This window comes from Lysinibacillus sp. FSL K6-0057, from assembly GCF_038630885.1.
GTDB lineage: Bacteria > Bacillota > Bacilli > Bacillales_A > Planococcaceae > Lysinibacillus > Lysinibacillus fusiformis_F.
Genome location: NZ_CP152047.1, coordinates 3,914,735 through 4,030,077, shown reverse-complemented (window position 1 = coordinate 4,030,077; position 115,343 = coordinate 3,914,735). Strand labels below are relative to the sequence as shown.

The window sequence follows — 115,343 nt, the reverse complement described above, 5'->3', positions numbered from 1 at the left end:
TCTGCATAGCACACCATAAAAAACGCCATCTGTACTGTGTAAAACAGCAAGATGGCGTACTTCCATTAAAAATTCTTTTTGAAGTATGGTGTTTTTTTCAGTACAACACATACTGGGATAGCGATAACTAAACCTACGATGTTTTGAATGACGTCTCCTGGAATGGATGCCATCGGGGCAATCCAGCTGTTGAACATAATGGCTTGCCCAACATAGTAAACAGCAATCATCACGGGCATTGATACTACTGCTCCTAAAATATTCAGCCCAAGATTATCACCTTTATGTCCTTTTGACCAAGCAATTTTACCGACAATGAAGCCTTGTAATGCGCGTGAAATAATAGTCGTGGGTGCCCAAATTAACCAGCCACCTACGATATCGAATAAGCCCATTCCAATGGCTCCAGCAAGTGCACCTTTTTTAGGTCCGAATAAAATAGCAGAAATAAACAGCATGGATGTTCCTAAGTGGATAAGTCCACCTTGCCCGATCGGTAGCTTAAGATTGATAAACATTGTAGCAACAAAAACAAGTGCTGCTAAAATGGCTGTAATGACTAAATCAAATGTTTTAGTGCGTGATTTTGTATAGGATGTTGGCCTTTGTATATTTTGCATTTGTCTCTTCCTCACTATGATGAATATTTTGATGATTTTTACTTTAGCAAAGGACTGACTGTTGTAAAAGTGTCAATTTTATAAAAAAGTTAAGGGTCAGTTTGAGGTTATTTTCGCATTTATCTAATTGTGATACGATGAGGAGAGTAAAAGCAGGATGAGTTAGGTGGAATGAATGATGAAAAAAGTTGCGGTAATTCAAGATATGTCGTCCTTTGGAAAGTGCTCGTTAACGGCTGCGATGCCTGTGCTGTCTGTGATGGGTGTACAGGCTGTGCCACTACCTACAGCTATTTTAACGGCACAAACGGGGTATTCGAGCTTTTATTGCGAAGATTTAACATCAAAGATGGACTCTTTTATAGATGAGTGGAGCAAGCTTGGAGCTACCTTTGATGGTATTCACACAGGCTTTGTTACAGGTGAGGAGCAAATCGATAATATATTTCGCTTTTTAAACGTGTTTCACTCAAATAAGACGACGTTGCTTGTTGATCCAGTGATGGGTGATCATGGTGAAGTCTATAAAATGTTTACGGGTGAATTGCTTGATCGTATGAGAGCGTTAGTAAAGTGTGCGGACATTATTACGCCAAATGTTACGGAATGTTGCTTACTTACAGGTTTATCCTATGAGAGGCTACAGAGCTATCAAAATGAATTAGATTATATTCATGCCCTTGAAGAGGCAGGTCAGCAGCTACAGCAAGCAACTGGAGCAAACGTCATTATTACGGGTCTGAATCCACCAGCAGCAGATGCGGACAAGCGTTATGTTGGGAATATGTTTGTCGACTCTGAGCGGTCTTTTCATAGTATCCGCAACTATAATGGTGAGAGCTATTCAGGTACAGGCGACCTGTTCGCATCCATCATGATGGGCGGCATGATGCGTGGACAAGATTTAATGGAGTCAATGAAACTAGCGGAAACATTTTTAGCCGCTGCGATTGAAGCCACATCGAAAGACCAAGTACCCCGTGAGGCAGGCGTGCATTTTGAAAAGTTTTTACGCATGCTGATGTAAAAGTTAATAAGTCTTTAAGTAAAAGTAAGCGTAATAAAAAATTCGTAAATGTCAGTTTTATAGTGACCTTTACGGATTTTTTTGTTGGAGAAAAATTAAATAATATAGGATGATCTTAGTAGATAAGTTGGTTAATTTTATAAAATAATTAGTAATATTTGTATGAATTTATGGTATTATGATGGGAATAAATTTCTTGATAGAAGATACCTAAGCAATACAAGCTTGCCAATCAGAGTTGCTAGAAATATGAAGTTTAGAGGAGGATTCCCCAGAAATGAGTCAATGTAATATCAATACAATCCTGTACGGTCCACCAGGAACAGGGAAAACGTATAATACAGTGAACTACGCGGTTAGTATTATTGAGAATAAAGAATTTAAGGCGATTTGTGCAGAAGCGTATCAAGACGTTTTTGAACGTTATCTTGCGTATAAAAAGCAAGGTCAGATTCGATTCGTTACTTTTCATCAATCATATGGATATGAAGAGTTTATTGAGGGAATCAAGCCTGTTTTAAACGATGAAGCAGAGGAGAGCATTCAATACAAAATTGAATCAGGGGTGTTTAAAGAATTTTGTGAGCAAGCGCAGCAATTAAAATTAACTGCTCATAATCAGGTGATGGAAGGAAATAAAAAAGTTTGGAAGATTTCTCTAGGAGGCAGTGGCAAGAATTGGCTGAAAGAAGAATGCTTTAAGGACAATCAAATTCGTATAGGCTGGGATGAGGAAGGTACTGACTTTATTGAGGATGGGGACTATCCTTCAGATACCTTGTACTATTTCTATGAGGGAATGAGTGTTGGAGATATTGTCTTTTCTTTAGGTGATCAAAAGCATATTGATGCAATTGGCATTATCACGGGAGAGCCAGAATGGTTAGAGGATGAGGAAGATTTTAAAAGGAGTCGAGAAGTAGAATGGATTGCCACGGATATCTATGAAAATATTTATGAGCTAAATGGTAAAACGAACTTAGTGCAGCAAACCATTTATGAGCTTTGGAGGCTATCGATTAATGATGTAAATAATTTAATTTTAAAATACTCGCAAAATGATCAAATCGATGTGGAAGAAAACACTAATAATTATGTCTTTATTATCGATGAAATTAATCGAGGCAATATATCGAAGATTTTTGGTGAACTTATTACATTAATTGAACCGACAAAACGAATTGGGGCGCAAGAAGAAATGCATGTAAAGCTTCCCTATTCTAAAAAGGATTTCGGCGTACCTCAAAATGTCTATTTATTGGGAACTATGAATACAGCCGATCGTTCGATTGCCCTGATGGATACAGCACTTAGAAGACGCTTTGACTTTATTGAAATGCTGCCAAATTTGAATGCAGTAGCTGATATAAAAGTAGGAAATATCCATATTCAACGTCTAATGGAAGTCATGAACGCTCGTATTGAAGCGCTATATGATCGTGAACATACTATTGGCCATGCATACTTTATGAGTTTAAAAGAAGACAATTCATTAGAAAATCTAGCTACTATTTTTAAGAATGCGATTATTCCACTTCTCCAAGAATATTTTTATGAAGATTATAGTAAGATTCAGTTAGTTTTAGGAGATCATTTAAAACCACAGCAATATCGATTTATTTTGGATGAGAAATTAAGTATAAAAGGATTATTTGGTCGAGACATTGATATAGACCTCCCAGAAACAAAATACCATCTTCAAGCAAGTGCATTCCAGGAACCATCAAGCTATATCGGGATATATGGAAGGGTCGAGAATGAAGAGGTTAATTGAAATGAAGGAATACGATATCCTAACATGCAATAAAGCTTATAAAGATGAGTATATATACTTAGACAAGGATTCTTTCGAGCAGCTTGAAAATATGATTTTGCACTGCAATGAAATGGTAGATGTTGATGCATACGATTTTTTCTCTGTTTCCACAAAGCGACATGTTGGAAAGGTCATTCGTGCAAAAAATTATGTTGGTATTGTGCAATTGAAGAATGGTACACAAATTCAAATTTTGCCAAAAATATATGGGAAAACAGCCATTGACCCTAAAAAAACATTTGTGAAAATGCTTAAATCGCTACAAGATTTTCCTAGCAAAACCTTTAATGAGACTAGCCTTCGGACAGATCGTATGACATTATTGGAAATTTTCATTCGATTGTACATTCAAGAAGTGCAAAAACTGATTAAAAAGGGGCTTAAATCATCCTATTATGCGATGGAAGATAACTTAAACGTATACAAAGGTAAAATGGTATTTTCACAGCAATTAAAATATAACCTTGTTCATAGAGAACGTTTCTATACACGCTACGACGAGTTTGGGATGAATCGGGCCGAAAATCGCTTAATCAAGGCTACATTACTTAAACTGCTAAAACAATCAACAAGTAATGACAATATAAACGAAATGCGTAAACTGCTCGTACACTTTGAACTCATCGAGCAATCAAAAAACTACAGCAAAGACTTTTCAAAGGTAAAGATTGATCGTAACTCAAAAGATTATGAAACGATTATGCAATGGTCTAACATTTTTTTAAATGATGAAAGCTTTACAACTTTTTCGGGAAATTCATTTGGAAAAGCATTATTATTCCCAATGGAAAAAGTTTTTGAGTCTTATATTGGCTTTCATCTGAAAAAGCTACTAAGTAATTCAGCATGGCAGGTGCAATTACAGGATAAAGGCTATCATTTATTTCAAGGAAAATTTGCATTACGACCAGATATAGTGTTAACTAATGGCGCTGGCAAAATTGTTTTAGATACAAAATGGAAAATGCTAAGTAATACGCCACACAATAACTATGGAATTACACAGGCAGATATGTATCAAATGTATGCTTATGCTAAAAAATATCACGCTAAAGAAATTTGGCTTATCTATCCATTGAATACTGAAGTTGAACAAATGAAAGAAATCTACTTCAACACAAATGAAGGTGATCAAAGTACCGAAGTGAAGGTATTCTTCGTCGACTGCCACCATGTAGAGGACAGTTTGGAGAAACTAGTAAAGAAGTTTACTCTAGCGACGCAATAGTAAACATACGAGTAGACATCCTATCAGGGGGAAATCTATGGGAGTTATAGTTGAAAATAAACGTAATCTATATGCAATAGGGGTAATAAGTTTACTATTGTCAGCCATTTTAACGTCTATTAGCCAAGTGTATTACTCGAACCGTGTACAAGCGGTGCATCCATTTCTTTTCACAGGCATTAGTTTTTTTCTCACGACTGTCTTCTTTCAATTAATCACAAGTAAGCAAAAGGTAGAGCCCTGCTGGAAAGAGGCACGATCATCGTTATGGAAGTTAAACGGTGCTTCCATACTAGCCTTTATGGGGTTTTACTTTGCATTAAAATATATTGAACCTGCGATAGTGAGCTCTCTTGAAATGGGACTAGGCCCATTGTTTGCATTGCTACTTGCAATACAGCAGAAAAAACGAGTGATAAATGCACAGTGGGGTATTGCAATTGGCATATTTGCAGCTAGTTTATTACTGATTGGTGCTATTTTTACAGGGAAATCGGCTGTACAAACATGGGACCAATCAAGCATTTTAGGAGTCGGGGCAAGCATATTGTGTGGACTTGGTGCTGTATTATGTACAGTTTATTCTAAGCAGCTGAGTCAATTAGGATGGACAAGCTCGATGATTTTATCAAAAAGATTTTATGGTATCATTTTGCTTTCATTTTTCGCTACATATGATGTCATGTTTACTTATTTACTTGAAAACATTGGTTGGATTTTACTGATGACAGTCATCGGTGTTTTGATTCCAATGTATTTATTACAGAAGGGTATTCAATATTGTGAAGTATTTCTAGTCATGATGTCACTGTGTTTTATTCCTGTATGTACCTTCTTTTTTCAGCTTTTTGATACAAGGTTACAATGGTCAAATATTACGTTAATGGGCGTCTTATTACTGTTATTGTTTGGAATTTTAAGTGTTATTGTAGAGCAAAGAGATCGTAGCATTTCATAATAAAAACATCTATTTTTTATAAAATATGCAGAGCCAGTTTTGATGGTCGTAAAATCAAATTGGCTCTATTTTACTGCATTTTCCTAGCCAAACCTACCATAGCTTTAAAGTGATGTCTCTCATGAATAGCCAACAATTGAATAGCTTGAATGAGATTAGGATAATGCGCAATGGGATCAGGAAAAACAATGTGTCCTGCAACATCCTCGTCTATATTTTGTACTAACTTTTGCAAAGCAAGTGTCTCGTTGATAAGTAATTGCTCGATATCATAACTATTTAAGGCAAAGCGTATTTTCTTAGATGGAACTAAAATACTTGGTGCTCGCATTCCTTGTCCTTTTTTAGATTGATATTCTTCATAAATATCATGTATTTCAGTAGCGAAGGGCTTGTTTCTTCGCATTTTGGCAAAAGGTGTGAGGAAGAAAGAATATTTGATTGCTGTATGTAACATTTTGAGAATCAAATAGAGGTGATAAAAGTGTTCACCAATGGACCATTTTCCTTCATGTCCTTGCTGCCATAGTTCCTCCTGTGGAAGCGTATGAATAGCTGGTAGATAGTGTGCTCGTTGCTCCTCTAACGTAAGAAAATGTTTCACCATACTAGTAGATTTCATAGATTTTCAACTCCTTTATTTCCATTTTAAGGATTGTTATAGGAAAAGTACATTAAATGCTAATCGTTATGGCCGATAAATAGGAAAAGTACGATGGGAGGGAAAGGCATGGAAATTAGACAATTAACAGCAGCAGATGCTGAGGTATATAGAGATTTAAGGTTAGAGGGATTGCAAACAAATCCAGAAGCTTTTGGCTCTAGCTTCGAGGAAGAAAAGGATTTGTCGCTTGAGTCGTTTGCAAGTAGGCTCGAAGGACAAGGAACATTTACATTTGGGGCATTTGACCAGGAGGATTTACTCGGTGTGACGACATTGGTGCAAGCAAATAAAGTGAAGCTAAAGCATAAAGCGAGCATTTTTGCCGTTTATGTTTCTCCAAAAAAGCGAGGGTTGGGCATAGGAAAACAACTAATGGTAGAGGTCATCAATCAAGCAAATACACTAGTAGACGTCGAGCAAATTAATTTAACAGTTGTGTCTTCCAATGAATCAGCAAAGGGATTATACACATCGTTAGGCTTTTACGTTTTTGGAACAGAACGAAACGCCTTAAAAATAGGACAGCAATATTTTGATGAGGATTATATGGTGCTGTATTTCTAAAAAGCCTTTGAAGTTTCTATCTTCAAAGGCTTCAATTTATTATGATGAGTATCAATGGAACAATGAAAATAAAGCAATGAAGAAAAGAATCCCTGTAATAACAAGAATAAGTAATGAGCTAACAATGCCCACGTTCTTTATAAGTAACCATATACTTAGCAAGATAATAATGACCGATAAAGGGAGTGCTAGCCAAAATCCAAGAATCCCCAAGTATTCAATCGTAATGGGGAATGAATGGTGAAAGTAATTGTAGGGAATATCTAGCATGAGAAAAATGGTCAAAATCAGTTCCATAAAATCCCCCCATCTACATATTTGTTCTTACATATATGGTATGCAGATAAACAGGTAAGTCACACGGCAGTACTTTTAAAAAGAGTGCTGCCGTCATTTCGGATTAAAGCTCTTACAAATAAATACCTCAGTGCCTGTTGCCTCAAGAGTCTCAGGACATACTACAGCGGTGGCTGGTATTCGTGCATTCTGCGGACTACAAGCATTACTCTATAGGTCTGAAGGTACGCTCAATAAAAATATATAAATATAAACACATACATAAGAGTAATATGCCTAAGCTTATAACAAATAAGCCCATTTCTGACCAACTACCAATGATCAACGACAGAAGAACAATGATTCCGAAGAAAATAAGTGTTAGCTTTGATGCTTTTCTTTTATCTTTTATAACAAGTATACTTATTCCAAATGCTAACATATTAGCGAAAAAGCCTATTCCTATTGGAAGTAGAATATCCATCTCCTTATTCAAATCCTTTCAATTAATAAGTTTTTGCTAAATACCTAAGGTTTCAAATATTAACAGCTCTTACTGTTTATTATACTGAGAATGGTAATGAGTAGTACAATGAACTAAAAACAAGAAAAATACTCCTCTTAAAAGGAAATTGTTGATGTTTACCTTTTAAAGGGAGTAATTAAATTGCCATTGTTACCACAAATTATTTCAACTGAATAAAACCATTCCCTACCTGATTAATGGAGAAATGATCCAATGAAAGAGCATGAGTTAACAAGTAGTCAAATACATACATTGGAATCAAATGGGGTTCACAATGTTTGATTATTTTTATGATAAGTGCAGCCGCACCGGCAACAAACGGAGCTGCCATAGAGGTTCCTGTCAATTCTACATAATCACTGTTTAAATGCGTTGATAATATATTTTCACCAGGCCCTACAAAATCTAAGTTAACATTCGTATTAGAAAATTTTGAAGGCGTGTCTGTTTCAGATATAGAGCCGACTTGAATTACTTCCTTGTAAAAACCAGGGTATGATATTTCGATAGTTGCGCTTTCTCCATCGCCCTCATTTCCCGCTGCTGCAACTAATACTATACCTTTTGAACGGGCATATTTTATGGCTTTATGCAATTCTTCATTTGGTTCTGGGCTGCCAAGTGACATATTAATAATGTTTACTTTTTCTCCATTAGGTCCAGTCCAATTAACTGCATACATAATCGCCTTAATCAAACTTTCAAAGCTTCCTCTTCCTTTGTGATTTATTACTTTTAATATAAGAAGTTTACTTTTTGGCGCAATACCTGTGATTCCCTTGCCATTATCAACAGCAGCTAGAATTCCAGCTACATGTGTACCATGTCCAAGATAATCTTTAAATATTGAAGGATTACCTTCATCATCATCTGTGAAATTATAGCCATCAATAATATTGTCCTTTAAACTCGGGTGGTCAACCTGAACACCACTATCTAATACAGCAATAACAGATCCTGAACCTTGATCTGTTTCTTGCCACAATTCCCTTGCTCGAATCTTATCTAAATTATCAGGAACTGCATTTAAAACTTTAAACAACTTGACCACTTTTACCCGCTCTAAAATGATTTCATATTTCATTTTGTCATCTCCTTTTAAATAATAAAGTGTTAGAAGGAAGATGATAATAAATAAAAAGGAGAAATTCGCTCAATATTAAACAAAAATCTACCCCTGAAATGTTAGTAAAAGTCTAACATTTTCGGAGGTAGATTAAATTTAATATTTCTCTTATAAAATTGAGTATTCTGTTACTATTATTAAGCAATATTAAAGAATAAATCTTTAGCTTTTTGGACCAATTTTCCCACCTTTTACTAACCAATTCCAATACCTTTCGAAAAACTTCGACTTTGTTTGAAATGCATAAGGTAGTCCAATAAACAACCAAAAAAGAGAAGCATACACCAATAAAAATATAAGTAATCCTATCCATATACCTTTTATCTGAAAACTAATAAAAATGCTAGAAAACATAATAAGTAAATGTATTATAATTATTCTCTTATAGGCTAACAAGAATCTCCCCTCCTATTTTAATTATAACATTATTGGTGGGGAGATATTAACTTTATAACTTGTTATTTCTATTTAGCAAAACCCTAATGATTTACAACCTGGTCCACATGTGATCTTATTTTCGCTAAGGCACACTAATCCAAAAACAGCTGCACAAATAAATGGACACGCTACAGTACCGATTGGAGCACAAGCTACCATACAAGCTGCTGTACCAGCTAAGGTACATCCTAAACCTTGGATAGTGTCACAAACAGTAGTACAGATAGTACAATTTGACCACATTAGATTAAGTTCATTATTTTGTGTAGAAGAACGTAATTCATTGACATCATATAATGGGTTTGTGTGCCATTCATAATCGAAATACTCTCCATTAATCTTAATAGTTACAATTGGGAATAAATTTACTCCAACAGATTGTGTAACTTCGATAACACTTGAATGACCATGGAAATGCGAAACAGCTTTAAATTCTGCGTTTTCGACAGTAAAAGTAATTACTGTCTGAAGTTCTTCCATAACTAAAGTAAGAACTTGTACAGGGGTAGTTCCTTTAGTAAATTCTCCGCCTAATGATTGTGTTATTAAAGCTCGAAGATCAGTATACTTAGCTTTAATAGCAGGGTAATGATTTAGTGAGTTGTTGATAAGCGTCTGCACACTTTCATTTGCCAATGCTTTTTCAACTAAATTGTTAACCTCATTTTTCGATAACTCTTTAATTCCTGATTTAGCTTGTTTTTCAGTCATTGTTTTCTCTCCCTTTTAAAGTATTTGAAGCAACATTTAGTATGATGTGCTTCATTACTATGTAAAGTGAAATACAACTGGAGATTTAAACTGCATTTTTAAATTTTTTTCAGGAAATATAAATTAAACCTATAAAACGAAATTATATGCTTTTGAATGGTTTGTTACGTTATAAATAAGGAGGCTAATAGCTCGAATCTATGGAACTTGATAAAACGATTAAAGTAGTACATTTAGAATATAGGTAATATGCATTATAATTAATAGTTATTTTAATTAAATAGAATAGAATGATTAAGAAAGAAATAAAAAGTACAATTTTTTCTTTATATTGTTCTGAAAAATAATTTAGGACCTATTCGCGCATTTATTTTTAACCAATACTAAAACATCTCAAAAACTACGCCTTTTTGGCATTTATAATGAAGGCTCATAAGCACCAAATACAAAAAAGCAAGACCCGAGAATCCAATTATATACTTTTCATCTATATAGCCTAAAAAATACTATGGATTATTATAAAGCTATTCTTTGTAGACTATTATAAAATTCCTATCATTCTGACTTTTAAAGATAAACTTTGCTTCTTTTAAGGTTTATTAAATCCATAAAAAGCCATTAGATAAATCACGATAAACACTACTAATATAAACGAATTAAGGACAACTAAAATCATACGAGTGGGTCCCTTTATCCCTAAAATAGCAAATATTAGTCCTGAAATTCCTAAAATAAATGGAATTGTTATGCCAATTCCCAGAATATATTGAGGAGCCAATCCAATAAGAAATGTTAAAAACAAGAAAATTATTGATAAATACGTAAAAATTTTTCTTTGCAAATAGCACCGCCCCTTTGTATGTAAATGAAGGTTTGACTTTATTACAATTATACCACACGTGTTATTTACAGTTTTCATCACATCGAATAAACCATTCCTTGCCTGAAATCAACTTTTCCTTTTTTGTTTATAATAGTCAATACTTAAAGATTATGAAAAAACCTTATTATCGACATTACATAATAATATAAAAGTTGCTCCATAAATGTTGATTTCTTGTTATTCGACTGTATAAAAAGTGGTATGGTATGAGATGCGGTAGTAGAATTACTTTTAATTATCCTCAATTCCATTTTGCTAATAATATTTCTAATAGCATTTTTAATAGGAACGTTTGGATTTAAAGAAGCTTAAATCACTTATTAAAAATTAAAACCCATCAAATAAAATTAGGTAGTTCTTAACCTAAATTATTTGATGGGTTTATTTTGTTAATAGATCATATTTCATTAGCATGAATCTGACAATATTCCCTCAATAAATTAGAAGAAATACTAGTATTTTGTATAAGATTTATTAGTAAATCGCGTTCTTTTGGGGACAGACTGTCACTCGCTAAACAATTTGTATAAAATGATTGAACTTCTCTTGCTTTACAGTAACAGGCCATTAATTTTTCAATTTCCATGTGGATTACCCTCCTTTCTTGTAATTAAGAGATTTTATAACTTCAGATAACTCCATGATGACAGCTTCTAATTTATCTATTTTCCTTTCAAAGCGAATGAACAGATAGACTGTTATGGCAATAGGGAATCCAAAGTTTCCTATTAGGCTAATCCAAATTGGAACATTTTCTGGTGTCATAATGTAAATCACCCTCCCTCTTACTCCAAATTAGTAATATAAGGTGATACTCGGATTCGAACCGAGGAACCAGGTTTTGCAGACCCTTGCCTTACCGCTTGGCTATATCACCAAAATTGTAACTGTACTATGTAAAGAGGATTCTTCTGTAATAAAAACAACCTGCCTATAAAAAAATATTATTTTGTCATGGTTTCATTTCTTATGTTTTAATCCTCTTTATAGAAAAAAGGAGGTCTCTAAGATGAAGTATGATATAACGGTATATTCAAGCGATGGATGTCAATATTGTGTTAGGTTGAAGGAGTGGCTAGAGGAAAATAATATTACTTATATTAATAAGGATATTAATGAAGAGCACGTATTAATGGAGTTTAAGCAATTTAATAGTAGCGCTATCCCATTTACTTTATTAGTCGCTGATAATAAAGTAGAGAGAATTATTGGTTATCAGCCAGAAAAAATAAAAGCTATATTAGAAATTTAACTAAGTTGGATTAAATCACCTTTTTTGTATAAAAGGTGATTTTTTTTATCTTTCTAAGAACACTTGTTCTTATTTTGGTTTATAATATAGATACAACATTCACTTTATATAGAAAGAAGGCGGATAATAGGAGGGATTATTAAATGAAGAATGATAAACAAAAAATAGAGGAATTTTTCTATAGAAATAATGAGCAGGTTAACAATCCAATTATTAAAAGCTTTTTGTCGGATTCCCAAAATCTTTATTTGGTGCAAAAAGCGATCTTATATCCAACTGATTTGAATAAGAAACTCGTTGATGAATCTTTTCAATCGCACTATATAAATGTTAGGAAGATCAAATATGTAAGTAATTTAATTTATTTCTTTAGTTTAGATTTTGATAAAAAAAGAAGAAGGCTGCAAAATCGGTCTTTATTAATATTAGATAAGGGATTATCAGAGGAGGGGGAGACGACCCTAAAAGAGCTAATAGAAGATACACGCAATGAAAATGGTCTAGATCATTTAATTGGTGGAGGATTATTGGACAATATAGAAGATGTACAGCTCTTAAAGTCCTTGCAAAAACTAACGGTAAAACAGCTTCAAATTTTAGAGATGATTTATGTAAAAGAGCTTTCTATAAAAGAGATAGCTCAACTATTACAAACAACTCCCCAGAATATATCCAATCATCATAGAAAGGCTTTAAATAAACTCAATCATTCACTCGGAAAAAAGGAGGAATAAATTATGGGAAATTTAGAAAATCAACATACTGAAGAGACGCTAACAATAATCGAGAATTTCATCCCAAAAATTAAACTTTGTTTACACAATACAGACTATCATGAAAGGGAAGACCTAGAACAAGAAATAAAATTAAAAATTATAGAAAAGCTTGCAACAGTAAAATTTCAAGACGCGCCTAGTTTTTGGGACTTTTTCTTGTGAAAGCTACCAGGCGATTTTCTATTCTAGTGTTCGAGTAGTCACCAGATTACATATACTGTTGTTGCCAGAGTTCATTCCTACATGCGTGATGGAATAACTTACGCGGTTTATCTGAAGATAGGATTGTCACTACGAACATTGGAAAAGAAAAAAAGATGCACATAGTAAAAAGTACTATGTACATCTTTTTATCGATTAAGCTTTTAGAAAATCTGGTTTAGCAAAGCTTGGGTTTGGATATGTGTAGAAGCCTTCACCTGTTGCGCGACCAAGTTTGCCTTTGTCGATATACTCTGTTTTTAAGAGGTTGGCTAATTTTTTCATGTTTTCATCGCCAGTGGCAGTTGCTTTCGCTTCCACAATATTATAGGCAGTGTTAATGCCAACGATGTCTAGAATAGCAAATGGTCCAAGTGGAGCGCCTGTACCAATCATCCATGTTTTATCGATTGTTTCTGGATCAGCCACTTCTTTTACAAGTAAGGATTCAGCTGCATCTAAAAACGGCACTAGTAATGAGTTTAAAATATAGCCAGGTTGCTCTTTATGCAATGGTAGTGGTACCATGCCGATGGCGCGTGCAAATTCAACAACTTCATCAAATACTTTCATATCTGTACCAGGGTGTTTCATTATTTCAGCAGTATTGTTTTTCCAGATCGTATTAGCAAAGTGTAGAGCTAAAAATTTCTCAGGACGGCCAGTTGCTTCAGCAAATTGGCTTGGTAATAAAGTAGACGAGTTTGTTGCAAAAATTGTTTTTGCTGGTGCTACTTTTCCAAGATTCGTGTAAAAATCTGTTTTGATGCTCACAACCTCAGGAATTGCTTCTATAACAAGATCAGCATTGGCAACGGCTTGAGCCAAGTCACTATTAAATGAAAGACGTGCATAGGCTGCATCCACTTCTTCTTGAGTTGCACCTAAGTCTTGTTGATAAAATGGTTTTAATTTTATAATACGATCTTGCGCATTTTTTAGAGCCTCGTCATTAATGTCGTAAACGGTTACATTAAAACCTTTGAAAGCAGATTGATAAGCAATTTGACTCCCTAATACACCACTACCTGCAACTGTAATGTTTTGATAATTCATCGAAATTCCTCCTTTGGAATTGTTACATTAATATAATAGTGTGGATATGTAGATAATCCTTCGTTACAATTCCATACTACTTCTACCCTTGAATAAAAATCAAATGAAAGCCTCTGATATTATATAAATATAAAGTTTTTTGCGCGAAGTTCCTTTTCAAGTATGTACCCACTATTAAAGAAATATAACGTAAAAAAGAACAGCTTTTAAGCTGCCCTCATTTTAGAGGTAATTCACCGTGGTAAACATGCCCCCAATACCAGGCGCGCCGTTATTTGTTACGTGATGTGGCATATGACAATGGATGGGCCAGATACCAGGGTTATTAGCTGTAAAGCATATATCCCAAGTTTCACCAGAGGCCACAAGAATGGTGTTCTTGGCAATTTGCTTGTGACTAGCGATAGGAAAACCGTCTGCCCCAACAACATGAAATTGGTGACCATGTAAATGGATGGGGTGGTGATGCATTTGAATATTGCCAAAACGAATGTTTACAGTATCACCGAAATGTACGGCTAATGGTTTTGTAAAAGGATAGCATTTGCCATTGATCGTAAAGAAATTAAATTCCGGTTTGATAAAATTTAACGGATACGTACCTTTTGTAAGCTTCCCCCAAGGCAATTGGTCGACGGCCCATTCTTGTAATAGGCATAGATAATCCTTATGCTGATGAGTATTTTGTAAGTTTGGATCTTCAACGATCAAGCCACCTAATAGACCAGCATTATCTTGCACAGCAACATTTACATGGGAATGATACATATACGTTCCTGGAGGATTTTTAATCGTAAAATGATAATCGAAATAATGTCCAGGTTCAATAAAGGGTGATGGTTCAATTGGGGGGACACCGTCCATTGTGTTCGGTACGATTAAGCCATGCCAATGCACACTAGTTTTTTCAGGCAGTCGATTAATGACACGAATACATACACGATCACCAGGGTAAACACGAATGGTTGGTCCAGGAGTGGAACCATTGTAGCCCCAAGCCTGAATGAATATCCCATCGACAAGCTCCCATGTTATTTCTTCCGCAATTAAAGTGAAAAACTTCGAACCATCTACCTGCATACGATAAGGCAAATCTTTTATACCAGGGGTGATAACCATTTGAAACCTCCTGTAAGCTTGATTTCCATTAATGTATGTCTATAGTGATGGGATTTAGGACCACATTCGTCTTTATATCTAATTAAATATGTAATGTGGCTTGTCGTTTGTTCATCTGCTCAACTAGCTCCAAATTCAAGAATAGAAGTAGGATTCTCACGCTTGCTTTAATGCCAGTAATTGAAGAATAAAATAACAAAGAGGTGTCTCAAGTGCAGAGACATCCCTTTGTTATTCAACAAGTATATGGAAAATATAGCTTAGAAAATAACCTAAAAAGAGATACATAAAAAATGCTTTAAATGAGACTTTTTGTAGCTGATGTAAAATGAATTCAGAAATACTAGCTGTAGCAATCAATCCTATCGAAATGCCCATTAAGATCCCTTGTGCTTTGTCTGGTAAAGCCCAATATTGACCAAACCAGATGAAAATACTAAAGAAAATAGAGAAGATAAAGAAATAAATGAAAAGTCTCCATAGCCTTTCGCCCTGAGAGATGAGTGCGGTAGATAGAGCAAAGCCCTCTGGAACATGGTGAAGAATAATGGAGGCAGTGAGAGAAATACTTAATGCAGCATTTCCAAGTAAATTTCCGACAGTGAGACTAATGGGTATTGTATGGATAATCATAGCAAGGGTTAATAGAGAGACCGAGGGATTTTGTGTATGAGAAGCATGAAATAAGGTGTCTAGTAGTTGAAAGATGAAATAGCCAATAAAAATACCCAGTATAATACCGAATGGTTGATAGATTTGAAATGAGGATGGGATGATATCTAGCACAAGTAAGCCTACTAAAAAACCCCCACATAATAATGATAATCCTTGTGTTGTATGCTGAAATAGCTTAGAGAAAATCCAGGCAATCGCGCCCCCAATGCTCACACTGAAAAATAGAAAACCGCCAAGTATCATTGCACTCACCTATAAAATTTCTCCGCCCTATCATCAACTTAATGTCTTTTTCAAAATATATGCTAAGTAGAAATGAATATGCTTGCAGTCGATTTGGCAGCGTAAAAACATGATGTGCATACTGCGTTAGACAAGGAAAGAATAGAGTCAGAATCTATGCTAGTTGTAATGATACTTTACAGAGGGAGATGATGATATGAAGGCTGTAACATATCAGGGAATTGCAAGTAAAGCTTATTTAGTGAAGTGGAAGATAATTGTATAAAGGTGATTCTAAAACCTTAAAGTGAGCGATTATGCTCTTTTTTTGTGGAAATATAGGGAACGGTATAAATTGACTGAATATTGGTTTAATTCTATACTTTTTAATAGAAAGGCCAGATTCATCGATTTAGCTCATACAGGGAGGAATGGTTGAATGAAATGGGATGCAAGTTATGATGTAGTGGTAGTAGGCTCTGGTGCAGCGGGATTGACAGCAGGCTTAACAGCAAAGTTACAAGGAATGAAATCATTAGTGATTGAAAAAACAGATCGCTATGGTGGTGCTTCTGCTATTTCAGGCGGTGCCTTATGGATTCCTAATAATCATGTCATTAAAGGTGCAGGTGTTCCAGATACACATGAACTTGCACGCCAATATCTAGATTCAACAATCGGTGATCGTGTGCCAGAAGCGTTAAAGGAAGCTTATATTACGAGAGGACCTGAAATGTTACGCTTTTTATACAATAAAACAAAGCATATGCGGTTCCAGTATACAAAAGGCTACTCGGATTATTATCCAGAAAAAACAGGTGGCTTGTCACAAGGACGCTCCATTGAACCACTTATTTTCGATTTAACGAAAATGGGTTCTTTAGCAAATTCTATGCGTCGAGCAACTCTATCAACAAAAGGCTTCACGATGAATAGCTACGAGTTTCATAAGGTGAACATGATTACTCGGACGTTAAAAGGAAAAACAACTGCCCTGAAATTAGGAGCGCGCTTAGTAAGGTCAAAGGTGACTAAGAGTGACCCAGTCGCATTAGGAGAAGCTTTAGTTGCTCGTTTACGACTCTCTCTTGCAGAAGCAAATGGTGAGCTTTGGCTATCAACTGCCTTTAAAGATTTCATTATGGACAAGGAACGAGTGAATGGAATTATTGTGGAACGTGATGGACAAGAGCTGAAAATTGAGGCAAAGAAAGGTGTTGTTCTTTCTTCAGGTGGTTTTTCACATAATCAGACACTCCGAGAAAAGTATTTACCAAGTCCAACGAAAGCTGCATGGACTTCTTCACCAGAAGGGCAAACAGGTGACATCATTGAACCTGGCGTAAAAATTGGTGCTACGTTGGATTTAATGGATAAAGTGTGGGGAGCACCTTCAGTTATTGATCCACAAGGACATCCATTCTTCCTTGTGGCAGATCGCGGTGTACCCAATATGATGGTGGTGGATAGTACAGGACAGCGTTTTGTCAATGAAGCGGCACCATATCATGAATTTGTGGATACGATGTATAAGCATCAAGAGGCAACCAAACAGGCGGTTCCTTCCTGGATACTGATTGATGCCTCTGCTAAAAGCCGTTATATTTTTACAGGACTGTTCCCTGGACAAGTCTTCCCAAAAAGTTGGTTTGAGCATGGAGTCGCAAAAAGTGCGGAAACGATTGAAGAGCTTGCTAGACAAATGGATGTGCCAGCGGAGAGTCTAGTAGCGACGGTGAATCGTTTTAATGACTTTGCGAGGAACGGACATGATGATGATTTTTATCGAGGAGATAGTGCCTATGATAATTACTACGGGGACCCGACACTACCAAATCCAAATTTAGCAGAAATCAAGAAAGCGCCATTCTATGCATTGCGTCTTTATCCTGGAGATATTGGCACAAAAGGAGGCCTCGTAGTGGACGAATATGCTCGGGTGATAAAGGAGGATGGTCAACCCATTGAAGGATTGTATGCTTCAGGCAATTGTTCAGCGTCTATCATGGGAGAAACGTATCCTGGCCCAGGCGCAACCATTGGACCTGGTATGACATTAAGCTATGTAGCGACAGCACATATGGCCAATGCAGTGACAAAAGGTGAGGTATCACTTGTAAACGTATAAATGAGATATAACCCTTCCTTTCTAATGAGGAGGGGTTTTTATGTTGGTGTAATGTTCTAATATTTTCTTGCTAGGAATATAGTGGCTACTAAATGTATGGATGATAACGGAAAAAGGAGCGATTTAGTACATTGCTAGCTTATAAACTCATCACGACTATCGAAGAGTTAGAGCCCTATAGAAGTACTTGGTCAGGGATACTTGAAAAAGAGCACAATAATAATCCTTTTATTGAGTACGAATGGATTTCAACTTGGTGGGCAACGCTTGGGGTTCAGGAAAATGTAGAGATTTACATAGTGGAACATCAGGGTGTGGCAGTGGCTTTTTTTCCGTTAGTGCATTGTATACGATTTGGTACAATCCATTATTTTAGCTTTTTAGGACAAGGTTTTGCGACCTATATGGAAGTGATCGCTGATAAGGAGTGGCTAGAACATTCCATTACGTTTCTATTGAAGGAGTTTTCGCGAAAATATAAGCGTTATTTAATCGTGTTACATGGTTTAGTAGAAAGTAAGAAAACCTCTCAAGAATTAGAGAAGTATGCGATCGAATACCAGATGCCCCATTCGATTTTTCGGACTGTCACATCCTATATCGATTTTCAATCCATTACAATAGATACATTTCTACAGAAGCATCGCAAGAAATTCAAAAGCCTTAAACGTCGTGAAAACAAATTAAAGTCACTTGGTCATGTCGTCTTTCAGGAAGTAAATCCCAATTATCTGCAAGACATGTTTACGTTGTTCACAAGAAGATGGCAAAAGAAAATTGATAAAAGTGGCTTTACAGAAAAGCAAACACGTCTATTTTATGAGCGGCTAGCTAAAACCAACAGCAAGGTGCTTCGGGTAGAAGTCGATAGCTTACAATTTGAAAGGCAGTGGATTGCTTTTACAATTGACCTATGCTGTAGAGAGCGTAATTTTTGCCAGGCAATGGGCCATGAGCCTGATTTTAACCTATTTGGCCCAGGGCGCCTTATTGAAAAGGAAAACATGCTAAAAGCACATCAATCTGGCTATCGTTATTATGACTTAGGCAGTGGCTATGAGCCATATAAGTTTGAATGGTATACACATATTGATTTCACTAGAAAATTTGTCATGAGTACAAAAGGAGTTAAAGAGCGTAATATTCGATTATGGATGGTCATACGTGATCGGCTAAAAGGGTTATTAACGAATAATCATCAGCTAGTGAAACTGAAGCGAGACAGATTAGGAGAACTGCGTTATTTTTTGAAGCATGCAAATACAAAAGATTGGCTAAGAGCTGTTACGAAAATGTTCCAACGAATACTATCGGTTCATATTTTAGACGTTTATATTGCAGAGCAAAAACAAGATAGCGAAAAAGTGAGATTTCAAGAATTACCAATGAAGGATATCATGACGATGAAAGAGCGAGCGAACAATGTTGCAGACCTCTATAAGGGGTATCGACTCTTTGCAGATGGCGATCAAGTCATATACAAGAGACACGATAAAACGGCAACGGAAGAAACGGTTGACTATTCCTATGAGCTGTCAGATAATATGTCGTTTATAAAAGAATATGACAGCCGGCGACTAGTTGAGATTGTTACTGAAGTGCAGCGTGAAGGGAGGGCAGTTTGTACAATAGCCCCATGGTATGATAGAAGCAGCCGGCGAAAGCTCGTACAGGCAGGTTTCCATAAAGTAGCCAAAATCAACATAATAAAGATTTTCAAATGGCAAAAAATATATCATGTCTAAACAACAACACCCTCAGCTTTTTTTCACTGAGGGTGTTTCATTAAAAATGGATACCAGGTTTATCGATTAGCTTACAGCCTGTACCATACTTAGCTTTTAAGGCACCTTTGAAAAGAGTATGCTCCAGCTCTGGGAATGTCTGTTTCCAAAGTTCAAAAACATTATGGCTAGATGCTTTGCCGTCCTTCGTTAGTCGTGCAATATGGAAGCCATATTCATCATTGCAACGAGCCAATGGGCGGTTTTCACGTACCGTAATAATTCGACCGCTCGTCGTCATTTCATATAATCCTTCATAGCCAGCAATCGCACGTCTTTCCTCTTGACCTTCAACTAAAGGTTTTTCATCGATTGGCGCTACTTTTTCTTCTGTCGTGTCTTCCTGTTCAGAAGATTGAGTTTCTTCAGCACTGTTTCTTGCTGGTAGTTGTTCAACAATCACAAAATCTTTCTTGGAAGCTTTATCGCTCATTGTCGCCATAACGTTCATGATAGAGCCTACATAACGTAATGGTTTCTCTCTTCCTTCTTCAAAAACAAAAATATTATATTCGGTTTTATTTATCTTTTTCATAATAATATTGCCTGTTGTAATAGTAAAACCGATGAACTTGTTCTTTTTAAGTGCCTGTATTGCTTCTTGCTTTGTTAAAATCATTTTGAAAATCTCCTAAAGAATTATTTATTCTATTCTACCATAAAAATTATCACATTGTTTTTCGTAAAATAATGGTTGTTTTTGTACAATGCAGGGAAATATCCCTATTTTCTCAAATTTAATAATGGTACTATTAAGAATGTTTGAGGAATAAAACTCCTTTAAAAAGGGAGTCGTTCATAAATAGATACAATTTTAGTAGGGAGTGTTGATAGGTTGATCAATGTGCTTGGGGGCATCGGTTTATTTTTACTTGGAATGACGATGCTAACGAACGGTTTAAAGGAATTGGCAGGGGATGCCTTAAAAAAATGGCTCAATCGTTTTACAGGTGGAACCATTAGCTCGGTCTTATCGGGTACATTCATGACAATGATTGTACAATCCTCCACGGCCACAACCCTGATTACGATTGGTTTTGTCAGTGCGGGACTCCTCACGTTTGTCCAATCGATTGGTGTCATTATTGGTGCGAATATCGGGAGTACAAGTACTGGCTGGATTATTTCATTAATCGGCTTCAAGATAAATATGCAGACAATGTCACTGCCTTTTATTGCACTTGGTGTATTTGTACAATTGCTCGCACCACGAGATTACAAAGCAATTGGAGGGCTAGTTACTGGTTTTGGTTTATTATTTTTAGGCATCGATGTTCTTCAGGGAGGAATGGCTGCTGTACAAGATAAAATCCCATTCGATGCATTTAGTGCAAATACTATTAGTGGAAAACTAATTTTAATTGTTTTGGGTCTTATCATGACCGTTATTATGCAGGCTTCTAGTGCTGCAATAGCAGCCACTTTAACAGCCTTATATGCAGGTGCCATTGATTTTGAACAGGCTGCTTATTTAGTCATTGGTCAAAATATTGGAACGACTGCTACAGCATTATTTGCAGCGATTGGTGCATCTACAGCTGCTAAGCGAACAGCTGTGACCCATGTAATGTTCAATGTAGTCACTGCTATACTAGTGACATTTGGTGCAACGTTTATGTTTGCTCTTACAGAACTCGTCACAAAATCCATCAATGGTAGCTTTGATGAAACACTGGGCATTGCTGTTTTCCATACATTATTTAGTGTGATTGGCGCGATACTTTTTGTACCATTTGTCCGTCCTTTTGCAAAGGCCATTGAAAAAATGATTCCTGAAAAAGGCAATCATTTAACACGTAATTTAGATAGTAGTGTTGCCAAATTACCTGGGGTTGCTGTGGAGGTATCCTTTAATACATTACAAGATATTACCAAGGAAATGACGACTGTACTTGTTTCTCTTATTCAAGGGAAAAAACGCACAGCTGAAACAGACAGTAGATTGGCTCAAATGGATGAGGCGATTGAAAAAACACGTTTATTTATGGATGCTATCCAATCTTCCTCACAAAAGGAACGTTATAAGCATATAGCCCTTTTACATGCTTTAGACCACCTCTATCGTTTGTCAAAGGCATTACGCGAACAACATCCTAATGCCTTTCAGTTACAGGAGACATTAACTCAAAAGTGGCTAGAGGTATTGGAAAAAGTACTATTAATCATCGATGAGGATGAACGCCTACCTGAGATAGCAACCTTGCTTGAGGTTACTTCCTCTGAAATGGCGGCCGTGCGACGTGATAAACGAAACGCATATTTTGAGCATACTGTTGAAAATGTGGTAGAGTTAGAGACAGCCGTATCGAAAGTGGAGGCTTTGCTGTGGATTGATCGTCTTGTCTATCACTATTGGCGTACAACGGCTCGCCTTGCTGAGTACCAGACTGTGACCAAAAAAGGTCGCCATAATGAAACAGAAAAAAATACAGTAACAGTTGAATAAAAGGAATGCTCGCCTTACGTTTGTAAGCGAGCATTTTTCTTAGCTACACAAATAAAGGGGGATCTAGAATGGTTCAGCATAAATTCACAATGGACTTAACTTGGTCTGAGGGAAGAAATGGTACAGGAAACATCAAAGCAAGTAATCTGCAAACACAAATTTCTATTCCTCGGGAAATGAATGGGCCTGGCATTGGTACAAATCCAGATGAAATGCTTTTAGGTGCAGCCGCAACTTGTTATTTAATTACATTAGCTGCTCTACTCGAAAGGTCAGAAATAGATGTGGTGGAATTATCTATGCAGGCACACGGATTTGTCAGTGTAGAAAATGGCGTTTTTACGTATGAAAAAATTGTGCATAAGCCGATCATTACTGTGCAAGAGCTAACAGAACAACTTGAAAAAAGAATGATACGCTTAGCACAAAAGGCGGAACAAACTTGTATGATTAGTAAAGCATTAAAAGGAAATGTTGTGATTGAATGTGATGTTCAAATTTTGGAAGCAAGCATATAATAAGACAACAGGAGTTATTCAGCAAGTGTCGCTGATATAACTCTTTTTTTCATAAAATAAGCACTTTTTCTAAAATAGTTCTAGAAATGTTCAAAATGAATATATAGAGTTAAGTGCTAAAAAAATGCAAAGGATGATGTATTGCACGTTCAGACAGCCCAGAATCTCACATTCTATGGTCAGTACGGCAAAAGAATATTTGATATTGTTGGGGCATTATTTTTGCTTTTTATGACGATTCCTCTAATGCTAGCAGTATTCCTCATTTTACTCATAACAACAGGTCGCCCCATTTTCTTCAAACAAATACGAACTGGCCATGATCATCACCGCTTTGTGATTTGGAAGCTACGAACAATGTGTATCCAGGCAGTTCCGGTAAATATGCCTTCTCTTTGTGCCAACGGTATCCCTGATGATTATTATTTTAAAACAGAGCAAGATACACGCATCACAAAAGTAGGCGCTATCCTTCGAAAGCTCAGTATTGATGAAATTCCACAACTTTTAAATGTGTTAAAGGGTGATATGAGCATTGTAGGTCCACGTCCTGAGGTTCCAGCGATTACGAATGCATATAATTCCTTACAGGTTCGGCGTTTGGAGGTAAAGCCAGGCTTAACAGGTCTAGCTCAAATTAACGGTAGGTCGAATATTTCACATGGACAAAAAATATCATATGACATTGAATACGTTGACCATTATTCCTTTTGGTTGGATGTCCAAATTTTGTTGAAGACAATTTATGTTGTAGTTGCACGCACAGGTGCTTACTAAAAAATAAGGAGTGGCCATACTGAAAATCGTTCAGCTTATTACACGAATGGATAAAGTTGGAGGTGCACAAAAACATGTGGAGGCACTTGCTATCCATTTAAAACAGGATGGGCATGATGTCACAGTAGTGACGGGCTCCTATCAACCATCACTATGGCACTTACAAGAGCATAAAATTCCTGTTATCAGTATACCTGCTCTTCAACGGGCTATTCATATAGCGAAAGATTTTCAAACATTTTGGCAATTAAGAGCCGTTTTCAAACGTCTACAACCAGACGTTATAGCCACCCATTCATCCAAGGCTGGTGTGATTGGTCGAGTAGTTGGTAGTTTATTACGAATTCCAACTATTTTTACGGCACACAGTTGGAGCTTTACAGAAGGTGTTCCTCAAAAGAAAAAGCTGTTCTATCATCGGATGGAAAAATCAATTCAGCCATTCACGACAAAAATTATTACGGTGTCTGAATATGATCGGGAACTAGCACTACTGAAGAAGGTTGCTCCTGCTCATAAATTGCTGACCATTCATAATGGCATTGAACCGATAGAGAGAAATGAAACAACTGAAAAGATATGCATGGAGCAGCCAGTCATTGTCATGGTTGCTCGTTTTGAAGTGCCTAAAAGACAGGATATTTTACTAAAGACTTTAGCGGAACTGACGGATATCCCTTGGCACCTTCAATTGATTGGGGATGGTTCCCTGAGACCGGCTCTAGAAAATATCGTTGAACAGCATGGCTTAACAAATCGTGTAACATTTTTAGGCAATCAATTAGACGTTCATTCTTATCTTGAGAAATGCCACTTGTTTGTTCTGTTATCAGATTGGGAAGGCTTGCCGATTTCGATTATTGAAGCGATGCGTGTAGGTCTTCCTATTATTGCAACCAATGTAGGTGGTGTGAAAGAGCTCATTGTTGATCATGACAATGGATTTTTAGTGGAGCGAGAGGATAACGCATTATTGAAGAAGAGACTGCATCAACTGTTAATGGATACCACTTTAAGAGAGCAAATGGGGACTGCAAGTGAACATCGTTATTTACAGTATTTCACCTTTATCCCCATGTATCAAAAAACATTAACGGTTTATCAACAGGCTGTTTCAGAACTAGTGAAGAAAGGGGATTAAATTGCAATTAATTCGCATTAGAACTGATGATGAGCTTATGTGGTACAAGGAAATTTGGGATGCCATTTTAGAAGAAGAGGACAATGATAATCCATTTATAGAATTTGCTTGGTTTTATAATTGGTGGCAAATTGTAGGACGGAAAGAGCGTGTAGAGCTTTATGCCATTGAACATGAGGGGACGATTATGGCTTTTTTCCCCTTTACAGTGTCAATTCGGTGGGGGATTAGAGTGTATGCTTTTGCAGGAGAAAACATCGCCAATTATACAGGGATTGTGACTAAAAAGGAATGGTTACAGCAAGTAACAACCTTTGTATTCGATGAGCTTATTAAAAAGCATCGGCATATTATTTTTTCCTTGCATGGTTTATTAGAAAGTAAACAGTCTACTAAAACCCTAGAGCAATACTTTGTAGAAAGACAATTACGTACAAGTATTTTCCGTATTGTGACACCTTATCTCGCTTTTTCAGAAATAGATTTTCAGCACCATTTCAATCAACGTCGCAAAATGCATGGCGTTGATCGACGGGAACGAAAACTAAGAAATTTAGGCTCCTTAGCAAGACGTGTGCCTTCACAAGACGAGCTTTGGCAAATGTTTCGGTTATTTGATCGGCGATGGGCAAAAAAGCTGGATACAAGTGGCTTTACAAAGGGGAAGAAAAGAGATTTTTTTGAGCGTTTAACGATGCTTAAAGGTGAGGCATTACAGGTAGAGGTCGATGCACTTGTCTTTGAAAACCAGTGGATTGCTTTCACCTATGGACTTTGCTGTCGAGGCCGCTATGTAACGTATGCACTTGCACATGAACCAACATTTAATTTATTTGGTGCTGGACGGATAGTCAATCAGGAAACCATTCAGCGAACGTTTGCTGCTAACTATCGCTTATTTGATATGAGCATAGGCTACGAGCCATATAAATTTGACTGGCGCTCGGACATTGATTTTACAAGACAGATGCTTGCTAGCAGCGGTACGAAACGTACAAATCTACTGGCAGGTTTTTTATCGTTAAAGCAACGACTCAAGGAATATGTGAAAGGGAACCAAAGAGTCGTAGAGTGGAAGCGTAACACACTAGGTCATTTACGTTATTTAGTAAAGTATGGAAAGGTAAAAGATTGGCTAGAATATGGACAACAATTCGTAGAAAAATTTATTCGTTTGAAACAAGTGGAGCTGTATGAATTATCCCCATCAGAGGACATATCACCACAGCAGCCTGTTGGAAACTTATTTGAAAAAATGTCGATTCAGGAAGCGATGCTGCTTGATCAGGAAGAAGTCATGGCTCTCTTTTATAAGGGCTATACGATCTATAAAGACTCCTTTGCGGAAACGAATAAGCCAGCGTTTGCATTGCATGCCACAAATTGGCGTGTAGATTCAATGCAAATTGTAGAAGCCTTACCAAAGCAAACCTATTTTTTAGCCTATGATGTTTTCAAGCAAATCGATATTATTACAGCTTTCTTCCGAAAAATAAATCCATCACAAACACTGTGGGTAACGGTAAGTTTTTGGCAATGGCGCAAGCGGAAGCGCTTAGTACAGCTAGGCTATAAACCTATTTCTCGAATGAAACATTATAAAATCGCTCGTTTTGAGCGACACCATGTAGAAAAATATACAGAGAGTGGGGGCGATGTACATTCTGTCCATTAAAAGTAAGCGATGGAATATCGCAATGCATCATTTTTATTTTCTCGAAAAGCCAGCCAATGTTCGAAAGTCCATGAAAGTTGTAGGCTATACGCATTCACTAGTACCTAGTCGGAAACTTGTGAAAAGAGAAACAATTCACATTGATTTGCAAGAACACGAGCTTTCATTGTATTTAGCGCTTTCTGAAGGAAATCGCAAAATCCTACGACGTGCCCAAAAGGAATTTTATCAAGTCATTTTATATAAAGAGCCATCCATAGAAAACTTGCGAGCCTTTCAGCAATTTTACAATCAATTTGCCAAAAGAAAAAAGATTGAAACAATCGGTAAGTCGCAAATGGAAATCATCCTGCTCCTCAATGAACAGGGCGCATTATTATTATCTGAGATCCAAAGTATTTGCGGACAAACACTGTGTTATCGACTAGATATTGTGCATGAAAAAAAAGCGATGTCCTTTTACGAGGCAACATGTCATGCATCCGCTATGCCTGCTCAATTAAAACGACCGATCCGTTATGCAAATCGTTTTTTAATTTGGCATAACCTGCTACACCTAAAGGAGCACGGTTTTGTTTTATATGATATGGGCGAGTTAACGGACAATCGAAATGTACGAGCCTTTAAATTGTGCTTTGGTGGCCAGATTGTTCATGTTTACTCAGGCTACATTATCCAATCAAAAATACGTGCACTATTACTAGGTGTGCAAAAATGGAGGAAGTAGCAACATGAATGGTGGGGGTCTCGTTATTTCATTAGATTTTGAGCTGAATTGGGGTGTCCATGATGTATTTCGTTATGGACAATACAATAAAAACCTATATGGTGTACGTAAAGCCTTGCCCAGGATACTAGCACTATTTGACCAATATGACATCCATGCAACTTGGGCAACCGTCGGATTATTGTTTGCTGAATCGAAGGCAGAAATGGCTCATTATTTACGAGGTGTCCCTGTGAAATATGAAAACATGCGCTTTGCAGCACATACACAGCTTGCAAAGGTGGGCGAAAATGAACAAGAGGACCTCCTGCATTTTGGTAAATCTTTAATTGAGGAAATTAAACGTACACCACATCAGGAAATAGGAAGTCATACATTTTCTCATTTTTATTGCTTGGAAAAGGGCCAAACAGAAGCTGCCTTTTGCGCAGATTTACACGCAACCAAAACAATCAGTGAAGGTTATACTACGCCTATGAAGTCCATTGTTTTTCCTCGTAATCAAGTAAACAAAGACTATTTAACAGCTTGTCTAGAAGCGGGCTATGTTTGCTATAGAGGTACAGAAAATCATGCATTATATGACGCTCAAAAGTTTACGAAAAAGGGAAGACTTTTAGGTGCAAAGAAGTGGCTAGATAGCTATTGGAATATAACTGGCCATCATATAGCCACACTGGAGGAAATGCAAGAGGAGCAACTGATTAATATTCGATCAAGTGCTTTTTTAAGGCCATATTGTAGTCCATTGCGTGCATTCGAAAGTTTAAAAATAAAGCGAATAAAGGAAGGCATGCTCAAGGCTGCACAGGCACAAGCTTTTTATCATTTATGGTGGCACCCTCATAATTTTGGTAAGCATATTGAAAAAAATTTGGCGATGCTAGAAGAACTATTACGTTATTTTGAAGAATTGCGTAGCCAGTATGATTTTCAAAGCTATTCCATGTATGAGGTAGCAGAACTTTGCGAAAACCTTTCGAAACAGCAGAAGTAGTCAATTCGAGAGGTTCTAATAAAGAGGCGAGATGTTGAAATGGTGGAGTTTCCTGCTTGATAAAGGGTGATTTCTGGTCAAAGAGCTGAGCTAAGTGCTCGTAAAAGAGTAGAAGCTGCTCATAAAGAGTTTCGAAGTGATCACAGAATGGTGGAAGCTGCTCATAAAGAGTGTTGAAGTGATCAAAGCAAGGTGGAAGCCGCTCATAAAGAGTGTTGAAGTGATCAAAGCAGGTTGGAGCTGCTCATAAAGAGTGTCGAAGTGATCACAGAAGGGTGGATCCCGCTCATAAAGAGTGTCAAAGTGATCAAAGCAAGGTGAACCCCGCTCAAAAAGGGTGTCGAAGTGATCACAGAAGGGTGGAAGCTGCTCATAAAGAGTGTCGAAGTGATCAAAGCAAGGTGAAACTCGCTCATAAAGGGTGTCGAAGTGATCAAAGCAGGTTGAACCTCGCTCATAAAGAGCGTCAAAGTGATCAAAGCAGGTTGAATGCCGCTCATAAAGGGTGTCAAAGTGATCAAAGCAAGGTGAATGCCGCTCAAAAAGGGAGTCAAAGTGATCAAAGCAGGTTGAACCCCGCTCATAAAAGGTGTCAAAGTGATCAAAGCAGGGTGAAACTCGCTCATAAAGAGTGTCAAGGTGATCAAAGCAGGTTGAACCCCGCTCATAAAAGGTGTCAAAGTGATCAAAGCAAGGTGAAACTCGCTCATAAAGAGTGTTGAAGTGATCACAGATGGATGGAAGCCGCTCATAAAGAGTGTCAAAGTGATCAAAGCAGGTTGAATGCCGCTCATAAAGAGTGTTGAAGTGATCAAAGTAGGTTGAACCCTGCTCATAAAAGGTGTCAAAGTGATCACAAAAGGGTGGATCCCGCTCATAAAGAGTGTTGAAGTGATCAAAGCAGGTTGGATCCCGCTCATAAAGAGTGTCAAAGTGATCAAAGCAAGGTGAAACTCGCTCATAAAGAGTGTCAAAGTGATCAAAGCAGGTTGAATCCCACTCCAAAAGTGGAGAAAAGCCACAATCTCCTAATAAAAGATATATGTAATTTCTGAGCAAACTGATTTCAAGTTTGCTTTTTTTGTTGGATCAAAAGAAAATTTCCAAGAAAAGAGGAAAAAAGAAAAACTTTGACGAAAATCATTGTACGAATGGTACTATTACTATAGAGGAAATATGTTAGGACATTTATAGGGGAGCAACAATTGATTTAGGTCAATTTAACTTGAATGAAAAGAAGGTGGTAGATGAATATGTTTATACAGTCAGAATGCCAATGGAAGCAGGAAAATGGATCAGCGATGCATCAGTGGATAAAGCAGCAGACAAATCCGAATCCAAATGAGGTGGATATTGTTGTATATGGCGCCCTTTTATCGTATGCCAATGGTGCGTCGTCAAAAGCACAATACCCAACAGCCTTTCGTAAGGCTTGGCCAGGTTTTCAATCGTATAATTTAGATGAGCAGGTGAATTTACGCGCTCTTTCGGTTGTGGATTTAGGGGACGTGGCAATTCTAGAACAAGATAGAATGCTTTCGGAGTCTGCCATCGAGGCTGCTGCGGAAAATTTAAGTATAGCTTTTCAAAGAAGCTTTACTTGTTTGATTGGTGGAGATCATACTATTACCGCGCACTCCATAAAAGGGATAAAAAACGCCTTCCCACAGGATCGCATTGGCATTATTCAGATTGATACGCATTTAGATGCAAGGAACCAAGAGGAGATTGGTTTAGCGCAAGATTCTCCAATTCATCAGTTAATTGCCGCAGGGGTTGTAGAGGGGAGACATGTCTATAATGTTGGTTTGCATGGATTTTTCAATTCACCAGAAATGATTCATTATGCTAAAGAACAAGGCATTCATATGATTACGTTAAAGCAGATGCGACGAGATGGTATTCAGCTCACAATACGTGAAATGCTGCGTCAGCTTATGTATGAAGTAGATCGCATTTATGTGTCAGTGGATTTAGATGCACTTGATATTGTATTTGCATGTGATGTTCCTGCAGCTTCACCTGGTGGTTTAACGGCTTATGAATTGTTTGATATCCTTAAGCTTATTGGTGAAAATGAGGGTGTTCGTCATATTGATTTTGTTTATGCTGATCCTAAAGAAGGCATACTGCGTCCAGAAACCGTTAAGATTGGTGTGACGGCATTTTTACAATGGTTAACTGGCATTCAACTAGATCATCGCAATCGTATCTCGAAAAAAGGGAAGGTTACGTTGTAGAGTAAGTGTATTTCCGAGTATTAACAATGCTGATTATTGAAAGTTTGCTATAATGTTTAAGTAGACAACACTAAATAGATACAAACTTTGTATTGTAATAGAGAGGAAATTATTCATGACAACAAAACCAAAATTATTGATTGTTGACGGTATGGCACTGTTATTCCGTTCTTTTTTCGCTTCGGCTGCCATGGGGCATTTTATTCGCTTGGCAGATGGAACACCAACGAATGGAGCCCAAGGATTTGTGCGACATGTTCTAACAGCACAATCAATCATGAAGCCTACACATATGGCTGTTTGCTGGGATATGGGAGCACATACATTCCGCAATGATTTATTTGATGGTTATAAAGCAAATCGCCCAGCCCCACCAGAGGAAATGCTGCCACAATTTGATATGGCGAAAAATTTATCACAGCAAATTGGCTGGCAGAATTTCGGAGTGAAGGGCATGGAGGCAGATGATTTAATTGGCTCCATGATTACGAAATGGCAGGACGAGGCAGACATTACGGTCATTAGTGGTGATAAGGATTTACTTCAGCTTTTAAGACCATCTACAGAAATTGCGTTTATGAAAAAGGGCTATACAGAATACGATATTTATACACATGCACGCTTTAAAGAAGAATATTGTATTGAACCTTCACAGTTTGCACAGGTGAAAGCCTTTATGGGTGATTCAAGTGATGGCTACCCAGGTGTGAAAGGTATTGGCCCTAAACAAGCGTTAACGCTTATTCAAACATATGGCTCGATTGACAAAATACTAGAGTCGCTTGGTGAATTAAAGCCAGGTCAACGAACAAAAATCCAAGATAATTTAGATATGTTGCAGCTATCACATGAGCTTGCAACGATTCAAACCAATGTACCAATTGACGCCGATTTTACGAGCCTTGTGTTACCAAACTATGAACCACATATTATTAAAGAAATAGAAGAACGTGGCTACACGCTAATTGCCAAGCACGCCCGATCTTTGTATACCCTTATTTAGCTGATCATCGCAGAGTATAGCAATATGCTCTGCTTTTTTTATTGAAATTTTTTGTAACCTTTTTTCACTTTCAAACGAATTATAAGTGACCATACATGGAGGAGGGGAAAGCTTGTTTGATTCGCCTAATTTAGAATCAAAAATAGTAGAAATTTATAATTTGCATTATTTGGATGTGTATCGGTTTTTGATTTATTTTATGGGTAATCAAAATGATGCAGAGGATTTAACACAAGAAGTATTTATTCGAGTTTTGAAAAGCTTACCGAAATTTAATAGTAACTATCCTTTAAAGACTTGGATTTTATCAATAGCAAAACATGTAGCAATCGATCATTATCGAAAAAGGAGGTTTACGGCCCTGTTTAAAGAGGGATTTTTTAAACAGTTATCATCGAGTGACAAGAAACCTGATGAAGAATTTGAAATAACAGAAACGAAAAGATTAATTCATGAGGCTATTGCAACATTAAAGCCTGATTTCCGAGCAGTTGTCATCCTCCGAGGTATCAATGAATTTTCAGTAAGTGAAACAGCAGCCGTTTTACAATGTAGTATGGCGAAAGTCAAAGTGGATTACCATCGAGCCTTGAAAATTCTGAAAAAGAAACTGAATATTGAAATAGAGGGGGCTTTGACAAATGCGAAGTGAGCAGGAATTAATGGATGAGCTAAAAGAAATGTACCCTCAGTATCCATCAAAAGAGTTCAAAAGCTCAACAGAAAAGTTGCTTCGAATGAAAGCGAGGGACCTAGAGAAAAAAAGAAAAATTATCAGATTTACGACAATTATTTCAAGCGGAGTTTTCGTATCTATTTTCATTTTTTGTTTGCTAATTCTTGAAAGAGAAGGGATCAACCATACATTTGGACAATCTGCACAAACGTTATCAAAGCCTTTAGTTTACATTTATCATACACATAATCGAGAATCTTATTTCCCTGAGCTTGACGCACAAAAGGAAAAGGTGACGGCAGTGAGTGAGACGAAAAATGTTACGCTTGTTGGGAAAAGATTAAGTAAAGCATTAAATGATATGCAAATTAATGCCATTCATGATAATACAGATATCTTTGGCGTCTTAGAAAAATATAATAAGCATTACCCAGAAGCCTATACATTTTCCGGTTACTATTTAAAAAAAGCGTTAGAAGAGAATGAAAGTATTCAGATGGTGTTTGACATTCACCGAGATTCCAGTAGTAGAAGTGATTCAACGATCGAAATAAATGGCAAATCATATGCGAAAATTCAATTTATTGTTTCGGAAATCAGTATCAATTATGAGCAGAATAAGCAATTTGCTGTACAGCTTCATGAACAATTAGAGCAGCGATATCCGGGTCTATCGAGAGGAGTTATCGAAAAGGGAGAGAGGACCGCCAATACCTATAATCAAGATATACATGAAAATTCTTTGTTGTTAAATATTGGTGGTGTAGAAAATAGTCTAGAGGAAACCTATCGAACTGCTGATATTCTTGCAGAGGTGATTAATGACACATTAAAAAAGAGCAAATAATTAGCTAATGGTTATTTGCTCTCGTGAGGTGCCAATTTAACAAAGGATAATACCTTCTCGTTGTCCTTATAGAGAGCCTGACGAATTTGGCTATCACGATGTGGCCCCCCATTATCATGGAATATTAACCATAGCTCATCATTTTTTATCTCATAGCCAATAAGTGGTACCCAATGATAGGAAAAGGTTGATTTCTTATCTCGCCACTGGAGGCTAAAATAGCGGTCAAAACGCATAGCAACTGGGCGACCTGCATCAATTTCCTGTAGAGCTTCCTTTAATGAACAAGTTCGAATATCCCAGGTTGGTAGCAGTCGACGAAGGTTACGAATCATTCTCCATTTAAATAAGCCAATTTTTGTGCCACCAAGCAGTTTATACAGCTCATTAATGGAAGGCGTTGACTCGTTTAAAAAGTTTAAGATGACGTGAATCGTAGTAGGTCCACAGGCAGAATTGCGATAGCTTGGTGCAATGGAAACCTCATATTGTGAGGTTCCTCGTAGTGGCAAATGTTGACGCATAATAGGCTCCTTTCAAAAAGAGCTGCATTTCACGAAGAAATGCAGCTCTCTATTCATTATTGCTGAGCAGATAAAAATTCTGTTACTTGCTGTGGTGTTTTGGCATTTGCACTATGTAAGTGTGCAAGTTTTTCACCGTTTTGGAAAATCAATAAGCTTGGAATTCCCATAACATCGTACTTATCAGCGATTTCTGGAAGCTCGTCACGGTTTAGCTCATACCAGTTATATTGGTTGTACTCTTCAATGATTGGATCGATGAACATATTCATACGTGTGCAATCTGGGCACCAGCCAGCATAAAATTTTACTAAAACCTTTTGGTCGCCAGCGATTAGTTCATTAAATTGTTCTGCAGTAGTAATAGTTTTCATTAAGTATTCACTCTCCTTGCTTTCCATTCTACACATTTTTCTTGCAATCTGAAAGTTTTCTGTTTGGCCGTTTCGATCGCTACTTCTTGTCCGCTTTTAGCTCGCTAAAAACAAAAAAAAATGTATATTGCAAAAATAATTCTTGAAAAAAGATTGCTAAATTAGACAAAATAATCTACACTAAAAACAGAAAAGTAGTTTTATCTTCATTCACTGTGAAGTGTTGTTTTGGAACGAAGATAAACCTTAGTCGTGCTTGGTTGAGTGGAGAGAATCTCATTCAACAAAAGGACAAAAAATTCACTAAGGTACACTTGATATTTTTTTGGCCAAAAAATGAATGGCTATTCATTCAATGGGAGAATAAGGGGGAATTGCTTGTGACTTACAACATTAAAAAAGCAGCTGTTCTAGGTTCTGGGGTGATGGGCTCTGGAATTGCAGCACATTTAGCAAATATCGGTATACCAACATTACTATTGGATATTGCACCAAAGGAACTGACGCAAGAGGAAGAGGCAAAGGGTCTTTCTTTAGCGCATCCAGCTGTAAGAAATCGTATTGTAAATGGAGCTTTGCAAAAGTTATTAAAGCAAAAGCCAGCACCACTTACTTCTAAGAAAAATTTATCACTACTAACGGTTGGCAACTTTGAAGACGATCTAGGAAAACTAAAAGATGTAGATTGGATTATTGAAGTTGTTGTAGAAAATTTACCAATTAAACAAAGTCTTTACGAAAAAATTGATGCTGTTCGTACACCAGGAACAATCATTAGTTCAAATACATCTGGTATTAGCATTAATGCGATGGCAGAGGGACGTTCAGATGATTTCCAAAAGCATTTTCTGGGCACACACTTTTTCAACCCACCTCGCTATTTAAAATTATTAGAAGTGATTCCTGCCAATACAACTGCACCTGAAGTAGTTAGCTTCATGAAAACGTTTGGGGAAGATGTGCTTGGTAAAGGTGTTGTACTTGCAAAGGATACACCAAACTTTATTGCCAACCGCATCGGAACATATGGTTTACTTATCACCTTACAGGAGATGTTAAAAGGTGGTTACTCTGTTGGTGAAGTAGATTCTGTAACAGGTCCGCTTATTGGTCGTCCAAAATCTGCAACTTTCCGTACGCTAGATGTAGTGGGGTTAGATACATTCATTCATGTAGCGAAAAATGTTTACGATCAAACAACAGGTGAGGAGCAGCAAGTATTTGCAGTACCTGAATTTTTACAAAAAATGGTCACAAACGGTTGGCTAGGTGCTAAATCGGGTCAAGGTTTCTTCTTAAAGCAAGGAAAAGAGATACATGAAATCGATCCAACAACCTTAACGTATAGTCCAGCGAAAAAATTAAAAACACCTTCTATTGAAATGGCGAAACAAACTCGTGGATTGGCCAATAAAGTTAAGGCATTAACCTATGCGAAGGATCGTACAGGTGAGCTATTATGGGGAATTTTTGCACCTACATTACTTTATTCTGCACAGTTACATGGTGAGATTGCAGATGATATCGTAGCCATCGATAATGCGATGAAATGGGGCTTCGGCTGGCAACAAGGACCGTTTGAAATTTGGGATGCTATAGGCGTAAAAGATTCCGTAGCAAGAATGGAGGCTGAAGGTCGAGAGGTACCTGCATTTATCAAAGAGATGTTAGCAAATGGCTTTGAGACATTCTATACAGAATTAGATGGCGACTTAGCTTATTATAATGGTTCACAATATGTCAAAGTACCAGTCAATGAAAAAGAGATTAATTTAAAACGTTATAAGAAAAAGCATGGTGTGATTAAATCAAACACAGGTGCTAGTTTAATAGATTTAGGGGATGGAATTGCATTACTTGAGTTCCATTCACAATCCAATGCAATCGGTCTAGATATTATTCAAATGATTAACTTTGCGGTAGATGAGGTAGAGGCTAACTATAAGGGCTTAGTCATCGGTAATCAGGGGAAAAACTTCTGTGTTGGCGCAAATCTAGGAATGATTTTAGTAGAAGCACAGGATGATAATATTTTTGAACTAGATTTCGTAATTAAGGCATTCCAAGATGCTATGCAAAAAATTAAATATTCACGTAAGCCTGTTGTAGCAGCACCGTTTGCCATGACATTAGGTGGAGGGGCAGAGGTTTGCTTACCGGCTGCACATATTCAAGCAACGATGGAAACATATATGGGCTTAGTGGAAGTTGGGGTTGGGTTAATTCCAGGCGGCGGCGGAAATAAAGCGCTCTATCAAAAATTCCTAAAGGGCTTACCAAATGGCGTAGAGGTAGACTATCAACATATTGCTAATAAAGTATTTGAAACAATTGCGATGGCGAAGGTTTCAACATCTGGTGAGGAAGCACGTGAAAATAATTTCCTAAACTTTGCGGATGGTATTTCAGTTAATCCAGATCATCAATTATATGATGCGAAGCAGGCGGCATTAGCGCTTTACGAAGCAGGCTATCAACCACCTGTACCAACAAAAGTGCCAGTGGTCGGTGCATCAGGCTATGGAACATTACTCATCGGTGCGCAAGGGATGTTTGAGTCAGGCTTTATTAGCGAACATGATTTAAAAATTGCTAAAAAATTAGCCTATGTTATTGCAGGTGGTAAGGTTCCGTATGGCACTTTAGTCGATGAACAATATTTATTGAACTTAGAGCGTGAGGCATTCCTTAGCCTTGTTGCTAATCCGCTTTCACAGCAAAGAATGCAACACATGCTGTTAAAAGGTAAACCACTTCGTAACTAATTGACGAAATAGATCAATCTTGCACATGAAACAAAGGGGGATTAATACGATGCGTGAAGCCGTTATTGTAGCAGGAGCACGAACTCCAATTGGAAAAGCAAAAAAAGGTTCTTTAGCAACAGTAAGACCAGATGATTTTGGTGCTGTCGTAGTCAAAGAAACATTGAAAAGAGCAGGCTATGAAGGGCCGATTGATGATTTAATTTTAGGCTGTGCGATGCCAGAAGCAGAGCAAGGGATGAATGTGGCACGTAGTATTGGTGCACTTGCTGGATTACCAGATACAACGCCTGCCCTGACGATTAATAGATTTTGTTCATCAGGTTTACAGGCGATTGCCTATGCAGCAGAGCGAATCATGCTAGGACACTCAAAGGCCATTCTTGCTGGTGGTGTAGAATCCATGAGTATGGTGCCGATGGTGGGGAATACACCACGTTTAAATCCGACTTTAGCGGAAACGGCTCCACAATACTATATGGGCATGGGGCATACAGCTGAGGAAGTAGCTCGTCAATACAATGTTAGTCGTGAAGATCAAGATGCTTTTGCTGTTCGCTCACACGCGCTTGCTGAAAAGGCGATTAAAGAAGGTAAATTCAATGATGAAATTGTACCAATCGAAGTGGAACAGCATTACGTAGACGATAACAATAAACCACAAGTAAAAAAATTCACATTTAGTATGGATGAAGGTGTACGTCCAGGTACATCAGTTGAAGGTTTAGCAAAACTGCGTCCAGCTTTCCATGTAAAAGGCAGTGTAACAGCTGGTAATGCCTCCCAAACTTCTGATGGTGCAGCAGCCGTACTAGTAATGGATCGTGAAGAAGCTGACAAGCAGGGACTGACACCAATGGCAAAATTCCTAGGCTTTGCAGTTGGTGGTGTACCTCCTGAAGTAATGGGCATCGGCCCTATCGTGGCAGTGCCAAAAGCATTGGAAATTGCAGGTTTATCCATCGATGATATTGATTTATGGGAAATCAATGAAGCATTTGCTTCACAGTCACTAGAGGTTGTACGTCATTTAGGCATCGACCAAGATAAAGTCAATGTCAATGGTGGAGCGATTGCATTAGGTCATCCACTAGGCGCAACGGGAGCTATTTTAACATTAAAGCTGATTCATGAATTAAAGCGTCAAGGTAAAAAATATGGCGTCGTGACAATGTGTATTGGTGGCGGTATGGGCGCTGCTGGCGTATTTGAAATTTTATAATTTTAGCTAGATCAGCTTGAGGTGTACTGTTTACGGTTGCCTCCGAACATTGTATACATCAAGCTTTTCTATACATGATCATTAGGGGAATCAACTAACAAAACGATATATTGGGAGGAATTTATCATGACTGAAAAAACAACTGATTTCATTAAAGGCGGCGGATTTCTTATTGAAGATGTGGAATTAGATCGTGTATTTACACCGGAAGATTTCACTGACGAGCATAAAATGATTGCTAAAACAACAGAGGAATATGTGGCAAATGAAGTCTTACCAGTAGTTGAAAATTTAGAGCACCATGAATTTGAGCATTCAGTGCGTCTCCTAAAAAGTGCAGGCGAATTAGGCTTACTTGGAGCAGATGTACCTGAAGAATACGAAGGGCTTGGATTAGACAAAGTTTCTTCAGCTTTAATCGCTGAAAAAATGTCTGTTGCAGGTGGTTTCTCTATCACACATGGTGCCCATGTTGGTATTGGGTCATTACCAATTGTTCTATTCGGTAATGATGATCAAAAGAAAAAATATTTACCTAAGCTTGCTTCAGGTGAATTAATCGCTGCTTATGCATTAACAGAGCCAGGCTCAGGTTCTGATGCTTTAGGTGCAAAAACGACTGCGAAATTAAATGAAGCTGGCACACATTATATTTTAAATGGTGAAAAGCAATGGATTACGAATGCAGGCTTTGCTGATGTATTTGTTGTTTACGCAAAAATTGATGGCGATAAATTTTCTGCATTTATCGTAGAACGAGCATACACTGGTGTTTCAGTAGGCCCAGAAGAGAAGAAAATGGGGATTAAATCATCATCTACTCGTACATTAGTATTAGAAGATGCGGAAGTACCTGTAGAAAATCTATTAGGTGAAATTGGTCGTGGTCATGTCATTGCGTTCAATATTTTAAACATTGGTCGTTATAAACTTGGCGTGGGCACAATTGGTGGATCTAAACGTGCATTGGAGTTAGCTATTCAGTATACAAACCAACGTCAGCAATTTAAAACAAAGCTTTCTGATTTCAATCTGACAAAAGAGAAATTATCAACAATGGCTTCTCAATTGTATGCTTCAGAATCATTAAACTATCGTACTGTTGGTCTATTTGAAGATCGCTTAAGCCAATTAAGCCTAGAAGAGCAAAAGCAAGGAAAAGTGATTGCAGGTGCAATTGCTGAATATGCTATTGAATGCTCGATTGCCAAAGTATTCGGTTCAGAAACATTAGACTATATTGCAGATGAAGCAGTACAACTTCATGGCGGTTATGGCTTTATGGCTGAGTATGAGGTAGAGCGTATTTACCGTGATTCTCGTATTAATCGAATTTTTGAAGGCACAAACGAAATTAACCGCATGATAGTACCTGGTACATTTATGAAAAAGGCACTAAAAGGTGAGCTTCCTCTATTACAAGTTGCTCAAAGTTTACAGCAAGAGCTGCTCATGCTAATGCCAGAAGATATCGGTACAGAGCCGCTAGCGCAAGAAAAATATTTAGTGAAAAATGCGAAGAAGATTGCGGTATTAGCTGCAGGCTTAGCAGCACAACGCTTTGGCGCAAAACTTGATCAAGAGCAAGAAGTATTGGTGAACATTGCCAATATCGCTAACCAATTATTTGCGATGGAATCAGCTGTCTTACGTACAGAAAAGGCAATTGCTCGTGACGGCGCTGAAAAAGCTCATCAAAAATTGCTATACACACAAATCTTCTGCCAAGAAGCATTCGCAGAAATCGAAAAAGAAGCAAAAGATACAATTCTTGCTTCAGCAGATGGCGATGCAGCCCGTATGACATTATCTGCACTGCGTAAGCTAACGCGCAATAATCCATACAATTTAATTGCGAAGAAGCGTGAGGCTTCAGTTAAACTAATTGATGCTGAAAAATATATTGTTTAATAGCGCACACCTAGCCTAGCTATCTGCAAAAGATAGCTAGGTTTTTTATATGCGATGGATAGAAGTGCAAAATTGGTGGATAGAATCGTAAAAGAGACGGATAAAAATGTGAAACTGATGGATAAACTTACAAAAAAGAGTGAAGTTCACCATTGAAAACAACGATGATGGTATACTACAGAAAAAGACAGAAGAGGAGCATTGTAATGACGATTCAATTTTTCCATTATCCGAAATGTACAACATGTAAAAAGGCACAGAAGTGGTTAAATGAGCATGAGGTTTCCTATGAAGAGGTACATATCGCAGAGCAACCGCCAACTAAGGAAGAATTAACAGCTATTTGGCAAGCTAGTGGACAGCCTTTGAAGAAGTTTTTTAATACTTCTGGTATGAAATATCGTGAGCTTGGCTTAAAAGACAAGTTAGGGGAAATGACTGAGGATGAACAGCTTGAGCTACTTGCTTCCGACGGTATGTTAATTAAACGTCCCATCGTCACAGATGGAAAAAAAGTTACTTTAGGTTTTAAAGAAGCAGATTTTGAGCAAGCTTGGAAATAACGTATTTAACCTTGTATTTATAGGAGAAGTATGGCAAACTGAAAGTGAATATATTACATATTTATGGAGGGGTTTTTTGCATGAGCACACCTAAAGACTTACGATACTCTGAAGAACATGAATGGGTAAAAGTAGAAGATGGAAAAGTACGTATTGGTATTACTCACTTCGCACAATCTGAATTAGGAGATATCGTATTCGTTGAGCTTCCACAAGTTGGCGACGAAATCAAAACAGATGATCCATTCGGTAGCGTAGAATCAGTAAAAACTGTTTCTGAATTATACGCACCAATCTCAGGTACTGTAGTTGAAGTAAATGCAGATTTAGAAGATAGCCCAGAATTCGTTAATGAATCACCATATGAAAAAGCATGGATGATCGTTGTTGAGCCTGCTGATGCATCAGAAATTGAGAAACTAATGACAGCAGAGCAATACGAAGAAATGATCGCTGAATAAGACAAGCCATAATCAAAAAACGTCGGAAACTACCGGCGTTTTTTGTTATATAATGACTTATAAGTGGGATCTCTAAATGGAGGTGGCGTAATGTTCGAGGGAAAATGCTTGATAGTAGAAGGACGCTCAGATAAGCTACAAATTGAGCCTATTTTAAATGAGAATGTTACAATACTATGTACGAACGGCACAATTGGTGTGCATCAATTAGAAGAACTACTTGATCCCTACGAGGGCTGTGAGCTATTTACTTTTTTTGATGCAGATACTTCTGGTGATAAGCTACGTGCATTAATGGACAGACATTATCCAGAAGCTGAGCACCTTCGTACAATGCCAACGTACAAGGAAGTAGAGACAACACCAAGAAAAGTGTTAGCAATGATTTTACTGCGTGCACATTTCTCAATCCATAATGAATATATTTTGTAAGGTTGCGTGAAAAATGGAAGAATGGTCAACAGAGCAGTGGGCAGCGGCCCAACAGTCGGGAGAGACAGCTGCATTTTATTTATATACACCAATGTGTGGAACGTGCGCAGTGGCATCCAAAATGATGTCCATTATTGAACAATTACTGCCACAGCTACAAATTGGCAAAGCGAATATCAATTTTTTGGAACACATAGCCTATGAGCATCAAATTGAAAGTGTTCCATGTCTACTCATCAGTGATGGCGAAAAAGTGACAGAAAAGATTTATGCTTTTCAATCCGTACCATTTTTATATGAATTGTTAAAAAAATCAATTGACTGAACTTTACTAGCGTGGTAAAGTATCAAATATATTACTAAAACATTAAATATATCGAACTCTTATGAAGAGTGGCGGAGGGAAGTGCCCTATGAAGCCCGGCAACCATCACAATGTGAAAAGGTGCCAAATCACCCAAAGATTTTTCTTTGAAAGATGAGAGAACGGTTTAACGTATAATACGTGACCCCTTCTACTTGTCTGTGAGTGAAGGGGTTTTCTATATGAGAAAAGGAGTATTCGCTATGATCCAGCTTCAAAATATTACAAAGAAATACAAAACAGCAAATGGCGAATTAACGGCAGTCAAAGACGTCAACCTTACCATCAATAAAGGTGAAATTTTTGGCATTATCGGCTATAGTGGCGCTGGTAAAAGTACCATGATTCGTTTATTAAACGGTTTAGAGAAACCGACAACAGGAACAGTAACGGTGAACAATCAAGAATTTTCATCGATAAAAGGGCAAAAGCTTCGAGCAGCTAGACAAAAGGTAAGTATGATTTTCCAGCATTTCAATTTACTTTGGTCGAGAACAGTGGCTGAAAATATTGCTTTCCCTTTAGAAATCGCTGGTTTTCCAAAGGCTCAACGTGAAGCACGTGTAAAGGAATTAATTGCACTTGTAGGCCTAGAAGGACGTGATAAGGCATATCCATCCCAGCTTTCTGGTGGACAAAAGCAACGTGTAGGGATTGCCCGTGCATTAGCGAATAATCCAGAAGTTTTACTATGTGATGAGGCGACATCGGCACTCGATCCTGAAACGACGGATGCCATTCTCGATTTACTCGTTGATATAAATGAACGCTTAGGCTTAACAATCGTCCTGATTACACACGAAATGCATGTCATCCGCAAAATTTGTCATCGTGTAGCGGTGATGGAGGCAGGCGAAATTGTGGAACGTGGTGAGGTATTACAAGTCTTCCAAGCACCACAAGCGGCCATTACCAAAAAGTTTGTATCTCAAATTACAGACACAAAGGAAACACAGGATACGGTGGCACAAATCAAAGCAAACTATCCAACTGGACAACTTGTCAAACTGATTTTTGTTGGTGAAAAAACAGAACAACCTGTTATCTCACATCTTGTGAAACAATTTGATGTAGAGGTAAGTATTGTTCATGGTAATATTTCACAAACAAAAAATGGTGCATACGGTACACTGATTGTGCAAATTGATGGCTCGAAGACAAACGTGGCTGAAGCCCTTCGTTATTTAAATACAGTCGAAGTACAAACGGAGGTGATTGCAAATGCTAACTAATCTCTTTCCGAATGTAGACTGGGAAAATATGTGGCAAGCTACATATGAAACATTGTATATGACAGCTATTTCTACAGTTGTGACATTTATTCTTGGGTTAGCCATTGGTATCATTCTATTTTTAACTAGTCCCAATCAGTTATGGGCAAATAAAATCGTTAGCTTTTTAACAGGATCACTCGTTAATATATTCCGCTCCATTCCATTTATCGTATTAATTATTTTATTAATTCCATTTACGAAGTTTTTACTTGGTACAATTCGAGGAGCTAATGCGGCGTTGCCAGCATTAATTATCGGTGCAGCACCATTTTATGCTCGTATGGTATTAATTGCGTTACGCGAAATTGATAAAGGTGTTATAGAAGCAGCCCGTTCAATGGGGGCAAAAACTTCTACAATTATTTGGAAAGTATTGATCCCTGAATCATTACCAGCTTTAATTTCTGGTATCACTGTAACGGCTGTTGCCCTTGTAGGTTATACTGCGATGGCTGGAATTATCGGTGCAGGTGGTCTTGGTAACCTAGCGTTCCTAGACGGCTTCCAACGAAATCGCCAAGATGTGACATTAATGGCAACTATTTTGATCTTAGTAGTCGTATTTATTATTCAATGGATTGGTGATTTATTTACTGAGAGAATTGATAAACGCTAGAAAGAAAATTGAGGTTATTCCGGTTCTTACCGCTAACATATTTTAAACAAATAAAAGGGAGTGTCATAAATGAAGAAGTTATTAGCAGGATTATTTTTATCAATACTTGTACTAGCATTAGCAGCTTGCGGTACAGATAAAAAAGAAGACGAAAAATCAGCATCTGGCGATCAAACAGATAGTAAAGAAAACGTAACATTAAAAGTAGGTGCTTCTAATACACCGCACGCAGTTATTTTAGAAAAAGCAAAACCGATTTTAGCTAAAGAAGGCGTCGACCTTGAAATTGAAACGTATACAGATTATGTTCTACCAAACCAAGATTTAGAGTCAAAAGAAATTGATGCAAACTATTTCCAGCACATTCCTTACTTAGAACTACAAATCAAAGACAATGGCTATGATTTTGTCAATGCTGGTGGCGTTCATATTGAACCAATCGGTATTTACTCAAAAAAATATAAAACGTTAGAAGACCTACCTGAGGGCGCAACAATTTTACTTTCTAACTCAGTATCTGACCATGGTCGTATGCTGTCATTATTAGAAGCTAAAGGCTTAATTAAATTAAAAGAAGGCATTGATAAAACAGCAGCAGAATTAAAAGATATTGATGAAAATCCTAAAAACTTTAAATTCGATGCAAATACTGCACCAGAAATGCTTGTACAAATGTACGAAAATGATGAAGGCGATGCAGTACTGATCAACTCTAACTTTGCCATCGATAACGGTCTAAACCCAATCGAAGATGCGATTTCTCTTGAAGATAAAGAATCTCCATATGTTAACATCATCGCAGTACGTGCAGGTGATGAAACAAAACCTGAAATTAAAAAATTATTAGAAGTATTAACATCTAAAGAAATCCAAGACTTCATTTTAGAAGAGTGGAAAGGTGCAGTAGTACCAGTTAAATAATTATCCAGACTGTAGACAAACTCAATGAATTTTGAGTTTGCCTGCAGTCTTTTTCTTTTACAATGAAATATAATAAAGCCGTTGATTTTCACTACGGGCGGATGCTTTCCGCGGGCGGGGTCGAGCTGCTTCCCTCGCTTCCCTCAGTCCAGGATCTCGATTTTCCCGCAGGAGTCGCCACCCCATAGCCGTGTCCTTAAGAAAATATCAGACATCCTATGCCAGATTTTCGTGTGTTTATCTTCTGTTTAAAATGGGTATTACACAAGGAGTGAGGGAAAAATGGCCTCACTAAATAAACTATACAAATTATCCATCCAAATATTGGGTTTACATCGACTTTTAAGAAGTTTTGCGTTTTTTACACTTTAGGCAAAATGACGAAACGTTTCGGGTGAGCGTATCGAAATAGACATATAGCTGTTTTTTCGAATGCCACATACTTTTTAAAAGTCGATTTATTTGTTTCGCAATCAACCGGACCGTCTTTCTTTCACTAATCCTCCGTTTTCTTGTCACCCACAGATCATTTCTCATCATTCCCATGATCATTTCAGTCAATAAAAGCACAATACTTTGAAGATAGAAATGACATAACCATCGTTCAATCTTCACCTTCTTCATCTTATCGACTTCTAAATCTGATTTCCATGTTTTAAATAAGAGCTCGATTTGCCAGCGTAATCGGTAAAGTTCATGAATTTCACTTGCTGGCATATCCTCTGGTACATTTGTTAAATAGATGACCACTCCAGGTATTTGTTCTACTTCATTTTTATGGACTTGCCCTTGTTTCTTTTGACGTCTTCTTTTTTCCCGCTTGTGTAGCTCTTTTTCCTGTTCCTCTGAGAGGCGATAGAGAATACAACGTGCAGGCATTTTTTCGTGTCGTCCTACAAATAATTGGGACCACTCTTTGTATTCGCCACGTACCATTTCTAATGCGATTTCTTCTAAATGAATTTGTTTGTAACGGCGACTTTCAATCAATTTCCCATTTGGATGACGAGGTGGATGACTTACTTCGACAAACAATTGCGTATCTTTTTTCGTTTTTGTGATATAGAAAGCACCTTTTGCGTGCACCTTTTTAAAAAAATCGAATTGAAAATAGCCTAAATCCTGTAGAACCAGTTCTCTCTCCTGAATCAAAGGTAATCGCGTCATTCCTGCTGGATTATCGGCATCACGTCCGTTCATTAAATCAAAATAAAGTAGCTGTTGGGTTAAATAATCAAACTCCACTTGCACTTTAACAGACGAACAATGGACACCCTGAAAATTTCCCTGATAGGCATCTGGCAATTTGATCGTTGTGCTATCTAAAATACGTATTCGAGTAAATGTGTATCCCGTTAGCTTGGGGAAGGCGAGTTGAAGCTGCGTTTTGAATAATCGTCCAAAAATGGTTTCCAAAAAAGTAACAGCCCGTTCATCAAAGCGTTTATTAAGAGCCGATTTCGTCATAAATATATCCTGCTCCGCCAAGTCCGTACAAAGCGTTTCAAGCGAATCACTGATAATCTCACTCTTTTTCAAAAACAGAAAGTGTAAAAATTGTGCCGCACTAAACGAACGCTCGCGTTGAATAAAACCCGATAATCTACCCACCTCTTTTACTTCATTTTTCCCAAGTATCTGAAAAAGTGGCGCAAGTAATTGAATATTTTCTGGTTTCATTTTGCTGGACCTCCTTTATCAAGTGTACTTATCTATACCTTGATAAGAGAAATATTAACCCACGAATAAAGGAAATCACTAAGGACACGGCTATGGCTACTTGACTCCTGTAGGATAGAAAGACTCAGCACAGAGCGTTAGCAGCAAGTAAGTAGCCTGCAAAGGAAAGTCTTTTCGCATTATACAAAAATTCTATACGAAGGTATGTGAGTCATATGACTCACATACCTTTTTATGTAATCCCTTAAGTATTGGTGATACTTAGGGGATTTTTTGCATTTATTTATTATTTAGCATGAACTAGTAGTTATGAATTTATTGATAAATATAATGTAAATTATTGCACTAATATTGTCGAATTTTGAGAAAAATAGGCGTTTTATAATGTATTTTTGAAATGTTTAGAAATTGTTTAGTTTCAATTAGTACTATATAAACGTTAGCAAATTGTTGAAGGTTTTTGATTAATCGTTTTCATTGAAAAATCATGAGGAAGTCGGTAGCAATGAAAGGAGTTTGATCAAAATGATAATGAGAAATACTCAATTACTTTGTAGAACGCTTACCATCAATAAATCATTGCTCAAAAATCTTTAAAATCCGTTGGAAGTTGAAAATTGTTTTAGATAGAGGAGTCATTTTTTATGAAAATAAAAACGCAATCACGAAGCTCAGCTTTATCGAATAAAATCAAAACAAAAACTGCGACTATAGGGGTTATTGGACTTGGTTATGTGGGGCTGCCATTTGCTGTTGAGATTGTACAAAGTGGTTTTCATGTTATAGGGTTTGATAAAAATCAAGATAAAATCAGACAGATACAGGAGGGTGATAGTTATATAGCTGATTTACCTAAAGAAAATTTACAGCGAATCATAAAAAGTAGTCGATTTGAAGCAACTAATGATTTTTCCAAACTTTCGCAAGTTGACGTAGTAGTGATTTGTGTGCCTACACCTACAGCAGTAGATGGAACGCCTAATATGTCATTTATAAAAGAGGCAACGCATGACATCGGAAGAAATATTAAGACCAATGCGCTCATTATTTTAGAAAGCACAACTTACCCTGGGACAACAGAAGAATTTGTTCAGCCCATTTTACAAAAAAATGGCTTTGTCATCGGTCAGGATTTGTTTTTAGCGTATTCACCAGAACGTATAGATCCAGGAAATAGCAAGTTTTCCGTTTCGAATACACCGAAAGTGGTTGGGGGAATAACAGCAGCATGTCTAGAAGTATCAAAGGTCTTTTATGAAACAGTCATTCATACCAGTATATATACTGTGTCGAGTCCGAGAGTAGCTGAAATGGAGAAATTGCTGGAAAATACGTTTCGACAAATTAATATTGCCCTTGTCAATGAGTTAAGTCAGATTTGTTATAAAATGGATATTGATGTTTGGGAGGTTATTCAAGCAGCTTCTACAAAGCCTTACGGATTTATGCCATTTACACCTGGACCTGGAGTAGGGGGACATTGTATTCCAGTAGATCCTAAATACTTATTATGGGCTGGGCAACAGCATGGCATCTCTGCAACATTAATTGAGGCAGCAGACAAAGTCAATGATTCAATGCCTAGCTTTGTTGTGAATCGATTAGAAAATTACTTACGTAGACAAAATAAAGAACTAAGTAAGGCAACGATTGTTGTCATTGGTGTTACGTATAAGCCTAATATAAATGATCCACGTGAATCTCCAGCACTTCGTGTTATCCAGCAGTTATTAGATAGTCAGTGTGAACTAAAGATTATCGATCCGTTTATTCAAACATTCTCTGTACAACAATCCCTTTTAAATACAGTTCCATTAACAGGAGAAATAGTCCAACATGCAGATGCAGTGTTAATTTTAACGAATCATTCAGAAATTGATTATTCTTTAATTGATCAACAGGCTTCCTTAATTTTTGATACACGTAATACCAATTTTGTGTTTGAAAATAAAAATTATCACAAGTTATAAGGGGAATTCATTGGAAATGAAACTACTTAAAATCTGTAGTCTGCTTATGTTATTACTTCTAACGGGATGTCACCCCGCTACTAAAGAAACGATTCATCCAGTAGATTCTTCTATTAAAATCAAAAAATCTAATGGTACAATGAGTGATTTAATTAGTCATGCCAACATTGTCGTGTCGAAAGTTGCCTTAACATTTAATGGCTTCGCAGATAACGAAACAATGGAGCAATTACTAACAAAATTAGATGAATCGAATATGAAAGCGACTTTTTTCTTGGAGGGAATGCGTGTTGCTCAGGAGCCAGAGCTTGTGAGAGATATCTTAAAGAGAGGTCATGAGGTACAAAACGGTACATTGACGTTTCCAAATGTAGCAACTTTAGATTATGACCAGACGTATGAAGAAATTTTTTTAACCAATCAAATTTTTGAAGAGCATTTAGGCTATACTCCGAAATATGTTCGAAGTCGCTCAGGTGATGTTACCGAAAACATGCGTTTAGTAGCAGCCACACTAAACATGAAGGCAGTTATTGGATTATCTATTAATCCACTTGATAGAAAAATGCAAAGTGCTCAAGAACTAATTGACTATATCAGCCAATATATTGATAGGGGCTCTATCATTCATCTCAACACATACATTAATCCTGCCATTATTGATACCATCCCCTTACTAGCGCAATTAGCTAAAGAACATGAGTACACGATTACTACGTTAAGCGATGTGTTAGATGAACGTTATTTAACAAAGTCAGTAGAAGAAATAAAAGGGTATGACGCTGTTAGCCCCAATTTAAATTATGAGCATGCCAAGCCCAATATATATTATCGAAAAGAGACTTCCAAAAAGGAAATAGCTATTACTTTTGATGATTGGGCACATGAAAAGCGCGTAAAAGAAGTACTGGACGTTTTACGGAAATATAATATCAAAAGTACATTTTTCTTAATTGGTAGCGGAGTCGAGAAGAATCCACAATTAGCAAAAATGATTGTAGAGGAAGGTCACGAGGTAGCAAGTCACTCCTATTACCATTTAGATGTGACGAAGATGACACCTGAAGAATTGCAGGATGATTTAGTGAAGGCTCACAGGGCTCTGACCTATGCATTACAAGAGCCACCACTTTTATATTTCAGACCAGCACAAGGCATAATGGATGAGCGAACGGCCAAAATTATTACTGCCGCTGGAATTAAAACCATTGCCATGTACGATATTGCTTCTTTTGATTGGAATTTAGATTACAAGGCGCAGGACATTTATGAACGAGTGATCGAAAGGGCTGCACCAGGGAAAGTCATTGTCATGCATATTTTAGATGGGACAAATACGGTAGAAGCATTACCTCTAATTATTGAAAAACTACAACAAGATGGCTATAGCTTTAGTAAAATGTCGACTTGGATTGAGGAAGATATAAATAGGGATGTGAATGAGTGATGAAAAAAGAGATTTTAATGACACCACGCTCTGACCGCCGAATTCTATCAAATATTCCCGATCCTGAAAATGTACGAAACCTAGTGGATCGACGTGGTGCATCCTACCAGAAAGAGGAGATTGATCCTACAGATGTGAACGAAGTTTATCGTCTCCAACGAATGAGTTTACGCTACGAAACAAATTTTGAGGTTCAGCTTAAAAGACCTAGACGTCCAGTGAGTTCTAATAAATATTATGCGGAGGATATTTCGGTAACGGGTATCCTTGTTTACTCCCATCAGCCCCAGCATTTATTGATCGATGAAATACTAACTATGGGATTCACAATACCAGGTGGGGCAATGCCAGAGGGCTATGAGTCCAAAGTCAAGTTAAAGGCTAGGGTTATACGTTGCTTTACTAAAGAAGTAGATGAACAAACCCGCTATTATGTTGCATGTGAATTTTTGCATCCTTTAAATGAGTATATGATAAAAAATCGGTGGGGCGTTTCTATTTTTGTAGCCAGCTTATTTTTCTTGATTGTGTCACTATGTGTCATATTAATGAGAGCCGAAAGTTTGATTTATTTCAGGTTTAATAAATTTTTATATCTTTATAGTATTATTGCCGCAACGTTTCTGTTAAGCAGATATGTATTTGGTATGCTCTACAAAAATATACCAATCAATCCGAAGTTTGAACCAGGTGTATCCATTATAATTCCTGTGTTTAACGAAGAGGAATGGATTCATCGCACGGTATCTAGTTGTATTAATCAATATTATCCAGTGGATAAGTTAGAAGTAATCGTCGTGGATGATTGTTCAACAGATCGCACAGAAGAAAAGGCAAAGGATATGATTAATCTTATACATGGTGAGGGTGAACGTTTTAGGACAAATGATCGCTTAAAGTTTTATAAGCTACCACAGAACGGAGGAAAGCGAGAAGCCTTAGTTGCTGGGGTTCATCAAGCCAAGCATGAATTGGTTGTGTTTGTGGATTCAGATAGTTTTTTAGAGCCACATGCCATTCGCAATTTAGTTCAGCCTTTTCAAGATCCCAAAATGGGCGGTGTGGCTGGTCGAACGGAGGTTGAAAATAAATTTACCAATTCTCTTACAAAATTACAAACCGTCCGTTATTATATTGCCTTTCGTATTATGAAAGCAGCCGAATCATGGTTTGATACGGTTACTTGTTTATCGGGGCCATTAGCATGTTATCGGAAAGAGCTTATTTTAAAAAATGAAACAGCCTGGCTCAATCAAAAGTTTCTCGGTCAGCCAGCCACATTTGGGGATGACCGCAGCATGACCAACTATATTTTGAAAACACATCGAACAGGCTATCAGGATAATGCCATTTGTTCTACGATTGTGCCCTCTGATACGAAAGTTTTTTTAGCACAACAAATGAGATGGAAACGTTCTTGGTTAAGAGAATCATTACGCGCATTTATATTTATGTGGAAAAAAGAACCTTTTATGTTTCTTTTCTTTATCATTGGTTTAATTGTGCCAATCGCTGCCCCGATTATTGTTGTGTATAACTTAATTTATGTACCACTGGTATATGGCATTTTTCCAACAACATTTTTACTAGGCTTACTATTAATGGCAATGTTAATGAGTTTGGCACATTTATTCTTTAGAAAGAGCACACTATGGGGGTTTGGTTTTATTTTTGTTCTCTATTATGAATTTATTTTGCTTTGGCAGATGCCAGCAGCCTGGGTAACTTTTTGGAAATCTACATGGGGAACAAGAGAAACCCCTCAAGACGTTCTAGCGAAAGAAAAGAAAATGGAAAAGCAGAAAGTACGAAAATCCCGGTTTTCGATGTTGAAAAATAGAAAAATGGGTGAGAAGGAATGAAAGGAAAAAGTATAGAACTCCAGCCAGCTAAAAAAAATCGTCGGAAAATCATTCGTTCGATCGTACAATTAATCATTGTGTTCTTATTAGCTGTGATTTTAATAAAAGCTATATTTTTGACAGAGAGGCGAACGGCTGAAGCGGTACCATTAAACAATAAAGAGGGATTTATTGCCCTTTCTTATTTTGGGCTGAGTAGAAATGATTCTCCCAAATATGTGTCTAAAAAGAATTTGGAAGAACAATTAACATTGCTGAAAAAACAAGGCTATCAAACGATTACACAAAAGGATATTTTAGATTTTTATCAAAACGACAAACCATTACCTAAAAAAGCATTGTATTTATCCTTTGAGGATGGTCGCACAGATTCTAGTATTTTTGCTCAAAATATTATGGAAAAATTAAATTATAAGGCGACGATGTTTACGTACGCTAATAAAATGGCTACGAGGGATAGTAAATTCTTAAAGCCTAAAGATTTAAAGCTGATGAAACGAAGTGGGTATTGGGAATTAGGATCTAATGGCTATAGGCTAACCTATATTAATGTTTTTAATGATATAGGACAATCACTTGGTGTTATCGATGAAAATGATGTACCCAATAAAACAACGATAGAATACTACAACCACTATTTAATGGACTTTATTCGCAATCCATATATGATTCCAAGTGAAACACGGCAAGAGATGGAAGAACGCATTAAGAAGGATTATACGCTGATGGAGGATATCTATCAACAGGAGTTTGGTGAAGTGCCAAAAGCCTATGCGATTATGCATGCTAACTCCCTTTATAACAATATGGACCCATTAGTACAGAAAATCAATGATAAGGAAATTAAAGACAAGTTTCGTCTGCATTTTAATTTAGAATTGGGTGCCTATAATGATCGAGAGGCAGATCTTTATAACTTAAATCGTTTACAAGTTTCGCCGTATTGGTCAACCAATCATGTCATGATGAAAATTTTTCAAACTAGTAAACAAAACATTGAATTTAAGATAGGAGATCCTCAAATAGCACAAAATTGGCATGTGGTAAATGGGGCGGCAGAATTTGAAAATAATGAAATTACGTTAACCTCACCCCCATCTAGTGAAGGTAGAATTCTCTTAAAGGATGCATTAACCGAAAGCTTTCAAGCAAATTTTACATTCAAAGGAAATGTTGTAGGTCAGCAAGCTTTCTATACCAATTATGATGCAACAACAAACAGCTATTTGAGAATTGCATTAGTAGATAATGAGATTGTGGTAAGTGAAAAATTACCAGAGGCAGGGATTGTTGAGAAGGAACGATTTCAGTTAAATGAAGTAAAATGGAATGAAGAGGAATATGCCTTTAACAAGGCGACCGTTTACACCTATCATGATACTCAAAAAGGTTCTCGTATTAATGACAAAGAATGCCCAAGAAACTTAACGAAAAAGAGAGTATTTAACATTACCGTCCATCAGGATAAAATAGAAATAAATGTAGATAATTTATTATCCGAAACCGTTCAAATAAATCCAGCATTACAAGGGGCACAGATTGGATTTGGTGCGCTGTACAGTAAAAAGGATACTTCACATGAACAGTATGCCGATGATATTTACGACACATTCATAGAGGATATTTTGATTACAGATAGTAAAAAGCAAATCATTTATACAAACCAATATACGAATTTTGAGAAGGTAAGGAATAAAGCCATGGTTATGTTAAATGATGTGGTGGATTTCTTTATTGAAACCTTCTAAACTGAGGTGAAATTTAATTCAAGTGAAGAATTTTGTATTGTTTATCTGTATAGCGCTCCTATTTATTACGGCTTGTAGTCCTAGTAAGGAGCCAGCAGCTGTAGCAAAAGTTGATACAAAGAATAAGGAGAAGCTCCGATTGTCTATCTGGTTACCCGAATGGCAAAATAAATTGGCTATGGAGGATGTGAAAAATTCTCAGCAAGGGTTACAAGATATAAGAGTTTTCGGTGCTTATTTTAATAGTAAAGACGAATTGCTTCTAACAGAAAATGCAATTGATATGCTGCAACAAACACAGCAGCAATTTACCAATTCACATCATGTGATCCTAACGCTTATTAATGATTATGTAACAGATAACGCTCCATCTGTTCAAAAGGATAGTAAGCTTTTGCACAGATTGGTATATGATTCTGCTGCTAGAAAAAAGCATATCAGCCATATTATAGAGGTAGCAGAACAGTACCAATTGGCTGGTATTGAGATTGATTATGAAAAGGTAGCGCAAGAAGACCTAAAAAAATATATCCTCTTTTTAAAAGAGCTGTACCAAGCGCTTTCTAAAAAGGATATGACATTGCATGTTGTGCTTGAGCCGAGTTTTCCATTTGATGTAAAATTACCAAATGGACCGAGCTATACTGTAATGGCCTATAATGTTCATGGCTATCATAGTGGGCCAGGTGCGAAAGCCACTTTTACTTTTCTTAATGATTTAGTGAAAAAGATCAAAAAGTCAAATCAAGATTTAGCCATTGCATTTGCTACGGGCGGTTTCGATTGGGGAGCAGAAGGTAAAACAGTTGCTTTAACGGAGCTGGAGGCTGAGCAAATATTAGCTGAAACGCAAGCAGAAAAGAAACGTGATAAGACAAGTGGAGCCGTGTATTTTACGTATATAGATGACAGCCGAATTAGCCATGAAGTTTGGTATGCTGATCAAGTAACGCTTGAAAAATGGGTGAACTATGTACAGAGGAGAAACTATCATGACGTGGTGTTATGGCGTGCAGGAGGCTTAGGCGCAAAAACATTACAATGGATTGGTGAGCATTCAACTAAATAATGTGAAGTCAAAAAAATCGCCCAAAAGGCGATTTTTTATTGGAATTGAGAAAGACGAGAAAAGAAGTTTTTCACAAAGTCTAAGAAAATGATTTCTGAAGGGGCAATTTCTCGATTTACAGGTGAAATAATACCAACAGTTCTAGGGATTGTAGGTGATTCAATAGGAACCTTTATGGTAAAGCGAGCCGCTGAATCATAAAGAGAGCTTTCTGGTAATAGACTAACACCTATGCCAGCAGCAACTAAGCCCTTCAATGCATCCAAATCTTCCCCCTCTGAAATGACATTTGGTAAAAAGCCTGCAGCTCGACAAGCATCCATCGCTACCTTATGCAAAATATAGCCATCTGGAAATAACACAAAGAGATCATTTCGCAACTCTGCAAGCTGTATACTTTCCCTTTTAGCTAATGGATGATTGGCTGGTAGGAGTGCAGCAATATTTTCAGTAAACAGAATTGTTGATTGAATGGATTCGTCCTTTGGGGGGAGGGGTCCTAAAAAGGCTAGGTTCAACTCCCGATTTTTGACTGCATCAATCAAAAATCGATAAGATCCTTGACGTAGTTGAAATTGTAAATCAGGGTATTCGCGTTTAAAGGCTGAAATAACGGTTGGTAGAACATAGCTAGCTAAACTTGTTGGAAAGCCGATTTTAATAGAGCCTTTCGCAGGATTAAGATATTCTTCCACTTGCTTTGCTGCAAAATCAATGGCCTTTAATGCCGTAATGGTATGCTCAAGAAATGTCTTCCCTATTGGGGTTAATTTAACATTTCGTCCCACTCGCTCAAATAACGGGGTGCCTAACTCATCTTCAAGATTTGCGATTTGCCGACTAATGGCAGATTGGGCTACATGAAGATGCTCAGCAGCCTCTGAAATATGCTCACGTTCAGCAACCTCTACAAAATAGCGTAATTGACGTAACTCCACTAACAATTCACCTCTATTAATCTAAAAATAAGATTGATTATACCTTAATTATATATTATTGAGGATGAAAAATGACTGTTAATGTCAAAATAAAAATTATAAGCTGTTAGATATTTGAGAGTTTATTTTTGTACGATAGGGATGAGGTGGGTTTCATGATAAGAAAAGGATTAAGCTGGTTATTTATTTTAGTAGCAATTGCCATGTTAGCATACTTAATTTTTAACGATCAAGATACAAGTCATACTAAATTACAGGCGACGGATGGTTTATTAGATTTATCAGAAATAACAAAAGAGGAAGAGATTGTAGCATTGTCTGGAGAATGGCGGTTTATAGGCAATAAATTTCTTGAACCTGCTAATTTTCCTGATCACGCTCCGATTGAAAAGGTTCCCGGACCATGGCAGGATGATGCAGAGTACGGTACTTATCAACTTAAAATTAAGCTACCACCTCATTTCAAAAAAATAGGTATTCGGGTACGAAATATTTGGTCATCTCATCAACTTTTTATTAATAATGAGATCGCTGCATCCTATGGTACACTTACTACTGCTCGAGAAGCATCAGTACCAAGTAATCCTGTTTATGAAGTGTATTTTTCACCTTCTTCGGAATCATTAACTATAACAATACAAGTGGCAGATTTTTATAATGCTAGGCATGGCATTATATTTCCTATAGATATTGGTGAAGCGGATACTCTTGCAAAAGATGTAATTCAAGATGTGTACTTAGAAAAAACAACCATCATCATGTTATTGATATTTTCAATCTTTCATTTTAGTTTGTATTTATTAAGAATAAGAGATAAAGCGTTTTTTTATAGTGCAATCTATTTTTTTACATTAGCAATTCTAGTATGTACAAGGGGTGAACGAACTCTTTATAGGGAGTTTCCTTCTATAGCATTTGAGTGGTATTTTCGTTTGCAAGATTTTATAACGTATTTGAATGCAGTGATGTTATTCCTGTTCTTCGTCTATACTGTAACAGCCATGATGAAGCGTAGGACAGCTATGTTATTTGTGTCACCTCTTATATTATATGGAGTTGGAACGCTCCTTTTACCAGCCAGATCCTTATCAAATCTCCAATATCTATTTTTCACCTATATAAATTTTTTAGCATTATTAATAATTGGACGATTATTGTATTTGATGATGACGAAAAGTGCTCATGTACCAAAAAATGAACTAGCCATATTAAGTGCAACGATAATATCTCTATTTATTTTTAGCGTAAGTGGAACATTTGATCAGCTTTTTTTCTCAGGACGAAATGTTTTTAATCGCATTGGCCTGCTATTTTTTGTAGTAAATATGAATGTTTTCTTGGCTATGCGACTAATTAATCGAACAAGAGACGCTGAATTATATAGCCAACGTCTGGAAAAGGCAACAATTGGTAAGGAATCGTTTTTAGAGGTAACAACAAATGAATTAGAACAACCTCTTTATCATGCATTAAATATCACAAAATCCTTGTCAAATCAATCTATGACAGGTGAGCAACAATTACTAGAACAACAACTAGAACGTTTATTATATTTAGTAAATGACTTGAAGGATTTTACCCAGATAAGATTCCAAGATTTACAAATAACTGTCCATCCAGTCAATATTCAAATGATTATGCTGCATGTATTGACCATGCACGAAAAAAAAATAAAGAACAAAAATATTTGTGTATACAAGCACATTAATCCAAAATTATTAGTACAAGCTGATGAGCAGCGAGTAGGACAAATCTTATACAGGGTGCTTGAAACAGCTATTTCTCATGCTGTGAATGGGGATGTCATTTTAACGGTTTTACATCTTAATACAGACGTCAGAATTTCGGTTGAAGGAACTGGGGCAGAGCCTATAAAGCAAATTGCAGCAGATGAAACGGGCCAGTCCATTGGGAAAGCCATCATTGAACAGATGAAAGGCACATATTCAATAGATTTATTACAAAATGGCATTCGTTTCAACATCACTTTGCCATTTGGGGGTTATGAGGAAGTGCTAAAAGATAATGAAATGAATGTCATATGGAACAAACAGACACCGTTCAATGAAAACTTGCCGAAGTTACTCATAGTTGAGGATGATGTCATACATGCAGAAGTGTTACAAACTCTTCTACAAAGTCAATATTTTATAGAGGTTGTGCATTGCCCAGAAGAAGCACTTACTATTATTCAGCAAAAAAAACCTGATTTTTTATTGATAGATGAAGTGATGCCTGGAATGGGAGGTATTGCTCTAACGAAACATATAAGACAGTATTTTAGTTATATAGATTTACCGATTATTATGTTAGTATCCAATGAATATCCAACCAATATTTCACTTGTCTTAGAATCAGGAGCAAATGATTATATCCGTAAACCAGCTACAAAAGAAATGTTAATTACACGTTTATCTGCCATTGCATTAACTAAAGAGGCTATGGGCAAAGCGATACAACACGAAATGGCTTTTCTACAGGCACAAATTAATCCACATTTTTTATACAATGCACTCAGCAGTATTATTTCGTTTTGTTATACAGACGGTGAGCGTGCAGGACATTTATTAACGATGCTATCTACCTATCTACGTTCTATATTAGAATCAGGTAAGGATGAACAACGCGCAACATTAGAGAAAGAGCTTGAAATCATACGTGCTTATGTAGAGATCGAACAAGCTCGCTTTGGCAATAAGCTAACTGTTATATTAACAATAGAAGAGACATTAGATGCATCAACGGTAGAAATTCCAAGTCTACTGATTCAGCCGTTAGTAGAAAATGCCATTCGTCACGGGATTTTTGAAAAGGATGGAAATGGAACAGTCACTATTGAAATAAAAAGGCAGCAAAATCATCTTAGCATTCGAGTGATGGATGATGGCGTTGGTATGACTGAGGAACAGGTAAAAGCTTTAAACGATGGTGAAACTATATTTTCAAATGGCATCGGCCTTATGAATGTTTTACGTCGAGTAAAAGAAATACCGCATGCTACTCTTTCGATTACTTCTAAGAAAGATGAAGGGACAACAATGGTATTTATACAACCTTTAAAGGAGCTTCCATATGTGGAGAATTATTATGGTAGAGGATGAACAGCCGATTTTAGATTTGCACAAACTATTACTTGAAAAAGAGGGGATTTTTAAGGTTATTGCTTCCTTTACATCTCCTATAGAAGCGACAACTCAAATTTTGACCATTAAAGGTGAATATGATGCGATTATTTTAGATATTGAAATGCCTAAGATGAATGGATTAGAGCTTGCGGCTCATTTAGTAGAAGAAGGCATAGATGTTCCAATTATTTTTTCAACAGCATATGCAAAATACGCTGTTGATGCTTTTCGAGTGCAAGCATTAGATTATGTATTAAAGCCAATGACTCCGAGTATTGTACTGCAATTAAATGAAAGACTGACGAAATATTATGGACGTCAAACGAAGCAAAATGCTACGAAGTTGGAAGTTAGATTGAAAGGTGAAGTTGGAGCAAGGTTAAATGACAAAGCTATTAAATGGCGAACAAAGGTCACAGAGGAACTTTTTTATTATCTATTAGTCAATGAAGGAATTGTAGTATCAAAATATCGTATTTTAGATGATATTTGGCCCAATTTAGAAGAGAAAAAGGCGTTAGCCAATCTTTATAGTACAATCTACCGTCTGCGTCAGCTTTTTATCGAGCTAGGTTTACCCATTCAGATAGAACGTGTAAATGATGGCTATGAGCTGAAGACGAATGATGCAATTATTGTTACTTCCACTTCAGATGCGGATGCTTTTTTACTGGAATCAAAAGGATATTTATGGGCATATCATCTAGGCTGATTGAGAAAAGGTAGAAATGTTGGATACCATCAACGTTTCTACCTTTTAATTTATCCACGCTTTCCTTTCAAGATATGGTTCATTTCTTTATAGCAAAATTTCTTTCTTACAATATGGGCTTTAATTGATTCCATTTTAATGAAATAGGTTATAGTATAGATATGGTTGTTTATGCTAATTTGTCACAAAACCGCTACAATTAGCACTTTTCATGAGGTTTTCACTATGTAGCTAGATGAAATCGATTCTCAATTAGAGATATTTCATTGAAAATGAAGAAAGTCTATTCTCATTGTTTAGGTGAAGTAGTAATAATCTGAAAATGCTTACAAAGTCTTTATTTTTCAAGATTTTATTTGAGGAATGGGAAAGTAATTGAAATGGTTTGCATAGAGAACGATTTTCAGTTAAGATTAGAATGATGATAATTAAGGAATGGTTGACCCATTCACTGAACACTATGGAGGTATTTTCATGTCAACTTTAGTTATTAAAGATCTTCACGTTGCTATCGACGGAAAAGAGATTTTAAAAGGCGTAAATCTTACAATTAATACAAACGAAATTCACGCAATCATGGGACCAAACGGAACTGGTAAATCAACACTAGCTTCTGCTATTATGGGTCATCCTAAGTATGAAGTAACTTCAGGAACTGTTGAGCTTGATGGCGAAGATGTGCTTGAAATGGAAGTGGACGAGCGTGCTCAAGCTGGTTTATTCCTAGCAATGCAATATCCATCTGAAATTGCTGGTGTAACAAATGCTGATTTCTTACGTTCAGCAATTAATGCGCGTCGTGAAGAAGGCGATGAAATTTCATTAATGAAATTTATCCGCGAATTAGATAAAAACATGGAATTCCTTGAAATGAATGAAGATATGGCTCAACGTTATTTAAATGAAGGTTTCTCTGGTGGTGAGAAAAAACGTAATGAGATTCTTCAATTAATGATGATCAAACCAACAATTGCGATCTTAGATGAAATTGACTCTGGTCTTGATATCGATGCATTGAAAGTTGTATCAAAAGGCATCAATGCAATGCGCGGTGAAGGCTTTGGCTGCTTAATGATTACACACTATCAACGCCTATTAAACTACATTACACCAGACCATGTACACGTAATGATGCAAGGACGTGTTGTGAAATCAGGTGGTGCAGAGCTTGCACAACGCTTAGAAGCAGAAGGTTATGACTGGATTAAAAAAGAATTAGGAATCGAAGAAGAAACAGAAGAACAAGAAGCATAAGAAGGAGGACGAACTAGCATGACAGTGGAACTTAACTTGCCTGTAACAGTACAGGACGTGCGCTCGTTCTCAGAAGCAAATGGTGAACCAACTTGGTTTACAGAGCTTCGCGCGGCAGCACTAGACAAAGTAACTGGTTTAGATTTGCCAAAACCAGATAGAACGAATATTACAAAATGGGATTTCATGAACTTCCCAGCATTGGCAGTTCATAGTGAGGCATTCTCTTCATTGGATGCTCTACCTGAAGAAGCAAAAGGTTTAATTGACCTTGAAGCACAAGAAAACCTATATATTCAACGTAATAATACACCAGCGTACATTAAGACATCACAAGAATTAGCTGATAAAGGTGTTATTTTTACTGATATTTTTACAGCTGTTCGTGAACATGGCGAACTTGTTCAAAAATACTTTATGACAGAAGCTGTTAAAGTAGATGAGCATAAGTTAACAGCACTTCATAAAGCACTTGTTAATGGTGGTGTGTTTGTATACGTACCAAAAAACGTAATCATTGAGCAACCACTTCAAGTTGTTTTTCTAAATGACAATGCAGAAGCTTCATTATATAACCACGTTTTAGTAGTAGCAGAAGCCAATTCAGCTGTAACATATGTTGAAACATATGTTTCAACAATTGAACAGGCAAAAGGACAAGCGAATATTATTGCGGAAGTTGTTGTTCAAGATAATGCACAGGTGACATATGGTGCAGTAGATGTCCTTGCAAAAGGCTTTACGACTTATGTAAATCGTCGTGCACGTTTAGCACGTGACGCGAAAGTTGACTGGGCTCTTGGTCTAATGAATGATTCAGACACAATCTCAGAAAACATTACGCATCTAATTGGTGACGGTTCTCATGCAGATACAAAAACAGTTGTGGTTGGTCGTGGAGAACAAAAACTTAACTTCACTACTGAGGTTCGTCACTGGGGTAAAAACTCTAACGGGCATATCTTAAAGCATGGTGTAATGAAAGATGCAGCTCAGTCAATCTTCAACGGTATTGGCTATATCGAGCACGGTGCAACAAAAGCAGATGCACAACAAGAATCACGTGTATTAATGCTGTCAGAAAAAGCTCGTGGGGATGCAAACCCAATTTTATTAATTGATGAAGATGATGTAACAGCAGGACACGCAGCATCTGTTGGTCGAGTAGATCCTCTACAGCTTTACTATTTAATGAGCCGTGGTATCTCGAAAGCAGAAGCAGAGCGCCTTGTTATCCATGGATTCCTTGCGCCAGTTGTTACGCAATTACCAATTGAAGGCGTTCAAAAGCAACTGACGGAGGTTATTGAAAGGAAAGTTCGCTAATGATGAATAAAGACATTAAAAGCTATTTCCCAATTTTAAATCAGGATGTAAATGGTCATAGACTTGTATATCTTGATAGTGCAGCGACGTCACAGAAACCTGTTCAAGTGATTGAAGCCATTAAAGCTTATTATGAATTTGATAATTCCAATGTTCACCGTGGGGTGCATACATTAGGAAACCGTGCAACAGATAAATATGAAGGTGCTCGTGAAAAGGTTCGTAAGTTTATTAATGCACAATCAACACAGGAAATTATTTTTACGCGTGGTACAACAACGGCTTTAAATACAGTTGCATCAAGTTATGGACGTGCAAATGTTGTCGAGGGTGATGAAATTGTCATTACTCATATGGAGCATCACTCCAATATTATTCCTTGGCAACAATTAGCCAAAGAAAAAAATGCAACTTTAAAATACATTGAGCTTGAAACAGACGGCACTCTTAGCTTAGAGAAAGTACGTGCGACTGTCACACCTAAAACAAAAATTGTTTCGGTGTCAATGGCATCAAACGTACTTGGAACAATAAATCCAATTAAAGAAATTGCTCAAATTGCACATGCTAATGGTGCTGTCATGGTAGCCGATGGTGCACAAGCTGCGCCGCATATGAAAATTGATGTGCAAGATTTGGATGTAGATTTCTTAGGTTTCTCAGGGCATAAAATGTGCGGACCAACTGGAATAGGTGTACTATATGGTAAAAAGGAACACCTTGAAAAGATGGAGCCAATTGAGTTTGGTGGCGAAATGATTGATTTCGTTGGGCTTTATGAGTCAACGTGGAAGGAATTACCGTGGAAATTTGAAGGTGGAACGCCTATTATTGCAGGTGCAATAGGTTTAGGAGCCGCTATTGATTTCTTAACTGATATTGGGTTAGATAACATTGCAGAGCATGAGCATAAGCTTGCAGGCTACGCAATGGATCAGCTTGAGACAATTGACGGTTTGAAAATTTTCGGCCCACGTGACCCGATGAAGCGTTGTGGATTAGTGACATTTAATTTAGATGATGTACATCCACATGATGTGGCAACGGTGCTTGATATGAACGGTATTGCTGTTCGTGCAGGACATCATTGTGCACAGCCACTAATGAAATGTCTTCAGCAAGTAGCGACAGCGCGTGCAAGCTTCTATCTGTATAATACAGAGGAGGATATTGACCGTTTAGTTGCAGGGTTACGTTCTGCGAAGGAGTATTTTGGCGATGTCTTTTAATAATTTAGATCAACTATATCGTTCAGTCATTATGGATCACTACAAAAATCCTCGTAATAAAGGCTCTTTAGAAGAGGATGCTGTAACGATTGATATGAACAATCCTACATGTGGCGATCGTATTCATTTAACATTAAAAGTGACTGACGGTGTTGTAGAGGATGCGAAATTTGACGGTGAAGGCTGTTCTATTTCTATGTCCTCTGCATCCATGATGACACAGCTCATCAAAGGAAAAAAAGTAGAGGAAGCTATTGAGCTTTCTGATATTTTTTCTAAAATGATGATGGGTGAGGAGTACAGCGATAAATATGACCTTGAGGATGTTGAAGCACTGCAAGGTGTTTCACAATTCCCGGCACGAATTAAGTGTGCGACATTGGCTTGGAAAGCAATGGAAAAAGGTGTGAAATAAATCTTGCTTCCTTGTTGCATGAGTGAAAGCTACTAAGTTTTCACTCAGGGCAAGGGATGAATACCTCGAAAAATACATCTCAACGAACGGAGGAGAAAAGATGGCTAAAAAAATGCCTGATATCGGCGATTACAAATACGGTTTCCATGACAAGGACGTATCAATTTTCCGTTCAAAACGTGGTTTAACAGAAGAAATCGTCCGTGAAATTTCAAATATGAAAAAAGAGCCAGAGTGGATGCTGGAGTACCGCTTAAAAGCTCTTGAAACATTTTATACAAAACCGATGCCACAATGGGGTGGCGATCTTGGTGATTTAGATTTTGATGAAATTACGTACTATGTAAAACCATCAGAAGCTACACAAAAGTCATGGGATGAAGTACCAGATGAAATCAAAGCAACTTTTGATAAATTAGGTATCCCAGAAGCAGAACAAAAATATCTTGCAGGTGTATCCGCACAGTATGAGTCTGAGGTAGTTTATCACAACATGAAAAAAGACCTTGAAGATCTTGGTATTGTGTTCAAAGATACTGACTCTGCTTTACGTGAAAACGAAGATATTTTCAAACAATATTGGGGCAAAGTGATTCCTTACACGGACAATAAATTTGCTGCATTAAACTCAGCTGTATGGTCAGGTGGATCATTTATTTATGTACCACCAGGCGTTAAAGTAGAAACACCATTACAAGCTTACTTCCGTATTAACTCTGAAAATATGGGTCAATTCGAACGTACACTTATTATTGTTGATGAAGGCGCTCACGTACACTATGTTGAAGGTTGTACAGCTCCTGTTTATACAACAAACTCTTTACACTCAGCGGTTGTAGAAATCATTGTACGTAAAGATGCATATTGCCGTTATACAACGATTCAAAACTGGGCGAACAATGTTTACAATCTTGTAACGAAACGTACAGTTGTAGAAGAAAACGGTACAATGGAATGGATTGATGGTAACATCGGTTCTAAATTAACAATGAAATACCCAGCATGTATCCTAAAAGGTGAAGGTGCTCGTGGTATGACATTATCGATTGCATTAGCAGGTAAAGGACAACACCAACATGCTGGCGCAAAAATGATCCATATGGCACCAAACACATCTTCAACAATCGTTTCTAAATCGATTGCTAAACAAGGTGGTAAGGTAACGTATATGGGACAAGTTCGTTTCGGTCCTAAAGCAAGTGGTGCACGTGCAAACATTGAATGTGATACGCTGATCATGGATAACCAATCGACTTCTGATACAATTCCTTACAACGAAATCTTAAATGATAATGTATCTTTAGAGCACGAAGCAAAAGTTTCAAAAGTATCTGAAGAACAATTATTCTATTTAATGTCTCGCGGAATTTCTGAAGAAGAGGCGACAGAAATGATCGTAATGGGCTTCATCGAGCCATTTACAAAAGAACTACCAATGGAATACGCAGTAGAAATGAACCGTCTGATTAAGTTCGAGATGGAAGGTTCTATCGGTTAATTTACTAGCAACCCCTAGTCACAACAAAACTTGTGACTAGGGGCTTTTTTGTGTTTTTACGTTGCGAATGAAAATGGATATTTATAATATATCGAAATAGTACTGGATTTTTGAAAGAATACATACTAAAATGATAATGAGAATCAATATCAATTGAAGGGGCTGATAAAACTATTAAGATGTCCAGTACTTCAATATGCAAGATGACATAGCTAATTGTCATAACAATAATCATTCAAAGGAGAATATGTAAATGAAAAAGAAGTTTCTATTTATTAGTTTTATAGCATTATTTATGCTCATTCTTGCCGCATGTGGAGAGAAGAAGGCAGTAGAAGAGGAATCGTCCACTGATGCACCAAAAGAAGAAGCGACACAAACAAAAGAAGAAACTACAAATGAAAATGGCACGAGAACGATTGAATATCTTGGTGAAAGCTATGAAGTGCCAGAAAAGGTTGAAAGAATTGTTGTAACAGGTGCTATGGAAGCGATGGAGGATATGGTTGTGCTGGATGTTCATCCAGTAGGAGCTATTGCTGTTGGTGGCAAGTTCCCTGAGCTATATGCTTCCGTAACAGACAAAGCAGAATCAATTGGTGAAAAAATCAAACCAAACTTTGAAAAAATACTAGAATTAGATCCTGATGTTATTTTAGGTTCATCTAAATTCCCGGAAGAGGTACAAAGTAAATTAGAAAAAATTGCTCCTACCATTTTAGTATCACATATTTCGACGAACTGGGAATCTAATTTGAATTTATTAGCTGAACTAACTGGTAAGCAAGCAGACGCAGAGAAGATATTGTCTACATATAAGGCTGATATTGAAGCTGCTAAAGCTACGTTAACTGAGAAACTACAAGATCAAAAAGTGGCGGCTATTCGTATTCGTGGAGGACAAGCATATGTTTATCCAAAAGAAGTATTTTTAAATGCTGTTCTTTATGGAGAGCTTGGTTTAGCAGTACCTGATGAAGTTGCTAAAGCTAAATCGCAAGAGGCCATTTCTGTGGAACAGCTGGCAGATATGAATCCTGATTATTTATTTGTGCAGTTTTCAACAGATGAAAATGCGGATGCGCCAAATGCTTTAGAAGATTTTAAAAAGAATCCAATCATCCAAAATATTAATGCATTTAAAAATGACCAAGTATTTGTCAATGTACTAGATCCATTAATGGAAGGCGGCCCTGCATACAGCCGTATTAAGTTTTTAGAGGCTATTCAGCAAAATCTTGTGAAATAAATGGTAGCCCGTTTAAGTAGCATGAGTTCAATGGTATATGGACTCATGCTTTTTCTTTTGCATGGAGACAATCCTGCTATTCGATTAGACAAAAGAAGCTATATTTTTTACATGATGTTTATTTGTAGTGACATACTGTGTGCTATGATTATGTACATAGAGGAGGATGTCACATGATTGTAGTTGGATTAACTGGTTGGGGCGATCACCCTTCACTTTATAGTGGAGTGACTACCTCAAAGGATAAATTATTTGATTATACTGGTCATTTTTTAACTGTCGAAGTCGATACTTCTTTTTATGCCATACCAGCCAAAGAGCATGTTCGAAAATGGTGTGAGGATACACCTGAAAATTTCCGTTTTGTTGTCAAGGCTTACCAAGGCATGACGGGGCATTTACGTGGAGAGATTCCTTTTGAATCAAAAAATGATATGTTCAATGCTTTTATTGAATGTGCCAATGAATTTAAACGTTATGGAAAGCTAGCCATGATATTAGCACAATTTCCACCATGGTTTGATTGCCAAGGGAAAAATGTGAAATATTTATTGTATATCCGGCAACAGCTCAAGGATTTTGAAGTGGCGATTGAGTTTCGAAATCAAACATGGTATGCAGAAAATGTTGTCCAGCAGACGATGGATTTTTTACGAGAACATCAATTTATCCATACGATTTGTGACGAACCACAGGCTGGTGTAGGATCTGTTCCTTTCTATCCTGTAGTGACTGCTAATAAAGCGTTGATCCGTATCCATGGTCGCAATATACATGGCTGGCGGAACACAGGAAATGCAGAAAATTGGCGTAAAGTTCGCTTCTTATATGATTATAATAGAGAAGAATTACAGCAGCTTGGGCATAGGATGAAAAAGCTTGAACCAGAGGTCAATGAACTCTTCGTATTATTTAATAATAATTCAGGTAACCATGCAGCGAAAAATGCAAAGGAGTTACAAGTTATGTTGAATATTAACGATGTTGGGTTGGCACCTAAACAATTAAACATGTTTGAAGGGGAACTATAATGGAGTTTATTTTATTAGTCATCATTGCATTGTTTGCTGGTCTACTTGGCTCATTAGTTGGACTAGGTGGTGGAATTGTTTTAGTACCAGCCACATTATACATCGGCTTAAATCTAGGAATGATACCAGATATTACACCACAAAAAGTAGTTGGTTTATCAGTTGTGATGATGATTTTCACGGGACTTGCCTCCACGCTAAGCTATATGAAAGCTAAAACGGTGGATTATAAAAGTGGTTTTATATTCTTTATTGGAAGTATTCCAGGAACAATCCTTGGCGCTTGGGTCAATAAAGGATTAGATTTACCATCCTTCAATTTATACTTTGGTATATTGCTTATTATTTTATCGATTATTTTGCTTGTCCGTGACAAACTGAAGCCTGTAAAATGGTTTGTAAAAAATGGTATGCAACAAGAATTTACTGACTCTGAGGGGAAAACCTATGTATATGGCTATCCCATTTGGTTTGCCATTACAATAACATTTGGTATTGGCTTTGCTTCTGGGCTGTTTGGTATTGGTGGCGGCTCCATGATTGTGCCAGCAATGATTATTCTGTTTTTATTTCCACCACATGTCGCAGTGGCAACGTCCATGTTTATGGTGTTTTTAACGTCCATCGTTAATTCTGCAAGTCATGTTTATTTCGGTCATGTCCCATGGCTCTATACTATTCCTGTTATTCCAGGAGCTTATATTGGAGCAAAACTCGGTGCAGCGTTAAATAAAAGAATTAAATCCGATACACTTGTACTGGCATTACGGATTATTCTATTATTATTAGGAATTCGTTCTATTATAGAAGGCATATTAGCTTAATATTTGAAGTGAGGTGGCTTTAATGCTTGAAAAAATCCATATTTTTCACACAAATGATTTGCATAGTCATTTTAAGTATTGGCCACGAATGCAAAGCTATGTGAAAGAGATAAGAAATAATCTGGCAAATATAGGGGAAACAAGCTTTTTGTTTGATGTTGGAGATCATTTAGATCGTTCCAATATTTATACAGAAGCAACAGTTGGAAAAGGCAATGTGCAATTGCTCAACGAGGCGGGTTACGATGTTGTGACAATCGGTAACAATGAAGGCATTACATTGTCTCATGAAGAGCTCTTTCACTTGTATGATCATGCAGATTTTGATGTCGTTGTGGCAAATGTATATGCCTCTGACGGGAAGAAACCAGCATGGATGAAACCTTTTGTAATAATAACAACAGCAACAGGTACGAAGTTGGGTGTCATTGCTGCCACTGCCATGTTTGAAGTGTATTATGAAGAATTAAACTGGCACATGGACGAGGCTCGCAGTACATTGCTCCGTCTAGCTCATCAACTACGTGAAGAAGTAGACATTGTAGTATGCTTATCCCATTTAGGTATTACCGAGGATGAGCTCTTAGCGGAAGAATGTCCAGAAATTGATGTTATATTCGGCTCTCATACACATCATGTCCTGCCAGATGGCAAAATCATTAATGGTGTTTTACTGACTGGTGGAGGAAAGTTTGGACAATATACTGGACATCTTGTCATAGAATATGATAAAAAATTGAGGAAAATTGTTGAAAAAAAGGATACTTTAATTCATAATAAGGATTTGCCAATTGTTAAAAATGAACAGGAAATGGTGCAGTTTTTGGAGGATGAAGGAAACAGAATATTGGATACTCCAGTTTTTACAACAAAGAAAGCCTACAACAAGGAATGGTTCCATTATTCACAGCTATCTGATTTATTTGCACATGCAATTTTGGAAAAAAGCGGTGCCGACTGTGCATTATTCAATGCAGGGATATTTTTAGATGGGCTTCCTAAGGGAACAGTGACTGCCCTAGATTTGCACCGAATTTTTCCTCATCCAATTAATTTATGTACAATTGAATTATCTGTTGCTGAAATGAAAGAAATATATATGCAATCTAAAAATGAAGAGTGGCCCTATATCGAATTAAAAGGACTAGGGTTTAGAGGCATCATTTTTGGGAAAATATTGACATATGGATTTTCCATGAATGAAAATCGCCAATTATTGATTAATGGTAAGCTAGCAGATCCAGATCACATTTATAAACTGGTCACATTGGATCTGTTTACATTTGGTTATTTTTATCCAAGTTTTAAATATGCAAAAAAACAATATATTTTACCTGAATTTTTACGAAACATTATGATAGATTATGGTCAAAGATTCTTTAAACAATAGAGAGAGTTTAAAGAATGGAATGGGGAAGAAGTCATGCGATTAATTTCAATCGATGTATTAAAAGAAGGAATGGTATTAGGAAGAACCATTTGGAATGAGGCAGGTCATCCGCTTTTAAAGAAAGATGTTGTCATTAATGACCGTATTATTCAAAGACTTCAACAGTTAAATACACATTATTTATATATTGACGATGAGATTTCTGAAGGTATAGAAGTAGAAGAGACTGTACCACCTGCTATGCGAAATAAAGTAATCAAAACGATAAAAGATTCATTCCAATCCATTGATGGTTTAAATCCAGTAAATGCTTCTTATATATTAGATCAGCAATCAAAGACAATTGTCTCAATTGTAGATGAACTACTTTCCGCAGTTACTGGAAATAATGAAATTTTAACGATTTTAACAGATGCTTATTTATTTGATGAATATTTATATCAACACTCCTTCCAAGTGACTTTGTATTCTATTGCAATTGCCAAAGAGCTTGGATATTCTGCTGAGGATCTTCGCTTAATCGGGATCGGTGCATTATTGCATGATGTTGGTAAACTCATGGTACCAAAAGATATTTTAACAAAGCCAGGACGTTTAACGAATGATGAGTTTGAAACGATGAAAATGCATGCTCGTTATGGCTTTGATTTATTGCGGAATTTACATTCAATCTCTCTGCTTGTGGCGCACTGTGCTTTCCAACATCATGAGCGTATTGATGGAAGCGGCTACCCAAGAGGACTTGTTGACTTTGAAATTCATCCATTTGCCAAGATTATTGGGGTTGCAGATGTTTTTGACGCTGTTACGACAAATCGTGTTTACCGTGAGAAGATGCTACCTTCACAAGGGCTTGCTATTGTTGAAGCTGGCTCTGGTACTCTTTATGATGCAAGGATTGTAAAAGCTTTAAAAAGAGCTGTCGTCCATTATCCAAACGGTGTTATTTTAAAATTATCTGATGGACGCCGTGGTATTGTATCTAGACAAAACACATTGGATGCGGCATTACCGTGGATTCGTATTTTTGAAGAACAAGATCAATTGCTCGCAGCTACATATGAAATGAATTTAGTGGATTATCCTGGTGTGACAATTGAAAATGTTGAGACCGATTATGTGGTTCCCGCTAAAGTAGAATAAATTGCTCCTCCTGTTCATACGTTATGGAACAGGAGGAGATTTTTTTGTTTTTCCCTCGAAAAAGAATGAAATTACGCTCATATGGTAGAAGGGGAATGCGTCTTAATAAATTAACGATTTTAATTGTTAGTGTGGTTGTTTGCCTTATATTATTTATTTATTATTTAAATGAACGGCTCATGCCAACCTATTTGCAATATGCTGAAGTACAAACTACGAAGATTGCATCTTACGTTGTGAGTAAGGCGATTAATTCGCGCACCTCAAATGTATTAGATGTAAATGATATCATTGAAGATATTCCTCCAGGTACGTCTGAAATGATGACGACTAAGTTTAATACAGAAATCATTAATCGTGTTCGAGCAGAGACATTAGAGCTTGTTAAAATGTATTTGGAGCAAGCTGAACAAGGAGAACTAGCCCATTTACCTGAATTAGATAATGTTGAATATGATATTAACAGAATTCAAGATGGTGATGGCATTGTCTTTTTTGTACCGCTTGGTCAAGCAGCTAATATTCCTTTGCTTGGAAATTTAGGGCCAAAGATCCCGATTCGCTTCCATGTGATTGGTAATGTTCATAGTAATGTGACATCCTCCATTCAAGAATTTGGGATCAACAGTGCTTATGTGGAGGTAGGGATTCATTTAGAGGTAAATGTCCAGATTATTGTCCCATTTGCTAGTAAATCTTCAACCGTTGCGCAGGATATCCCTGTAGCGATGGGCCTAACAAGGGGACCAGTTCCAAACATTTATACCAATAGTAGTGACGCGCCTCAGCCTTCCATAGAAATACCTGTCCCTTATAAGTAGAAATGTTTGTTGTGATAGTTGTTGGAGTGCCTTGAATATGTTACATTGACAACAGTGAAGATAGTTAATATTAAAAAATGCATATTTTTGATAGGGGCGATATTCGTATGACATCTTGTAAACCTACAAGTAAAGAAGAACATGTAAGAAAGCCAGACTGGCTAAAAATAAAACTAAACACGAATGATGAATATAAAGGGCTTAAAAAGCTGATGCGTGAGAAAAATCTGCATACAGTATGTGAAGAAGCTCGTTGTCCAAATATCCATGAATGCTGGGGAGAGAGACGTACTGCTACCATGATGATTCTTGGTTCCGTTTGTACACGTGCTTGTCGTTTCTGTGCAGTGAAAACAGGTTTACCAAATGAACTAGATTTGGCAGAACCTGAGCGCGTTGCTGATTCAGTAGCCATTATGAATTTAAAGCACGTTGTTATTACAATGGTAGCGCGAGACGATTTAAAGGATGGCGGTGCCCAAGTTTTAGCAGAAACAGTACGTGCTATTCGACGTAAAAGTCCTTTCACATCTGTTGAAGTATTGCCATCAGATTTAGGTGGAATGAAGGAGAACCTTCAAATGTTAATGGATGCAAAACCAGATATTTTAAATCATAATATTGAAACGGTACGCCGTTTAACACCAAGAGTGCGTGCTCGTGCCAAATACGACCGCTCTCTAGAGTTCCTGCGTTTAGCCAAAGAGATGCAACCTGAAATTCCAACGAAATCATCATTAATGATTGGATTAGGCGAAACACATGAAGAAATATTAGAAGTAATGGACGATTTACGTGCGAATAACGTAGATATTATGACGATTGGTCAATATTTACAGCCAACGAAAAAGCATTTACCAGTTAAAAAATACTATTCACCAATAGAATTTGGTAAACTGCGTAAGATTGCGATGGAGAAAGGCTTCAAACATTGTGAGGCTGGCCCACTTGTACGTAGTAGTTATCATGCAGATGAACAAGTAAATGCTGCAACGAAAGAACGTCAATTACAAGCAGAAGTGTAAACGTCAAGGCTGAACGAAAAGGGTGGTGTCACTTTGATCATAGTTGAAGAATTAGAATATGAACTATTAGAAGATTATCGAGAGGCCTTTCAGGAGGAAGTTTTTCAGGAAAGGTACTCAGATATCTTAGCTAGATACGATTATATTGTAGGTGATTGGGGCTATAATCAATTACGTTTAAAGGGCTTTTTTGATGATAAAAATCAAAAATCCACTTTTGATACGAAAATAAGTACGCTTCAAGATTATCTATACGAATATTGCAATTTTGGCTGTGCTTATTTTGTGTTACGTAAAATAGGAAAAGTCATGAAACAGCCGGAAGTAGTGGATATGAGTGAAGTAACAAAGCCAACAGACCATGAACCTTTAGCAGAATAAATTATTATACGAAAAAACCTGATGTGATAGGCATCAGGTTTTTTCTTCGTCATTGTTAGCTTTTGCGTAATTGGGGAAAACTTAAGCACAAAACAGCTTATTGAAGGTGTGTTGCAAATGAAAAGAGCCGTATTTTTAGATCGTGATGGTGTCATCAATGAAGTACTAACGAATCGTGTGAAGTTTGTGAATAAGCCTAAGGATTTGTATTTTTTACCACAAGTGCCTGAGGCAATTAGGAAGCTAAATAAGCATTTCGATTATGTGTTTGTCGTGACAAATCAAGGTGGTGTCGGTTTAGGTTTCATGAAGGAAACGGGTTTACAGAAAATTCATGAGCATATGGTGAAGGAGCTAAAGAAAAAAGGGGCAACCATCCATGAAGTTGTTTATTGTCCCCATAAGCCTAAGTCGGGCTGTGCATGCCGAAAGCCCAATAGCAAATTAATTGTGGATTTAGGAAAGAAATATAACATTGATTTAGCAAAATCCTATATGGTAGGCGATACGGATACGGATATTATTGCAGGAAAACAGGCAGGAACAAAGGGCGTATTCTTAGGGCAACAAGACCCTTTAGCAGATGCTGTCTTTCCAGATTTAATAAGCGCTGCCCAGTGGATTATTAAGGATGCAACAGCTTAAAAGTACTGCAAAAAAGGAAGTATAAATTATTTAAAAAGGGATAATTTATGAGTGGAGGTGATGATGTTGGCAAAAGAAAAGCGCAATAAAAAGCCATTAGATCGAGAGGAATATGGATATGGTTTTGATATTAGTGTAGATGATTTAGCTGTGATTGGTCAAAATCAACAAGCGAAAAAGCAAAATGATAATGAAAATAAAGACAAGCCTCATAATAAAGATAATCCATCCACTTTAAATAAATAACAATTCATAAAAAGATTTCGCAACTGCCTATGGCTAGCGGAATTTTTTTATGCCATATAAAAAACACCCAATAAAATGGGTGTTAGTTCAATAATTCACGTAAATATTCTCGTAATTCGATTGTTTCTTCTTCTGTGCGATTGTACACATGTTCTAAGTAACCAGGCTCTTCTACATCATCAGGACCAATAATAGCAAATCGGCCAAACTGGATATCCATGACAAGCACTTTTCCAAAGAAGCGGCCAGATTGTAATATAGCTAAATCATAACGCAACTTTTGTCCAGCAAAACTAACAAATCGTGTTTTTGTATCTTCTACATCATCATATAAAAAAAAACGTTCCATCTTTTAATCTCCTTCCAATCCTATAGTTATGGTACTATAGAAGAGAAAAGACTATCAACTTTTAAAGATTTTGAATGGGGGCTTTCCTTGTGTATTTTGTAGATCGTAATAAAATCACAAAAAATTTACAGTACTTAGATGAGCTATTAACTATTTTGGAGACAGAAGATAATTGGCTTCAGAATGATATAAAGAAATTAGCGATCGAGCGAATTGGACACAACATTATGGAGTCAATGATGGATGTAGGAAATTTAATGATTGACGGTTTCATTATGCGTGATCCTGGAAGCTACGAGGATATTATTGATATTTTAGTCGATGAGAAAGTTGTAGCTGCTGAAATGGAAGCACCATACAAAGCAGTTGTTGGCTTGCGTAAAATGCTTGTGCGTGAGTTTATAGAGGTAGATATCCAAGAGGTTATCCATGTTCTAACAGCCAATTTAACACCTTTAAAGCAGTTCTCGCCAGCAGTTCATCATTATTTAACAAATGAATTAGGACCTGTTTCTGCATTTTTGCCAGAGGACCATCAATGAAACAATATAAGGCCTATTGCTTTGATTTAGATGGCACTGTCTACCGTGGGAAGGAAGGTATTCCTTCTGCGGTTGCTTTTATTCATCGTTTACAGCAAGCAGGAATTGAGCCATTCTATGTAACGAATAATTCATCGAAGACGCGAGAACAACTGCAAGAAGCTTTACTTTCTATTGGTGTGAACGCCCCATTAGATCATATTTATTCAAGTGCATTGGTAACCGCAAAGTATGTGGCCCTACATTTCACAGGCAAAAAAGTAGCGATGATGGGTACAGATGGTATTCGTCAGGCATTACTCAATGAAAATATTGTACCTGTTGAGGAGGAGCCGGATGTATTTGTCATGGGGATTGATCGTACGCTTGATTATATGGCACTTGCCAGGGCAACGGTTTTTGTCCAGCAAGGAGCGACCTTTATTGCCACGAATCAGGATATTAAATTCCCAACAGAATACGGTTTCTTACCGGGCAATGGTTCTTTTGCTCGCTTGGTAGGAGAGGTTGCAGATGTTGAACCAATCTATATTGGTAAGCCATCGCCAGCCATGCTGGAAGTGATTGCTACCGAACATGGGATTGCGAAAGAAGACATGGTAATGATCGGAGATAATTATGATACGGACATTATGTGCGGCATTCGTTTTGGCTGTGACACTATTCATGTGAATACTGGTGTTACGCCTACAAAGATTGTCCTCGAAAAAGAATGCCAACCTACATATGTAGTGGACGTATTAAAGTAATAAAAGGATGTTTATGCTGATTTTTAGCATAACATCCTTTTTATTTGTTCAAATTTATTCATATAGGCATTTTAGAAAACTACCATAATGGATTTTCTTCAATAAATTGATAAATGGCTTTCGTTAATTCATCAGGAGAATCAGCTTCTACTAATTCACCGTTTACTATTGCATAAAAGGATTCTGAGCACTTTGTACAATAACTGAGGCAGCCATATTCCAAAACGTCGATGTTTGGATCGCGTTCGAGTACTTCATAAGTTGCTTGAGAGCCATTTGCTAAATTACTTATACAAAATTCAACCATTGGATTCATCCATGTCACCTCACCAAAGTAATGCTACTCGGTTTTACGATTTTCGTCAATTATTTACGTTTAAGGGAAAAGAAACGTTTTTTTATAAAAGATAAAGGGAATTCGTTATTAATGGCTTAAAAATCAATTGAAATGAACAAGTTCTCGTTTGTTTTGTGAAATCTTTCACAAATTTTCATTCTGATATTGTGAAACTTCTCACAATCGGTTATACTCGTTTGTGGATACTTTGTGAACAATTATTAAAAGAGATATAAAAGGAGACTATTATGGGAAAATTAGTACTTTTAGGTGGCGGCTACGGCAATATGCGTGTCATGCTTCGTCTATTAAACAGCCTACCGTTAGACAGAGAGGTAGTTATAGTAGATAGAGCCCCTTTCCATAGTTTAAAAACAGAGTTTTATGCATTGGCGGCAGGGACTGCAACAGATAAAGAAATTCGTGTAAGCTTCCCAGAGCATGAACGTTTAACAGCCGTATATGGAGAAGTCGTTGAAATTAATCGTGCGGAAAAAGTAGTCATTCTTGAAGACGGACAACGTATAGAATATGATGATTTAGTCATTGGGCTTGGCTGTGAAGATAAATATCATGGTGTACCAGGTGCGGAAGAGCACACGTACAGCATTCAAACAATGGGCAAATCACGTGCAACATTCCAAGCACTTTGTGGTTTACCAGCCGGATCTACAGTTGGAATTATAGGGGCTGGCTTAAGTGGAATTGAGCTTGCAAGTGAGCTACGTGAAAGTCGATCAGATTTAAAAATAAAGCTATTTGACCGTGGTCAACGTATTCTAAAAGATTTTCCAGAAAAATTAAGTAAGTATGTAAAGGATTGGTTTGTTAAGCATAATGTTGATGTCGTTGCCAATTCCAATATTACAAAAGTAGAGCCAGGTAAAATTTTTAATCATGATGATGAAATTTTACTCGATGCGGTTGTATGGACTGCGGGTGTACAGCCAGTCAAAATCGTTCGTGATATGGATGTCGAGAAAGATAAACATGACCGTCCACTTGTCACACAGTATTTTAATGTACTTGATGATGAACATGTCTATGTTGTAGGGGATTGTGCTTCATCAGATTTAGCTCCAACAGCACAGTTAGCGGAGGAACAAGCGGAGCAAATCGTGAAAGTACTTCGTATGCGTTGGAAAGGTGAACATTTACCAGAGAAGATGCCAGATATTAAATTAAAAGGCTTCATGGGGGCTCTTGGTAAAAAACAAGGCTTTGTGTACTTAGCTGATACAACAGTAACTGGACGTATCGCTCGCTTAATGAAATCAGGATTATTGTGGTATTACAAACGTCAAAATGATTAATTAGCTGAAAGGGATTGTTTCAACATCATTTTGAAACAATCCCTTTGTCTTTGTTATACCGTTTCGTCTGGGACAAAACCTAAATTTTCAAGCGCTGTAAATACAGGCTTTAATTGCACGTAGCCTTCCCCAACAACCTCATTGTTAATGAGGACAAGAGGGTAGAAAAATTCATCTTCTTGAATACGTGTCGCATACTCTTGATCGCGTTCATTCTCAATTGGACCTTCAATATCAATATAGCGAATATCGTATGCGTGATCTGGATATTTGCGATTGATGGCTGCTTGTAGCCATTCATATGTATCCTTTGAAGATGGGGCATTGACACAGCTGGCACAGATGACAGCTGTTCCATAAATTTCAATCATAGGTTTTGTTGATAGCATAGTATTTTCTCTCCTTGTGATTCAATATTGGATTTTTTCTGTTGCTAACATTATAATCATTATAAGGAAAGGAGTCGAGATAAATGGCAGAAGCAACAATTAACGACCAAGTTCAAGAGGTATTAGATAAATTACGTCCATTCTTACTACGTGACGGTGGAGACTGTGAATTAGTAGATGTTGAGGATGGCGTTGTGAAATTACGTTTGTTAGGTGCTTGTGGCAGTTGCCCAAGTTCTACGATTACACTAAAAGCTGGTATTGAACGAGCATTATTAGAAGAAGTACCAGGTATTGTGGAAGTAGAGCAAGTATTCTAAGCCTTTGTAAAAAGTTCTAGCTGATTTCCAAGCTAGAACTTTTTTATTTACCTATACATGACGTGCATGTTCTTTTTCTTCACGAATAATGGCCCACTGTTCTTTCGCCATATCTATAATTTTTGCCTCGCCACCGACACTTTGTTTTTCAATGACTCTAGAAAAGAAGCGTGTCGCATTTTCAATATCTCCAATGCGTCTAGATAATTCAGCAATCATATACATAATTCGGACAGCTGACATTTGTGTAGAACTGTAATCCTCGGTAGAATAAGATTCCATATAATAATCACGTGCTAATTTCATAAAGCGTTCCTCTTGTCCACTATTGTTCAAAGAACGATAGAGCCATGCAAGACGTAAAGTTAATCCAGCAATCGCTACATTTTTTTCCTTTTTAATTGTGCCACAAAGAAAAGCTAATTTATAGGCTTGGATCGCCTGAAATACAGTACGTTCACCCTTGAAATCATGATGTACCCATTTTTCTGTAATTTGTGTGCGAATATTATCTTGAATACCTGGCGCAAAATATTTTGTAAAGTCTTCTGTAAAGGAAAAGCCGCAATGCTCACAAACAAAAACATTATAATAGAGAGCATTCACTTCATCTGCATAAATAGGTTGAAAATCCGTTTCTGTATGATCTACTTTAATAAATTTTGAGCGGACTTTTAGCGTTGGAAATTCTTTTTTGCAATTTAAACATTGAATTTTTTTTTCATAATATGGTGAAATCTCCATATATATTACCCCCTGCCAAGAATTCGTTGTAACTATTATACCAATGATGCTTTTATTAACATGAATAAAAAATACTATTAATGTGAAAAATATTAGAATTATGACTTAAAATCGACTTGAAGCTGAATGTTTGTCATACAATGGTCAAAATTGTTATGATAATACGTAAGAAGGAAGGTGATTGGGATGACAAGTACAAAGCAAGTAATTGAAGTAACACAAGCTGCTGGCTTTCATATTAATGAAATGATGAAGCATAATGAAGAACAAGGTTCTTTTTTACGTGTAGTGGTGAATGGTGGTGGCTGTAGCGGGCTATCCTACGGCATGCATTTTGATAAAGAGAAAAAAGATGATGACTTTGAAGATGTACAGCATGGTTTAACAATTCTTGTTTCCCGTGAAGATGCGCCGATTTTGATGGGAACAAAAATTGACTATAAACAATCGCTAATGGGCGGTGGCTTCACCATCGATAATCCAAATGCCATTGCATCATGTGGCTGCGGTACTTCATTCAAAACAGCAAAACGTGAAGGTACGCCTGAGGTTTGTGAATAAAATTAAATAAATTCCATTCGAATAATGGGCTAACAATAATAGGCTTCTTTGATTGATGATGTTGCAAAACATGATGAATGAAAGGAGCTTTTTTCTTTTTATTTTTTGTTTGATAGAAACTATTTTAAAATTCATCTATTTTAATGGAATTCCCAACAACTTTTTATAACAGTATTTGATGAAATTGCAGTCTACAAATGCTTCTTTCATTGAGTGGTTGAATGAAAGAAGCATTTTCACTGTCGATTAGCTGTAAAATTCTGAATAAATGCTTCATTCCAGTGAAAGCAAGCAGGTATAATAGGTAGATAGAGGTGAGGGTTATGAAAAAAGATCGAGGGAAAATATGGTTAGGCGTATCAGGAGTTACGGTTAATGGGCTTGGGCAATGGTTGGTTGTGAAAAAGGCTTACAGCGGCTTGAAGGGGCGTTGGTCATTACCAGCAGGATTTGTTAATGCAGGTGAAACGGTGGATGAGGCGGTCATTCGTGAAATCAAAGAAGAAACAGGCATCGATTGTAGAGTCTCGGGCTTAATTGGATTTAGAACAGGTGTCATCCGTGATGACATCAGTGATAATATGGCCATTTTTTATTGTCGTATGCTAGATGAGCAGCAGCAGGTATGTATTCAAGAAAAAGAAATTTTAGAAGCCAAATGGTTGTATCCTCAGGAGCTAGCCCAAGATGAATCAACATCAGTGATGTTAAAGGAAATGGCATCCAATCAATTTGAAAGACATCAATTAGAAGCGATAGAAGGGATTAATCCAGGTGATATTTTTGGCTATACCTCTTATCGTTTATTCTTTAAAAAATGATATGACTTTAGGAGGTGACCTTTGATGGAGCTATTTTTATTTATGTTAGAGCGAGTTGGGCTGATTATTGTGTTTGCCTTTTTAATGTCAAGATGGCGACTCTTTCGAGAAAAGCTGTTTCAGGAGCAAGGAATGAAAGAGAAAATATGGCTCATTATTATTTTTAGTAGCCTATGTATTATCAGCAGCTATACAGGGATTAAAATTGAAAGTGGGACCATCCATCCTTTAAATCAGATGATACATAGTACAATCAATGCAGAAGAGGCGATTGCCAATACAAGGTTAATCAGTGTGGCCATAGCAGGGATTTTTGGCGGACCACTTGTTGGTGTGTGTAGGTATTATTGCAGGTATTCATCGCATCACACTCGGCGGTTTTACAGCAATAGCCTGTGGTGTTTCATCGATTCTTGCGGGCTTTATTACAGGTGGTTTAAGTAAACGCTTCAAGATAAGTCAAACTTTTTCATGCTAATGCTTGGCTTATTAATTGTGCTGATAGCATTTAAAAAATGGGCACAGCTTTGGAGATTACCGAAGTTTTTATTAGCCCAATCAACCTCATAAAATAGTAGAAACTATTGAAGATAAGCACTTGTCTTCAATAGTTTTTTTGATGAAAAAAGCATTTATTTAACTTGAAAATAGAGAATACCCGCGAAGGAGAAGTGAATACCCGCGGAAGGAGGGAGAATACCCGCGAAGGAGAAGCGAATACCCGCGGAAGGAGGGCAAATACCCGCGAAGAAAGCAAATATCCCTAAATTTAAAGATCAATTGCAGATGATCGATTAATGATTTTCTGAAATATGACGAACAAGCGAAAACAAGGATATGTTCATTGAAAGCGGTGTCGTAATCATGTAAACTAATGAGAGGAAAACGGAGGTTATACATACATGGATGGTCCAGTTTCATTAGTACAGTTAATCATTTCTATATTGTTATTTTTCGTCATGTTCTTTGGTATCGGATTCTTGTTAAATATGCTGTTACGTATGACATGGTTAATGGCAATTGTGTATCCAATTGTTGTCATCTTTATTGTAGATGAAGTAAGCTTCTTAGATTATATTTTTAAGCCAGGCTCTGCCTTCCCAGCATTAATCGATAAATTACAGGCACTTCAATTTGTAGATATTGCTATTTTATCAGGTGGCTTTGCGGGTTCTATTGTGGCGGGTATCGTCATGATTTATTTACGAAAAAGTGGATATCGAATGTTCTAACGTGCTTAGTATTCTTCTTTCAATTGAAGGAAGAATACTTTTTTTATACAAAAAAACACAACCTCCTTCTAGAGGATGTGTTTATGTCTGTTAGATGAAAAACTCGTAGGTTATGATGGCGATAAAAATACCCGTGAGAGCCCCAAAAAATACCTCACTTCGTTTATGGCCTAATAATGTTTTTAATTCCTCCATTTTCTCTTGCCCATCCATCTGTGGCCATTTTTTTAAATCATGGAGCAATGTTTGGAAATCCTTACGCAGTTGATTTAATATCGCTGCATGCTGCCCTGCCTGGTAACGAACACCACTGGCATCGTACATAACGATAATGGAAAACATAGCGGCTACCGCAAAAATGGGGGATTCCAAACCCGTCTCATAGGCAATAGAGGTTGCCAGTCCAGTGACAGAAGCGGAGTGAGAACTAGGCATTCCGCCCGTTGAGGTAAAAAGGCCCCATTTTACTTGTCTGGTCATTAAAAAATGGATGGGGATTTTAACAAACTGCGCAAAGAGAACCGCAAAGAGGGCAATTAGTAATGGGGTATTTTGGAGTAAACTCAATTTCATCACAACCTTCGCAAATAATTGCTTTTATTATAACATTCATTATTTTCTAAAAGAAGATATAGGCAAATATTACGCGCTTTTCAGAAACTTCGTTATAATAGTATATGGAATGGAGGAATTTACATGCATATTGTAAAAGAAGCAAAAACATTTGAAACGATTTCTACTGAACTATTAGTGGTGGGAGTCACAAAACATCGTGAACAAATGCAGGACTGGGCAAGCTTTTCATCATTTTACGGTGAGGCCATTGATACTTGGATTAGTGGTGGGGACGTCTCAACTGAATTAAAGAAACTAACAAAATTACCATTTGTGAAAGACCATGCCAACCTCAAACGTATTATATTTGTAGGCTTGGATGAGCGTAAAAACCTAACAGAAGGTGATATTCGCACAGCATTTGGTTTAGTAGGGAAAGAATTAAGATCTTTAAAAGTGAAAGAGTATTCCATTTGGGTTGAATCATTTACAACAGAGTCAATTTCAACAGCAGATGTAGCATTTTTAGCGGGTGAAGGAATTGGCCTTGGCTATTATGCTGTTCCACATTACAAAACTACTTCGAACGAGGTAGATAAACGTATTGATGCGGTTCATCTTGTGACAACAGCAGAGGATTTAGATGAAGTGGTGGCAAGCTTTGAAGTAGGTGTAATTTATGCAGATGCTGTCAATGAAGCTCGTAGCTTAATTAATTTACCGCCAAATCTACTAACAGCAACGGATTTAGCTAATTATGCACAATCTCTAGCTGTGGAATATGATTTAGAAGTAGAAATTTTAGATAAAGCCCAATTAGAGGAACTAGGTATGGGTGGTATTTTAAGTGTTAACCAAGGCTCTTATGAAGAACCACGATTAATTACCTTAAAATATAAAGCGACTGAAGATTTTGAAGATCCGATTGGCCTTGTTGGTAAGGGTGTAACGTATGATACAGGCGGCTATTCTTTAAAACCAAAGGATTCCATGGTTGGTATGAAGGGTGATATGGGTGGCGCTGCTGCTGTGCTTGGTGCGATGAAAATTATCGGTGAATTACGTCCAAATAAAAATGTTGTAGCCGTTATCGGTTCTACAGATAATATGGTGTCTGATACAGCGTTTAAACCAGATGATGTGATTACGACGTACAGTGGGAAAACGGTAGAAGTATTAAATACGGATGCAGAAGGGCGTTTAGTTCTGGCAGATGCAACTACATATGCTAAACAGCAAGGGGCTACATCACTGATCGATGTTGCGACTTTAACTGGAGGCGTTATTACTGCGCTAGGTATGGATAAAACAGGTGCTCTTGCAAATGATGATGCATTTTTTGAAGCATTTATGGAAGCCGCAAAAGAGACAGATGAATTTGTTTGGCGTATGCCTTTAACAGAGAATGATAAAAAACGAATTCGTAAATCAGATGTAGCTGATTTAAATAACTCTCCAGGTCGTGATGGACATATGATTTTCGGCGGAGGCTTTGTAGGCGAATTCGTTGGTGATACACCGTGGATTCACCTAGATATTGCTGGCACATCTGATGCAGTAGCTGTTCATGATTTAGGACCTAAAGGTGGTACAGGAGTTATGGTACGTACGCTTGCGAATTTTGTCCAACGTTTAGGGGAAGAAAAATAATAAAGCTTATCAATCAGCGGGAGTTTATTCTCGCTGATTTTTTGTGATTTATGCACTAATCCCGATAGAATAGGCATTCTACATATGATAGATGTATCTTCCTACATACGATAGAGTAAAAAGGGGAGGTAGCATATGCGCAATTTCGGAGGTTATCCAGGCGGAGGATTTGGCGGCTTTATTTGGCCATTTGGCGCACCGTTTTTTGGTGGGTTTTTAGGCAGTTTCCTTGGCTCTCAATTTAATCAATATCCTTACAATCCATATTATCCAAACTATCGACCATATCCACCGGGTCCAAATTTTAGACCAGGTCCGCGCTATCGTAGACCATGGTAAGCACATAAACTGATCAACCAGTTGTCGGTCTTGAAATCGGCAGCTGGTTTTTATTGTGTCTTACGAAGTGGCAAATTTGGTGTTGACAGAATATACTAAATTATTTATTATTCTTATTATATTACTAAGAATTAAATATGTGGCTGACTAGCAAACTAGAGGCTTTTATTGTTCATAGGCATTTTTGTGCCTAAGGATAATATTGGCCTTTTTTCTTTATCTTTATTTAGTAAATGTTTTTTGTACCGAAAGCAAAGCGTCGGGTATAGAAGAATCTCGCTTCTATAGGGAGGGCCTTTTCGAGCAAAATCGAAAAAATCTGGAAGCCATAACAATGAGGTGTAATTGATAGAAGGAGTGAAATAGAATGGGGAAAGTTTATATCGTCGGTGCAGGTCCTGGAGATGTTGACCTCATTACGATCAAAGGATTACGTTGTATTGAATGTGCAGACGTCATTTTATACGACAGACTCATTAATAAAGAGCTATTAGCCTATGCCAAGAAAGACGCTAAATTAATCTTTTGCGGGAAATTGCCACAGCAGCATGCCATGATTCAGGAGCAAATTAACCAAACACTTGTTGATTATGCTCAGCAAGGATATGTCGTCACAAGATTAAAAGGAGGAGACCCATTTGTTTTTGGAAGAGGGGCAGAGGAAGCAGATGTGTTAGCGAAGCATCAAATTCCCTTTGAAATTGTACCTGGTATTACGTCAGGTATAGCAGCCCCAGCATATGCAGGTATTCCTGTCACACATCGTGACTTAGGCTCAAGCTTTGCTATGGTTACTGGGCATATGCAGGACGGGAAAGAAGATGCTATACGTTGGGAAAGTCTTGCAAAAGGGATTGATACGATTGCCATTTATATGGGGGTTGGTAATCTACCGTATATCCGTCAACAATTACTCAAATATGGTCGTGATGAGCAAACGCCTGTGGCTGTTATTCATTGGGGAACAGTTTCTACTAAGCAAAGAACTGTTACGGGTACTTTAGCTACAATTGAGGAAATCGTGCGTACAGAAAATATTCAAAACCCTAGCATCATATTAGTAGGGAAGGTTGTGACCCTAAGAGAAACCATTCAGTGGTTTGAGCAAAGCCCAGCGCAGCCAATCCAAATAACGGGATAAGGTTGTGGAATCATGCAGGCTATTTTATATATTGCACATGGCAGTCGTGTTAAGGAAGGGGTAGAGCAAGCCGTAACCTTTCTTCAAGGTGTTCAAAAAGAAGTGGATGTAGCCATTCAGGAAATATGCTTTTTGGAGCTTGCAACACCGACTATTGCAGAAGGCATTGCTAGCTGTATTCAAAAAGGGGCAACAGCGATTGCCGTGATGCCTATTCTACTACTAGCTGCTCAACACGCAAAGCAAGATATTCCAAAAGAAATGGCTAAAGCTCAAAAACAATATCCATATGTAAAGTTTACATATGGGGAGCCCCTTGGCATACATGAACGATTAATTGACACGTTACAAGCTAGAATAATAGAAAAACAGCAACCTAACAGCAATGCAAGTGTTTTACTCATCGGACGTGGGAGTAGTGATCCAGCCGTCAAGAGGGATTTGGCGAAAATCGCCAAAAGGCTACGTGCTAAATATCACTATAAAGCAGTTGATACATGCTTCTTATATGGAATGGGACCAACCTTTGAAGACTGGCTACAGCAAGATAAAGGAAAGCAACAGCAAGTTTTTATTGTCCCATATTTATTATTTACAGGCATTTTAAGACAAAGTATTGCCAAGCGATTACAAGGCTTTGATAGCCAAAACATCATGTTATGTGAAAGCTTAGGCTATGACGCCAATGTAAAAAAAGTGTTAGTGGAACGTATTGATAAATTACTACATTTTAAAGAGGAAGGTGTTTCGTAATGGTAGATAAAAGGACTGAAAATGTAAATCTAGCATTAGATAATGTCCGCCAAATGTTAAATACTGTGAGCCACGGATCAATTACATTGATTGTTCAAAATTCTTACGTGGTTCAGATTGAAAAAAAGGAAAAAATAAGGCTTCGATAATTTTAAAAATATGAAATGATGATGATTCGTGAGGTGGCAAAGATTGAAATTGCAAGTAATAAACAGTCCATTTAATGAAGAGCAGGTGAAGTTATTAAACGAGCTTCTCCCTAAATTAACCATTGAACAAAAAATTTGGCTAAACGGCTACTTAAGTGCACCCCAAGCAACTCTTGAAGCAATTGTTGAACAGGCACCACCAGCAGCCCAACCTGTTACAAAAACAATAACAATTTTATATGGTTCCCAAACGGGCAATAGTCAAGGGTTAGCTGAAAAATATGCAGCAGCTTTAAAAGCACAACAGGTAGATGTAACTGTCTCATCATTAGGGAAATTTAAAGCAAGTAATTTAAAAAAGATTAACAATCTATTACTTATTGTGAGTACACATGGAGAGGGAGATCCACCAGATCAAGCGATACAATTTTATGAATTTTTGCATAGCAAACGTGCGCCTAAACTAGAGCACCTACAGTATTCGGTCCTTGCCTTAGGGGATAGCTCCTATGAATTTTTCTGTAAGACAGGTAAGGACTTCGATGAGCAATTTGCAAAATTAGGGGCAATAAGAATGGCTCCTCGAATTGATTGCGATGTGGATTATGATGACGCAGCTGCACAGTGGTTCTCTGGGGTTCAACAGGAATTTCTTCAGCAGACAACTTCAGGAACGTCTACTTCAGCACAGAATGAAGGCGCGCAAGTACTTGAAGCATCTACATATTCAAGAAAAAATCCATTTTACGCTGAAGTACTTGAAAATATGAACCTAAATGGTCGTGGCTCAAACAAAGAGACGCGTCATCTTGAATTATCTATTGAGGGAGCTAATTTCCAATTTGAACCTGGAGATAGCATTGGTATTCTGCCCGAGAACGATGAACAATTAGTCAATGCATTGCTGACAGCACTTCAATTCGATTCAGAGACAGAAGTGACTGTTTTTGATGAAATAATATCAATAAAAGATGCACTACAGAAAAAATTAGAAATTACGGTGTTATCTAAGCCGTTACTCGAGAAAATTGCTGCTTATACAGAGCATAAAGAATTTTCTAAGCTATTTGAAGAACCAAATGCATGGAAGGACTATGCAAAAGGAAGAGACTTACTGGATCTAGTAGAGGCGTTTACACCATTTACTTGGAGTGCACAGCAGTTTGTAGAGTTGCTACGTAAAATTCCAGCGCGACTTTATTCTATTGCTAGTAGCCAAAAGGCCAATAGCGAAGAGGTTCATTTAACGATTGGTAAGGTAAGTTATGAGACAGCTGGTAGACAACGTCTTGGTGTTTGCTCTGGAAGTGTGGCAGAACGCATTCAAATTGGTGATACATTACCAATCTATGTTCATAAAAACCCGAATTTCAGGTTGCCAGAGAATAATGAAACACCAATTATTATGATTGGTGCAGGCACAGGTGTTGCACCATATCGAGCTTTCCTAGAGGAGCGAGAAGAGTTAGGGATTGAGGGGAAAGCATGGCTCATCTTTGGTGATCAGCATTTTGTTACGGATTTCCTCTATCAAACGGATTGGCAACGTTGGCTTGCTGATGGCACGTTAAGTCACATGCATGTAGCCTTTTCACGTGACACCGACAAAAAAGTCTATGTTCAACATAAATTGCTAGAAAATGCGGCAAGTTTTTATGAATGGCTAGAGCAGGGGGCAGTCATTTATGTATGTGGTGACGAAAAATCAATGGCATCTGATGTGGATGCAAGTATTCATCGAATCATTGAGCAACAAGGGCAGAAAACACTAGAGGAAGCAAAAGCCTATGTGAATGAATTAAAACAGCAAAAACGCTACCAACGTGACGTTTATTAATTGAATTCAGCACAAATTCCCATAGAAGTGGTAGAAAACCTTTCCTATTCAGGAGCTTATATCTTTGCTAGCAAGCGCAGCCTCAGATATGCGCCATAAACTGAGATATAATGGATTAAAGGAGCGATAAAGAATGACAGAAAAAATAGTTTTACCTCCACAGCCTGGGAAACCAAGTGATGTAGAGCGTATTAAGACCGAAAGTAATTACCTACGTGGAACGCTCGAACGTACCATGAATAATCCATTAAGCTCTGGTATTCCAGAGGATGATAATCGCTTAATGAAATTCCATGGTAGTTACTTACAGGATGATCGAGATCTTCGTAATGAACGTCAGCGACAAAAGCTAGAACCGGCTTATCAATTTATGGTGCGTGTACGAACACCAGGTGGAGCAGCCACACCATCACAATGGCTTGTGATGGATGAAATGGCTAGAAAGTATGGCAATGGCTCTTTAAAATTAACAACACGTCAAGCATTTCAAGTACATGGCATTTTAAAATGGAATGTCAAAAAATATATGCAGGAAATCAATGACGTGCTATTGGATTCTCTTGCGGCCTGTGGGGATGTAAACCGTAATGTGATGTGTAATGTCAATCCCAATCAATCTGCATTACATGAAGAGGTTTATAATTGGTCTGCTAAACTAAGTGAGCATTTACTGCCACGAACACGCGCTTATCATGAATTGTGGTTGGATGGAGAAAAGGTAGTAGATAGTCAGGATGTAGAAATTGAACCGATTTACGGAGCTCAATATTTGCCACGTAAATTTAAAATTGGGATTGCGATTCCACCGAGTAATGATGTGGATGTTTTTTCGCAAGATATTGGACTGATTGCCATCGTTGAAGATAATCAGCTTATTGGCTTTAATGTAGCGGTTGGTGGAGGCATGGGCATGACGCATGGTGATCATGAAACCTATCCACAGCTTGCTCGTGAAATTGGCTTTATAACGCCAGATAAATTACTGGAAACTGCAGAAAAAATAATTACGATCCAACGTGATTATGGGAATCGCTCTGTCCGTAAAAATGCACGCTTTAAATACACAATCGATGCGAGAGGACTTGAATGGTTCCAAGAAGAATTAACGCGTCGTCTAGGCTGGGAAATTCAGCAGGCTCGTCCCTATACATTTGAACGTACAGGTGATGAATTTGGCTGGATTAAAGGGACAGATGGTCATTGGCATTATACGTTATTTATTCAAAATGGTCGTTTAAAAGACTTTGAAGATTATCAGTTGTTAACAGGATTACGTGAAATAGCCAAGGTGCATACGGGCGATTTTCGTTTAACACCGAATCAAAACTTAATGATTAGCAATGTAACACCTCAGAAAAAGAAAAAAATTAATACACTTATTGAACAATACAAACTAACAGACGGTGCGCATTACTCTGCTTTACGTCGTAATTCCATTGCCTGTGTCTCGTTACCGACATGTGGCTTAGCCATGGCAGAAGCAGAACGCTATTTACCATCTCTTATTACAAAAATAGATGCCATTATCGATGAAGCGGGATTAAATGAAACAGAAATTGTTATTCGCATGTCTGGCTGTCCAAATGGCTGTTCACGTGCAGCCATGGGTGAAATCGGCTTTATTGGTAAAGGACCAGGAAAATACAATATGTATCTAGGTGCAAGTTTTACAGGCAACCGATTAAATAAAATCTATCGTGAAAATATTGGCGAAGAGGAAATTTTAGCAGAGCTACGTCCAATTCTTCTGCATTTTGCCAAGGAGCGTTTAGAGGGCGAGCATTTTGGAGACTTTGTCATTCGTGCAGGCTATGTCACAGCTGTTTATGATGGAAGAGAATTTCATGCACAATAATAAAGTATAGATTAGACGAAGGCTGTAAGGAAGGTATTACTTTTCCTTACGGCTTTTCTGTGTTGTTAACTAAGCCTTGTTCCAGTGCTTTTACAACAGCACCTACACGTGATTGAACACCCAGTTTTCGTAGAATAGAGGAAATATGATGTTCTACAGTCCTCTTACTAATAGAAAGCTCTTTACTAATAACTTCACTTGTTTTTTCTGCTACAATAAGCTGTAAAACTTCTAGCTCTTTTGGTGTAAGTAGTGTTTTTTCAAAGGAAGGAAACAAAGTATATCCCGCATAGACCTTCTTCACTGTCGCAATTAAATCCTCATTAGACTGTTCTTTTTTTATAAAGGCTTTAGCTCCAGCATTTTGTGCAGCTTGAATATAGGCATCATCATCGTAGCCGGATAAGATAATAATCGGCATCGTAGGTATACTTTTTATAATAGCTTTTGTTAAGTTTAGCCCATTATATGTCTTGATGCGAATATCCATTAAGAGTACGTCAGGCTGTAATGATAAGATATCCTCTAAAAGTTGCGAGGGGTCAGTGATCGTACCAACTACGTGAATAGTTGGCTCAGCTTCTAGTATTGTTTTTAGGCTTTCTACTAATAATAAATGATCATCTACTAATAATACTTTAATGGACATGCTGTTCACTCCATTTCAATGGTAATGTGATTGTAGCGGTTGTATGTTGGTTGAACTGGGATTCTATTATAAATTCCCCATCTAGTTGCTCTACCTTTTTTTGAATAGTCAACAACCCAAAGTGTTCCCCTGCATGCAATGTCTGTTGTTCAGGAATAGCAAAGCCCTTTCCATTATCAGCTACAACCATTACTAGCTCATGCTGTTTATCGTAAAGAGCGATATGAATGTGTGTTGCTTCTGCATGTTTTATACTATTATTGAGGAGCTCCTTTAGCATACGAAATAAGTGAACTGCAAAAAAAGAGGGGATACGTTCATCTTCTATATCATATGTTAGGTGCACATCAATAGCGTGTTGTTGTTGAATTTTTTGCTGTAAGGACTGGATACTTAAACCGAGCCCTAAATCTTCCACCATTATTGGATGCAAATCATGACACATAGTACGAATAGTTGTAATAGTTTCTACTAACGGCTGCTCGATTGTGTCAACTGAACCTATCTGTATTTTACGTACTACTAATAATAGTTGCTGTAAAACATCATCATGAAGAAAAAGTGATAATTGTTTACGCTCCTCCTCGATCGCCTCTAGTAATTGTCGATTATAGTTTGTAAGTTGCTGTGAGGTTTGTTGTGCTTCCTGTGTAATTTTATCTATTTTTTGGATGGTTAGTGCACTAGCAAATAATTGTACTGCCTCTACATGAATATTTTTTAGTAATGTTAGCTCCTCTTTTTCCCATTTGGTGAAATTACTTTTGCGACCTACAATAATAATACCGTTAATTTCTGTACCATTCCTTAGCGGCAGTGTGTGGTAAAGTGATTGTTTCAAAATTTCAGCATGATTTTGCTGTTGTTGTAGGTAGTATTGTATATCTTGCTGAGCTGTTGGAGAATGTTGAAATAAGCCTGAATCATAAAGAATTGCTGGAGTAGGCTGTGACCATATGATACATACACCTTCTACATCAAACATTTTATGAAGTAATTGTGCAATACGTTTAGCACAGATGGGCAAAAATGCTTCTGAATTCATTTGGTTCAAAATATGCTGTTTTTCTTGCTGGATGGCTTGAAGCTTTGCCACCATCTGCTTTTCTTCGATGTGTTTAAATAATTTATAAAAAAATGTAAATATTCCTCCGCCAACGATAAAGGCTGTGAACTGTTGAGTAGAAAATTGTAATAATCCTATTAAGATAGCAGATGTGATCAGACAGGCTAAAAATACAGGAAATAGTTGTCTGATAAGGTAACTGAAATTTATAATTTCCTGTTTTGTTAATAAATAAGCAAGTGTAATAGGGAACAGAGTAATGGAAATAATCGAAAATTCATAGGGCACACTTGGAAGATGGAAAATAGAGAGTTGAATCATACTTATTAAAACAGGTGTAAAAGATAGGACAAGGCTAATGACCAATATACGCAATTGATTCTGCACCCATTTTGTATGTGACAACCATTGTCTACTAAGAAAATAGCTACATAATATAATGGAAATCAAAATATTGAGAATGATCATAATCGGTATAAGAGTTGCCGCCCAAGGTGTTAATAGAACTATGTCTAAAATAGTAATCGCTATCGCTATTATTAAAGTTAACCATTTAAAGAATGATAAATGATTTCTTGCTTTAGGGATAGGAAAGTATTCAAAAAAATGCATAAGAAAAAAAGGTGCTAGACTAATTGCCAATGTTTCAATGGAAGATGCAATCTGAATTTGATAACTTGATAGTTTAGCATAAGTTATGGCTATACCAGTGATACACATCAATTGAAAAAAACGTTGAACGATCACAGCTTTAGGCTTTTTTAGATAAGCGTAAAAGCCAATGCATAAAAATAATAGACCAATAAAATTTGTTGAATGATTATATAAAATAAGCAATATCGCATTAAGGTAGTCATTTCGATGGATTTGTGCATTGACTAGATGAAAAGGTTGTGTGCGGATAACTGCGAAAATCCAAAGACTAGACAAGACAAGAAATAATAAAATACGCTGATACAATATAATGAATTCTCCTTTAATCTATTAAGTGAATAATCTGTTTTATATAGGGTGATTTATCATTAAAATAGTGTTGTAATAATGATTTAGCTTTTTTTGTATAATATTTTGCTAAAATAGAGCAGTAGTCAATAGCTCCTGTTTGATATATATACTCTCTAATTGTAGTTAAATGCTTTGTAGCTACATCTTGACTACGGATTAATTGTAGCTGTTTCAATAACCAACCATGATCATATGTATTACTATGCTGTACGGCTTTAATTAAAGGAAGTGTAGCTTTTTGGTGAAGTAAATCACTTTTATGATCAGCAAAAATATCGCATATATCATTTTGAAGTTGTAAGCCGTAACCAATATAAATAGCGATTTCTTGCAAAATAGGAGATGGAACAGTTGAACTATGTAATTCAAATATAAGTTGTAGAAATGAACAAGACTTTTGTTGGACAATATGAAAATACTGCTCCTCTGTTGCTGCTGGATGTTCCATAGTAAGATGGAAATCTAGCCATTGCCCATTACCAGCAGTGCGTAAATAGCGGTGAATAATAGCAAATCGATCTGATGTAGAGGAAGCAGTATTTGGCATTAGCAAATGCAATGCCTCCACTAGTAATAAATTTCCAAGCATTAATAATTGGGGTTTGGCTATAGGAGTGTCTAAACTGTTGTCATGATCTATAACATCGTCAAATAAATCTGTAGCCAGCATTAATAATTCAATCCCAGCAGCTTGTTTCATTTTTGTAGTATGTGATACTTCAGTTTCAGTTAAGAGAGAGAATACATAGTAAGAAAATTCTCCCCAAGTAAAATCCTCTTTATTTTGACTAAATATTTTCCCACTTTGATGTAATAATTGTAAAGTAAGCTTTTGGATATCATACTCTAAGCCACTGGTAAGTAAGATATCTTTAATAATAAATTGAATAGTAGTACGCATATCTATTTCCAACCTGGTGAGCCTATAACCATCTTTCCATCACGTTGTAATGTTAATAATTGAAATACCTCTGGCTCTAGTACTGATTCTGCGTAGATCCAATCCTCTATAGTAAGCTCCTTTTTTTTCTTAAATAATTGAATAACTTCCCATAATTTTTGATTCATTTCCAAAAACCTCACTAATAATCAAATTTTTCCCTATTATAATACTATAAAAATAAGCAATAGTAAAATATTATTATTACTGTATATCATTGAATAGGTAAATCCCGCAAAAACATGGCGGGATTTACGGATTTTTTTTTTATTATATTTTGTTATGATTTAGTAAATCAAATTATTTTTTACCATTATTTGAAATTATATTAAGCACTCCAATATGTGCTTTCTAGAAGGCACACTATGAGCTGTTTTAGCCAAATATCTACTAGATTTTAAAATAGTCTTAACCTAAATTTTGGTGATGAACTTATATGCTGAAGGAGGTACGTGTTGAAAAAATTCTTTGACATGTAATAGAGCAAATTAATTATGGATATGTCAAGATTTATAGAAGCATTCATTTTCAGTAAAATATTTAATAAATAGGGAGTTAGAATTGAAATGGTTTATGTGCTTGATGTTGGATTAGCATTTATTCTCTTAACTGCACTATACATGAAAGTTATAGACTATAATAATGCTCGTTATGATATATTCTCATACGGCTTAATCCGATTTCATTATACGGGTATTATCTTAGGAGTCGTTTTAGGGATCGAAGGAAGTTTAGCTATAATGTTTGTCTTAGGTAAATATGTTATGGCTAGCAGTATAGGAGCAGTTGTTTTATTTACTTGTTTTTGTTTTGCTCAATTGTATAAAAAAAGAAAACAAGGTACTAGCAAATGTCACTGTTTTGGGAAAATAGAATGGTTAAATCGTATGCCTTTAACCAGAAACATTTGTTTTATTGTACTTGCTGTCATTAGAGCCTTTTTACCTGAAAGAAACGACACAATTCAAACAAGTTTGATTTTTCTTCTATCAATAATCATTTTCATCCTATGTATGGAATTTGTTCAAGGTATTATAAAAAGCAAAGATAAGGGAATGACAATATTATGATTGCTTTGATGCTATTAATATTATTATCTGCTTTACTGTTTGTGGTGAGGCAAAAATTGAATCAAAAAAAATACGAAAAAAAGTATCAATTACTTAGAAGATTGAAAGAAGAAGGATTTGTAGAAGTGGACGAGGGCTACCCAGTTTTATATTTATCAATGGAAACAGCCTTCTTTGAAGAAATAGCGAGGATATTAGGTGAAAATACTTGTAGACCAATGATAATAGTTTTAGAAGCACCGTTATGGTATGCTTCTTTGCAAAAAAAGCAATGGGCACAACATCTTGTAATTCCTCATATTGAATTAAAAGAATGGTTCAGTGTAAAGAATGATAGCTTCATATTGGTTAAAAAAGGAGTTAAAATTCTTGAAATAAAATTTATTAAAGAGTTTTTACAAATAGAAAATGCATTAAATGGTTTGTGATTATTTAAAAAGTTAATAATTTCATTTTTTGAAATAAATTATAAAAGTACTTTGTAATTGAAAGGAGGTGATAACTATGGCATGTCCTTCTGGAACAATGAAAGTTGCTAGTAAAGGGGTAGTTTTGTGCGTAAATAACGGTTGGTGTACTTGGTATCCTTTGGATAGTACTCGTTCAAATGTAGAACATCTTTACGATGTATGTAAAGACAATAGTACTGGAACAACTTCTGATTACTACTCTCATACTAGAGATATGAATACTTGTTGCTAAAACATTTATGCATGGTGAAAAAGAAGGGAATTTGTAAGTATAAGACACTAGCAAACCTGTAGCTAGGCATATAATTATGCCTAGCTGATTTTCTTATGACGGTTAGAGAAAGGAGCAGATATTTATGAGTGAGATTAACAAATTGAGTTCTCATTTAAAGTTTTTAAAAAGTAATCCTATAACTCAGTTTGAAGTTGGGAGTTATGTTCCCCAAGATTTGCAAGTTGATGAAGACCCGATTGACAATGCATTTTGCTTCAACATAAGTGAAAAAGGGTCAGTTATCTTCATAATTAGTGTTTCTTGTAGCGTGTGTAAAATTGATTCAATTCAATTGCTAACTAAACTTTATCCTGAATTCCAGTATATCCTATTTACAGATGGTACAAAAGAGGATGTAGAACAACAACGTCTATTTCTTAATCAAGTAGAAATAGTACGCGCTAATATTTTCCATATTATACGTCAGCTTGGAATACCAGGTGTTCCGTATGCCTTAGGGATTAATTCAGATGGGCAGATAGTATCCGGACGCCCTTTTGATTCTATTGAAAGTTTAAAAAAAGCAATAAGTCCATTACTTGAGGTTTATTATAATGAGGTACTATAAAATTATTTTAACATATATTTGGACAACTATAAAAGTAGTAAGAGATATTTACCATTACAAAAAAGGAATTGTAGTGATGGGGGTATTATTTAGCTTGTTTTTCTCCCTTGCTGCTCTAGCTAATATACATACTTCTAAGTGGCTTATTAATAGCTTAAATAATACCCAATTTAAGTTGAGTGTTCTAATATTCTTACTTATTACACTACTTAATCTAGTTAAAAATATAATTGCCGATTATCAGGAATTAAAGTATGAAGAGTATGCTTTTAAAATATCATTATTAAATCAGGAAAAATTGATTAAAGCTACTCAAAGAATCAGCTTACGTGAGAAGGAACATTCAGTTTTTCAATCTGAGTTGAGTATTGCTTCCAGAGGTGTAACGATGTATTTTGGGTATTTTCGCGGATTTATACAAATGGGCGAAAGTATTCTTACATCTGTTACTACATTGCTTTTTTTATTCCAGTATTCTTTATATTTAGGGTTATCTGTTGGTGCCATTGCTTTATGTAAAGCGATAATTATATCAAAAATAGTTAACAAAAAAGTGGAGCTCACTAGAGATTTGCAAGAACATGAGCGTGAGCCTCAATATTTTTATAATTTATTGACCAACGTACCTACCCAAAAAGAGCTGAAAGTGTATGGAATTAATGATTTTCTTCTTAAAAAGTGGAATGATGTCAACTATCAGGTACAGAATCTTAGAAGAAAACTCCACTTGATAAAAGTCAAAAACAATTTAGGTCAACATTTATTTTCACAAATAAGTCTAGCGGCTGTTGTCATAATGATTATAGTTTTGCTGAGTGAAAATAGACTAACTCTCGGAGATTATTTTGCATTAACTTTGGCATTGAACTTAGCAGATAGTAGTATGACTACTCTAATTAGAAATATAGTTCAAGGTGTTGAGGACACTTTTTATATTCAAGATTTTCAAAAGTTTATTAGAAAAGAGATAGACGTTGAAAACGACAATGAACAAAAATCTGCCTTTCAATTTAATAACGAAATAGAGATTAAAAACCTTTCTTTTAGATATCCTAACTCTATTAGAAATTCGTTAGATAATATAAATCTGAAAATAAAGAAGGGGCAGAAGGTAGTCATATTAGGTGAGAATGGTTCAGGAAAATCAACATTACTTAAGCTGATCGCTGGTTTATACGAAGCTCCTGAGAATACAATTTTTTATGATGGAGCAAGTCAACATTGTATAAATAAATCAACACTATATAAAAATATGTTTGTAGCATTTCAGGATTTCACAAAGTACATGCTAACTGTTAAGGAAAATATTACTTTTGGTAGAGATGAGGATAATGAGGATAGTGAAAAATTACTAAAAGCAATCCATCGAGCAGGCTTTAAAGATTTGCATATTTTACCCGATGGTTTAACAACACGGCTAGGATATCTAACAAAAGGATCAGTTAATTTATCTGGTGGTCAGTGGCAAAAACTAGTTTTAGCAAGAGGATATTATAATGAATCTAATTTCTTATTATTAGATGAGCCTACTGCTGCAATTGACCCTGAAAGTGAAATGAACTATTTGGAAGATATATTTTTTGACAAAAGTAAGACAGTTATTGTTATAACACATCGTATAAATATAACAAATAATGCAGATTTTATAATTCTCATGAAAGATGGGCGAATTGAAGAATCAGGGACCCATAAGGAGCTACTTCGTAACGAGAGTGGAGTTTATAAAAGAATTTGGGAGAAACAATCAAGTATATTGCATTTAGAAGAAAGAGAAAGGGCGATTACATATGGATAAACTGCCTAACATTAATTTGTATAATTTTGACGGTGCTTTGCTAGAGCTGAACAATGCTTTTAGAGAAAAAGAAGTTTTATTCGTCTTTGTCTCTCTATATTGTAAAAGGTGTATTGAGTTACTTCCAGATATAGAGGGGCTTTTGCAACATGGGCTGGATTTGGTCTTAATAACAAATGGCGAAGTTGAAGATAACTATGAAATGGTAAAATATTTTGGTTGGACTTTTCCAGTATTGACAATGACTAATTCAAATATGGCTGAATATTTTCATGTTTATGAAACTCCTGCTATTAGGATTTATAACAATCAAGGTTTACTGCTAAATCAAGGGATTATCAATGTGTCAAGTGATATATTATTCTATATCAAAAATATGGATTCTCAATTTTCGAAAAGGGGAGATGTCTAAATGAATTCACAATTACTTTGTTGTGATAGTATTGAATTTAATAAAGAAGAGTCTTGTCATATTTTAGGGCGTGTTATTAATAGATTAGATATTTCAACTATGCCAAAAGTAATCGAATTTTATGTGTTCATCAAACTGTTTAACATTGAGCCTGCCAAAACCTATGAGGTTGAACTGCAATTAAAGGATAGTGCAAAAAGGCGTTTTGCTCACACAGAAAAAGTTATTCTTTATAATAGACGTATTCCAGAACAAGTTCAAGGGGTAGATTTCAGTACACCTATGAAGGCTGTAATAACAAAATGCGGGAATTATACGATAGAGCTAATAGTTGATGAGAAAATAACTGCTTCATATCCTATTTATATATGTGATTAAGGGGAATGTGAATGAAACTTCAAATGTACATAAAGCTATTGTATAAATCAATGCTACGAAATAAAACGGTTATGACAGTTCTAACCTTACAAATGGCAATTTCACTTATGCTAGTTACTGTCATATTTTCTTTTTTGAATGGAAGCTATCATACAGTACGGGAGCAAGTGGAGAGGGAAAACGGAACAACAACAATTATGCTAACATATCCGGTTTCACTCAGTACTTTGGCTAAACTTGAAAGGGAGTGGCGAGCAGAGTCAAAGGTTCAGCGATTTTCCTATTTCGCTACGACTGATGATCAGGTGAAATTCGGATCGCACGTTGTTGTTTTGCCGTTATGGGGTGTTAATGAAGACTATCCCTATTTCTATGGTTTTCCCTTTGAGCAGTTAAGGGAAGGTGAGACAGTTTTGACTGTTAATGCAGCCAAAAAAGTGTTCCCCAATCGCAGTGCTGAGAGCGTTGTTGGTGAGTTCATTGAAATTAATAAGAAAGTCTATACCGTTATTGGTGTGGAGCAAGTAAGTTTAGTTGACCGTGTTTATATTCCCCATGCAGATTTCGAGCAGGCATATAACAAGATTGACGGGGTTCGGGTAGGTTCATTAGAGATTGATAAGGATTCCACATCAATAGTGTTAGAAGAATTAAAACCGTATGGACCAGTAGAACGGGAACCAATTGCTCAGTCGAGATACCAGGGTATTATGTTCTTCATCTTAGTAGCAAGTCTGGTTACGGTTTTTTTAGTTCTCTACTCGGTTCTTAGTTTTATTCAGCTATACAGCTTTAAGCTCATTAAGGAGCGCGATAAGTGGAATATATTGTTTTTGCTAGGTGCTACTCGCGGTAACTTAAGGTCTTATTTGTATACTGAAACAGCGAGCATGACAATCGTATCGCTTCTAACTGCTGCAATTGGCTATTGGGCTATTGCACATGCTGTTAGTCTAGAAGGTATAACTTTCCGAATAGATGTAGTTGTGATCTTAGCTATTGCAATAATTGTGATGACAATGATCCTCCTATCAGTGGAGTTAACCCTTCATAAATTGAAAAGAAATGTATTTAAGTGAGGTTTAATTATGAGGGATTTGTGGAGAATTGCATCAAAAATGCTTAATCGTAATAGAAAAATGACATGGTTAATACGCATTCAATTTTTAGTTATGTTTTTGCTCGTCTTCATTTTAGTTAGTTTCCTTTTCAAGAATCAAGATCAAATGCAAGTTCTTAGAGAGCAAATTGGCAAAGATGTTTGGATGATTATGCCTACATTCAAACCTAATTCAAACTCTGGCTTGACCGATGATTGGACCCAAGAACAACTCGATTGGTTAGAACACAAATTTACTGGTAAGGTCGGTATCATTTCTTTAAGCCCGAATCAAGAGGGTGACTCGCAAAAAGTTTATGTAAATGATGTTATTGAAAAGTTAGTGTCTGATAATGATCAAAGGCAAGCGAGGGAATACCTTCAATATTTTCTTTTATATGATTCAATTCAGCCTCATGCACAGATTCTTCCTATTGAAGAAAAAAATCTACAGGATATATGGGTGTATGTTGTAGGGGTAGAAGATGAGGAAATACATGTTAATACTTTAGATGCTGAGCTCTCTAAACTGAATCCAATCTCTAACTATGATGTTCGGCAGGTAATTAATACAAAAGAGCAACAAACAGAAATCAATTTAATTTATGCGAAATCGCTGCTATTCTTTATTACCATTGCTTTCATACTCATTATGATCTGTATTACTAGCTTTGTCTTGCTGCAGAATCAATACCAGACTGCTAAGCTACAGCTATTTAGGCTTTTTGGCGCTACTAGGATGGATATAATAAAGATCTTTGTATTCACTAACTTATTGTTAATGGGACCTTCTTACATGATTGCACTTCTTTTATTTATCTTGGCAGGTGTGCTTTGGCTGACATTCACCACATGGATGCTTACTTTTTTAATAAGTTTCTGTTTAATTGTTATTCTATTGCTACTTATGACAATTCCATCAATATCTTTAGGTCGTTAAATTAGTTGTTCATTTGTTGAATTAAGGAGGGAGCATGCTATGAATTTAATCGAACTAGCCCATATAAAAAAAACATATCAAGGACGGAATATTGAGTCAATCGTATTTCAATCTTTGGATTTAACGATTGATAAAGGAGACTTTATCGCTTTTTATGGAAGATCAGGTTCTGGAAAGAGCACATTGCTGAATATGATTGGACTTGTTGACCGACCAACATCAGGTGAGATTACTCTTGAGGGAAATAAAATTAATACATTAAGTGATGATAAATATGCCTTCATACGAAATAAATATGTGGGTTTTATCTTCCAAGATTTTAAATTGATTGAGGATATGACTGTCTTTGAGAATGTAGAGGTGCCAATGCTCTTTGCAAAAGAGAAACTTTCCAACATGGAACGTAGGACACGTATCACTGAATTATTAAAAAAACTTGGTCTCGAAGGAAAAGATACAGCTTTTCCTGATGAATTATCAGGGGGACAGAAACAAAGAGTAGCAATTGCAAGGGCGCTTGTTAATCAACCGAAATTACTTTTAGCCGATGAACCTACAGGTAACTTAGATAAGTCTTCTGCCGAAGATGTAATGAAAATGATCACTCAGATTCATAAAGAAAATGAGACGACAGTGGTTATCGCAACACATGATCCTCATGTAAAGGAATATGTCAACCGGGTTATTTATGTTGATGAAGGGTTTTTAAGAGAGGAAGAATAAGAATGTAGCTATTTTAGATGGACCAGGCACTACACCATAACTTGAGCTGACCCCTAAAAACTTTTTAAGTAGCCCTTCGAAACTCAACTGGAATTTTTCCGTTGAGTTTTATTTGTATTCGTTCATGATTGTAGTAGTGGATAGAGTTTACTAACGCTTTTTTGAATCTTTTATAGTTATGTGTGGAAATTTATGTAAAAAAACTTTCTGTCAGGGCATTGTTACATGCTTTGCTTGATTTCATAAGTTGCCAATAACTCTCTAAATCGTGGTATTTGATATAACCCTCCTTAATGCGAATGAATAATAAAGTGATGGGTAAAGCCCATAACGATTCCTCCTCCGATGTTTGTGTGGTAACTAACATGTTACACGAGGTCGTTATGGGCTTCTTTTATTTTAGAGGTGTTGCACTTAATATGACAATTCATTAAATGGAGTAATCCTCAGGAATAAACACCTTTAATTGTTTCGGCTTTACAAATACTTGGTCGCCCACTTTCAGTTGAAGAAGATGATATTGTTCTTTTGATAACTCGGCCTCTAAAAATTCATCAAGATCCTCACGGCGTAGCTCAATTTGGACGATAGGGCCTAGCAAATGAATATGGCTGATTTTAACAGGAACTGTACCTGAAATACTTGTTTTCTCAATCTGAATATCATGAGGACGTACATAGCCTATCGCATTGTCATCTGAATGTGTTAGGGCATCAGGTACATCAAGTGCAACTTCGCCATGCATGAGCTTACCATTATGTAAGCGACCCTTAAATAGATTGACATTGCCCAAGAAGTCATAGACAAATGGACTTTTTGGATTTGTATAGACCTCGTCTGGACTGCCAATTTGCTCGATTTTGCCATTGTTCATAACGACAATGCGATCTGCAACATCGAGAGCTTCCTCTTGGTCATGAGTGACAAAAATACTTGTAATATGAAATTCATCGTGCAACTTTCGGAGCCAGCGACGTAACTCCTTACGTACTTTTGCATCCAGAGCTCCAAACGGTTCATCTAGTAACAGTACCTTTGGCTCTACGGCAAGCGCTCTTGCCAGTGCTACACGTTGTCGCTGTCCACCTGAAAGCTGTGTTGGATACCGATCTGAGAAATTTTCAAGTTTCACAAGTCGCAATAATTCCATCACTTTATCTTTGATTTCTTGTTTTGAAGGTCTGCTTTTTTGAGGGCGTACCTTCAGCCCATAAGCTACGTTGTCAAAGACCGTCATATGACGAAAAAGCGCATAATGTTGAAAGACAAAGCCCACATTGCGTTCCTTTGGGTGTCGATCTGTTATGGATTGCCCATCAAATAAAATGTTGCCGACATCACTTGTTTCAAGCCCAGCAATCACACGTAACAAAGAGGTTTTTCCTGATCCAGAAGGGCCAAGCAGTGCTACTAGCTCCCCAGACTGAATATGTATGGATATATCCTCTAGTGCCTGAAAGGTACCATATTTTTTGGATACGTTTTGAATTTGTATACTCATTGAGACCATCTCCTTTTAACTAGATTTTGATTTCCAAGCAATAATGTCTTTCACAATTAATGTAAAGATGGCCATAACGCTCATTAAGGAAGCAACTGCAAAGGCTGCTGCAAATTGATACTCATTGTAGAGAATTTCAATATGAAGCGGCATCGTATTAGTCATGCCACGAATATGGCCGGATACAACAGAGACAGCTCCGAATTCTCCGATGGCTCGTGCATTACATAAAATCAAACCATAGAACAATCCCCATTTAATATTGGGTAATGTGACATACCAAAAGGTTTTAAAGCCACTTGCCCCTAATGAAATAGACGCTTCCTCCTCAGATGTGCCTTGGGTCTGCATCAGCGGTATTAATTCACGTGCAACAAAGGGCAATGTGACGAAAATTGTGGCAAGGACAATGCCAGGAAGTGCAAAAACAATTTTAATATCATGTGCAAACAACCACTCACCAAACAGTCCCTGTGAACCAAACAATAAAATAAACACTAAACCTGCGATAACAGGGGAAACGGCAAAAGGTAAATCTACCATGGTAAGTAATAGATTTTTCCCTTTAAAATTAAACTTTGTGAGTGCCCATGCAGCCATTACGCCAAAGATCGCATTGAGTGGTACAGTAATAGCTACGACGATTAATGTAAGCTTAATAGCAGCTAATGCATCTGGATGTGTAATCGCAGCAAAGTAAACGTCGGCTCCTTTTTGAAAGGCTGTAATAAAAATAGATACTAAAGGTAGTACGATAAAGAAAGCTAAAAAAGCTAAAGCAATAAATATTAACGTATAGCGAATAATACGAGGCTCCTGTAGGGCAGCAGACTGTGTGGCTGCTTTATTTTTTTCTGTACTAGCCTGCTGAATAAAAGTTGATTGTTCCATATAGTACCTCCTAATGTACAAACCGACGATTGGCTAGCCATTGTATCAAGTTAATAGTGAACAACAAGATAAAGGATGTCACAAGCATGACAACAGCTATCGCTGTTGCCCCCGCATAATCATATTGCTCAAGCTTTGTCATAATAATTAATGGGGTAATTTCCGTTTTCATCGGCATATTTCCTGCAATAAAAACAACGGAGCCATATTCACCTAAAGCACGAGCAAAGGCCAAGGAAAAGCCAGTTAAAATAGCTGGTACTAGCTCTGGTAAGATGACTTTACGAAAGGTTTGTAAACGATTAGCACCAAGGCTTGCCGAAGCTTCTTCGACCTCAGCACTAATATTTTGTAAGACAGGCTGGACCGTACGTACAACAAAGGGTAGCCCGATAAAGGTTAAAGCAATAATGATGCCAAGAGGTGTAAAGGCAATTTTAAAATCAAAAAATTGACCGATCCAACCATTTGGCGCATAGAGAGATGTTAAAGCAATACCAGCGACAGCAGTAGGTAATGCAAAGGGTAAGTCTACAAGCCCATCAATGATTCGTTTAAAGGGAAATGGATAGCGAACGAGTACCCATGCAATAATCGTACCGAAAATCACATTTAGTAAGCCTGCGATCAGCGCAGTGCTGAAGCTCACTTTATAGGAAGCAACAGCACGAGGATCTGTAATGATAGCGATAAATGCCGACCAGCTTAAGGACATGGTATGAATGAAAATCATCGAAAGTGGTAGTAACACTAGTAAACTAACGTATAGTATCGTATACCCAAGAGATAAATGAAAGCCTGGAATAATTCGACGCGATTTTTTAGGAATGATTAAACTACTCATCAAAACGCTCCTTATTGTGGTACGTATATTTCATCAAAGGTACCACCATCTTTAAAATGGGTTGCTTGTGCTTGTGCCCAGCCGCCGAAATCATCAATGGAAACAAGTTCAAGCTGAGGGAATTGCTCTTTATATTTTTCTAAAATCGTTTCATTACGTGGTCGATAATAATTTTTCGCCGCAATTTCTTGCCCAATATCACTATATAAATGCTGTAAGTAAGCTTCAGCGACTTCACGTGTCCCTTTTTTATCTACGATTTTGTCTACAACGGCAACTGGTGGCTCTGCTAAAATGCTTAATGAAGGCGTGATGATTTCAAACTCATCCTTACCTAATTCATTGAGAGAGAGGTATGCTTCATTCTCCCACGCAATTAAGACATCTCCAATTTTGCGTTCTACGAATGTTGTTGTTGCCCCACGAGCTCCAGAGTCAAGTACTTCGACATTGCTATAAAGTGATTTCATAAATTCTTTTATTTTTGTTTCATCATTGTTATATAACTTTCCGGCATATGCCCAAGCCGCTAAATAGTTCCAACGTGCACCACCAGATGTTTTGGGATTAGGCGTAATGACAGACACGTCGTCTTGAATCAGATCATCCCAATCTTGTATGTTTTTTGGATTCCCTTTGCGTACTAAAAAAACAATTGTCGATGTATAGGGAGTGGAATTATTATCAAACTCTGTTTGCCAATCTTTATTCAGCAGCTCGCGTGTTTGAGCAATTTCATCAATATCGTAAGCGAGTGCGAGGGTTACAACGTCGGCTTCAAGACCATCAATAACTGCACGTCCTTGTTTGCCAGATCCACCATGTGATTGATTAATTGTGACATCTTGGCCGGTTTCATCCTTCCAGTTCTTTATAAAATCTTTGTTGAACTCATCGTAAAGTTCGCGTGTTGGGTCATAGGAGACATTTAGTAGCTCTACAGACTTTTTGTCTTCTTGATCACTTCCTTTTTCATCCGAGCTGGCACTTCCACAGCCAGTTAAACTAAGCGTTAGAATAGTTAGTAATGCCAATGATTGGAGAACATAGCTCCTTTTTTTCATAATTAATTCGCCCCTTTTCTGTCTAAAGAATGCAAAAAGCCATCACCCACAATGAAATGACAACATGGGTAGATGGCCTTCAGATCCTCTGATCAGCGCTTTTTTATTTAGGTCAAAGCTTTAATAATACACTAAACATATATTTCCTATTAGTCAACAAGGAATTGAGAAAAAGATTATTTATTTCGAAAATTAATAAGGGTGTCCCTAGATACCACTCATCATATGCAACAAAGAACCGAAAAAAGTGGGTGTATGAAAAAGATATTCAAAAAACCTAGTTGACTGCTTGGTGTACACTAGTATATATTTGGTAATAAGAAGAATGATTGTGGTACGAGGTAGCAACTACTAGTGAACAATCATTATATAAAGAGCTGGCTAGTCAAACTAGAGGCGTTTTAACAAAGACCTGTTTTCCTGTGTCTTGTGTTAGAACGCCTTTTTTGCTATGAGGGGGATTCGATGTTAACTTACGAAAATTGGCAAGAACCGATCATTGATTTTCAGGTCGATGATTTGTATAAGGCTGCACTAGAGGTTTTACAGTGGAGCTATCAACAATATGGAGATGAAATCGTCTATGCATGTAGCTTTGGTATTGAGGGCATTGTCTTAATTGATCTCATTTCAAAGGTAAAGCCTAACGCTACGATTGTTTTTTTAGATACAGATGTACATTTTAAAGAAACATATGAAACCATTAATAAAGTCAAAGAAAAATATCCACAACTCAACATTGTCATGAAAAAGCCAGCCCTTACACTAGAGCAACAAGCTACACAACATGGTGACAAACTATGGAAATCTAACCCAAATAAATGCTGTGATATTCGTAAGATAAAGCCTTTGCACGAAGCCTTGTCAGGTAAAAAGGCTTGGATATCAGGCTTACGTCGTGAGCAATCACCAACACGTCAACAGACAAACTTTCTAAATCGTGACGATAAATTTAAATCGATTAAAGTTTGTCCTTTGATTCATTGGACTTGGAAGGATATTTGGCGCTATGTTTCAAAGCACAGTCTGCCATATAATCCGTTACATGATCAAGGCTATCCAAGTATCGGCTGTGAGCATTGTACGAAACCGGCATTTACGATGGAGGATTTACGTTCAGGTAGGTGGCAAGGTTCTGGTAAAACCGAGTGCGGGTTACATGAATAAAGGAGTTCTGCCATGCTTGAATATTTTGCAATAGCTATTAGTTTATTTTTTGCAATGAACATCGGGGCAAGCGGAGCAGCCGCCTCAATGGGTGTTGCTTATGGTGCAGGTGCCATCAAAAAAGCGTGGCAAGCATTGCTATTATGTGCGATAGGCGTCTACAGTGGAGCTGTATTAGGCGGAGGAGAAGTAGTCAAAACGATTAGCTCAGGCATTATGCCTCAGGAATATATTACGGTAAAAGTTGTCATCATTATCTTAATTTCTGCGACAAGTTCGTTATTTTTCGCCAATCTTTTAGGCATCCCCTTATCAACGAGTGAAGTAACAGTGGGTGCTGTCGTGGGTGTAGGAATTGCTTATAAAGTATTATTCGTCAATTCCCTGCTCGTCATCATATCATTTTGGGTGATTGTACCGCTTGTTGCCTTTGTCATTGCTCTTGTATGTGGAAAGCTATTATATAAATTACAAAACAGAGGACTGCTTAAAGATCGTCCGATTTTAACTGTTCTTCTCGTATTAGCTGGATTTTTCGAAGCATTTTCAGCGGGAATGAATAATGTTGCCAATGCAGTTGGACCGCTGGTAGGAGCAGGAATGATGGATGTGACAACGGGCATTGTGCTTGGCGGTGCATTTGTTGCAATAGGTGCTATGTTACTTGGTAAACGAGTGCTTGAAACAAACGGTAAAAAAATTGTGCGCTTTCAAAAGGCAGAAGGCATTCTCATTTCAAGTACAGGCGCACTGCTTGTTGGTGTAAGCTCCATCTTTGGGCTTCCAGTACCATTAACACAAGTAACTTCTTCTTCCATCATCGGGATGGGGATGGCGAAAAATGGTAAGCAAATTTTCCATCAGCATATTGTGAAAAAAATTATACGTATTTGGGTTGTATCACCTATCTTTTCATTAGTCATTTCTTATTTTTTAGTGCAGTTGTTTTTAGAAAAGGACCTTTATGCCATTATTTTGAATGGCAGTATTATCATAGGGACGCTAGGGGTTATTAGCCTGATGCGCATGATGCGTGAAGAAGAGCAAGCTATCTATGATGCAGGGGAAGGCATTTAAATTGAATCGTATCATCACTATATTTTAACTATAAAACTTAGTATTTAACTAGAATTAGGAGGAGATTTTAATGAGTTTACAACCACATGGTGGGCTACTTGTGCAGGCATTTTATCCAGAAAAAGAGATCACAACTATTCACAAGGAAATTGAGCTAGATGCGATTTCGTTGAGTGATTTGGAGCTAATCGCTGTAGGGGGCTATAGCCCAATCGAAGGCTTTTTAACACAAATAGACTATGAGTCGGTCGTGGAACAAAGTCTTTTAGCTTCAGGTATAGTATGGAGTATTCCGATTACATTACCTGTTACAAAAGAGAAAGCGGCCACTTTACAGCCTGGTGACGAGGTGAAATTAGTTTATGATAATGAAGTTTATGGCGTTATTGAAGTAGCCGATATTTATGAACCGAATAAACGAAAAGAGGCTTTGCTTGTATATGGGACAGAGGATTTAGCACATCCGGGCGTTCAAAAGCTCTTTGATCGTCCTGCCATTTATGTCGGAGGAAAAATTACATTAATTAAACGTCTTGCACAAAAGTTTCCTGCGTATTCATTTGACCCAGTGGAAACGCGCCAATTATTTGCTGACAAGGGATGGAAAACCATTGTCGGTTTCCAAACACGTAATCCAGTCCATAGAGCGCATGAATATATTCAAAAGGCAGCACTTGAAACAATTGATGGGTTATTTTTAAATCCACTTGTCGGTGAAACAAAGTCAGATGATGTATCAGCGGCTATACGTATGGAGAGCTATGAGGTTTTATTGAAAAACTATTATCCTGAAAGCCGTGTACAATTAGGTATTTTCCCAGCCGCAATGCGGTATGCAGGACCAAAAGAAGCTATTTTCCATGCCCTTGTTAGAAAAAATTATGGGTGTACCCATTTTATTGTAGGCCGTGATCATGCAGGGGTTGGTGATTATTACGGCACATACGATGCACAAAAGATTTTTGAACAGTTTACTGAAGATGAATTAGGAATTGTCCCACTAAAATTTGAGCATAGCTTTTATTGTCAGCAATGTGAAGGCATGGCTACGACAAAAACGTGTCCACATGATAGCTCTGCCCATGTCATTCTATCAGGAACGAAGGTACGAGAGATGCTACGAAATGGCGAAGTACCACCAAGTACATTCAGTCGTAAAGAAGTCGTAGACATTTTAATTAAAGGTATGAGTAAGGAGGTAGTGAAATGAGTTCAAACATTGTTTGGCATGAAGCCTCCATTACAAAAGAGGAACGCCGTTCAAAAAATAAACATCAAAGCTTTATTTTATGGTTTACGGGTTTATCGGCTTCAGGGAAATCATCCGTGGCCAATGCCTTTGCCCGTCGATTATTTGAAAGGAGCAATCAAGCCTTCGTATTAGATGGTGATAATGTGCGCCATGGCTTGAATAGTGACTTAGGATTCGATGAGGCAGGGCGCAAAGAAAATATTCGTCGAATAGGTGAAGTTTCTAAGCTATTTATAGAAAGCGGTCAAATTGTGCTAACAGCTTTTATTTCGCCTTATCGGGAAGATCGTCAGGTAGTCCGTGAGCTTGTAGAGGATGGCGAATTTTTAGAGGTCTATGTAAAGTGTTCAGTAGAAACATGTGAAAAAAGAGATCCAAAAGGTTTGTATAAAAAAGCAAGGAATGCAGAAATTACTAATTTCACAGGGATTAGTGCTCCATACGAAGAACCAATCAACCCAGAAATTATTTTGGATACCGAACAGCATTCTATTGAAGAATGTGTGGAACAGCTGACGCATATTTTAACTGACAAGGGATATATTTAATAAAAAAATCTGCTCGATATTATTAATCGGGCAGATTTTTACTGTTTATTTTACACCTTGTTCCTTTTTCATTCTGTCAATTTCAGGACCTAATTCATCACGTACTGTTCCTTTCCATGGCTTAACACCGGCTATATAGGAAGAACGTGTCATAATGTGTCCTCCAACAGGACCAGTGATGAAAAGGAATAATATCCCTAATAAAATACGAGGGTTGAAATGATCTTCAATTAGCCAAAAGTGAAAGAATACACCGATCAGCACACACATGACGCCAAGTGTTGCACTTTTTGAAGCAGCATGGGCACGTGTATACAAATCAGGTAAGCGGACAAGTCCAATAGCTGTCACGACAATAAAGAGTACTCCAACAGTAATGAAAAAGATAACTAAACTATTAGCGAGAATTATCACGTTTAATGATATCTCCTTTCTCTATGAATTTAGAGAAAGCCATCGTACCGATAAACGATAAGATTGCTAGCAATAAAATGATTTCAAGAAAGAAGCTTGTTTCCACTAAAATCGAAAATAGTCCGATGAGGGAAATGAGTGAAACACCAAGTGAATCCAAAGCTACAACACGGTCAGATGCGGAAGGACCTTTTACCATTCGATAAATGACCGCTATCATCGATAAGCAAATCACTACGATTACAGCAATAATAAATGTTGTCATGATTTACTCACCTCCAAAATTGCTTTTTCAAATGAATCTCGAATGGAAGCAATGGCTTCATCCACATCGTTAATATCAATTGCATGTACATACAGTGTTTTCGCATCATCCGAAACATGCACTACGACTGTTCCTGGTGTTAACGTAATAAGACTCGATAATAACGTGATTTCCCAGTCTTGCGTTAAAACAGTTGGATAAGCAAAAAAGGCAGGTTGCATGTCCAGCTTAGGCTTTAACACTACTTTTAACACTTGAACATTTGCTAAAATTAACTCTTTAAAGAACAACAACGTTAATTTTAGAAGGGCCCATAATCGATAGACATAAAGACGAGACTTGAAAAACCTCCGCATGAGAATAAGTAAAAGTATTCCCATAATGAATCCAATGATAAAACCAGTTGCTGTGTAATTAGAGGAAAGGAACATCCAGACGAAGGCAAGTACAAAATTTAAAATCATTTGAAATGCCATAGTGCTAATCCTCCTTCATTACAGCATCTATATAGATAGATGGATCATTTAATAGTTTTGCTGCATCATCCATAAATGGCGTAATCCATTCGGAACCCACACCATAGGCTACAGTAATAAGTACTAACAAGGCAGCCGGCATAAACAGCATCTTATAGATAGATTTGTCGACTGTACCTTGTGTTTCTTTTTCCTCACCCCAAAAGGCATAGAGGAAAATACGGATCACGGACAATAGGACAAGCAGTGAAGATGCTAAAATGAAAATACTACTCCACATACTTCCAGCCTCAAAGCCCCCCTGTACAATTAACAGCTTTCCAACAAATCCGCTAAGTGGTGGAATTCCAGCTAAGCCAAAAGCTGCGATTAAATAACACCAACCAAGTGCAGGGTATTTTTTCATGAGTCCACCCATCTTACGCAAATCCGATGTACCCGTAATATAGATGACAATGCCGATTAGCATAAAGAGCGCGGCCTTAATCAGCATATCGTGAATTAAATAAAACATAGCACCTTTTAATGAAGTCTCATTCATTTGAGAGACACCAAATAAAATGACACCAACTGCAATGACAATGTTATAGATAATAATGAGTTTTACATCAAAATAAGCGAGTGCTCCAATGCATCCAGCTACAATTGTTGCAATAGCTAATGCCATTAGTAAGTTGTGCGTATAGGACAAATCATGTACAAAAAATAGTGTATAGGTACGTGTAATGGCATATACCCCAACCTTTGTAAGCAGAGCGCCAAATAATGCTAAGACAGGAATAGGCGCTGCCGCGTACGAAGTAGGAAGCCAAAAATATAATGGGAAAATGGCCGCTTTTAGTCCAAATACCATTAAAAATAGTACGGCAATAACAGTAATAATTCCTGGTTGATTAATCTCAGCAATTTTCACCGCAATATCGGCCATGTTTAATGTCCCTACAACAGAATATAAATAGGCAACGGTAATAACAAATAAGGCCGAAGAAATAACATTAATTAAAATATATTTAATAGACCCTTTCAGTTGCCCCTTCTCACCACCTAAAACGATAAGTAGATAGGAAGCCATTAACAATACTTCGAAGAAAACAAATAAGTTAAAAATATCGCCTGTTGTAAAGGCTCCATTGACCCCAGTTAAAATAAACATAATACCTGGGTAATAAAAGAAGCGTTCACGCTCCTTCGTAATGGAACCAAAGCCATACCAAACAACAAATAGCGCAATCAGCAATGTTGTTGTAACGAGCAATGCAGATACCATATCAGATACCATTGTAATACCGTATGGAACGGGCCAGTTTCCAAATGTGACCTTTTGAATACCATCTTGTTTCACTTTTAAAAGAAGTGAAAGGGCAGAGAAGAGGGCTAGTCCAATTCCAAATAATGAAAATGATCGTTGATAGGTTAGATTTTTTTGTCCAAACATTAAAATCATACCGAAGAAAAATGGGATGATAATCGGTAGTAGCAGGAAGTTATTCATCCTCATCACTTCCTCTCATTAAGCTAATATCATCCGTGTTAAGCTCCTGATAGGAACGATAGGCAAGTACAAGGAAGAATGCTGTTACCCCAAAGCTTATAACAATCGCAGTTAAAATAAGTGCTTGGGGTAAAGGATCAGCAAACGTTTTGGCTCCTTCGTTTAAGACGGGTGGAGCTTCGCCACCAAGACCACCCATCGTTAAGATCAGTAGATGAGCACCATGACTTAACAGACCTGTTCCAATAATAATGCGCAATAAACTTTTCGATAAGATTAAATAGACCGCTGCCATAAAGAGAAAGCCGATCACAAAGGCCATAATTATTTCCATTATTCATCCTCCCCAATCGTTTGAATAATGGTCATCGTAACACCGACAACAACCAAATAGACACCGCTATCAAAAAGCATAGCCGTGTGTAATGACTGTTTGCCTAGAAGCGGTAAATCGAAATAATCAAAGAAATGTGTGAAAAACGGTTTGCCCACAAACATTGGGTATGCCGCAGTAGCAAGGGCTAATAGTAAGCCAATGGCTGTTAAATACGTGTAATTAATAGGTAGAATATGACGGACTGTGTTGATATCATAGGCTAACACTAAAAGAACAAGTGCACTTGATGTTAACAGACCCCCAACAAAGCCTCCACCAGGCGTATAGTGACCAGCTAAAAAAATATGAATGGAGAAGAAGAAAATAATGAAAAATACAATTTTAGCTGTAAATTGTATGATCACATCATTTGTTTTCATGAGTGTTCTCCTTTCTATTCATACGTAACTTAATCATAGCTAAGATGGCCATGCCAGCTATGCCGAGTACTGTAATTTCAAATAATGTATCGAAACCACGATAGTCTACTAAAATTACGTTTACAATATTTCCGCCACCAGCTAATGAATACACGGTTTCCTCGTAATACTTAGCAATAGAAGGAATTAGTTTTTGGGAATGAGCTGATAGGGCAACAAGAGTTACCATCACACCAACTGCAATCGAAACAACGGCACGATTTAACTGGAATCTCATTCGCTCCTCGCGTTTACCAAGCTTAGGTAGATGGTAAAATGCTAATAAAAATAGTGCTACTGAAATCGTTTCAATAACGAGCTGTGTCAGCGCTAGATCAGGTGCGTTAAAAATGACAAAGAATAAGGCTACAGTATAGCCTACAGTACCAAGCCCAATAATGGCCGTTAAACGTGACTTGGCCAAAATGGTGATGGCAGTACCAATTAGTAAAACGACGATCAAGATTATTTCGTATAGATTTATTGGTGAGGCTCCTTGGAATGAAATGCTAAAAGCATCTTTCATGAAAAGAGAGCCGATAACAATTACCGTAATTCCACTAAACATGTAGAGTAAATAGTGACGCATAGAGCCTGTCATATAGCGTCGAGATAAACGATTTAAGCCAACGTCTAAACCCTGCATGATTTTGTCATAGGCATTGTTTAATGTTAAGGCTTGCGGGAATCGCTGATACATCCCTTGCCATTTTGGTAAGGCGACAAATAACAATACCCCAACAATGATAATTCCAATAGTCATCAGTAGCTCAGGGGTGATGCCATGCCAAGCAGATACATGAATATCCACTGCTTGAGGTGTATCATACAAAAATGGCTGAATCGCTTGGACAGCTGGTTTTACAAAGGTATTGCCAATAAAGTTAGGGATAAAGAAGATTGTCACAACTAAAGCCGCTAAAAGTATTGGAGAAATTAGCATGCCAATCGGTGCCTCATGTGGTTTATGAGGTAACTGCTCAGGTTTGTAATTTCCATTAAATGTTCGGAAAACAAAATAAAAACTATAGATAAAGGTGAAAATACTAGCAATCCAAGCAACAATAGGGAAGAGTGCTCCCCATGTTTCAAAGCCGAAAAATTCAAACTTTTGAAGGGCAAGCATGGCTGTTAAAAACATCTCTTTACTTAAGAAGCCATTAAATGGTGGAAGACCAGCCATTGATAAGCTTCCTATTGCAGCCACAGTAAAACTAATTGGCATGATACTCATTAATCCGCCAAGTTTACGAATATCTCGAGTTCCTGTTTCATGATCAACAATGCCTGCAATCATGAAAAGACTGCCTTTAAATGTAGCATGATTGATAAGGTGGAAAATGGCAGCAAATGCAGCAAATTTAATGGTATCGACTGAGCCATTTGTATGAAAAGCAACAGCGCTTGCGCCGAGTAGTGACATAATAAGACCAAGCTGACTGACTGTAGAGAATGCTAGGATACCTTTTAAATCTGTTTGCTTCACTGCAAAGAAGGAACCCCAGAATAAAGTTAAGATACCTACACCTGTTACAAGCCACACCCAAAGCTCAGAGGCTGCAAATATCGGCGTAAATCGTGCAACTAAATAGATACCTGCTTTGACCATTGTTGCCGAGTGAAGGTATGCACTTACTGGTGTTGGCGCTTCCATGGCATCTGGTAACCAAATGTAAAATGGGAATTGCGCGGATTTTGTAAATGCGCCCAAGAGTATTAGGATAAGTGACCAAGTGAATAAAGGTTGATCTACTAAATTAGGTGCCATGACAATCAATTCTCGAATGGAATAGGTCCCTCCCATTAAATAAAGCAGAACAAAGCCACCTAGCATCATTAAGCCGCCGCCAACTGTGATCATCATAGACTTTAATGCACCGAAGCGTGAGGCATCCCGATTATACCAATAGCCGATGAGTAAAAATGATGATATGGACGTTAGCTCCCAAAAGAAATAGAGTGTAATTAAATGATCAGACTGTACTACTCCCAGCATGGCTGACATAAATAACAGTAAGTAAACATAAAAGTTATGTAATTTTTCTTTATGTTTATCTAAGTAAAAAATGGAGTAAAGCACAACTAACGAGCCAATTCCAGTAATGAGTAATGAGAATAATAAGCTGAGTCCATCTAAATATGAGATGATGGAAATATCAAGCGATGGAATCCAAGGGAGCTCTGCAGTAAATACTTCCCCCTTAGCCACTTGAGCAATATATGTTGCATAAATAATCGCAAGCGTAGCAGGTACAGCAAGAACAAACCAACCTGTGTGAATATTTTTCATGCGTTTATATAATAATGGCACTAATATTGCAACAAGCATTGGAATAAAAATATAAAGTACTTGTAACAAAAAAACCCTCCTTTATGCAGGTAAGTATCCCAATTATAACGTACTTTAATTGAGGATGCATATGTACTATTGGGATTTAGCTTGCGGTCGTTAGAGAATTTTCGTTATATTATAAATAGGAAGTTATCAATAAAAATAGAGGAAAAAAATTTTTTATGAGGAACCCATATATCTATGGTTATCTACCATTAATTACAATTTTATTGTTTAGTTTGACATTTGGTATGTATGCTGTTGGTAAATCATTACAGATTTTTCAAGCCATCGGTGTGTATTCAGGTATGCGAGAGTTTTTATCTGATTTTGAATTACGTGTATTTTTACTCATTGTTTTTGCCATTGTTTTTTTTATGTTATTTTCGGCTCTTAAACTTGTAGGGGAAACCATTCATGAAGTAGGGATGCTGTTTTTTTCAAAGGATAACGAAGGAGCCACTGTAAGTCAGGCTCGTGGCGGCTATATAATCTTATTTGTAGGTGCCATGTGTTCCGCATTTGCCATCCAATTTATTTATGTTTTAATTGGTATTTTTGTGATAACGATATTTGCCTACTTTATTTATCTGATTTATAAAATGAGTCATTTTATATCAATGGGCGGCACAATTGGTCTATTAATCT

Annotated in this window: 119 protein-coding genes, 1 tRNA gene, 1 pseudogene and 1 riboswitch (1 of these 122 cut by a window edge); of the genes and pseudogenes, 83 read left to right on the top strand and 38 right to left on the bottom strand. The window is 37.0% G+C overall.

Translation table 11 applies throughout. The features are described 5' to 3' along the window. Window positions 1-65 precede the first annotated feature (65 nt). Window positions 66-620 (bottom strand): ECF transporter S component, encoded by a 555-nt coding sequence (locus MHB40_RS20085; RefSeq protein ID WP_036078698.1) that lies wholly within the window; start codon window positions 618-620, stop codon window positions 66-68. 178 nt (window positions 621-798) lie between these two features. On the opposite strand from MHB40_RS20085, the gene MHB40_RS20080 reads away from it, so the two are divergent. From MHB40_RS20080 to MHB40_RS20065, 4 genes are all read left to right on the top strand, one after another. After that, the gene (locus MHB40_RS20080; protein WP_342534805.1) at window positions 799-1,647 is read left to right on the top strand and encodes a pyridoxamine kinase; all 849 of its coding nucleotides are present in this window, start codon (window positions 799-801) and stop codon (window positions 1,645-1,647) included. 277 nt (window positions 1,648-1,924) lie between these two features. Further along, window positions 1,925-3,421 carry an AAA family ATPase gene (locus MHB40_RS20075; RefSeq protein WP_342533274.1) on the top strand — a complete coding sequence of 499 codons (1,497 nt, stop codon included), beginning with the start codon at window positions 1,925-1,927 and terminating at the stop codon, window positions 3,419-3,421. Then, the gene (locus tag MHB40_RS20070; protein ID WP_342533273.1) at window positions 3,405-4,691 is read left to right on the top strand and encodes an McrC family protein; all 1,287 of its coding nucleotides are present in this window, start codon (window positions 3,405-3,407) and stop codon (window positions 4,689-4,691) included. Before MHB40_RS20075 ends, MHB40_RS20070 begins: the two co-directional genes overlap by 17 nt. 37 nt (window positions 4,692-4,728) lie before the next feature. Next, window positions 4,729-5,649, top strand: a complete 921-nt coding sequence (locus MHB40_RS20065) for a DMT family transporter (RefSeq protein WP_342533272.1) — start codon at window positions 4,729-4,731, stop codon at window positions 5,647-5,649. Window positions 5,650-5,719: 70 nt separating this feature from the next. On the opposite strand, the gene MHB40_RS20060 is transcribed toward MHB40_RS20065, so the two are convergent. Continuing rightward, on the bottom strand, window positions 5,720-6,271 hold the full coding sequence (locus MHB40_RS20060) for a DinB family protein (protein ID WP_342533271.1): 552 nt from the start codon (window positions 6,269-6,271) through the stop codon (window positions 5,720-5,722). 108 nt (window positions 6,272-6,379) lie between these two features. Between MHB40_RS20060 and MHB40_RS20055 the strand changes: the two genes are divergently transcribed. Continuing rightward, window positions 6,380-6,877: a GNAT family N-acetyltransferase gene (locus MHB40_RS20055; RefSeq protein WP_342533270.1), complete on the top strand. Its 498-nt coding sequence runs from the start codon at window positions 6,380-6,382 to the stop codon at window positions 6,875-6,877. Window positions 6,878-6,928: 51 nt separating this feature from the next. Here the strand turns inward: MHB40_RS20055 and MHB40_RS20050 are convergent, their stop codons facing one another. The 7 genes from MHB40_RS20050 to MHB40_RS20020 all read right to left on the bottom strand — a co-directional run bounded on the left by MHB40_RS20050 (window position 6,929) and on the right by MHB40_RS20020 (window position 11,714). Then, window positions 6,929-7,174, bottom strand: coding sequence for a hypothetical protein (locus MHB40_RS20050; protein WP_342533269.1), 246 nt, complete (start codon window positions 7,172-7,174; stop codon window positions 6,929-6,931). 665 nt (window positions 7,175-7,839) lie between these two features. Continuing rightward, window positions 7,840-8,763 carry a S8 family peptidase gene (locus MHB40_RS20045; protein WP_342533268.1) on the bottom strand — a complete coding sequence of 308 codons (924 nt, stop codon included), beginning with the start codon at window positions 8,761-8,763 and terminating at the stop codon, window positions 7,840-7,842. 510 nt (window positions 8,764-9,273) lie between these two features. Continuing rightward, the gene (locus MHB40_RS20040; protein ID WP_342533267.1) at window positions 9,274-9,954 is read right to left on the bottom strand and encodes a hypothetical protein; all 681 of its coding nucleotides are present in this window, start codon (window positions 9,952-9,954) and stop codon (window positions 9,274-9,276) included. Window positions 9,955-10,543: 589 nt separating this feature from the next. After that, window positions 10,544-10,795, bottom strand: coding sequence for a hypothetical protein (locus MHB40_RS20035; protein ID WP_342533266.1), 252 nt, complete (start codon window positions 10,793-10,795; stop codon window positions 10,544-10,546). 439 nt (window positions 10,796-11,234) lie between these two features. Continuing rightward, the gene (locus tag MHB40_RS20030) at window positions 11,235-11,423 is read right to left on the bottom strand and encodes a hypothetical protein (RefSeq protein ID WP_202342581.1); all 189 of its coding nucleotides are present in this window, start codon (window positions 11,421-11,423) and stop codon (window positions 11,235-11,237) included. A gap of 5 nt (window positions 11,424-11,428) precedes the next feature. After that, a complete protein-coding gene (locus MHB40_RS20025) occupies window positions 11,429-11,602 on the bottom strand; it encodes a YvrJ family protein (protein WP_016993736.1) in 174 nt (57 codons plus the stop codon). A gap of 41 nt (window positions 11,603-11,643) precedes the next feature. Beyond that, window positions 11,644-11,714: transfer RNA gene (locus tag MHB40_RS20020), tRNA-Cys, on the bottom strand. 132 nt (window positions 11,715-11,846) lie between these two features. On the opposite strand from MHB40_RS20020, the gene MHB40_RS20015 reads away from it, so the two are divergent. From MHB40_RS20015 to MHB40_RS20005, 3 genes are all read left to right on the top strand, one after another. Then, window positions 11,847-12,089: a glutaredoxin family protein gene (locus MHB40_RS20015; protein ID WP_205445338.1), complete on the top strand. Its 243-nt coding sequence runs from the start codon at window positions 11,847-11,849 to the stop codon at window positions 12,087-12,089. A gap of 143 nt (window positions 12,090-12,232) precedes the next feature. Further along, window positions 12,233-12,823, top strand: coding sequence for a sigma-70 family RNA polymerase sigma factor (locus MHB40_RS20010; protein ID WP_342441446.1), 591 nt, complete (start codon window positions 12,233-12,235; stop codon window positions 12,821-12,823). Window positions 12,824-12,826: 3 nt separating this feature from the next. Further along, the gene (locus MHB40_RS20005) at window positions 12,827-13,027 is read left to right on the top strand and encodes a hypothetical protein (protein ID WP_342533265.1); all 201 of its coding nucleotides are present in this window, start codon (window positions 12,827-12,829) and stop codon (window positions 13,025-13,027) included. A 195-nt stretch (window positions 13,028-13,222) separates the two neighbouring features. Here the strand turns inward: MHB40_RS20005 and MHB40_RS20000 are convergent, their stop codons facing one another. From MHB40_RS20000 to MHB40_RS19990, 3 genes are all read right to left on the bottom strand, one after another. Beyond that, entirely contained in the window at window positions 13,223-14,122 is a 900-nt protein-coding gene (locus MHB40_RS20000) for a 3-hydroxyacyl-CoA dehydrogenase (protein WP_342533264.1), read from the bottom strand. 222 nt (window positions 14,123-14,344) lie between these two features. Further along, window positions 14,345-15,241, bottom strand: a complete 897-nt coding sequence (locus MHB40_RS19995) for a copper oxidase (RefSeq protein ID WP_205445332.1) — start codon at window positions 15,239-15,241, stop codon at window positions 14,345-14,347. Between the two features lie 231 nt (window positions 15,242-15,472). Further along, the gene (locus tag MHB40_RS19990) at window positions 15,473-16,159 is read right to left on the bottom strand and encodes a zinc transporter family protein (RefSeq protein WP_243456400.1); all 687 of its coding nucleotides are present in this window, start codon (window positions 16,157-16,159) and stop codon (window positions 15,473-15,475) included. Between the two features lie 418 nt (window positions 16,160-16,577). On the opposite strand from MHB40_RS19990, the gene MHB40_RS19985 reads away from it, so the two are divergent. Both MHB40_RS19985 and MHB40_RS19980 read left to right on the top strand, forming a co-directional pair. Beyond that, window positions 16,578-18,266 carry an FAD-dependent oxidoreductase gene (locus MHB40_RS19985; RefSeq protein WP_342533263.1) on the top strand — a complete coding sequence of 563 codons (1,689 nt, stop codon included), beginning with the start codon at window positions 16,578-16,580 and terminating at the stop codon, window positions 18,264-18,266. 131 nt (window positions 18,267-18,397) lie between these two features. Further along, window positions 18,398-20,011: a GNAT family N-acetyltransferase gene (locus MHB40_RS19980; protein ID WP_342533262.1), complete on the top strand. Its 1,614-nt coding sequence runs from the start codon at window positions 18,398-18,400 to the stop codon at window positions 20,009-20,011. A 40-nt stretch (window positions 20,012-20,051) separates the two neighbouring features. Here MHB40_RS19980 and MHB40_RS19975 read toward each other — a convergent pair whose 3' ends face one another. Next, entirely contained in the window at window positions 20,052-20,669 is a 618-nt protein-coding gene (locus tag MHB40_RS19975) for an NUMOD4 domain-containing protein (RefSeq protein WP_342533261.1), read from the bottom strand. 225 nt (window positions 20,670-20,894) lie between these two features. Between MHB40_RS19975 and MHB40_RS19970 the strand changes: the two genes are divergently transcribed. The 7 genes from MHB40_RS19970 (at window position 20,895) to MHB40_RS19940 (ending at window position 28,331) form a co-directional block, all read left to right on the top strand. Further along, window positions 20,895-22,496: a Na/Pi symporter gene (locus tag MHB40_RS19970; RefSeq protein ID WP_243456399.1), complete on the top strand. Its 1,602-nt coding sequence runs from the start codon at window positions 20,895-20,897 to the stop codon at window positions 22,494-22,496. A 68-nt stretch (window positions 22,497-22,564) separates the two neighbouring features. After that, window positions 22,565-23,014, top strand: coding sequence for an SACOL1771 family peroxiredoxin (locus MHB40_RS19965; RefSeq protein ID WP_342533260.1), 450 nt, complete (start codon window positions 22,565-22,567; stop codon window positions 23,012-23,014). 141 nt (window positions 23,015-23,155) lie between these two features. Further along, window positions 23,156-23,791 carry a sugar transferase gene (locus MHB40_RS19960; RefSeq protein WP_205445321.1) on the top strand — a complete coding sequence of 212 codons (636 nt, stop codon included), beginning with the start codon at window positions 23,156-23,158 and terminating at the stop codon, window positions 23,789-23,791. Window positions 23,792-23,801: 10 nt separating this feature from the next. Continuing rightward, window positions 23,802-24,932: a glycosyltransferase family 4 protein gene (locus MHB40_RS19955; RefSeq protein WP_342533259.1), complete on the top strand. Its 1,131-nt coding sequence runs from the start codon at window positions 23,802-23,804 to the stop codon at window positions 24,930-24,932. Window position 24,933: 1 nt separating this feature from the next. After that, window positions 24,934-26,607, top strand: coding sequence for a GNAT family N-acetyltransferase (locus MHB40_RS19950; RefSeq protein WP_342533258.1), 1,674 nt, complete (start codon window positions 24,934-24,936; stop codon window positions 26,605-26,607). Next, entirely contained in the window at window positions 26,588-27,334 is a 747-nt protein-coding gene (locus MHB40_RS19945) for a hypothetical protein (RefSeq protein WP_342533257.1), read from the top strand. The genes MHB40_RS19950 and MHB40_RS19945 overlap by 20 nt, the downstream gene beginning before the upstream one ends. A 4-nt stretch (window positions 27,335-27,338) precedes the next feature. Beyond that, window positions 27,339-28,331 (top strand): polysaccharide deacetylase family protein, encoded by a 993-nt coding sequence (locus tag MHB40_RS19940; RefSeq protein ID WP_342533256.1) that lies wholly within the window; start codon window positions 27,339-27,341, stop codon window positions 28,329-28,331. Between the two features lie 224 nt (window positions 28,332-28,555). Here MHB40_RS19940 and MHB40_RS19935 read toward each other — a convergent pair whose 3' ends face one another. Continuing rightward, complete coding sequence (locus MHB40_RS19935; protein WP_342533255.1) at window positions 28,556-29,293, bottom strand: hypothetical protein; 738 nt, start codon at window positions 29,291-29,293, stop codon at window positions 28,556-28,558. Between the two features lie 291 nt (window positions 29,294-29,584). Here MHB40_RS19935 and MHB40_RS19930 point away from each other — a divergent pair, with 291 nt between their 5' ends. The 4 genes from MHB40_RS19930 (at window position 29,585) to MHB40_RS19915 (ending at window position 33,097) form a co-directional block, all read left to right on the top strand. Further along, window positions 29,585-30,571 carry an agmatinase family protein gene (locus MHB40_RS19930; protein ID WP_342441433.1) on the top strand — a complete coding sequence of 329 codons (987 nt, stop codon included), beginning with the start codon at window positions 29,585-29,587 and terminating at the stop codon, window positions 30,569-30,571. Window positions 30,572-30,686: 115 nt separating this feature from the next. Continuing rightward, window positions 30,687-31,574, top strand: a complete 888-nt coding sequence (locus MHB40_RS19925; protein WP_342533254.1) for a 5'-3' exonuclease — start codon at window positions 30,687-30,689, stop codon at window positions 31,572-31,574. A gap of 112 nt (window positions 31,575-31,686) precedes the next feature. After that, window positions 31,687-32,226, top strand: a complete 540-nt coding sequence (locus MHB40_RS19920) for an RNA polymerase sigma factor (protein WP_342533253.1) — start codon at window positions 31,687-31,689, stop codon at window positions 32,224-32,226. Then, on the top strand, window positions 32,216-33,097 hold the full coding sequence (locus MHB40_RS19915; RefSeq protein ID WP_342533252.1) for a stage II sporulation protein P: 882 nt from the start codon (window positions 32,216-32,218) through the stop codon (window positions 33,095-33,097). The genes MHB40_RS19920 and MHB40_RS19915 overlap by 11 nt, the downstream gene beginning before the upstream one ends. A gap of 11 nt (window positions 33,098-33,108) precedes the next feature. On the opposite strand, the gene MHB40_RS19910 is transcribed toward MHB40_RS19915, so the two are convergent. Continuing rightward, entirely contained in the window at window positions 33,109-33,621 is a 513-nt protein-coding gene (locus MHB40_RS19910) for a C39 family peptidase (RefSeq protein ID WP_342533251.1), read from the bottom strand. 56 nt (window positions 33,622-33,677) lie between these two features. Then, window positions 33,678-34,022: a thioredoxin family protein gene (locus tag MHB40_RS19905; RefSeq protein ID WP_342533250.1), complete on the bottom strand. Its 345-nt coding sequence runs from the start codon at window positions 34,020-34,022 to the stop codon at window positions 33,678-33,680. A 353-nt stretch (window positions 34,023-34,375) separates the two neighbouring features. On the opposite strand from MHB40_RS19905, the gene MHB40_RS19900 reads away from it, so the two are divergent. The 10 genes from MHB40_RS19900 (at window position 34,376) to MHB40_RS19855 (ending at window position 44,524) form a co-directional block, all read left to right on the top strand. Further along, window positions 34,376-36,760 (top strand): 3-hydroxyacyl-CoA dehydrogenase/enoyl-CoA hydratase family protein, encoded by a 2,385-nt coding sequence (locus tag MHB40_RS19900; RefSeq protein WP_342533249.1) that lies wholly within the window; start codon window positions 34,376-34,378, stop codon window positions 36,758-36,760. A 49-nt stretch (window positions 36,761-36,809) separates the two neighbouring features. Then, on the top strand, window positions 36,810-37,982 hold the full coding sequence (locus MHB40_RS19895; RefSeq protein ID WP_205445302.1) for an acetyl-CoA C-acetyltransferase: 1,173 nt from the start codon (window positions 36,810-36,812) through the stop codon (window positions 37,980-37,982). Between the two features lie 126 nt (window positions 37,983-38,108). Continuing rightward, entirely contained in the window at window positions 38,109-39,893 is a 1,785-nt protein-coding gene (locus MHB40_RS19890; protein ID WP_342533248.1) for an acyl-CoA dehydrogenase family protein, read from the top strand. A 206-nt stretch (window positions 39,894-40,099) separates the two neighbouring features. Further along, complete coding sequence (locus MHB40_RS19885) at window positions 40,100-40,456, top strand: arsenate reductase family protein (protein ID WP_342533247.1); 357 nt, start codon at window positions 40,100-40,102, stop codon at window positions 40,454-40,456. 80 nt (window positions 40,457-40,536) lie between these two features. Next, complete coding sequence (gene gcvH, locus MHB40_RS19880; protein ID WP_205445297.1) at window positions 40,537-40,917, top strand: glycine cleavage system protein GcvH; 381 nt, start codon at window positions 40,537-40,539, stop codon at window positions 40,915-40,917. A 90-nt stretch (window positions 40,918-41,007) separates the two neighbouring features. Beyond that, complete coding sequence (locus MHB40_RS19875) at window positions 41,008-41,349, top strand: hypothetical protein (RefSeq protein ID WP_004228229.1); 342 nt, start codon at window positions 41,008-41,010, stop codon at window positions 41,347-41,349. Between the two features lie 13 nt (window positions 41,350-41,362). After that, on the top strand, window positions 41,363-41,674 hold the full coding sequence (locus MHB40_RS19870; protein ID WP_205445295.1) for a thioredoxin family protein: 312 nt from the start codon (window positions 41,363-41,365) through the stop codon (window positions 41,672-41,674). 56 nt (window positions 41,675-41,730) lie between these two features. Next, a riboswitch (SAM riboswitch) is annotated at window positions 41,731-41,834 on the top strand. An 82-nt stretch (window positions 41,835-41,916) separates the two neighbouring features. Further along, the gene (locus tag MHB40_RS19865) at window positions 41,917-42,945 is read left to right on the top strand and encodes a methionine ABC transporter ATP-binding protein (protein WP_342534804.1); all 1,029 of its coding nucleotides are present in this window, start codon (window positions 41,917-41,919) and stop codon (window positions 42,943-42,945) included. Further along, window positions 42,935-43,603: a methionine ABC transporter permease gene (locus MHB40_RS19860; protein ID WP_342533246.1), complete on the top strand. Its 669-nt coding sequence runs from the start codon at window positions 42,935-42,937 to the stop codon at window positions 43,601-43,603. Before MHB40_RS19865 ends, MHB40_RS19860 begins: the two co-directional genes overlap by 11 nt. A 69-nt stretch (window positions 43,604-43,672) precedes the next feature. Next, window positions 43,673-44,524 carry a MetQ/NlpA family ABC transporter substrate-binding protein gene (locus tag MHB40_RS19855; protein WP_205445292.1) on the top strand — a complete coding sequence of 284 codons (852 nt, stop codon included), beginning with the start codon at window positions 43,673-43,675 and terminating at the stop codon, window positions 44,522-44,524. Between the two features lie 342 nt (window positions 44,525-44,866). Here MHB40_RS19855 and MHB40_RS19850 read toward each other — a convergent pair whose 3' ends face one another. Beyond that, window positions 44,867-46,204: an IS4 family transposase gene (locus MHB40_RS19850; protein WP_342440973.1), complete on the bottom strand. Its 1,338-nt coding sequence runs from the start codon at window positions 46,202-46,204 to the stop codon at window positions 44,867-44,869. A gap of 644 nt (window positions 46,205-46,848) precedes the next feature. On the opposite strand from MHB40_RS19850, the gene MHB40_RS19845 reads away from it, so the two are divergent. The 5 genes from MHB40_RS19845 to MHB40_RS19825 all read left to right on the top strand — a co-directional run bounded on the left by MHB40_RS19845 (window position 46,849) and on the right by MHB40_RS19825 (window position 54,300). Then, entirely contained in the window at window positions 46,849-48,174 is a 1,326-nt protein-coding gene (locus MHB40_RS19845) for a nucleotide sugar dehydrogenase (protein WP_342533245.1), read from the top strand. Window positions 48,175-48,190: 16 nt separating this feature from the next. Next, on the top strand, window positions 48,191-49,621 hold the full coding sequence (locus tag MHB40_RS19840; protein WP_342533244.1) for a polysaccharide deacetylase family protein: 1,431 nt from the start codon (window positions 48,191-48,193) through the stop codon (window positions 49,619-49,621). Then, window positions 49,621-51,483 carry a glycosyltransferase gene (locus tag MHB40_RS19835; RefSeq protein ID WP_205447088.1) on the top strand — a complete coding sequence of 621 codons (1,863 nt, stop codon included), beginning with the start codon at window positions 49,621-49,623 and terminating at the stop codon, window positions 51,481-51,483. The genes MHB40_RS19840 and MHB40_RS19835 overlap by 1 nt, the downstream gene beginning before the upstream one ends. Further along, the gene (locus MHB40_RS19830) at window positions 51,480-53,231 is read left to right on the top strand and encodes a polysaccharide deacetylase family protein (protein WP_342533243.1); all 1,752 of its coding nucleotides are present in this window, start codon (window positions 51,480-51,482) and stop codon (window positions 53,229-53,231) included. The genes MHB40_RS19835 and MHB40_RS19830 overlap by 4 nt, the downstream gene beginning before the upstream one ends. A 139-nt stretch (window positions 53,232-53,370) precedes the next feature. Continuing rightward, window positions 53,371-54,300 carry a glycosyl hydrolase family 18 protein gene (locus tag MHB40_RS19825; protein ID WP_342533242.1) on the top strand — a complete coding sequence of 310 codons (930 nt, stop codon included), beginning with the start codon at window positions 53,371-53,373 and terminating at the stop codon, window positions 54,298-54,300. Between the two features lie 35 nt (window positions 54,301-54,335). Here MHB40_RS19825 and MHB40_RS19820 read toward each other — a convergent pair whose 3' ends face one another. Further along, complete coding sequence (locus tag MHB40_RS19820; RefSeq protein ID WP_205445285.1) at window positions 54,336-55,238, bottom strand: LysR family transcriptional regulator; 903 nt, start codon at window positions 55,236-55,238, stop codon at window positions 54,336-54,338. A gap of 155 nt (window positions 55,239-55,393) precedes the next feature. Between MHB40_RS19820 and MHB40_RS19815 the strand changes: the two genes are divergently transcribed. The 17 genes from MHB40_RS19815 (at window position 55,394) to MHB40_RS19735 (ending at window position 73,552) form a co-directional block, all read left to right on the top strand. Next, window positions 55,394-58,339 carry a histidine kinase gene (locus tag MHB40_RS19815; RefSeq protein ID WP_342533241.1) on the top strand — a complete coding sequence of 982 codons (2,946 nt, stop codon included), beginning with the start codon at window positions 55,394-55,396 and terminating at the stop codon, window positions 58,337-58,339. Beyond that, window positions 58,311-59,075: a response regulator gene (locus tag MHB40_RS19810; protein WP_342441424.1), complete on the top strand. Its 765-nt coding sequence runs from the start codon at window positions 58,311-58,313 to the stop codon at window positions 59,073-59,075. The genes MHB40_RS19815 and MHB40_RS19810 overlap by 29 nt, the downstream gene beginning before the upstream one ends. A gap of 468 nt (window positions 59,076-59,543) precedes the next feature. After that, complete coding sequence (gene sufC / locus MHB40_RS19805) at window positions 59,544-60,329, top strand: Fe-S cluster assembly ATPase SufC (protein WP_085986379.1); 786 nt, start codon at window positions 59,544-59,546, stop codon at window positions 60,327-60,329. 18 nt (window positions 60,330-60,347) lie between these two features. Continuing rightward, window positions 60,348-61,655 carry a Fe-S cluster assembly protein SufD gene (sufD, locus tag MHB40_RS19800; protein ID WP_342533240.1) on the top strand — a complete coding sequence of 436 codons (1,308 nt, stop codon included), beginning with the start codon at window positions 60,348-60,350 and terminating at the stop codon, window positions 61,653-61,655. Then, the gene (locus tag MHB40_RS19795) at window positions 61,655-62,884 is read left to right on the top strand and encodes a cysteine desulfurase (protein WP_342533239.1); all 1,230 of its coding nucleotides are present in this window, start codon (window positions 61,655-61,657) and stop codon (window positions 62,882-62,884) included. Before sufD ends, MHB40_RS19795 begins: the two co-directional genes overlap by 1 nt. Then, window positions 62,874-63,299, top strand: a complete 426-nt coding sequence (gene sufU, locus MHB40_RS19790) for a Fe-S cluster assembly sulfur transfer protein SufU (protein ID WP_036078619.1) — start codon at window positions 62,874-62,876, stop codon at window positions 63,297-63,299. The genes MHB40_RS19795 and sufU overlap by 11 nt, the downstream gene beginning before the upstream one ends. Window positions 63,300-63,399: 100 nt before the next feature. Then, window positions 63,400-64,797 (top strand): Fe-S cluster assembly protein SufB, encoded by a 1,398-nt coding sequence (gene sufB, locus MHB40_RS19785; RefSeq protein WP_205445275.1) that lies wholly within the window; start codon window positions 63,400-63,402, stop codon window positions 64,795-64,797. 253 nt (window positions 64,798-65,050) lie between these two features. Then, window positions 65,051-66,046: an ABC transporter substrate-binding protein gene (locus MHB40_RS19780; RefSeq protein WP_342441421.1), complete on the top strand. Its 996-nt coding sequence runs from the start codon at window positions 65,051-65,053 to the stop codon at window positions 66,044-66,046. Between the two features lie 173 nt (window positions 66,047-66,219). Next, a complete protein-coding gene (locus tag MHB40_RS19775; RefSeq protein ID WP_205445271.1) occupies window positions 66,220-67,077 on the top strand; it encodes a DUF72 domain-containing protein in 858 nt (285 codons plus the stop codon). Further along, entirely contained in the window at window positions 67,077-67,901 is an 825-nt protein-coding gene (locus MHB40_RS19770) for a sulfite exporter TauE/SafE family protein (RefSeq protein ID WP_342533238.1), read from the top strand. The genes MHB40_RS19775 and MHB40_RS19770 overlap by 1 nt, the downstream gene beginning before the upstream one ends. 22 nt (window positions 67,902-67,923) lie before the next feature. Further along, window positions 67,924-69,291, top strand: a complete 1,368-nt coding sequence (locus MHB40_RS19765) for a bifunctional UDP-sugar hydrolase/5'-nucleotidase (RefSeq protein ID WP_342533237.1) — start codon at window positions 67,924-67,926, stop codon at window positions 69,289-69,291. A gap of 33 nt (window positions 69,292-69,324) precedes the next feature. Beyond that, entirely contained in the window at window positions 69,325-70,434 is a 1,110-nt protein-coding gene (locus tag MHB40_RS19760) for an HD-GYP domain-containing protein (protein WP_342441418.1), read from the top strand. A gap of 23 nt (window positions 70,435-70,457) precedes the next feature. Further along, window positions 70,458-71,255, top strand: a complete 798-nt coding sequence (gene yunB / locus MHB40_RS19755) for a sporulation protein YunB (protein WP_205445264.1) — start codon at window positions 70,458-70,460, stop codon at window positions 71,253-71,255. Between the two features lie 107 nt (window positions 71,256-71,362). Beyond that, window positions 71,363-72,280, top strand: a complete 918-nt coding sequence (gene lipA, locus MHB40_RS19750) for a lipoyl synthase (RefSeq protein ID WP_205445262.1) — start codon at window positions 71,363-71,365, stop codon at window positions 72,278-72,280. A gap of 33 nt (window positions 72,281-72,313) precedes the next feature. Further along, the gene (locus tag MHB40_RS19745; protein ID WP_342533236.1) at window positions 72,314-72,661 is read left to right on the top strand and encodes a YutD family protein; all 348 of its coding nucleotides are present in this window, start codon (window positions 72,314-72,316) and stop codon (window positions 72,659-72,661) included. A gap of 117 nt (window positions 72,662-72,778) precedes the next feature. Next, window positions 72,779-73,306 carry an HAD family hydrolase gene (locus tag MHB40_RS19740; RefSeq protein ID WP_205445258.1) on the top strand — a complete coding sequence of 176 codons (528 nt, stop codon included), beginning with the start codon at window positions 72,779-72,781 and terminating at the stop codon, window positions 73,304-73,306. Window positions 73,307-73,366: 60 nt separating this feature from the next. Then, entirely contained in the window at window positions 73,367-73,552 is a 186-nt protein-coding gene (locus MHB40_RS19735; RefSeq protein WP_342533235.1) for a hypothetical protein, read from the top strand. An 82-nt stretch (window positions 73,553-73,634) separates the two neighbouring features. Here the strand turns inward: MHB40_RS19735 and MHB40_RS19730 are convergent, their stop codons facing one another. Next, complete coding sequence (locus MHB40_RS19730; RefSeq protein ID WP_009371988.1) at window positions 73,635-73,901, bottom strand: DUF3055 domain-containing protein; 267 nt, start codon at window positions 73,899-73,901, stop codon at window positions 73,635-73,637. An 89-nt stretch (window positions 73,902-73,990) separates the two neighbouring features. Between MHB40_RS19730 and MHB40_RS19725 the strand changes: the two genes are divergently transcribed. After that, window positions 73,991-74,443: a DUF86 domain-containing protein gene (locus MHB40_RS19725; RefSeq protein ID WP_205445255.1), complete on the top strand. Its 453-nt coding sequence runs from the start codon at window positions 73,991-73,993 to the stop codon at window positions 74,441-74,443. Next, window positions 74,440-75,192: a TIGR01457 family HAD-type hydrolase gene (locus MHB40_RS19720; RefSeq protein ID WP_342533234.1), complete on the top strand. Its 753-nt coding sequence runs from the start codon at window positions 74,440-74,442 to the stop codon at window positions 75,190-75,192. Before MHB40_RS19725 ends, MHB40_RS19720 begins: the two co-directional genes overlap by 4 nt. Before the next feature lie 79 nt (window positions 75,193-75,271). Here the strand turns inward: MHB40_RS19720 and MHB40_RS19715 are convergent, their stop codons facing one another. Next, window positions 75,272-75,508, bottom strand: coding sequence for a YuzB family protein (locus MHB40_RS19715; protein WP_004228286.1), 237 nt, complete (start codon window positions 75,506-75,508; stop codon window positions 75,272-75,274). 269 nt (window positions 75,509-75,777) lie between these two features. Between MHB40_RS19715 and MHB40_RS19710 the strand changes: the two genes are divergently transcribed. Then, window positions 75,778-76,842: an NAD(P)/FAD-dependent oxidoreductase gene (locus MHB40_RS19710; protein WP_205445252.1), complete on the top strand. Its 1,065-nt coding sequence runs from the start codon at window positions 75,778-75,780 to the stop codon at window positions 76,840-76,842. 53 nt (window positions 76,843-76,895) lie between these two features. Here MHB40_RS19710 and MHB40_RS19705 read toward each other — a convergent pair whose 3' ends face one another. After that, window positions 76,896-77,231 (bottom strand): YuzD family protein, encoded by a 336-nt coding sequence (locus MHB40_RS19705; RefSeq protein WP_205445250.1) that lies wholly within the window; start codon window positions 77,229-77,231, stop codon window positions 76,896-76,898. Between the two features lie 83 nt (window positions 77,232-77,314). Between MHB40_RS19705 and MHB40_RS19700 the strand changes: the two genes are divergently transcribed. Continuing rightward, window positions 77,315-77,551: a NifU family protein gene (locus tag MHB40_RS19700; RefSeq protein WP_004228295.1), complete on the top strand. Its 237-nt coding sequence runs from the start codon at window positions 77,315-77,317 to the stop codon at window positions 77,549-77,551. A 51-nt stretch (window positions 77,552-77,602) separates the two neighbouring features. On the opposite strand, the gene MHB40_RS19695 is transcribed toward MHB40_RS19700, so the two are convergent. Further along, window positions 77,603-78,295 (bottom strand): DUF2225 domain-containing protein, encoded by a 693-nt coding sequence (locus MHB40_RS19695; RefSeq protein WP_205445248.1) that lies wholly within the window; start codon window positions 78,293-78,295, stop codon window positions 77,603-77,605. 186 nt (window positions 78,296-78,481) lie between these two features. Here MHB40_RS19695 and MHB40_RS19690 point away from each other — a divergent pair, with 186 nt between their 5' ends. From MHB40_RS19690 to MHB40_RS19670, 5 genes and pseudogenes are all read left to right on the top strand, one after another. Then, complete coding sequence (locus tag MHB40_RS19690; protein ID WP_342441415.1) at window positions 78,482-78,856, top strand: iron-sulfur cluster assembly accessory protein; 375 nt, start codon at window positions 78,482-78,484, stop codon at window positions 78,854-78,856. Between the two features lie 323 nt (window positions 78,857-79,179). After that, complete coding sequence (locus MHB40_RS19685) at window positions 79,180-79,677, top strand: NUDIX hydrolase (RefSeq protein WP_342441391.1); 498 nt, start codon at window positions 79,180-79,182, stop codon at window positions 79,675-79,677. 24 nt (window positions 79,678-79,701) lie between these two features. Further along, a pseudogene (locus tag MHB40_RS19680) lies at window positions 79,702-79,956 on the top strand (LytS/YhcK type 5TM receptor domain-containing protein); the annotation flags it as partial. Window positions 79,957-80,008: 52 nt separating this feature from the next. Then, on the top strand, window positions 80,009-80,155 hold the full coding sequence (locus tag MHB40_RS19675) for a LytS/YhcK type 5TM receptor domain-containing protein (protein WP_342441390.1): 147 nt from the start codon (window positions 80,009-80,011) through the stop codon (window positions 80,153-80,155). 424 nt (window positions 80,156-80,579) lie between these two features. Next, window positions 80,580-80,909: a YuiB family protein gene (locus tag MHB40_RS19670; RefSeq protein WP_004228336.1), complete on the top strand. Its 330-nt coding sequence runs from the start codon at window positions 80,580-80,582 to the stop codon at window positions 80,907-80,909. A 90-nt stretch (window positions 80,910-80,999) separates the two neighbouring features. Here the strand turns inward: MHB40_RS19670 and MHB40_RS19665 are convergent, their stop codons facing one another. Then, the gene (locus MHB40_RS19665; protein ID WP_342534803.1) at window positions 81,000-81,482 is read right to left on the bottom strand and encodes a divergent PAP2 family protein; all 483 of its coding nucleotides are present in this window, start codon (window positions 81,480-81,482) and stop codon (window positions 81,000-81,002) included. Between the two features lie 123 nt (window positions 81,483-81,605). Between MHB40_RS19665 and MHB40_RS19660 the strand changes: the two genes are divergently transcribed. The 7 genes from MHB40_RS19660 to cysI all read left to right on the top strand — a co-directional run bounded on the left by MHB40_RS19660 (window position 81,606) and on the right by cysI (window position 89,188). Then, the gene (locus tag MHB40_RS19660; protein ID WP_342533233.1) at window positions 81,606-83,114 is read left to right on the top strand and encodes a leucyl aminopeptidase; all 1,509 of its coding nucleotides are present in this window, start codon (window positions 81,606-81,608) and stop codon (window positions 83,112-83,114) included. A gap of 135 nt (window positions 83,115-83,249) precedes the next feature. Then, window positions 83,250-83,453: a uroporphyrin-III methyltransferase gene (locus MHB40_RS19655; protein ID WP_205445221.1), complete on the top strand. Its 204-nt coding sequence runs from the start codon at window positions 83,250-83,252 to the stop codon at window positions 83,451-83,453. Window positions 83,454-83,820: 367 nt separating this feature from the next. Beyond that, complete coding sequence (cobA, locus tag MHB40_RS19650) at window positions 83,821-84,594, top strand: uroporphyrinogen-III C-methyltransferase (RefSeq protein WP_342441387.1); 774 nt, start codon at window positions 83,821-83,823, stop codon at window positions 84,592-84,594. Between the two features lie 12 nt (window positions 84,595-84,606). Next, entirely contained in the window at window positions 84,607-85,347 is a 741-nt protein-coding gene (locus MHB40_RS19645) for a sirohydrochlorin chelatase (protein WP_342441386.1), read from the top strand. Then, window positions 85,347-85,496: a YezD family protein gene (locus tag MHB40_RS19640; protein WP_205445216.1), complete on the top strand. Its 150-nt coding sequence runs from the start codon at window positions 85,347-85,349 to the stop codon at window positions 85,494-85,496. The genes MHB40_RS19645 and MHB40_RS19640 overlap by 1 nt, the downstream gene beginning before the upstream one ends. A 43-nt stretch (window positions 85,497-85,539) precedes the next feature. Then, on the top strand, window positions 85,540-87,333 hold the full coding sequence (locus MHB40_RS19635; protein ID WP_342441385.1) for an assimilatory sulfite reductase (NADPH) flavoprotein subunit: 1,794 nt from the start codon (window positions 85,540-85,542) through the stop codon (window positions 87,331-87,333). 133 nt (window positions 87,334-87,466) lie between these two features. Next, window positions 87,467-89,188 (top strand): assimilatory sulfite reductase (NADPH) hemoprotein subunit, encoded by a 1,722-nt coding sequence (cysI, locus tag MHB40_RS19630; RefSeq protein WP_342441384.1) that lies wholly within the window; start codon window positions 87,467-87,469, stop codon window positions 89,186-89,188. 46 nt (window positions 89,189-89,234) lie between these two features. Here the strand turns inward: cysI and MHB40_RS19625 are convergent, their stop codons facing one another. The 4 genes from MHB40_RS19625 to MHB40_RS19610 are packed head-to-tail and all read right to left on the bottom strand — an operon-like array spanning window position 89,235 to window position 92,976. Then, window positions 89,235-89,837: a response regulator transcription factor gene (locus MHB40_RS19625; protein WP_342441383.1), complete on the bottom strand. Its 603-nt coding sequence runs from the start codon at window positions 89,835-89,837 to the stop codon at window positions 89,235-89,237. After that, window positions 89,827-91,863 (bottom strand): ATP-binding protein, encoded by a 2,037-nt coding sequence (locus MHB40_RS19620; protein ID WP_342441382.1) that lies wholly within the window; start codon window positions 91,861-91,863, stop codon window positions 89,827-89,829. The genes MHB40_RS19625 and MHB40_RS19620 overlap by 11 nt, the downstream gene beginning before the upstream one ends. Window positions 91,864-91,879: 16 nt before the next feature. Further along, window positions 91,880-92,809 carry a polyprenyl synthetase family protein gene (locus MHB40_RS19615; RefSeq protein WP_342441381.1) on the bottom strand — a complete coding sequence of 310 codons (930 nt, stop codon included), beginning with the start codon at window positions 92,807-92,809 and terminating at the stop codon, window positions 91,880-91,882. A 2-nt stretch (window positions 92,810-92,811) separates the two neighbouring features. After that, on the bottom strand, window positions 92,812-92,976 hold the full coding sequence (locus tag MHB40_RS19610; protein ID WP_342441380.1) for a hypothetical protein: 165 nt from the start codon (window positions 92,974-92,976) through the stop codon (window positions 92,812-92,814). A gap of 438 nt (window positions 92,977-93,414) precedes the next feature. Between MHB40_RS19610 and MHB40_RS19605 the strand changes: the two genes are divergently transcribed. The 9 genes from MHB40_RS19605 to MHB40_RS19565 all read left to right on the top strand — a co-directional run bounded on the left by MHB40_RS19605 (window position 93,415) and on the right by MHB40_RS19565 (window position 100,577). Continuing rightward, on the top strand, window positions 93,415-93,918 hold the full coding sequence (locus MHB40_RS19605; RefSeq protein ID WP_342441379.1) for a MauE/DoxX family redox-associated membrane protein: 504 nt from the start codon (window positions 93,415-93,417) through the stop codon (window positions 93,916-93,918). Next, a complete protein-coding gene (locus MHB40_RS19600) occupies window positions 93,915-94,346 on the top strand; it encodes a hypothetical protein (protein WP_342441378.1) in 432 nt (143 codons plus the stop codon). Before MHB40_RS19605 ends, MHB40_RS19600 begins: the two co-directional genes overlap by 4 nt. Window positions 94,347-94,744: 398 nt before the next feature. Beyond that, a complete protein-coding gene (locus MHB40_RS19595) occupies window positions 94,745-95,230 on the top strand; it encodes a hypothetical protein (protein WP_342441377.1) in 486 nt (161 codons plus the stop codon). Further along, the gene (locus MHB40_RS19590) at window positions 95,217-97,025 is read left to right on the top strand and encodes an ABC transporter ATP-binding protein (protein WP_342441376.1); all 1,809 of its coding nucleotides are present in this window, start codon (window positions 95,217-95,219) and stop codon (window positions 97,023-97,025) included. Before MHB40_RS19595 ends, MHB40_RS19590 begins: the two co-directional genes overlap by 14 nt. Then, complete coding sequence (locus MHB40_RS19585; protein WP_342441375.1) at window positions 97,018-97,437, top strand: hypothetical protein; 420 nt, start codon at window positions 97,018-97,020, stop codon at window positions 97,435-97,437. Before MHB40_RS19590 ends, MHB40_RS19585 begins: the two co-directional genes overlap by 8 nt. Beyond that, window positions 97,438-97,815 (top strand): hypothetical protein, encoded by a 378-nt coding sequence (locus MHB40_RS19580; protein WP_342441374.1) that lies wholly within the window; start codon window positions 97,438-97,440, stop codon window positions 97,813-97,815. An 11-nt stretch (window positions 97,816-97,826) separates the two neighbouring features. Next, a complete protein-coding gene (locus MHB40_RS19575) occupies window positions 97,827-98,894 on the top strand; it encodes an ABC transporter permease (protein ID WP_342441373.1) in 1,068 nt (355 codons plus the stop codon). A 9-nt stretch (window positions 98,895-98,903) separates the two neighbouring features. Continuing rightward, window positions 98,904-99,854 carry a hypothetical protein gene (locus tag MHB40_RS19570; protein WP_342441372.1) on the top strand — a complete coding sequence of 317 codons (951 nt, stop codon included), beginning with the start codon at window positions 98,904-98,906 and terminating at the stop codon, window positions 99,852-99,854. Window positions 99,855-99,893: 39 nt separating this feature from the next. Then, the gene (locus MHB40_RS19565; protein ID WP_342441371.1) at window positions 99,894-100,577 is read left to right on the top strand and encodes an ABC transporter ATP-binding protein; all 684 of its coding nucleotides are present in this window, start codon (window positions 99,894-99,896) and stop codon (window positions 100,575-100,577) included. A gap of 430 nt (window positions 100,578-101,007) precedes the next feature. Here MHB40_RS19565 and MHB40_RS19560 read toward each other — a convergent pair whose 3' ends face one another. From MHB40_RS19560 to MHB40_RS19545, 4 genes are read right to left on the bottom strand one after another with little or no spacing between them, the layout of a single operon-like run. Then, window positions 101,008-102,078: a sulfate/molybdate ABC transporter ATP-binding protein gene (locus MHB40_RS19560; RefSeq protein ID WP_342533232.1), complete on the bottom strand. Its 1,071-nt coding sequence runs from the start codon at window positions 102,076-102,078 to the stop codon at window positions 101,008-101,010. Window positions 102,079-102,093: 15 nt separating this feature from the next. After that, window positions 102,094-102,969, bottom strand: a complete 876-nt coding sequence (cysW, locus tag MHB40_RS19555; protein ID WP_342441370.1) for a sulfate ABC transporter permease subunit CysW — start codon at window positions 102,967-102,969, stop codon at window positions 102,094-102,096. Between the two features lie 10 nt (window positions 102,970-102,979). Further along, a complete protein-coding gene (cysT, locus tag MHB40_RS19550) occupies window positions 102,980-103,813 on the bottom strand; it encodes a sulfate ABC transporter permease subunit CysT (protein WP_342533231.1) in 834 nt (277 codons plus the stop codon). An 11-nt stretch (window positions 103,814-103,824) separates the two neighbouring features. Further along, the gene (locus MHB40_RS19545; protein ID WP_342533230.1) at window positions 103,825-104,877 is read right to left on the bottom strand and encodes a sulfate ABC transporter substrate-binding protein; all 1,053 of its coding nucleotides are present in this window, start codon (window positions 104,875-104,877) and stop codon (window positions 103,825-103,827) included. Between the two features lie 465 nt (window positions 104,878-105,342). Between MHB40_RS19545 and MHB40_RS19540 the strand changes: the two genes are divergently transcribed. The 4 genes from MHB40_RS19540 (at window position 105,343) to cysC (ending at window position 108,921) form a co-directional block, all read left to right on the top strand. Further along, window positions 105,343-106,044, top strand: coding sequence for a phosphoadenylyl-sulfate reductase (locus tag MHB40_RS19540; protein WP_342533229.1), 702 nt, complete (start codon window positions 105,343-105,345; stop codon window positions 106,042-106,044). A gap of 12 nt (window positions 106,045-106,056) precedes the next feature. Beyond that, window positions 106,057-107,121, top strand: a complete 1,065-nt coding sequence (locus MHB40_RS19535; protein ID WP_342533228.1) for an inorganic phosphate transporter — start codon at window positions 106,057-106,059, stop codon at window positions 107,119-107,121. 70 nt (window positions 107,122-107,191) lie between these two features. Continuing rightward, complete coding sequence (sat, locus tag MHB40_RS19530) at window positions 107,192-108,331, top strand: sulfate adenylyltransferase (protein WP_342533227.1); 1,140 nt, start codon at window positions 107,192-107,194, stop codon at window positions 108,329-108,331. Continuing rightward, entirely contained in the window at window positions 108,328-108,921 is a 594-nt protein-coding gene (gene cysC / locus MHB40_RS19525) for an adenylyl-sulfate kinase (protein WP_342533226.1), read from the top strand. Before sat ends, cysC begins: the two co-directional genes overlap by 4 nt. 45 nt (window positions 108,922-108,966) lie before the next feature. On the opposite strand, the gene mnhG is transcribed toward cysC, so the two are convergent. From mnhG to MHB40_RS19490, 7 genes are read right to left on the bottom strand one after another with little or no spacing between them, the layout of a single operon-like run. Further along, window positions 108,967-109,335 (bottom strand): monovalent cation/H(+) antiporter subunit G, encoded by a 369-nt coding sequence (mnhG, locus tag MHB40_RS19520; RefSeq protein WP_205445197.1) that lies wholly within the window; start codon window positions 109,333-109,335, stop codon window positions 108,967-108,969. Further along, window positions 109,319-109,600 (bottom strand): Na(+)/H(+) antiporter subunit F1, encoded by a 282-nt coding sequence (locus MHB40_RS19515; protein ID WP_004228375.1) that lies wholly within the window; start codon window positions 109,598-109,600, stop codon window positions 109,319-109,321. The genes mnhG and MHB40_RS19515 overlap by 17 nt, the downstream gene beginning before the upstream one ends. Further along, window positions 109,597-110,076 (bottom strand): Na+/H+ antiporter subunit E, encoded by a 480-nt coding sequence (locus MHB40_RS19510; protein WP_131522557.1) that lies wholly within the window; start codon window positions 110,074-110,076, stop codon window positions 109,597-109,599. Before MHB40_RS19510 ends, MHB40_RS19515 begins: the two co-directional genes overlap by 4 nt. Before the next feature lie 4 nt (window positions 110,077-110,080). Further along, a complete protein-coding gene (locus MHB40_RS19505; RefSeq protein WP_342533225.1) occupies window positions 110,081-111,568 on the bottom strand; it encodes a Na+/H+ antiporter subunit D in 1,488 nt (495 codons plus the stop codon). Beyond that, on the bottom strand, window positions 111,561-111,902 hold the full coding sequence (locus MHB40_RS19500) for a Na(+)/H(+) antiporter subunit C (protein WP_004228379.1): 342 nt from the start codon (window positions 111,900-111,902) through the stop codon (window positions 111,561-111,563). The genes MHB40_RS19505 and MHB40_RS19500 overlap by 8 nt, the downstream gene beginning before the upstream one ends. Then, on the bottom strand, window positions 111,902-112,324 hold the full coding sequence (locus MHB40_RS19495; protein WP_004228380.1) for a Na(+)/H(+) antiporter subunit B: 423 nt from the start codon (window positions 112,322-112,324) through the stop codon (window positions 111,902-111,904). The genes MHB40_RS19500 and MHB40_RS19495 overlap by 1 nt, the downstream gene beginning before the upstream one ends. Then, window positions 112,311-114,722 (bottom strand): Na+/H+ antiporter subunit A, encoded by a 2,412-nt coding sequence (locus MHB40_RS19490; RefSeq protein ID WP_342441364.1) that lies wholly within the window; start codon window positions 114,720-114,722, stop codon window positions 112,311-112,313. Before MHB40_RS19490 ends, MHB40_RS19495 begins: the two co-directional genes overlap by 14 nt. 155 nt (window positions 114,723-114,877) lie before the next feature. On the opposite strand from MHB40_RS19490, the gene MHB40_RS19485 reads away from it, so the two are divergent. Then, window positions 114,878-115,343: the 5' portion of a DUF5366 family protein gene (locus tag MHB40_RS19485; protein WP_342441363.1), read on the top strand. The gene runs 98 nt beyond the window's last position; only the first 466 of its 564 coding nucleotides appear in the window; its start codon is at window positions 114,878-114,880; its stop codon lies beyond the right edge, outside the window.

Coding starts and splice junctions, on each gene's coding strand:
- MHB40_RS19765 (WP_342533237.1), top strand. CDS start 67,924: ATGCTTGAAAAAATCCATATTTTTCACACAAATGATTTGCATAGTCAT.
- sufB (WP_205445275.1), top strand. CDS start 63,400: ATGGCTAAAAAAATGCCTGATATCGGCGATTACAAATACGGTTTCCAT.
- MHB40_RS19830 (WP_342533243.1), top strand. CDS start 51,480: ATGAAAGGAAAAAGTATAGAACTCCAGCCAGCTAAAAAAAATCGTCGG.
- MHB40_RS19600 (WP_342441378.1), top strand. CDS start 93,915: ATGATTGCTTTGATGCTATTAATATTATTATCTGCTTTACTGTTTGTG.
- MHB40_RS20025 (WP_016993736.1), bottom strand. CDS start 11,602: ATGACACCAGAAAATGTTCCAATTTGGATTAGCCTAATAGGAAACTTT.
- MHB40_RS20005 (WP_342533265.1), top strand. CDS start 12,827: ATGGGAAATTTAGAAAATCAACATACTGAAGAGACGCTAACAATAATC.
- MHB40_RS20040 (WP_342533267.1), bottom strand. CDS start 9,954: ATGACTGAAAAACAAGCTAAATCAGGAATTAAAGAGTTATCGAAAAAT.
- cysT (WP_342533231.1), bottom strand. CDS start 103,813: ATGAGTAGTTTAATCATTCCTAAAAAATCGCGTCGAATTATTCCAGGC.
- MHB40_RS19605 (WP_342441379.1), top strand. CDS start 93,415: ATGGTTTATGTGCTTGATGTTGGATTAGCATTTATTCTCTTAACTGCA.
- MHB40_RS19495 (WP_004228380.1), bottom strand. CDS start 112,324: ATGAAAACAAATGATGTGATCATACAATTTACAGCTAAAATTGTATTT.
- MHB40_RS19690 (WP_342441415.1), top strand. CDS start 78,482: ATGACAAGTACAAAGCAAGTAATTGAAGTAACACAAGCTGCTGGCTTT.
- MHB40_RS19610 (WP_342441380.1), bottom strand. CDS start 92,976: ATGAATCAAAAATTATGGGAAGTTATTCAATTATTTAAGAAAAAAAAG.
- MHB40_RS20010 (WP_342441446.1), top strand. CDS start 12,233: ATGAAGAATGATAAACAAAAAATAGAGGAATTTTTCTATAGAAATAAT.
- MHB40_RS19700 (WP_004228295.1), top strand. CDS start 77,315: ATGGCAGAAGCAACAATTAACGACCAAGTTCAAGAGGTATTAGATAAA.
- MHB40_RS20000 (WP_342533264.1), bottom strand. CDS start 14,122: ATGAATTATCAAAACATTACAGTTGCAGGTAGTGGTGTATTAGGGAGT.
- MHB40_RS19615 (WP_342441381.1), bottom strand. CDS start 92,809: ATGCGTACTACTATTCAATTTATTATTAAAGATATCTTACTTACCAGT.
- cysC (WP_342533226.1), top strand. CDS start 108,328: ATGAGTTCAAACATTGTTTGGCATGAAGCCTCCATTACAAAAGAGGAA.
- MHB40_RS19505 (WP_342533225.1), bottom strand. CDS start 111,568: ATGAATAACTTCCTGCTACTACCGATTATCATCCCATTTTTCTTCGGT.
- MHB40_RS19735 (WP_342533235.1), top strand. CDS start 73,367: ATGATGTTGGCAAAAGAAAAGCGCAATAAAAAGCCATTAGATCGAGAG.
- MHB40_RS20015 (WP_205445338.1), top strand. CDS start 11,847: ATGAAGTATGATATAACGGTATATTCAAGCGATGGATGTCAATATTGT.
- MHB40_RS19640 (WP_205445216.1), top strand. CDS start 85,347: ATGGTAGATAAAAGGACTGAAAATGTAAATCTAGCATTAGATAATGTC.
- MHB40_RS19925 (WP_342533254.1), top strand. CDS start 30,687: ATGACAACAAAACCAAAATTATTGATTGTTGACGGTATGGCACTGTTA.
- MHB40_RS19730 (WP_009371988.1), bottom strand. CDS start 73,901: ATGGAACGTTTTTTTTTATATGATGATGTAGAAGATACAAAAACACGA.
- MHB40_RS20050 (WP_342533269.1), bottom strand. CDS start 7,174: ATGGAACTGATTTTGACCATTTTTCTCATGCTAGATATTCCCTACAAT.
- MHB40_RS19930 (WP_342441433.1), top strand. CDS start 29,585: ATGTTTATACAGTCAGAATGCCAATGGAAGCAGGAAAATGGATCAGCG.
- MHB40_RS19685 (WP_342441391.1), top strand. CDS start 79,180: ATGAAAAAAGATCGAGGGAAAATATGGTTAGGCGTATCAGGAGTTACG.
- MHB40_RS19720 (WP_342533234.1), top strand. CDS start 74,440: ATGAAACAATATAAGGCCTATTGCTTTGATTTAGATGGCACTGTCTAC.
- MHB40_RS19595 (WP_342441377.1), top strand. CDS start 94,745: ATGAGTGAGATTAACAAATTGAGTTCTCATTTAAAGTTTTTAAAAAGT.
- MHB40_RS19890 (WP_342533248.1), top strand. CDS start 38,109: ATGACTGAAAAAACAACTGATTTCATTAAAGGCGGCGGATTTCTTATT.
- MHB40_RS19915 (WP_342533252.1), top strand. CDS start 32,216: ATGCGAAGTGAGCAGGAATTAATGGATGAGCTAAAAGAAATGTACCCT.
- MHB40_RS19885 (WP_342533247.1), top strand. CDS start 40,100: ATGACGATTCAATTTTTCCATTATCCGAAATGTACAACATGTAAAAAG.
- MHB40_RS19815 (WP_342533241.1), top strand. CDS start 55,394: ATGATAAGAAAAGGATTAAGCTGGTTATTTATTTTAGTAGCAATTGCC.
- MHB40_RS19870 (WP_205445295.1), top strand. CDS start 41,363: ATGGAAGAATGGTCAACAGAGCAGTGGGCAGCGGCCCAACAGTCGGGA.
- sat (WP_342533227.1), top strand. CDS start 107,192: ATGAGTTTACAACCACATGGTGGGCTACTTGTGCAGGCATTTTATCCA.
- MHB40_RS19940 (WP_342533256.1), top strand. CDS start 27,339: ATGAATGGTGGGGGTCTCGTTATTTCATTAGATTTTGAGCTGAATTGG.
- MHB40_RS19910 (WP_342533251.1), bottom strand. CDS start 33,621: ATGCGTCAACATTTGCCACTACGAGGAACCTCACAATATGAGGTTTCC.
- MHB40_RS19860 (WP_342533246.1), top strand. CDS start 42,935: ATGCTAACTAATCTCTTTCCGAATGTAGACTGGGAAAATATGTGGCAA.
- MHB40_RS19500 (WP_004228379.1), bottom strand. CDS start 111,902: ATGGAAATAATTATGGCCTTTGTGATCGGCTTTCTCTTTATGGCAGCG.
- MHB40_RS19580 (WP_342441374.1), top strand. CDS start 97,438: ATGAATTCACAATTACTTTGTTGTGATAGTATTGAATTTAATAAAGAA.
- MHB40_RS19665 (WP_342534803.1), bottom strand. CDS start 81,482: ATGAAATTGAGTTTACTCCAAAATACCCCATTACTAATTGCCCTCTTT.
- MHB40_RS19740 (WP_205445258.1), top strand. CDS start 72,779: ATGAAAAGAGCCGTATTTTTAGATCGTGATGGTGTCATCAATGAAGTA.
- MHB40_RS19560 (WP_342533232.1), bottom strand. CDS start 102,078: ATGAGTATACAAATTCAAAACGTATCCAAAAAATATGGTACCTTTCAG.
- MHB40_RS19895 (WP_205445302.1), top strand. CDS start 36,810: ATGCGTGAAGCCGTTATTGTAGCAGGAGCACGAACTCCAATTGGAAAA.
- MHB40_RS19965 (WP_342533260.1), top strand. CDS start 22,565: ATGGTTCAGCATAAATTCACAATGGACTTAACTTGGTCTGAGGGAAGA.
- MHB40_RS20075 (WP_342533274.1), top strand. CDS start 1,925: ATGAGTCAATGTAATATCAATACAATCCTGTACGGTCCACCAGGAACA.
- MHB40_RS19845 (WP_342533245.1), top strand. CDS start 46,849: ATGAAAATAAAAACGCAATCACGAAGCTCAGCTTTATCGAATAAAATC.
- cysW (WP_342441370.1), bottom strand. CDS start 102,969: ATGGAACAATCAACTTTTATTCAGCAGGCTAGTACAGAAAAAAATAAA.
- MHB40_RS20065 (WP_342533272.1), top strand. CDS start 4,729: ATGGGAGTTATAGTTGAAAATAAACGTAATCTATATGCAATAGGGGTA.
- MHB40_RS19760 (WP_342441418.1), top strand. CDS start 69,325: ATGCGATTAATTTCAATCGATGTATTAAAAGAAGGAATGGTATTAGGA.
- MHB40_RS19995 (WP_205445332.1), bottom strand. CDS start 15,241: ATGGTTATCACCCCTGGTATAAAAGATTTGCCTTATCGTATGCAGGTA.
- MHB40_RS19945 (WP_342533257.1), top strand. CDS start 26,588: ATGTACATTCTGTCCATTAAAAGTAAGCGATGGAATATCGCAATGCAT.
- MHB40_RS20045 (WP_342533268.1), bottom strand. CDS start 8,763: ATGAAATATGAAATCATTTTAGAGCGGGTAAAAGTGGTCAAGTTGTTT.
- MHB40_RS20070 (WP_342533273.1), top strand. CDS start 3,405: ATGAAGAGGTTAATTGAAATGAAGGAATACGATATCCTAACATGCAAT.
- MHB40_RS19585 (WP_342441375.1), top strand. CDS start 97,018: ATGGATAAACTGCCTAACATTAATTTGTATAATTTTGACGGTGCTTTG.
- sufU (WP_036078619.1), top strand. CDS start 62,874: ATGTCTTTTAATAATTTAGATCAACTATATCGTTCAGTCATTATGGAT.
- MHB40_RS19935 (WP_342533255.1), bottom strand. CDS start 29,293: ATGAGCGAGTTTCACCTTGCTTTGATCACTTTGACACTCTTTATGAGC.
- MHB40_RS19670 (WP_004228336.1), top strand. CDS start 80,580: ATGGATGGTCCAGTTTCATTAGTACAGTTAATCATTTCTATATTGTTA.
- MHB40_RS19810 (WP_342441424.1), top strand. CDS start 58,311: ATGTGGAGAATTATTATGGTAGAGGATGAACAGCCGATTTTAGATTTG.
- MHB40_RS19705 (WP_205445250.1), bottom strand. CDS start 77,231: ATGCTATCAACAAAACCTATGATTGAAATTTATGGAACAGCTGTCATC.
- MHB40_RS19975 (WP_342533261.1), bottom strand. CDS start 20,669: ATGATTTTAACAAAGCAAGAAGCAATACAGGCACTTAAAAAGAACAAG.
- MHB40_RS19905 (WP_342533250.1), bottom strand. CDS start 34,022: ATGGAAAGCAAGGAGAGTGAATACTTAATGAAAACTATTACTACTGCA.
- MHB40_RS19850 (WP_342440973.1), bottom strand. CDS start 46,204: ATGAAACCAGAAAATATTCAATTACTTGCGCCACTTTTTCAGATACTT.
- MHB40_RS20080 (WP_342534805.1), top strand. CDS start 799: ATGAAAAAAGTTGCGGTAATTCAAGATATGTCGTCCTTTGGAAAGTGC.
- MHB40_RS19570 (WP_342441372.1), top strand. CDS start 98,904: ATGAGGGATTTGTGGAGAATTGCATCAAAAATGCTTAATCGTAATAGA.
- MHB40_RS19710 (WP_205445252.1), top strand. CDS start 75,778: ATGGGAAAATTAGTACTTTTAGGTGGCGGCTACGGCAATATGCGTGTC.
- yunB (WP_205445264.1), top strand. CDS start 70,458: ATGGAACAGGAGGAGATTTTTTTGTTTTTCCCTCGAAAAAGAATGAAA.
- sufD (WP_342533240.1), top strand. CDS start 60,348: ATGACAGTGGAACTTAACTTGCCTGTAACAGTACAGGACGTGCGCTCG.
- MHB40_RS20085 (WP_036078698.1), bottom strand. CDS start 620: ATGCAAAATATACAAAGGCCAACATCCTATACAAAATCACGCACTAAA.
- MHB40_RS19645 (WP_342441386.1), top strand. CDS start 84,607: ATGCAGGCTATTTTATATATTGCACATGGCAGTCGTGTTAAGGAAGGG.
- MHB40_RS19545 (WP_342533230.1), bottom strand. CDS start 104,877: ATGAAAAAAAGGAGCTATGTTCTCCAATCATTGGCATTACTAACTATT.
- MHB40_RS19875 (WP_004228229.1), top strand. CDS start 41,008: ATGTTCGAGGGAAAATGCTTGATAGTAGAAGGACGCTCAGATAAGCTA.
- MHB40_RS19695 (WP_205445248.1), bottom strand. CDS start 78,295: ATGGAGATTTCACCATATTATGAAAAAAAAATTCAATGTTTAAATTGC.
- MHB40_RS19510 (WP_131522557.1), bottom strand. CDS start 110,076: ATGGCATTTCAAATGATTTTAAATTTTGTACTTGCCTTCGTCTGGATG.
- MHB40_RS19625 (WP_342441383.1), bottom strand. CDS start 89,837: ATGTCCATTAAAGTATTATTAGTAGATGATCATTTATTATTAGTAGAA.
- gcvH (WP_205445297.1), top strand. CDS start 40,537: ATGAGCACACCTAAAGACTTACGATACTCTGAAGAACATGAATGGGTA.
- MHB40_RS19865 (WP_342534804.1), top strand. CDS start 41,917: ATGATCCAGCTTCAAAATATTACAAAGAAATACAAAACAGCAAATGGC.
- MHB40_RS19795 (WP_342533239.1), top strand. CDS start 61,655: ATGATGAATAAAGACATTAAAAGCTATTTCCCAATTTTAAATCAGGAT.
- MHB40_RS19775 (WP_205445271.1), top strand. CDS start 66,220: ATGATTGTAGTTGGATTAACTGGTTGGGGCGATCACCCTTCACTTTAT.
- MHB40_RS19565 (WP_342441371.1), top strand. CDS start 99,894: ATGAATTTAATCGAACTAGCCCATATAAAAAAAACATATCAAGGACGG.
- cysI (WP_342441384.1), top strand. CDS start 87,467: ATGACAGAAAAAATAGTTTTACCTCCACAGCCTGGGAAACCAAGTGAT.
- MHB40_RS20030 (WP_202342581.1), bottom strand. CDS start 11,423: ATGGAAATTGAAAAATTAATGGCCTGTTACTGTAAAGCAAGAGAAGTT.
- MHB40_RS19985 (WP_342533263.1), top strand. CDS start 16,578: ATGAAATGGGATGCAAGTTATGATGTAGTGGTAGTAGGCTCTGGTGCA.
- MHB40_RS19770 (WP_342533238.1), top strand. CDS start 67,077: ATGGAGTTTATTTTATTAGTCATCATTGCATTGTTTGCTGGTCTACTT.
- MHB40_RS20060 (WP_342533271.1), bottom strand. CDS start 6,271: ATGAAATCTACTAGTATGGTGAAACATTTTCTTACGTTAGAGGAGCAA.
- MHB40_RS19780 (WP_342441421.1), top strand. CDS start 65,051: ATGAAAAAGAAGTTTCTATTTATTAGTTTTATAGCATTATTTATGCTC.
- MHB40_RS19535 (WP_342533228.1), top strand. CDS start 106,057: ATGCTTGAATATTTTGCAATAGCTATTAGTTTATTTTTTGCAATGAAC.
- MHB40_RS19660 (WP_342533233.1), top strand. CDS start 81,606: ATGCATATTGTAAAAGAAGCAAAAACATTTGAAACGATTTCTACTGAA.
- MHB40_RS19840 (WP_342533244.1), top strand. CDS start 48,191: ATGAAACTACTTAAAATCTGTAGTCTGCTTATGTTATTACTTCTAACG.
- MHB40_RS19515 (WP_004228375.1), bottom strand. CDS start 109,600: ATGACAACATTTATTATTGCTGTAATCGTAGTGATTTGCTTATCGATG.
- lipA (WP_205445262.1), top strand. CDS start 71,363: ATGACATCTTGTAAACCTACAAGTAAAGAAGAACATGTAAGAAAGCCA.
- MHB40_RS19715 (WP_004228286.1), bottom strand. CDS start 75,508: ATGAATCCAATGGTTGAATTTTGTATAAGTAATTTAGCAAATGGCTCT.
- cobA (WP_342441387.1), top strand. CDS start 83,821: ATGGGGAAAGTTTATATCGTCGGTGCAGGTCCTGGAGATGTTGACCTC.
- MHB40_RS19990 (WP_243456400.1), bottom strand. CDS start 16,159: ATGATACTTGGCGGTTTTCTATTTTTCAGTGTGAGCATTGGGGGCGCG.
- MHB40_RS20055 (WP_342533270.1), top strand. CDS start 6,380: ATGGAAATTAGACAATTAACAGCAGCAGATGCTGAGGTATATAGAGAT.
- MHB40_RS19540 (WP_342533229.1), top strand. CDS start 105,343: ATGTTAACTTACGAAAATTGGCAAGAACCGATCATTGATTTTCAGGTC.
- MHB40_RS19855 (WP_205445292.1), top strand. CDS start 43,673: ATGAAGAAGTTATTAGCAGGATTATTTTTATCAATACTTGTACTAGCA.
- MHB40_RS19575 (WP_342441373.1), top strand. CDS start 97,827: ATGAAACTTCAAATGTACATAAAGCTATTGTATAAATCAATGCTACGA.
- MHB40_RS19590 (WP_342441376.1), top strand. CDS start 95,217: ATGAGGTACTATAAAATTATTTTAACATATATTTGGACAACTATAAAA.
- MHB40_RS19835 (WP_205447088.1), top strand. CDS start 49,621: ATGAAAAAAGAGATTTTAATGACACCACGCTCTGACCGCCGAATTCTA.
- MHB40_RS19655 (WP_205445221.1), top strand. CDS start 83,250: ATGCGCAATTTCGGAGGTTATCCAGGCGGAGGATTTGGCGGCTTTATT.